The following is a 115,343-nucleotide window of genomic DNA, read 5'->3' as shown; positions in this document are numbered from 1 at the left end:
TCTTCTTCTTTTTCAAAAATGGTTTCCAATTCGGCTACAATATCGTTTTGCCCTATTGTTGGTTTTGCAGCGTCGAAATTCTCTTCTACAAATTTTAATACCGCTAATTTCTCATATAATTTCTGAGTTTCAAGGTACAATTGATTGATATCGGATTTGTTTTTAAGTTTCAAAATTCGATGTGCAATGCTGATTAAATCAGCTTCCAATTTTTTTTTCATAACTGTTGAAAATTATAGTGAATAAGGTATTTTAGTGTATTTGATGTCTGAATGTCTCTATTCTCAAGGAAATTCAAAAGATAATTTTTTATTTCTGTTAATACGCTTTCGCGAATCTAAGGTTTGGTAAAAATTTTCTACTTTTGAAAAAATGTAAAACAGTACATTTTTACATTAATTTATTGCCAGTACAAAGTAATAAAAACTATTCATTTTTAAAGGTAGAAAAATACAAAATGTTTCTCGAAAATACAGTAAATCACAAAGAACAATTTGGTTGGATTGAAGTTATTTGTGGATCAATGTTTTCGGGTAAAACCGAAGAGCTGATCCGAAGATTAAAACGCGCCCAATTTGCCAAACAAAGAGTCGAAATCTTTAAACCTGCTATTGATACCCGTTATCATGACGAAATGGTGGTGTCTCATGATGCCAACGAAATTCGTTCAACTCCCGTTCCTGCCGCTGCCAATATTATGATTTTAGCTCAAGGCTGCGATGTAATCGGTATTGATGAAGCGCAGTTTTTTGATGATGAAATTATTACGGTTTGCAACGATTTAGCAAATCAAGGAATTCGCGTAATTGTTGCAGGATTAGATATGGATTTTAAAGGAAATCCGTTTGGGCCAATGCCAGGACTTATGGCAACTGCCGAATATGTTACAAAGGTTCATGCCGTTTGTACCAGAACAGGAAATTTGGCAAATTACAGTTTTAGAAAAACCGATAATGATAAATTGGTTATGCTTGGAGAAACAGAAGAGTACGAACCACTTAGCCGTGCTGCGTATTTTAAAGCTATGAAAAAGAATCAAGAAAAATAGATTGTTTTACTTATTATAAGCCATGAAAAAAACATTTCAAAATATGAGAAAGTCTACTATTTTATTATTGCTATTAATGGGAATTGCAGTTGCCTTTGTGGTTTACTTTCAATTCTATCTCGCCAAAAATGAAAATGAGGTTAACACTGAAGTAGTAGAATTAATTGCAAAATATAATAAAAGCTGTCCGTTAAATATTCAGGAAGGTATTCGTTTAGACAGCGTAAGTCTTCATGAAGAAAAAACAGTTCAATACAATTTAACATTGCTGAACGTAAGTAAAGAAACTGCTGAGGCAGATGTAATTCAAGAAGAAATTAGAAAAAGTCTTTTAAGTACTGCAAAAGCAAATACGGGACTTCAGGTTTTCAGAGAAAATGATTACACTTTGAATTATAGTTACAGTGATAAAAAGAAAGATTTTTTATTTGATGTGAAGATTTTACCTGATCAATATAAATAAAATTAAAAGCAAAAAGAAACCCGGCAGAATTTTAAATTTGTCGGGTTTTTTATTTGTAAATATTAAATCTTCTTTCTCATTCTCGCAACCGGAATATCGAGCTGTTCGCGGTATTTTGCAATAGTTCTTCTCGCAATTGGATATCCTTTTTCTTTTAAGATTTCAGCCAATTGATCATCTGGAAGCGGTTTTCTCTTATCTTCTTCTTCAATCGTATTTTGAAGAATTTTTTTGATTTCAAGAGTCGAAACATCTTCTCCCTGATCATTTTTCATCGCTTCAGAGAAGAATTCTTTAATCAGTTTGGTTCCGTATGGCGTTTCTACATATTTGCTGTTTGCCACACGCGAAATGGTCGAAATGTCCAAACCAACCATATCTGCAATATCTTTTAAGATCATTGGTTTAAGTTTGGTTTCGTCGCCATCTAAGAAATATTCTTCTTGATAATGCATGATTGCATTCATTGTTACAAAAAGAGTTTCCTGACGCTGTCTAATGGCATCAATAAACCATTTAGCAGAATCTAATTTTTGCTTGATAAACTGAACCGCATCTTTCTGTGCAGTCGATTTGTCTTTAGATTCTTTATAAGTCTGCATCATTTCCTGATAATCTTTAGAAACGTGCAGGGAAGGAGCATTTCTTCCGTTTAAAGTCAATTCCAATTCGCCGTCCACAATTCTAATGGCAAAGTCGGGAACAATGTTTTCTGTTACTTTATTGTTTCCAGCAAAAGAACCGCCCGGTTTAGGGTTTAATCTTTCAATTTCGTGAATTGCTTTTTTAAGCTGTTCGTTAGAAACGCTATACTTCTGTAACAGTTTATCGTAATGTTTTTTCGTAAAAGCATCAAACTGATTTTCGATGATGTCAATCGCTAAATCAACATATTCAGTTGGTGTTTTATGTTTCAATTGGAGCAATAAACATTCCTGTAAATCACGCGCGCCAACTCCTGAAGGTTCAAGCTCATGAATTACGGTCAACATTTTTTCGACCATTGCTTCATCAGTATAAATTCCCTGAGTAAAAGCCATATCGTCTACAATGTCAGGAATACTTCTGCGGATGTAACCCATATCATCAATACTTCCAACAAGGAATTCAGCGATTTCGCGTTCTTCATCATTCAAAATAAAAGTATTCAGCTGATTGATTAAATCCTGATGAAAACTTATCGGAGCCGCAAAAGGAGTTTCGCGTTCCTCGTCATCACTGTAATTATTAACCTGAGTTTTGTAATCAGGCGTATCGTCGTCGCTTAAGTATTCGTCAATGTTAATATCGTCTGCTTCGATTCTGTCTGATTCTGCATCATCATAATCATCGTAGTCGTCATTAGCGTATTCATCAGCTTCGTATTCGTCTTCTTTACCTGCTTCCAGAGCCGGATTTTCGTTCATTTCTTCTAATAAACGCTGTTCAAAAGCTTGCGTAGGCAATTGAATTAACTTCATCAGCTGAATTTGCTGTGGAGATAATTTTTGGGATAATTTTAAATTTAAAAATTGCTTTAGCATATTTTGAGTTAAGAGTTATAAGTTATGAATTATGATTTTATACTCACGAATTAGTAACTTATAACAGTTAAATATTTCTCTTAAATGATTATGAGTTAAGATTTAACTCTTAACTCATAACTTATAATTTATAACTTTCTATTAAAATTCTGCACTTCCAGGAGTTCTTGGGAAAGGAATTACATCTCTAATGTTTGTCATTCCTGTTACAAACAATACTAAACGCTCAAATCCTAAACCAAAACCTGCGTGAGTTGCTGATCCAAATCTTCTGGTGTCTAAATACCAATATAATTCTTCTTTGTCGATTCCAAGTTTTTCCATTTTCTCAACTAGAACATCGTAACGCTCTTCTCTTTCAGAACCACCAACGATTTCTCCAATTCCAGGGAAAAGGATATCCATTGCACGAACTGTTTCTCTTTCTGGTTCTGTGTTGTCGTTCAAACGCATGTAAAACGCTTTAATGTTTGCTGGGTAATCGTATAAAATTACTGGGCATTTAAAGTGTTTTTCTACTAAATAACGCTCGTGTTCTGACTGTAAGTCAGCTCCCCATTCGTTGATTAAATATTGGAATTTCTTCTTTTTATTTGGAGTTGAATCTCTTAAAATGTCAATTGCCTCAGTATAAGAAACACGTTTGAAGTTGTTTTCTAAAACGAAGTTCAATTTCTCTAACAATGCCATTTCGCTTCTTTCAGCCTGTGGTTTTGATTTTTCTTCTTCCAAAAGTCTTCCTTCTAAGAATTTCAAATCATCCTGACAATTGTCTAAAGCATATTTAATTACGTACTGAATAAAATCTTCAGCCAAATCCATGTTGTCATCAAGGTCGTTGAAAGCAACTTCAGGCTCGATCATCCAGAACTCTGCCAAGTGACGAGAAGTATTTGAATTTTCTGCTCTAAAAGTTGGTCCAAAAGTATAAATCTGACCCAAGGCCATAGCAAAAGTTTCTCCTTCTAATTGTCCAGAAACTGTCAAGTTTGTATGTTTTCCAAAGAAATCTTTTTTGAAATCAATGTTTCCTTCTTCATTTTTTGGAAGATTATCCAATGGCAAAGAAGTTACTTGGAACATTTCACCAGCACCTTCAGCATCAGCTCCAGTGATAATTGGCGTGTTTACATAAACGAAACCTTTATCTTGGAAATATTTGTGAACTGCATAAGACAATACTGAACGCACACGCATAATCGCACCAAAAGCATTTGTACGTACACGCAAGTGAGCGTTTTCACGTAAAAATTCTAGAGAGTGCTTTTTGGGCTGCATTGGGAATTTCTCAGCATCAGAATCTCCAAGAATTTCCAATTTAGAAACCTGAATTTCATATTTCTGACCCGCACCTTTACTTTCAACTAAAGTTCCAATTACAGAAACCGCTGCTCCAGTTGTGATTCTTTTTAAAGTCTCTTCTGGTGTATTTTCAAAATCAACAACACATTGAATATTATTAATTGTAGAACCGTCATTCAAAGCGATGAACTGATTATTTCTAAAAGTTCTCACCCAACCTTTTGCATTCACTTCCTGTAACGTCGTCGTACTGTTTAATAAGTCTCTAACTTTTGTGTGTTTCATTTTTATATATAATTGATATTAAATAATATTCGTTTTGAACAACTGCAAATATAATCGATAATAATTAATTTTTGAAGCTGTTTCCCGCTCTTCGCTATATCTTTCTATTTTTAAAGAAAAAATAGAAAGGATGCTGCTTCGATCGGGGCTAGGGCATTTGGTTTCATGAGAACCAATTTGTCTTGTTTTGTATTATTTCAGAGATTATGTATGATTCCATAATTAAAATATAAAATCATCTCCAAAGAGTAACACAACTAAAATTGCTATTAATAACGAAATACAAAAAGCTTTACGGGTTTGGTTTTTTATTAAAAGATTGGATTTTTGTAAAATGAATTTTATTACAACTCCTCCAATCATTGTAAAAACAATAATAGATAAACAAAGAAATATAATGTGGATAAACATTACAAATCGTGCTAATCCATATTGCCCTTCAGCTAAACAATTACTGCTATATAAAAAGAGCAATGCAATTGTCGCAATTCTTCTTTTTAGTATTTTAGTTCGTGCCAATTAGTGAAATTCGTGTCTGAAAATTATTTTTCCAAACTCTCCAATTCCTCTTTCCTTGTTTTCTTTTTCTCGAAAGTTAAAACCAGTGAAGGTAATACAACCAAGTTAGCAAACATTGCAAAAACCAAAGTACAAGAAATTAATCCTCCTAAAGCAATTGTACCGCTGAAGCTTGATAATGTAAAAGTCGCAAAACCTAAAATCAAAACTACAGAAGTATAGAATGTGCTTACTCCCGTTTCTCTTAAAGCGCTGAAAACAGATTTTTTTACTTTTCCTTTATTTTGAATCAAGTCATGTTTGTATTTCGCCATAAACTGAATTGCATTATCAACCGAGATTCCGAATGCGATACTGAATACCAGAATCGTTGATGGTTTTAACGGAATTCCGAAATAACCCATTAATCCAGAAGTGATACAAAGCGGTAAAATATTCGTAATCAAAGAAGCTGCTACCATTTTGAACGAACGGAATAAATACAGCATCAAAATCGCAATTGTCAAAATCGCAAACAATAATGACTCGATTAAGTTGTGCGCCAAATACGTTGTTCCTTTTTGGAAAACCAACGCTTTTCCTGTAATCGTAACTTCATAACGGTCTTTCGGGAAAATCTCGTCAATTTTTTTGCGCAGTTTTCCTTCCACTTTTGCCATTTCATCCGTTCCAATATCTTTCATGAAAGTTGTGATTCTGGCATATTGTCCAGTTGAATCCACATACGCTTTCATTAAGTTTTCTTTGCTGTTTTTGGTTGCATTTTTAGCATAACCCAAAATAAAAGTCTGTTCTTGAGAAGTTGGCAATTGGTAATATTCAGGGTTTCCGTTATAGAAAGCCTGTTTTGCATATTTAACCAAGTTTACAACAGAAACAGGTTTTGCCAATTCTGGAATTTCAGAAATAGTATTCTGCAATTCATCCATTTTACGAATTGTCGAAGGCTTCATAACACCTTTTTTCTTTTTGGTGTCAATCATGATTTCAAGAGGCATTACACCATTGAATTCTTTTTCGTAAAATAAAATATCTTTAAAGAAAGAAGCTGTTTTTGGCATTTCGCCAATCAAACTTCCTGAAACTTTCATTTGTCTAACTCCATTCAAACTCACAAGAAACAGAACAGCGTAAATGCAATAAACAATTGTTTTCTTGCCTTTAACTATAGCGGTAACCGTATTTAAAAGTGTCGAAATGTAAGTTTTGTCTAAATGGTATAAATGTTTTGCTTTTGGCAACGGCATAAAACTGTAGATAATTGGCACGATAAAAAGTGTCAATGTATAAACAGAAAGCACGTTGATTGAAGTTACTAAACCGAACTCAAAAAGAAGTTCGTTTCCTGTAATCATCAAAGTTGCAAAACCAATTGCTGCGGTTAAATTGGTCATCAAAGTTGAAGATCCAATTTTTGAAATCACACGCTGTAAAGCTTTTGCCTGATTGTTGTGCAGTTTAATTTCCTGCTGATATTTATTAATTAGGAAAATACAGTTAGTAATTCCGATTACGATAATTAGCGGCGGAATAATAGCTGTTAAAATCGTGATTTTATAACCAAATAATCCAAGTGTTCCAAACGACCAAGTTACGCCGACAATTAAAATACAAATCGAAATAAAAGTAGCTCTGAACGAACGGAAGAAGAAAAAGAAAATCAAAGAAACCGTCAATAAAGACGCTCCAATGAAAAGTCCGATTTCGCCTTTCATGTTATCCGCATTGATCGTACGGATGTATGGCATTCCCGAAACTTTAAGGTCAATTCCAGTTGTTTTTTCGAATTTATCGATTTTCGGAACTAAATCATTTAAGATAAAAGTCTTTCTTTCAGCCGTATTTACCAGCGCTTTGTTCATGTAGATTGCAGAACGAACGCTACCGCTTTCTTTATTAAAAAGCAAACCTTCGTAAAAAGGCAGATTATGAAACAAATCATATTGTACGCTTTTTAAATAATTCGCGTCAAGCGCTTTGCTTTCGTCAATAAATGGCGCTAGGACAAATTTTTGATTTACCGTATCTTTTTCAAGTTTCTTTAAATCATTCAAAGAAATTACCAAGTCAACTTCTTTGGCTTTTTTCAAACCATTCATTAATTCGGTCCAAGCAGCATAATTTTTTGGCGTAAAGAACTTAGGATCTTTGAAACCAATAACAATCAGGTTTCCTTCCTCACCAAATTTGTCTAAGAATTTTTGATAATCTTTATTTGCAATATGATCTTTCGGAAGCAAGTTGGCTTCGGTATAAGTCATAGAAAGATTCTTCCACTGATAACCAAAGAAAAGAGTTAAAGCAGAAAGTATAACCAGAATCGTAATTCGGTTTTTAAGTATGATTCGGGCCAGTTTTTCCCAAAATCCAACTTGGACAGTGTTTTTCATAAAATCTTTAAAAATGGATGCAAATGTAGTGAAAAGTGCTCGAAATCATAAATATTCGAATCTATTTTACTTAACGTTAACACAAATTTGATAGTGCTGTTTTTGTCATAATTTGTCTTGTTTTATCTTTAAACCGTAAGGTTTTCCCATATTTGCAAACAATTTCAATTTTAAGAAAACTTAGATTAGATAGTTTTCTAAACGAAAAAGCCTCACACAGATTCAACAGATTGAATCAGATTCAGTAATTTTATTCGTGAATTTGACTTAAATATAAAACGACGCAAATGCAAGAAAACAATACAACAACTTTTATCTTTTTGGCAATTCTGTTGCTTTTAATTGTTATCATTTGTTTCATGGTTTATCAATTAATGCAAACCAAAAAGGCGAAAGAAGATGCAGAAAAAAGTTTTTATGCCTTAGAGTCAAAAGTCAACGATTTGCAATTGGAGAATTTGGAATCAAAACTGAATCCGCATTTGTTTAAGAATATTCTAAATTCGATTCAGTCGCATGCGTATCAGACTTATTTTGCTTTGGATAAACTGGCCAATGTTTTGGATTATATTTTGTACGAAAGCAAAAAGAAGTTTGTAACGGCCAAAGAAGAAATTGATTTTGCGATGAATTTAATCGAAATCAATAAAATTAAAATTAGTCCGCTTTTTGAACTTAAAGTCAAAACCAATATTAATCAGGAAGATAAATTGTATGATCAGCCTTTGCTGGCGCCTTTAATTTCGATTGATTTAATTGAAAATGCTTTTAAACATGCCGATCTTCAAAGTGCAGATGCTTTTATTTCGGTAGTTTTTGAGTTTAAAAATAATGCTTTTTTTATGACGGTTTCCAATAAAATCTCCGATAAAAAAGTATTGAAAAAGGAACGAAGCGGTTTTGGACACGCAACACTTGAGCACCGTCTTCGTATTATTTATAAAAATAATTTTAAACTCGATAAGTTTATAGAAAACGATGTCTATATTGCTCATCTAAAAATTGATTTACTTGAATACAAAACTGAAATGCTTGCTTCTGGACGATGAAATTCCGGGATTAACGTATCTTAAAATGCTTTGCGAACAGATTCCAGAATTGGAAATCGTGAAAACATTTAATAATCCTGAAAAACTTTTGTCTGATATTCCTGATTTAGATTTTGATCTGCTGATTTCGGATATTGAAATGCCTGGAATTGACGGGTTGCATCTGGCAGAAAAACTGCAGGACAAATTGGTGATTTTTTGTACGGCCTATAAAGAGTATGCGGCTGAAGCGTTTAATATAGATGCTGTAGATTATATTACAAAACCTGTAAAATTAGAACGTTTGCAAAAAGCCATCACAAAGGCTTTTGAGCGTTTTGAGAAATCAAATTCTGATAAAAAGTTTATACAGCTCAACACTGATAAAGGAAAAACGTTATTGTATTTTAATACAATTCAATACATAAAAACGGCTGCGAGTGATAGTCGCGATAAAACGGTTCTGCTTACTGATGGCAGTTTTTTGAATTTAAAAAATGTAAAATTCGACACGCTATTAAACGAATTGCCCGATGCTGATTTCTGCCGAATCAATAAAAAAGAAATTGTAGCGGTGAAGGCAATAAAGTTTTTTAATCATAATGAAATTGTGCTTCATCATTTGGAAGAAACTAATAAAAATACAGCTTTAATTTTAAGTGAAACGTATCGTTCTGATTTTTTGAAAAAGGTAAAATTATAACTTATTACAAAGTTTTTCCGACTTGTTACATACATTGAAAATTAGCAGGAAATTTGCTTTTTCACTTAAAACTCAGTTCTGATATTTGCTGCAATAAATCTAAAGAACGAGTTATGAATAACATTAAGAACTCTCTATTCTACATAACAATTATTGGTGGTTTTACAGCGCTGATATATTGGGTAATTTCAAAAGGCGCCGCATTAGAAGTGGGGCGAAATATTGTAAAGAAAAGTGTTGAAAGCAACCATTGGAAAGACTTTCTTCATTCTATGGTCGATAACCTGCAGCATCCTTTGGCCATTTTATTGGCGCAGATTGTTACCATTATTTTAGTTGCACGTTTATTTGGATGGTTTTTTAGAAAAATAGGACAACCGTCTGTAATTGGCGAAATGATTGCGGGAATTGTGTTGGGGCCATCTTTGGTCGGAATGTATTTTCCGGAGTTTTCAGCGGCTTTATTTCCAAAAGAATCTTTAGGCAATCTACAGTTTTTAAGCCAAATTGGTTTAATCCTTTTTATGTTTGTTATCGGAATGGAATTGGATTTAAAAGTGCTGAAAAATAAGGCGCATGATGCAGTTGTCATTAGTCACGCTAGTATTGTAATTCCGTTTGCTTTAGGATTATCATTGGCATATTTTATTTACGAAATCTATGCTCCAATGGGAGTTGAATTTTCTTCTTTCGGATTGTTTATGGGTATTGCCATGAGTATCACAGCTTTTCCTGTTTTAGCTAGAATAGTTCAAGAACGTGGCATGCAGAAAACTAAACTCGGGACTATTGCCATTACTTGTGCCGCTGCAGACGATATTACGGCTTGGTGTATCTTGGCAGTTGTTATTGCCATTGTAAAAGCAGGTTCACTTTCAAGCTCATTGTATGTAATTGGAATGGCGATTTTGTATGTCATTATAATGCTTAAAATTGTTCGTCCATTCTTAAAAAGAGTAGGAGATTTGAATGCAACACGCGAAAGTTTGAACAAACCTGTTGTTGCGATTTTCTTTATTACGCTTTTAATTTCTGCTTATGCGTCAGAATTAATCGGAATTCACGCTTTGTTTGGGGCTTTTTTAGCGGGAGCAATTATGCCAGAAAACAACAAATTCAGAAACATATTTATTGAAAAAGTTGAAGACGTTTCGATTATTGTGCTATTGCCATTGTTTTTCGTATTTACAGGTTTACGTACCCAAATCGGATTATTGAATGATCCTGAATTATGGAAAATTACCGGTCTGATTATTTTAGTTGCCGTAGTTGGAAAATTCTTCGGAAGCGCGTTGGCAGCAAAATTCATGGGGCAAAACTGGAAAGACAGTTTGTCGATTGGTGCTTTGATGAATACTAGAGGTTTGATGGAATTGGTGGTCTTGAATATTGGTTATGATCTAGGGGTATTGTCAACAGAGATTTTTACTATGATGGTCATTATGGCTTTGGTGACCACTTTTATGACAGGTCCGGCATTAGATTTTATCGGATTTATTTTTAAAGATAAAACTACGGCAGTTCCAGAAGAAATTGGAACTAAAAGCAAGTATAAAATTCTGCTTTCGTTTGCAACTCCAGAAAAGGGAAAAAAATTGCTTCAAATTGCCAATAGTTTAGTTAAAAAGCAAGGTGATAATTCTATTGTAACCGCAATGCATTTGTCTTTAAGTACAGAAGTGCATTCTTTTGACATTAAAGAACATGAACGCAAAATGTTGGTTCCTGTAATTGAAGAGTCACAGCGTCTGAATCAGAATGTGGTGAGTTTGTTTAAAGTTTCTAATGATATTGATTCGGATATTATTGATACCGCAAATCAAGGAGAGTATGATTTACTTTTGATTGGTTTAGGGCAATCTATTTTTGACGGAACGCTGCTTGGAAAAATTCTTGGGTTTACAACCAGAATTGTAAATCCAGACCGTTTGATTGATAAGTTTACAGGAAAAGAAGGATTGTTTGAGAATTCTCCATTTGATGAAAGAACACGACATATTATTGCTAAAGCAAAAATGCCAGTTGGAATTTTCATCGAAAAAAATCTAGAAGAGGTTAATCAAGTTTTGATACCTGTTTTTAATAAAGAAGATGCTTTTTTAATTGATTATGCTAAAAAACTAATCAATAACAACGGTTCTCAGATTACCGTTTTAGATGCTGGTGGAGAAGTGAGAAATACAAGAGAAATTCAAGAAACCATTCGTTCTATTGAGCAGATTGCCCCAAATCATATCATGGTTATGAATGACAGAACCTTGAAGAAAGAGTTTTTAGAAAGCCAAGATTTGATGATTATCAGTCTAGAAAGCTGGAAAAAACTAATAGAATCTCAAAGTATTTGGCTAAATAATTCTCCATCAGTTTTGATTCTTAAACCATAAACTTTTTGAAATTCCAAAAAATTAAAATCCCAAATTCCAATTTTACTTATTGGGGTTTGGGATTTTTTTTTTAGCCACGAATTCACGAATTTTAATGAATTTCTTTACGCTGTACTTGTCGATAAATCGCACAAATTTACGCAGATTGCTAGCGGAAATTCGTGAAATTCATCGGTAAAATTTTTGTAAAGTTTTAGTGGGTAAATTTGTGAATTCGTGGCGAAAAAAAATGAATTTTAAAATTAAAGTCCCAGGTCAAGAACATAAGAAATCTTAACTGCAATATTATCCTCAAATCTCATTAACTGATTTGGACCATATCTATAGAATCCGCCCAAACCAAAACCTTTAAAGATTCGGTTCAATTCTAATCCCGATTCAAAATAACCTTTGTCAAGCGTTTTGTATGCTGGACCAACATGCTGTTCTGGTTTTTCCATGTTTCCCCAAGCCATTCTAGTAACTAAAACCAGTGACGGGCGAACTTGTTTCATAATTTTGATTCGGTCAAAACCATGTTTAATTTGAAACATTAAATATTGGCTCGAGAAGAACTCGTTAAAAAACATGGTTTCAAAAGCATTTCTTCCCGCAAAAGTGATACGCTGCACAACAGTTTCTTTTGTTAAGTTGTTTGGTGCTGTATTGTACAAATGCGTAATAGGCACATCTCCCATTGCCAAACCTCCCTGTAAAAGTAAACTTGTTTTCTGACGGTTTAGGTACTGTTTTTCGTATTCGGCCTTAAAATCTATTTTGCTAAAAGTAAAATCATTGTCAAAAACATTTGGCAAAGATTGTGTGTATTGGAAAGTAAACCTCGGAAATTTTTTATCGCTTTCAGTTCTTCCAGTTGGAGTTTGCATATAATTGCTAAATGGCGCCCAAACAATAGAAAGCATTGCCGTGGTCATGGTATAATTAGAATACAGTTTTCCGTTTAGGTTATAGAGATAATCAAATTTTGGTTCAATATAATTTCTCGAAAGTTCTAAAACAGCCTCGGTTTTCGGAATAAATTTGGTTTGAATATTGGTACGCCATCCTATATACTCGTAAAAGGTACTAATATTTATTGGGCGCGGATCATAAATTTTAAAAACACGTTTGTCAACAGAAAAAACAGTACTTGCAATTTCTCGTACATCGTCAGTATAATAACCGTTGAACCAAGTGTTGGTGTGTTTGTCTAATAAAACGCCACCGCCGACACTATATTTAAAAACACCATCTTTTGTTCCGTAAGCGCCGTAGCCTTCAACACGGAAAAATTTAGATAAACGATCATTTGTAATGCCGCCTACACCAAGACGAAAACCTTCATAATTATTATAACTGATGATTTTTTTCAGATCCAAATCGACAGGGCCAATCGGATAAAAACCATTAATGATTTTTCGGCCAATTCCTAAACGTTTTTCAATTCTATTTCGAACAGAAAGGCTGTCGAGCAATAAATAGGTTTTTTGGCTTTTTAAATCGAGATTTTCTTTGCGGTATGCTTCCCAGAAACTTTCAGGTTTTTTGGCCGCATCGTCTTTAATTTCGATATAAAGCGACGGGTTTTTTATTGGAGTGTCTGTATTTACTCGAATATCAAAACTATTGCTTTCAGAAAGCAGATAGGTGAAATCTGAGGCTACTTTTTTTCTTCGTTCTAAATTCTCTTCAACATCTCCGTCAAATTGAATCGTACCGCCAAGAATACGAATATCGTCATCATTTTTTCCTTTTACGATTTTAAAAGTAGTGTTGCTCTGAAACCAGATTTTTTCTTTCGGAATATATTCAAATTCATGAATGCCGCTAATGTCCAAAACGCCTTTAATTCGCATTACTGCTTTCGCGATAGCGTAATTTTCTTTATCAATATACAAAACCCCTTCCAGTCCAGAAGCTCTGTGTTTTGATTTGTTTTTAAAATAAATCATGTATGTGTCACGGCCTCTTATGCTAACGGTGTCTAATAATTTATAATTATAACTTGAAGGAGCATTTTTAGAAATCGGATTTTCGTACTTGGTTTCAAATAATTCGTATTTAGGATCGTAAATCGAAATAGATTGGAGGTTGAAGGCCAGAACTTCATAAATCGGCTGTTTAAAGCCAGCGATTTTTGTGCCTAGAACCGTTTCTTTTAGTTTGTTATTTCCAAACTGATATTGAGAAACTTTTTCAGTTTGAAATAAATGCTGTTTGCTTACAATTTCTTTAAACTTATAATCAGAAGAATCAATGTTTATGATTCTTTTGTTTAAATCTTTATAAGCGGCTGTTGTGTCAATACGGCCGTCAATTGAATCCGGATTGGCGGTTACGATAAGTTTGTTATAGGTTTTATATTCAAAATTATTGAGCTTTTTCTGCGGATCGTTTGTCGATTTATTAGCAATAACTTTTTTAATAATCGTTAAGGCGGGGTTTTCATTAGAAACAACTACTTCTTTTAAATCATCGGTCTGCTGTAAAAGTGAAATCGAATAAAAGGTTTTGCTGTTGATTAAAGCAATAGTTTTCGACTGAAAACCTATATAAGAAACTGTAAGTGATGTCGCAGAAGAACTGATTTTAAAAATAAATTTTCCGTCAACATCTGTAATTGTGTTATTGTTTTCTGAGGTGGTAATGGTGGCAAACGGAAGAGGTTTGTTGTTTGAATCGGTTACGATTCCGTTTATTTGAATTTGCGCCTGAAGAGTAAGCGTAAAAAACAAAGTCAAAAAACAAAATAGCTTCATACAGAATGATATAGTTTCAAAAACGAAAAGAAATTAATTTTCGTATGCAAAAATAGCAATAAAAAAATCCGTCTAGTGCAATAAACCAGACGGATTTTTTATTTTATAATCAAAACTTACTTATACTTTCATGATTTCAGCTTCTTTTGCAGCCAATAACTCATCAATTTTTTTAATGTAAGCATTTGTTAAGTTCTGAACTTCTTCTTCTGCAGATTTACAGATATCTTCTGAAGTTCCTTCTTTTTCCAATTTTTTGATATCAGTATTAGCATCTTTACGAGAATTGCGGATACCAATTTTAGCATCTTCAGCTTCAGCTTTTGCTTGTTTTGCTAAATCACGACGACGCTCTTCTGTCAAAGGCGGTACACTGATGATGATAACGTCTCCGTTATTCATTGGGTTAAAACCAATGTTAGCGACTAAGATTGCTTTTTCAATAACAGAAAGCATATTTTTTTCAAATGGCTGTAATGTAATTGTTCTAGCATCTGGAACGCTAATTTTAGATACTTGAGAAAGCGGTGTTGCAGATCCGTAATAATCTACAAAAACACCTCCAAGCATAGCTGGAGAAGCTTTTCCTGCACGAATATTAAGAAATTCTTTCTCTAAGTGTGCAATAGTACCATTCATTGATTCCTCAGTACTTTCTAAAATAAAATCTATTTCTTCAGTCATTTTGTTTAGATTTTTAGATTCTTAGAAGATTAGATTTAATTTCTTCTAATTTACGAACTAATGTTATTTTGTTTTTTTGATTGCCTTAAGGTTGAGAAGAATTTAGAAAATCTAAAATTCTATTAATCTAAGCAGTCTATATGTTTACTACAGTTCCTATGTTTTCTCCGTCGCAGATTTTCAATAAGTTTCCAATTTTGTTCATATCAAAAACTACGATAGGCAATTTGTTTTCTTGGCTTAAGGTAAATGCAGTAGTATCCATTACATTTAATCCTTTTTTGATTACATCGTCAAACGAAATAAAATCAAATTTTACTGCAGAAGCATTTTTTTCTGGGTCAGAATCGTAAACACCGTCAACACGAGTACCTTTAAGGATAACATCAGCATTGATTTCTATACCTCTTAAAACGGCAGCAGTATCAGTTGTGAAATATGGATTTCCGGTTCCAGCACCAAAAATTACGATTCTTCCTTTTTCAAGGTGGCGGTCAGCTCTTCTTTTGATATATGGTTCTGCAATAGATTCCATTTTCAAAGCCGTCTGCAGACGTGTTTTCATTCCTTTATCTTCAAGAGCGCCTTGTAATGCCATTCCGTTAATTACAGTTGCAAGCATTCCCATGTAATCGCCTTGAACTCTGTCCATTCCTGAGCTTGCTCCTGCAACGCCTCTAAATATATTTCCTCCTCCAATAACAATTGCAATTTCTACTCCTTTGTCGTGAATTTGCTTAATTTCATCTGCATATTCGGCTAATCTTTTTGGGTCTATACCATATTGTAAATCACCCATTAGCGCTTCGCCGCTAAGTTTTAGAAGAATTCTTTTATATTTCATGTGTGTGTCGCGTTAATTTGTGCAAATATAGACATATTCTGATTTTTAAAAATAATGTTTGCAAAATTATTTTAAGAAGCTTGAATTAATTAAAATTTTTAATTTTGTAGGAAAATACAATATTTATAAAAATTTAGATCACTAAAAAAAATATCAAATGAAATTCTTAAATGAATATAGTAAAATTGAAGACGAAGGATTTATTAATAATTTTAAAGATGAAGATTTAAGTAATTTAATAAATGAATTGTGTGAATATTGGTTTAAGCATGAGAAATCTGGGAATTCAATGTATTCAAATCCAATTTGGTATTCTTTTGAACATAAGATTTGGAGATTAGGAGAAGATTTGAGGCTTCTTTTAAAGAAGAAAAAGAGCTTTAAAAAATCAATATTAATTCAAAATACAATTATTGATATTCTGAAAAATGATAAATATGGCAAAGGAAGACAAACTTTTGCATTATTGATTGGCGAATTGAAATGTAATTTAACTAAAGATGATATTAAAATGCTTTTAAATGATAGAGATGTTTATGGCCATTTAATTATTTCTTTAAGAAAATTGAAGATTAAAGGTTTTGAAGAAAAAATGAAAATCATTATAAATTCTGAAAAAGGTTGGATAAAGGCAGAAGCTAAAAAGTATTTAGATAAGTCAGCTTCTTGGTAAAATTATCAATAATGTGATAAATGTCATTTCCTCCGTCTTCCTAAAATTCGTATTTTTATTGTATCCTAAAAATGAAATAAATATGAAAAGCATCGTAGCCAAATCATTATTCAATAGTCATCCTTATGTTGAATATAGAAAAATAGTAACCGATTTATTGTCTGAAGGAAAATCAACTGGAAGCGAACAATCAGAAAGTCTTACCAATTATTCTAAATTGAATGAAGCCAGAATGAATAGGCTGGAAAAAACGATAACCATTTCAGATTCTGTCGCAGAGAAACTTCAAAACTTAGATAATCATTATATCTGGCTGGTACTTTCTGAAGGTTGGTGCGGAGACGCGGCGCAGATACTTCCAATTTTAAATAAAATGGCTTTGGCTTCTCATAAAAAGATCGATTTGAAAATTGCATTTCGCGATGAAAATGACGATTTGATGAGCCATTATTTGACCAACGGAGGAAGAGCAATTCCAAAAATAATTGTGATTTGTAAAGAAGCAGGAATTGTACGCGCTGATTGGGGACCAAGACCAAAAGGAGCAACCGAATTAATGGAAAAACATAAAAGAGAAGTTGGCGCTATCGACGAAAAAATAAAAACCGATTTGCAGTTATGGTATCTGGCAGATAAAGGAATTTCGGTTCAGGAAGAATTGGTCGAAATTATGGAAAATATCAAGTATAATCGCCTTTAATCGGATTAATGTGTTGATAAACAGATGATTTGTTAATAAAATTGTCTTAAAGTCTTTTTGACTTCGATAGAATTTTGTAACTTAGTAAAACTAATCCCACATCTATTATAGCTTTCAGATTTACTCTTTTTATTGGTGTTGATTTAATGTTTAACAATTAAAAAGTACACTATTATGAAAAAGTTATTCGAAAGATTTTATGATTTCTTTTCTACATTTTTATTTGGAGGGAAGAATGTGCCTCACTATTAATTTGAGATGAGTATGGAACAACATTACTTGTTTTAGGAGCTTGGCACATTACTTTCAAAAATATGTAATGTGCTTTTTTGTTTTAGTTATTTAAAGCTTTCTTCAAATAAAGTAATATCAATCGCATTTTTTACGTCGTAATCGCCAATTTTAGTTCGGCGTAAAACGGTTAAGTGCGAACCTGAATTCATGGCTTTTCCAAAATCGTAAGCAAGAGAACGAATATATGTTCCTTTAGAGCAAACTACTCTAAAATCTACTTCTGGCAATGCAATTCTTGTAATTTCAAATTCGTGAATAGTAGTTTTTCTGCTTTCAATTTCTATAGATTCTCCTGCACGCGCATGTTCGTACAAACGGACTCCGTCTTTTTTAATAGCAGAAAAAATGGGCGGTTTCTGATCTATTTCGCCTAAAAACTGTTTTACAGTTTCATGAATCAAAGCTTCATCAATATGTTCTGTTGGAAAAGTCTGATCGATTTCAGTTTCCAGATCATAAGATGGAGTAGTGGCTCCAATGTAAAATGTTCCTGTATATTCTTTTGCCTGACCTTGAAGTTCGGCTATTCTTTTAGTAAATTTTCCAGTGCAGATTAATAAAAGCCCAGTCGCTAAAGGATCTAAAGTTCCAGCATGGCCAATTTTGAACTTTTTAGGAAGTCCAACTTTATTAATTAAAAGGTATTTTAATTTATTGACAGCTTGAAATGAACTCCATTTTAAAGGTTTGTCAATCAATAAAACTTGTCCTTCTAAATATTCTTCAGGTGTCATTATATAATCGTAAGCGGATGAATGAAAAAGTGAATCAACAATAAAATGATTCCAGCAATGATTCGGTAATAACCAAAAACTTTAAATCCGTTTTTAGTCAAAAATCCGATGAAAGTTTTAATTGCTAATAATGCTACCGCAAAAGCAACAATATTACCAATTACCAACATGTTTACTTGGTCGTGAGACAATTCAAAACCTGCTTTGTAATAATCATAGCATTTTTTTGCAGTTGCTCCTAACATAGTTGGAACCGCTAAGAAAAATGAAAATTCTGCTGCAGAAGTTCTAGTCAGTTTTTGAGCCATACCTCCAACAATACTTGCACCGCTTCGAGAAACTCCAGGAATCATGGCAAGACATTGAAATAAACCAATTTTTAAAGCTTTGGCATACGTGATTTCAGTTGAAACTTCTGGATCGTTTGGTTTGTTAAACCATTCGTCTACTTTTAATAAAATTAGACCTCCAATTAGAAGTGAAATAGCAACTGTAACAGGATTTTCTAGTAAATCGTCAATAAAATCGCTTAATAATAATCCTAAAACAACTGCAGGAATAAAAGCGACTAAAAGTTTAAAGTAGAAATCAAAAGTTTGAAAGAAACGTTTGAAGTATAAAATTACAACCGAAAGTATTGCGCCAAGCTGAATTACAATGGTAAAAAGTTTAGTGAAATCGTCATGAGCGATTCCGAAAAAAGAAGAAGCAATAATCATATGTCCTGTAGAAGAAACAGGCAAAAATTCTGTAATTCCTTCAATAATGGCAAGAACAATAGCTTGTAATGTGTTCATTTAGAATTTTAGATTTTAGATTTTAGATTTTAGATTTGTCACCCTGAGCGAAGTCGAAAGGCATTCTGATTAAAAATCTATAAACCTATATTATTTAGATTTTTTGAAGATAGAATATATCGTGATTCCAAAACCGATTAAAACAGTCGTTGGTGCTAAACGAATACGTCTAAAGCTGAAAATGTCTTCATTAAAAACATTTGGATCTTTACTTCCTCCACCAGACATTAAAATAAATCCTAGAGCAATTACAGCAATACCAATCAATAAAATTTTATAATTGATGCCGTCAAAAAGGAATTCCTGTTTTTGAACTTGTTGTTCTTCTTTATTATTGTTGTTTTTCATTTTTATCTGTTTGTCAGCCTGAGCAAAGTCGAAGGCATTTTTTTTAAAATCTAAAATCTGCAATCTAAAATCTGCAATCTAAAATCTACAATCTACAATTAGTAAAGATCGTCAGTTCTTAAATTCAAGAAACGTTGCGTTGCAAAATGCGTGCTTACCCAAGTAATTAGAACTCCTAATCCGAAAACAGCAACTAAAACCAAACCAGTTAAAATTTTGTCCTCTAGAATTCCTAAACCAGGGAAATTAGTATCTACATATAGTAAAAGTGCAATTAAAGCAATAATAGCTAAACTAGCACCAAGCATTCCAAGTTTTACGCTTCGCATTACAAAAGGTTTACGGATAAACGCTTTTGTAGCTCCAACCATTTGCATGGTTTTGATAATAAAACGATTTGAATGTATAGATAAACGCAATGAACTATTGATTAATAAAACTGCAATTACTGTCAAGAAACCGCTAATAATCAGAATCCACATACTTACTTTTCTGATGTTGTCATTTACTAGATTTACCAATTGTTTGTCATAAACAATATCTGAAATCATAGCATTTTTGCGGAAACGGTTTTCGATTTTTACGATACTGTCTCTTTCTACATAATCTGCTTTTAAGTGAATGTCGTATGAATTCAATAACGGATTTTCTCCCAAAAACGTTAAGAAATCTTCTCCGATAATATCAGTGTGTTCTTTTGCCGCTTTTTCTTTCGTTACATAAACAAAAGATTTAGCAAAAGGCGCTCTTTTAAGTTCTGTATTAAATGCTTTGATAATGCTGTCATTTGCTTCATTTTTGAAGAAAACTGTCATAGCGATTTTTTCTTTAAAATCGTCAGCCAATTGTTTAGAATTAATGATGAATAATCCTAGCACTCCCAAAAGGAATAAAACCAAGAATACACTTAATACTACCGAAAAATAAGAGGAAATTAACCTGCGCTTTTGAAATTTATCAAAGTTAGAACTCATAGATACTTAAATTATGTGGTAAAAATAATAAAGAATTTCTTTATTTAAAGTTAATAACAAACTTTTATACTTAAAAGTACGATTTAAATATAGAAAAGAAGTTTTATTTGATGCAAAGTGTTACATGAATAATTAAAGCAAAGAACGCAAAGTTTTGCTTAAGGTCCGCAAAGTAAAAAGTTTGCCACAGATTAAAAAGATTAAAAAGATTAAAAAGATTAAAAATTGATTTTTAAGTCTGCTTAAATTCTTTAATATGTGGCAAAAAAAGAATCTAAGTACATATTTTTAATCGTAATAATTCGTGTTTTTACTTAACCCTAAACAAGTAATTCATTATTTTATTTGTTTGCCAATGAAATAGCTTTGCTACAAACAACAATAAATGTAAATTTGCGGCTAAATTAATTTAGTGAAAAGCTTAGAGCCTTAGTAACTTAGAATCTTAGTCACTTAGAAATGAAGTACAATCCAAACGAAATTGAAGCCAAATGGCAAAAATATTGGGCAGAAAATCAAACTTTTGCAGCAAAAAATAACTCCGAAAAACCGAAACATTATGTTCTCGACATGTTTCCTTATCCGTCTGGAGCAGGATTACACGTAGGGCATCCACTGGGTTATATTGCTTCAGATGTGTATTCTCGTTTCAAAAGACATCAAGGTTTCAATGTTTTGCATCCAATGGGTTACGATAGTTTCGGATTACCTGCAGAACAGTATGCGATTCAGACAGGACAACGTCCAGAAGATACAACACGTGTAAATATTGACGGTGGAGTAGATAAGGAAGGAAAACAAATTGCGGGTTACAGAAAACAATTAGATAAAATCGGATTCTCATTTGACTGGGCTCGTGAAGTGCGTACGTCAAATCCAGATTATTACAAACATACACAATGGATTTTTATCCAGCTGTTCAATTCTTGGTACAATAAAAATACAGACAAAGCAGAAGATATTTCAACTTTAATTTCATTTTTTGAAAAAGAAGGAAATGCAAATGTAAATGCCGTTTCTGATGATAATATTGCAGTTTTTTCGTCAAGCGAATGGAATGCATTTTCTAAAGATGAGCAAGAAAAAATCCTTTTGCAATATAGATTGACGTATTTGGCAGAAACCGAAGTAAACTGGTGTCCAGGCTTAGGAACTGTTTTGGCAAATGACGAAATTGTAAATGGAGTTTCAGAACGTGGAGGCTTTCCTGTTATAAGAAAAAAAATGACACAATGGAGTATGCGAATTTCTGCTTATGCCGAACGCTTGCTTGAAGGTCTAAACGATATCGATTGGAGTGAGTCTATCAAAGAATCTCAAAGAAACTGGATTGGGAAATCGGTTGGTGCCTTGGTAACTTTTAATGTGAAAGATCATGACGAAGTAATTGAAGTTTTCACCACTCGTCCTGATACAATTTTTGGAGTAACTTTTATGACTTTGGCTCCAGAACATGATTTGGTTGCTAAAATTACAACTCCAGAACAAAAAGCAGAAGTTGAAGCGTACATCGAAAAAACAGCAAAACGTTCAGAACGTGAGCGTATGGCTGATGTAAAAACCATTTCTGGTGCATTTACAGGAGCTTATGCTGAACATCCTTTTACAAAAGAGCCAATTCCGGTTTGGATTGGTGATTATGTTTTGGCTGGTTACGGAACTGGTGCTGTAATGGCGGTTCCTTGCGGAGACGAAAGAGATTACGCTTTTGCGAATTTCTTTAAAGGTCAAAACGGAATGCAGGAAATCAAAAATATTTTCGCAAATGTTGATATTTCTGAAGCGGCTTACGGATCAAAAGACAACGTTGAAATCGCAAATTCTGACTTCTTAAACGGATTAAATTATAAAGAAGGTACTAAAAAAGCAATTGCTAAATTAGAAGAAATCGGTCAAGGAAAAGGTAAAACAAATTACCGTCTGCGTGATGCTGTTTTCTCTCGTCAGCGTTATTGGGGAGAACCATTCCCAGTTTATTATGTGAATGGATTGCCAAAAATGATCGAGACGCAGCATTTGCCAATTATTCTTCCAGAAGTAGAAAAGTATTTGCCAACTGAAGACGGTTTGCCTCCATTAGGAAATGCAGCAGTTTGGGCTTGGGATACAAAACAAAATAAAGTTGTTGCAACTGATTTAGTTGATAATGTTTCAATTTTTCCTTTAGAATTGAACACAATGCCAGGTTGGGCGGGAAGTTCATGGTATTGGATGCGTTATATGGACGCACACAATGAAAATGAATTTGCGTCTAAAGAAGCTTTAGCTTACTGGGAAAATGTAGATTTATACATTGGAGGAAGCGAACATGCAACAGGACACTTGTTGTATTCTCGTTTCTGGAATAAATTCTTAAAAGACAAGGGTTTTGCTCCAACCGAAGAACCATTCAAAAAACTGATCAATCAGGGAATGATTTTAGGTACAACGGCTTATGTTTACAGATTAGAAGGAACAAATACTTTTGTGTCTAAAAATAAAATTGAAGGTCAAAATGTACAGCCAATTCGTGTTGATGTTCATTTTGTTAATTCTTCTGACGAATTAAATATCGAAAAGTTCAAAGCTTGGAGAGAAGATTTCAATACTGCGGAATTTATTTTTGACGAAAACGGAAAATACATTGTAGGTCGTGAAGTAGAAAAAATGTCTAAATCATACTACAACGTAGTAACTCCAGATGATATCTGTGCAGAATATGGTGCTGATACATTACGTTTATACGAAATGTTCTTAGGTCCGTTAGAGCAGGCAAAACCTTGGAATACTGCTGGTATTTCGGGAGTTTTTGGTTTCTTGAAAAAATTATGGAGATTGTATTTTGATGATAATGGTTTAATCGTAAACAACGACGAACCAATAAAAGACAACTTGAAATCGTTACACAAAACAATCAAAAAAGTAGCAGAAGATATCGAGAATTTCTCTTTCAATACTTCGGTTTCTCAATTTATGATTTGTGTGAATGAATTGTCTTCTCAAAACTGTCATTCAAGAGCGATTTTAGAGCCATTAGCGATTTTAGTTTCGCCTTATGCGCCTCATATTGCTGAAGAATTATGGTCACAGTTAGGACATACGACTTCAATTTCTGAAGTTGCGTTCCCAATTTTTGAGGAAAAACATTTAGTTGAAACTAATAAAGAATATCCAGTTTCGTTCAACGGAAAAATGCGTTTCACAATCGAATTGCCTTTGGATTTAACCAAAGAACAAATCGAAGAAATCGTTATGAAAGACGAAAGAACTCAAAAACACTTGGACGGAAGAACGCCGAATAAAGTGATTATCGTTCCTGGAAAAATCATCAATTTGGTAGGATAACCAAATTAATTTTCAATATAAAAATTCCAAATTCCAATTTTACGATTGGGGTTTGGGATTTTTTTTGTGCTTTGTTTTTTGCCACAAATTACACGAATTTCCACAAATTTTATTTCGAAAAGCTTATAGTTTGTCAGTCTGAGCGAAGTCGAAGACCACACAAGTAACTCTACAAAGATTGACGATTTTGATTGCGGAGCTTCTAGCGTGGTCTTCGACTTCGCTCAGATTGACAATGCATACCGTTCCTCCTTTAGAAGACAAACTAAGAGAAAAACTTTGCGACCTAGCGCCTTTGTGGCAAAAAAAATCGCGCACTTTGCGGTTAAAAACCCGCACCAACATTGGAGTTTGGTCCCGATAGCTGTCGGGATTTATTAAAAATTTAAAAACTTTTGTAACATTTTAATAGTTGCCGTATCAAAAGCATGGATCCGATTTAATTAACAATTTATTGCTATTAGAATTTTAACAACTTAAAACTATTAAAAATGAAAAAGTATATCATCTTAATTATCGCATTCTTATTCTCAGCATTATGTCTAAATGTTTTTGCGCAAACAAAACAATATCCTTTTGAAGTAATTAAAACTGGTAAAGGAAAACAATCTATAATCTTCATTCCGGGATTTGCTTCTTCTGGCGAAGTTTGGAAAGACACTAAAATCGCATTCGAAAAAGACTTCACTTGTTATACACTTACAATGTCGGGTTTCGCTGGAATACAACCACAGCCGAATCCATCATTTGAAAACTGGAAAAACGAAATCGCTGCTTATATAAAAGACAATAAAATCGAAAAGCCAATCTTAATTGGTCATAGTATGGGCGGAGGATTGGCACTTGCCATTGCAGCCGATTATCCAGAATTGATAGGAAAAATTGTTGTTGTCGATGTGATTCCGTGTCTGGCGGCTTTGAGCGATCCTTCTTTTAAATTAAAAGAAAATAATGATTGTTCGCCAATGGTAGCTCAAATGACGGGTATGAACGAAACTCAATTTTACGATATGCAGAAACAAATGATGCCGAGACTTCTGCAAGATCAATCTAAAATGGAGATGGTTATTGGCTGGAGCGTAAAATCGGACCGAAATACTTTTGGGCAAATGTATTGTGACTTTTACAATACCGATTTAAGAGCGAAAATCGCACAGGTAAAATGTCCGTCTTTAGTTTTATTAGAATCTTATTTTATAAATTTAAAACCCGCAATTGAAACACAATATGCAAATTTGAAAACAGCTAATTTTAAGTACGCTAACAAAGGGCTTCATTTTATTATGTACGACGATACCGCTTGGTACATGGAGCAGTTAAACAATTTTATAAAAGCATAAGATGGAATTCGAACAAATATATAAAACCTATTGGGATCGAATTTTCAGGCTTTGCATGGGTTTCGTAAACGATTATGACGCCGCTCAGGATTTGGCTCAGGAAACTTTTATAATTGTCTGGCAGAAATTGGAAACGTTCAGAAATGAATCTTCTATTGGAACCTGGATTTTTAGAATTGCTTCCAACAATTGTCTGAGACAGATAGAAAAGCAAAAACGTTTTCCGAAATCTGAACTTCCTGTTCATCTTTCAGAAGAAAAACTAACCTCATTAGAACCTCAGATTCAATTCTTGTATAAATGTATCGCTGAGCTTCCAGAAACAGATCGTATTATAATTTCGTTAGAATTAGAAGATATCAAACAAAATGAAATTGCTAAAATCGTCGGTCTTTCTGAAGCAAATGTTAGAGTGAAAATTCACAGAATTAAAGAAAAACTGACTCAAAAATTTAAAGAAAATGGACAACGATAATAATATAGATTTTAAAGATTTATGGAAAAAACAATCCGTAAGTCAGCCAGATATGACCGATTTGCTGGCACGAATAAATAAGTTTAAAAAAACTGGATTGCGTTGTTTGTGGCTTACGAACATTCTGCTTTTAGGAACCAGCGCCTTCATTGCTTTTGTTTGGTTTTATTATCAGCCACAATTTATTTCGACTAAAATCGGAATTGTTTTGGTGATTTTGGCAATGGTGATTTATTTAATGGTCTACAACAAACTATTAGGCAATTATAAAAATATAGAAGCAAATCAAACCAATCAAGAGTATTTGCAAAACTTAATTTTAATTAAAAAGAAACAAAACTTCATGCAGACAAAACTAATGACTTTGTATTTTGTTTTGTTAACGGTTGGAATTTGTTTGTATATGTATGAATATGCAAGCAGGATGACAGCTTGGATGGCGATTTTAACTTATGGAATAACATTGTTATGGATGTTGTTTAATTGGTTGTATATCCATCCAAAACAAACCAAAAAACAGCAAGAAAAAATTAATAGTCTGATTGAAAAATTTGAGGAAGTCAACAATCAGTTGGAATCATAAAAAAAAGAAGCTTCGCAATTGCGAAGCTTTCTTTTACCAAAAACAAAAATCTAAAATTTTAAAGTAAGATTTATCTGGGAAAAATATATGTTTTAGGATGTACAACAATGATTCCTTCACTATCTGCTTTTCCTGTTAACTCAGAAACTACTTTTCCTCCCACATAAACTTTAGCTGTCACAGTTTGTCCAGCAACTCCTCCGTAACCACTTGTGTGTACCAACGCGCCATCAGAATCTGCATCGGCAGTAAATTCTTTAGTCCATGGTAATGAAGGCACATCTTCAATAAGCGGAGCGCCGCTTTTTTCCATATAGGTTACATCAAGTTGTCCAGTATAATTTCCAGTAATTTCATATTTTACATCTCTTGATGCTGGAGCTGAGTTGTTATCGTCGTTATCACTGCTGCAAGAAACTGCTGTAAAAGCAAGAGTCATTACGATTGCTAAGGTTTTCAAAATTGATTTCATAATATGTCTTTTAATTAATAATCTGATTTATAACAAAATTAGACCCTTACTTACGGGACGGCAATACCTGATAAAGTGTATTTTTTATTACCTGATATCAGGTAAATGCAAGCAATTTCTTTTTGAAAGTCGTTAAGCTTTAATAACTTTGGGTAAATGCCACATTTATGAAGAAACTCTACGCCTTATTATTTTTTTTGTTTTTTACTGCAATTTCCAATTCACAAGTAATTCTTTCATTAGATGATGATACTGTTTATATTGACAGTATTGTTAAAATCACAAAAAACACAAAATCCGATAGTGTCAAAAGTTTGAATAGTTTTAGATTATCAAAACTTTTTTTAATGGCTCAGGATGCAAAAAAATCTAAAGAATATTTGGAACAGGCGAATAAGCTCAAAGTCAAATTTCCTTTTCTAAAAGATGCTTCTATTTTTTATAATGCCTACAGTTTTATAGAAAAAGGTGATTTGGAAGGTTTTGAAAAAGCTTTGCTTGAAGCCAATACTAAACTCAAAAAATATCGAAATAAAGAAGCCTATAAACTTCGCGCTGTGATACTTCAGAATTATGGTATAATGCAACAGCGAAAGAATAATGAAAACGCTTATATGAAATTGCTGGTAAATGAAGCGATTCCGATTGCTAAAAAAAGTGGCGATTACGAATTGATCAGTGCATTAAATAAAGCAGTTGCCATTATTTTTATGAATAATGACGAACGAGAAAAAGCAGCGGAATATCTAGATCAAGCTCAGAAGTACATCGAAAGTGCCACTAAGAAATCGGCAACTTTAGCAGAGTCTAAGATGGAAACCTATATTATAAATGCCGAAAATCTGGTAGAGCTGAAACATTTCTATGATGCCAAAGAAATTTTGGATAAAGCTTATGCTACATTAGAAAAATACCCAACATCAAACTTAAATGATTCTTATTTTTATTCGGAAGGACTTTATTACGCTAAACAAAATAAGCACAAAGAGGCATTAGTGAGTTTTGAAAAAGGAATCAAATCGGCAGAAAGCCACCAGAATGCTATTGCAGTACACAGACTGAAATTTGCAGAATATGAAGTGCTTTTTAAACTGAAAAATTATGAAAAAGCCAAAAGCAATCTGGAATATCTCATAGAAAATACAACTATCATTGTCGATAAAAAGAACTATTACAAAGAGCTCTCAAAAGTTTATAATGCAACAAAAGAATATCCGAAAGCGTATTATTATTCGAATAAATACAATGTAATAAACGACAGTCTTAATGATGCCAAATTGAAAAGCGAAATTGTAGAACTTGAGGCAAAATATAAAAAAGCGGAAAGTGAAAAGAAAATTGGTTTGCTGCAGTCAGAAAATGAAAAAGCGGTTTTGCAGGTTAATAATAATCGTTTGAATATGATGCTTTTTGCGGTGCTTTCGTTTGTATTGTTTCTGACGGTTTTGTTTTTATGGAGTTGGAATAATTATCAGAAAAAGATAAGTTTTCAAAAAGAAGTCAATCATAAACAAGAACTCGAAGCGCTGGAGAATCAGCAGAAATTATCTGTTTCAAATGCTTTGATTGAAGGAGAAGAAATAGAAAGAAAAAGAATTGCAAGAGATCTTCACGACGGACTCGGAAGTATGCTTTCAGGTCTTAAAATGCATTTGAATCTTGCGGATCGCGAGAATAAAGAAAATGCTCCAAACATTAATGGTTTATTGAATGATTCGATTAAAGAACTTCGCAATATTTCTCAGAATTTAATGCCAGAAAGTTTAATGAAACTTGGACTCGAACATGCGCTTCGAGATTTATGTGCTTCGCATTCTACAGCAGAAACAACGATCGAATTTCAATATCTGAATAAAAAAACAACCTTGCCGCAGCATTTTAAAATTATGATTTTCAGAATTATTCAAGAACTTCTGAATAATTCTTTGAAATATGCCAAAGCATCGCAGATTTTGGTTTCTTGTTCGCAAAATAAAGATGTGTTTTTTATTACTGTAGAAGATAACGGAATTGGTTTTAATGTGGAATATGCAGAAAAAAGGGACGGAATGGGCTTGCGTAATATTAAAAACCGTGTGGCTTTTTTGAATGGAAAAATAGAAATTGATTCTGTTCTGGATAAAGGAACTTCAACTTATATTGAAATAAAATATAACCCAAATCATGATTATGAAGTATAAAACAGTAATAGTAGACGATCATCCGATTGTGATTTCTGGAATTGCAGGTTTGCTGTCGGAATTAGATAATATTGAAATAGTGGAAAAATTTGAATCAGGAATTGCACTTCTAGACTATATAGAAGACAATAAAGTCGATTTGATTTTAATGGATATTTTCTTGCCTGTAATAAACGGAGTTGATCTGTGTAAAACTATCAAACAGAAGCATCCTAAAATTGTAATTATAGGCATGAGCAGCCAGTCTGAAAGAAGTTTGGTCATGCAATTTATTCAAAATGGAGGGAACGGATATATTCTAAAAAATGCTTCTTTTGATGAGTTTAAAGAATGCATTTATAAAGCTATTGATGGCGAAATCGTCTTTAGTGAAGAAGTAAAAACCATAATTAGTCAGCCATTGTCTGAAGATTTAGAAAGAATTCCAGGTTTGAGTAGAAGAGAACGTGATATTGCTTTATTGCTTTCGCAAGGAAAATCGACTCAGGAAATAGCCGATGATTTGTTTTTGAGTTTTCTAACCGTTCAAACCCACCGACGCAATATTCTTCAGAAGTACAAAATGAAAAATGTGGCAGAGTTAATTGCTTTTCTGCTTAAAAACAACATGTTGAATTAAGTCAAAAGTGCTGAAATGATGTCAAAATGGCATTTTGTTAAAATGGTTCACAATTTGCGGTTTGTTTTGTAAATTTAAAAATCAATCTAAAAACAGAAAAAAATGGGATCAGGATATTTAATTATTGCTGGAGCTATAATGTTGTTCAGCTGGCTGGTAAGCTCGCAGCTGAAGAGCAAATTTGAGTTGTATTCGAAATTGCAATTGAGAAACGGAATGAGCGGTCGCGAAATCGCTGAAAAAATGCTTGCCGATAACGGAATTACAGATGTTCGCGTAATTTCAACACCAGGTCAGTTAACAGATCATTATAATCCATCAGATAAAACAGTAAATTTAAGTGAAGCGGTTTATAACCACCGTAACGCGGCCGCGGCAGCAGTTGCAGCGCACGAATGTGGTCACGCAGTTCAGCATGCAATTGGTTACGAATGGCTGACTATGCGTTCTAAGCTTGTGCCTATTGTAAGCGTTGCTTCCAATTTTGTACAATGGATTTTGATTGCAGGAATTTTAATGATTAAAGTTTTTCCTGGATTATTATTAATCGGAATTATCATTTTTGCTGCAACAACTTTGTTCTCAATTATTACACTTCCTGTAGAATATGATGCAAGTAACCGCGCGTTGGCTTGGTTAGAAAATAAGCATATGCTGACGCAAGAAGAACAAGCAGGAGCAAAGGATGCTTTAAAATGGGCAGCAAGAACGTATGTAGTAGCGGCAATTGGTTCTATTGCAACGTTGCTGTACTATATATCAATTTATTCTGGAAGCAGAAGAAACTAAATAGTTTAAATTTTCAATATTTAAAAATTCCAAATTCCAAATTTGTTGGGTTTGGAATTTTTTTATGCACATCTGATACGAAATTAAACCCGACAGGTTTTTAAAACCTGTCGGGTTTGTTTTTTTATCAAGTTTGTCTGGCTGAGCGGAGTCGAAGCCTTTATAGGTAATTAAGCCCTTCGACTCCGCTCAGGGTGACAGCAGGCATAAAATTATCTAATTTTCAAATTGGCACATTATCTAATTCTAAAGTTGTATTTGCCTATCAATCTGCTGGTCTAATGAAATGAATGTTTCAGTTCTTGAAACTCCTTCAATGGCTTGGATTTTATTATTTAAAAGCTGCATTAAATGTTCGTTGTCGCGACAGATAATTTTAATCAAAACAGACCAGTTTCCTGTGGTATAATGACATTCTAAAACTTCTGGTATTTTACGAAGTTCTTTTACAGCTTCAGAGTTTCTCGAAGCTTTGTCTAGATAAACGCCAACAAAGGCCATGGTATTATAACCTAGAACTTTTGGGTTTACTGTAAATTTCGATCCAGAAATAACGCCAGATTGCTCTAGCTTTTTTAATCTCTGGTGGATTGCGGCTCCTGAAATTCCTATTTTATTGGCGATTTGCAGAATTGGCTTTCGAGCATCGTCCATTAAGTAACGAAGGATTTCTTTGTCGATTCCGTCAATTTCAATTAAAAGGGAGTTGATTTTCATAACTTATAATTTGAAACTATTTTTGAGATTTGGGTTATCAATAGAAATCAAATGTAGTCAAAATGCATTAGAAAAGGAAATTCCAAATTTTTGAAATTCCAAAAACCAAAACCCAAATTCCAAATTTCAAACATAACCCATGGTTTCAACCACGGGAGATGACGTATCTAATAAACTCTAAAAAGAAAAATTCCAAATTTCAAGTGCTTGACTTGGAATTTGGAATTTTAAAAATTGAATATTTTTAAAAAGGATTATTTTCCTTTGTTAGCTTCTGCTACATATTTCTCTAGAGCCATTGTCATAGAAGGCGTTTCAGGAGTTGGAGCAAGAATATCAATTCTTAAGCCATGATCTAGAGCCTCTTTCTGCGTTGTGCTTCCGAATACGGCGATTCTGGTGTTGTTTTGTTTAAAATCTGGGAAATTTTTAAACAATGATTTAATTCCTGTCGGGCTGAAAAAAGCTAAAACGTCATAATAAACATCAGCTAAGTCAGATAAATCACTCATTACAGTTCTGTAGAAAATTGCTTGTGCCCAATCTACTTTTAGACTGTTTAATGTAACAGGAGCATCTGCATTTAATTGATCAGATGCAGGAAGCAAAAACTTCTCGTCTTTGTACTTCTTAATTAGCGGAGATAAATCTGCAAAATCTTTTGCTCCAACGTAAATTTTACGTTTTCTGTACACAACATACTTTTGAAGGTAGAACGCAACAGCCTCAGATTGACAAAAATATTTCAATCCTTCAGGAACTTTGTAACGCATTTCATCAGCCACTCTAAAAAAATGATCTACAGCATTTCTACTTGTTAAAATGATCGCAGTGTAATGATTAAGATCGATTTTTTGTAATCGAATCTCTTTTGCGCTAACCCCTTCTACATGAATAAATGGTCTGAAATCAATTTTTATTTTGTGTTTTTGTTGGAGCTCAAAGTAAGGAGAATTCTCCACTTTAGGTTCAGGCTGTGACACCAAAATTGTTTTCACTTTCATATTATAAATATTTACTAAGCACTCCCTTTTGTTATCCAATAATAGAGAAAATAATAAGGGGCTATTTCAAGAGCGCAAAGATACAAAATAAAATAAAATAACTTACCGATTATTACGTTTTGATACGTTTTAATTGAAATAAAGTATGAGTATATGCTAATACACAGCGAAATGCCTATGATTGCTAGCGGAATAATCTGCGGAATATTGTTGTAATAGAACAAAACAGCATTGATTGGAAGGATTAAAACGCCGATATAAGTCCTGTATGTTACTTTTTGTAAGTTAAATAGTTCTACAAAATCGTCAATATTGAATGAAGTGGCTACAATTTTTTCAATTAAATACTTTCCTAAAATGAAATAAAGCAGAAAAGTAGCAATGCGGATAAATAATAGCCAATCTGTTTTTGAAGCATATCCAAAAATATTCATTGTAAGGAGAATAAAAAAAGCAAACGATACAACCTGTACAAAAAATAAACCAACCGTAAAGCTGTTTTTCATGTGGCTGTTGTCACGATAAATTTTGGCGTATTTATCAGAAAAAATAAGTTTACTAAATTCACTAAATCTAGTTTCGTAAGCAGATTTTGTCATGGCAACAACGGCAAAGGTCACCACAAATAAAAGTGTTGCCCAGTCTTTGTTTTCAATAATCCGAGGATGTAATTGTTCAATCATAGCGATACAAAATTAGTAATTTTTTGATGCAATACTTTTATTATATATTTATTATGAATCAAATGCTATAAAAAGTTTACTTTTGCGGTGAAATTACCGAGAAAAAATGAATGATAGCATTGTCATAATTCCCACATATAACGAAATTGAAAACATAGAAAGTATAGTTAGAGCTGTACTTTCGCAACATAAATCTTTTCATCTGCTGATTATCGATGATAATTCTCCGGATCACACTGCAAAAAAAGTAATTGCATTGCAGGAAGAATATCCGGGAAAACTTTTTTTAGAACAAAGAACAAAAAAATCTGGATTGGGAACCGCATATGTTCACGGTTTTAAATGGGCTTTGGAACGCGATTATCAATTTATTTTTGAAATGGATGCAGATTTTTCTCATAATCCAAATGATTTAGAAAAATTATACGATGCTTGTCATTTTGGTGGAGCAGATCTTGCAATCGGTTCTCGTTATGTAAAAGGTGTAAATGTGGTCAACTGGCCACTAAGCCGAGTTTTGATGTCTTACTTTGCATCTGTTTATGTGAAATTCATTACTGGAATGAAAATTCATGATGCAACTGCTGGTTTTGTATGTTACAAAAGAGAAGTTCTAGAGAAAATTAATTTAAACAAAATAAAATTTGTTGGATACGCGTTTCAAATTGAAATGAAGTACAGAACGTACTGCGCGAAATTTCAAATTACCGAAGTCCCAATTATTTTTACAGATAGAACAAAAGGAGTTTCTAAAATGAGCAATGCTATTATTAAGGAAGCTATTCTTGGAGTGATTTCACTTAGATTAAGAAAATTAGTCAATTCATTATAAACCAACCGAAATGAACAGGATTTTAATAAAAAATGCCAAAATTGTAAACGAAGGGACAATTTTTGAAGGTGATGTTTTAATTGAAAACGATCTGATTGTTGAAATTGCAGACAGCATTTCATTAAAAACTTCAGATTGTATCGTAATCGATGCTGAAGGAAATTATTTAATGCCGGGTGCGATAGACGATCAAGTGCATTTTAGAGAACCAGGTTTAACGCACAAAGGAGATATCGAATCAGAATCTCGTGCAGCTGTTGCGGGCGGAATTACTTCTTTTATCGAACAGCCAAATACAGTTCCGAATGCGGTTACTCAAGAAATTTTAGAGGATAAATATCAAATTGCATCTCAAAAGTCATTTGCGAATTATTCGTTTATGATGGGAGCAACAAACGATAATTTGGAAGAAGTTTTAAAAACCAATCCGAAAAATGTTGCCGGAATCAAGATTTTCTTAGGTTCGTCTACAGGAAATATGTTGGTTGATAATGAAGCGGTTTTAGAAAAGATATTCTCTAGCACTCCAATGCTAATTGCAGTTCACTGTGAAGATGAAACTACAATTAAAAACAATCTGGCTGCTTTTAAAGAACAATACGGCGACGATGTTCCAGTAACGGCGCACAATTTAATTAGAAGTGCTGAAGCTTGTTATATTTCTTCTTCAAAAGCGGTGGCTTTAGCAAAAAGAACAGGCGCAAGATTGCATATTTTCCATCTTTCAACAGCGAAGGAAATGGAATTGTTTACGAATAAAATTCCGTTAGAAGAGAAAAAAATCACCGCTGAGGTTTGTGTACACCATCTTTGGTTTACAGATGAAGATTATAAAACAAAAGGGAATTTCATAAAATGGAATCCTGCGGTTAAAACTGCCGATGATCGTGCAGAACTTTGGAAAGCTTTGAATGACGGAAGAATTGATGTAATTGCTACAGATCACGCTCCGCATACTAAAGAAGAAAAACAGCAATCTTATTTGAATGCGCCTTCTGGAGGTCCGTTGGTACAGCATGCAGTTGTGGCGATGTTTGAAGCGCATCATCAAGGAAAAATTAGTGTGGAGAAAATCGTGGAGAAAATGTGCCACAATCCGGCTAAACTTTTCAAAATTGAAAAAAGAGGATTTATTAAAGAAGGTTATCACGCCGATTTAGTAATCGTTAATCCAAGTCTGCCTTGGAGCGTGAAACCAGAAAATATTTTATACAAATGCGGATGGTCTCCGTTTGAAGGTTATACTTTCAAATCTAGAATTACGCATACTTTTGTAAACGGCGAATTGGTTTACAATAATTTCAAAGTAAAAGATACCAGAGCGGGTAAAAGATTATTGTTTGACAGATAAAAAGCAACTATGAAGAATTTTATAGTAATAATATTGGTTCTGTTTCTTTCTATAAGCTGTAAAAAGGATGTGGTAAAACAGCCAGCAAAGCTTATAGACAAAGAGAAAATGATTGATATTATGTATGATCTATCTCTTTTAGAAGCCATGAGATATCAGAAACCATTGTTTATGGATTCAGTAGATAGCGATCCTAAAAAGTTTATTTATAAAAAATATAAAGTAGACAGTCTTCAATTTGCACAGAACAATATGTATTATGCTTCCGATTATGAGAATTACAAAGACATGTTCGATCAGGTTAATAAAAGAATTGAAGTGAATCAAAGGGCTGCGGATTCATTAGCTAAAATTGATGAAAAAAAAGCGGCTAAAGCGAATAAAAATAAACCAAAAGAATTGAAAGAGGCTTCGAAAGATTCAGTTCGAAAAACAATTCCAAAAATTAATATTGATTCAATTAGATTGGCGCAACGAAAACATAGAAGAGAGATTTAAGTTTCTCTTTTAATATAAAGATGAATATCAGTAAAAACCGTTCCTAGAGCGGTTTTTATTTTTTCGTTACCATAGAGATTTTTTGAGTATGAAGCTTTTGCGGTTGCTTTTGTAATGCTTCTTTTTCTAAAGAATAAAGTTGAAAATATTCCGTCAGCGATCCACAATAGATTCATTAAAAGAGGTTTGGCATGGATATGCGGTCTCCTTACTTTAAAAACATCAGAAATCGTGTTTAAAAGGTCCTTAAAAACAATATTTTCAGAGATAAGCGTGAAACGTTCGTTTTTTATATCGCTTTTCATCAATTCATAACTGGTTTTTACCACATCATCAACAGAAATGAAACCAGTACTTCCTAATGTGTAAAACGAAAGTCCTTTTGATACTTTTCGATATATTTCACTGCTTCCTTCATCAAAAATATCCATCATTTTTGGCGGACCTAAAATTACTCCCGGATTTACAACAATAACATTCAAACCTTCCTGTTGTCCTCGCCAAACTTCCATTTCGGCACCATATTTAGAAATGGCATAATCGCTGTGTGGTTTTTCAGGATTCCAGTCTGTTTCTTCGGTAATATATGTTTCGTGAGCAGCAATATCTCCTAAAGCTGCAATCGAACTTATATAGCAAAATTTTTCTACTTCTTTAGCAATAGAAAAATTAACCATGTTTGCGGTTCCTTCGATATTGGTTTTTCTAAGGGTTTCTTCGTCTTTTGGATCAAACGAAATAAATGCAGCAGAATGATATACTTGTGTGATGCCGATAAAAGCAGTTTCAAGTGAAGGTATGTCTAGAATATCAGCTTCAAGCCAATTGATTTTTTCAAACAAACCTGTTTTTTTATATAAATCAAAAACCGATTTTGTTTTCTGAATATTTTTTTCGGTTCTGTAAATTGCCCGAACATTTTCTCCATTTTCAATTAAATGAAGCAATAAATGCGCGCCTACTAAACCAGTTCCTCCAGTTACTAATATCATGTTGTAAAGATAAGTTTTTGTTGGAAAGGTGCAAAGTTGCAGAGGGACAAAGTTGCAAAGGTTTTTTTATAAAGTTGCAAAGTTTCAAAGTTGCAGAGTTTCAAAGTTTTTATGTATTGATATTGTGATTGCTTTTTGATATTGCCAATACCATTGACTATATTTGCGCAAATTATTTAAAAAAAATGAAGAATCTAGTTGAAGAATTAAAATGGCGCGGGTTATACCATGATAGTATGCCTGGAACGGAAGAACAATTGCTAAAAGAAGCAACCACTGCCTATATCGGTTTTGATCCAACGGCAGATTCACTGCACATCGGAAGTATGGTACAGATCATTTTATTGGTTCACTTAAAGAATTTTGGTCACAGACCAATCGCTTTAGTAGGTGGAGCAACAGGAATGATTGGAGATCCTTCTGGTAAATCTGATGAAAGAAACTTGCTTGACGAAGAGGCTTTGGCTAAAAACGTGGCCGGAATCAAAAGCGTTTTGTCTCGTTTCTTAGATTTTAATTCAACCGAAGCAAATGCACCTGTAATGGTGAATAACTACGATTGGATGAAAGAATTCTCTTTTATCGATTTTGCACGTGAAGTTGGAAAAAGAATTACCGTAAACTATATGATGGCTAAAGATTCTGTAAAAAAGAGATTTAGCGGAGAAGGTGAGGGAATGTCTTTTACAGAATTTACATATCAGTTAATTCAAGGTTACGATTTCTATCATTTATATAAAAACAACAATTGTATTCTGCAAATGGGTGGTTCTGACCAATGGGGTAATATTACCACAGGAACTGAATTGGTGCGTAGAATGGGAGGAGAAAATGCGAAAGCTTACGCCTTAACAACTCCTTTGATTACAAAAGCAGACGGATCTAAATTTGGAAAATCTGAAGGAGGAAACGTTTGGCTAGATGCTGATAAAACTTCTGTATACAAATTCTACCAATTTTGGGTAAACACAACAGATGCAGATGCTGAGAAATACATTAAAATCTTTACTTTCTTAGATAAAGATACTATTGATGCTTTAATTGAAGAGCATAAAACAGCTCCGCATTTAAGAGTTTTACAAAAGAAATTAGCAGAAGAAATTACTGTTTTTGTTCACAATAGAGAAGAATTAGAGAAAGCAATTCAGGCTTCGAATATTTTGTTTGGAAATTCTACTGCTGAGGATTTAAAGAAATTGGATGAAGCAACCTTTTTAGAAGTTTTTGATGGAGTTCCACAAGCTGAAATCGCAAAAGCTGATTTAGAAAACGGATTGGATATTATTACTGTTTTAAACGAAAAAACAGGTTTCTTTAAATCGAATGGAGAGGCGAGAAGAGCTTTAACAGCAAACTCGATTTCTGTAAACAGAGAAAAAATAAAAGAAGATTTTGTTTTAACTGCAAATGATTTAATTAATAATCAATTCGTTTTATTACAAAGCGGAAAGAAAAACTATTTTGTGATTCGTGTTGTATAGTTTCGGAAACAAAATATTTTTAATTTGAAATAAAAAGGCATCCTAAAAAAGGATGCCTTTCTTTTTGTAATAGTTAAGATTATTTTTTTAGAACTTTTCTCGTCTCGCCTTTTGATTTGATGATGTAAATTCCAGTTTTTAAAGTATCAAGAGATTTGTCCTCTTCTTCTTTAGAATTAACTTCTTTTGTCAATACTTTCTGTCCATCAAAATTATATACATTAATAGAGTATGGTTGAGGAACTTCCTGAGTGTCTGAACTTGTTTGTGCTGTTCTTGCAAAAGGATTAACAAAGGTTACAGGTATAGGCGTTACATTGTTATTTTCATTTGATTCAGCGTTTGTCTTAGAATCATCTACTGAAATAAGGATGTTTCGATTTCCGGTAACTGTTAAGCCTCCAAAATCAGAAGAGAAAATGGATTTAGATACAGAAATTGAAGCTCCAGGGTTTATTGCGCCTATTGAGATAGCACTAGCTGTAGATTTTATATCAGCCGAATCAAGGACACCGTCTGTAGACAAATAAAACTGAAGGGTTGAAGGAGTTGATGCAGTACTTCCTGTATTTTTAATGGTTATTGATTGTAAATTGATAATTCCAGATTGATTGTTTATTGTATGTCTTTTGCTCCCTAAATCACTTAGTGCTGCACTACAATCAAAACAGTTGCTAAAAATAATCGTATTAGTTGGATCAATAACTAAATCTGGTTTTCCTGCAGGTGTTGTGGTTTGGTTAATAATGAATGATGATGTAGACGAAACTATGTTATTGCTAGTATTGGTCTCTTCACTACTAACTAATTGCATAATTGCATAGTAAATACCACCGCTAATATTTGCAGGAATAGTTATGGATGGAGTTCCATATTTAATTTCACTAGGATTCAGCGGATCTATGGTAATATCTTTAATTAAAATATCATCCGCGCTAAGAGTTGAATTGCCTTTAGAAAAGTAAATTAAGCAATGAGATGGTGAAAATGATCTACCGCCAATGTTTTTCAGTGAATAAACGGCTGTGAAAGTAGTTCCTGTAGTCATTGTTGCAGAACCGCAGTCTACAGCGTTAGCTTGTAAATCTGGTTTTGGACAGTTTAATGTAGCAAGAGAAAAAACGGCGTTACCAACTGTAGGATCAAATTCATAATCAGCATCACCATTTTCTGGACTAGATCCGTCTATCAAATAATAATTCGGGCCTTTTCCAAAATCCATGAAATAAACACTACCCACAGCTAAAGATTGAGTAATTTTAATATTTACTTTTTCTCTAGTTGTGTTCGCTGTTAAATTTGCACAGTAGTTACCCTGTGCTTCTGTTATGGTCGATCCTAATAATATTGGTCTAATGTATTTCCAAGATAAAGAATTGCATAAATCAGTAATTGGTGAACCGAAATTTGGAGGAGTGTCAAGTTCATCTCCTTTATCAACTCCTGTATCTCCAGCATAAGTTACTTTGTAATATCTCGTTCCATAATTTGCTGATAATCCCAAGTCTACTTTGTAAATTTTACCAACTTCCAGTTTGAAGTTTTGTTTTAGATTGACATCGAGAATTCTAAGAGGTTGAAAATGATGTGTACATTCAATTGAAATGGCCCATTCTATCGTCGTGCCTAAATCTTGAAGTTCGTGATATCGGTAATTTGGGTTTTGTGACCATGCTTTTAAGTTTAAAAAACTAAGCATAAGTAAGAAGGTAATTTTTTTCATCATAATTATATTTAAAATTTTGATTAAAAGTATCGTTTAAATATAATTGTAGTATTTTTTTTATGTTAACTATGTATTAATAAATTTACGTAAATCCTTACAAATAGAATAAAGGAAGTAATGTTTCCAATTAAAGTACCATCAAATTACACCCACGAATATCAGAATTATCAAAACGTCCCAATACCTCGAAAGAGTTGTTCGAATATTTTTTGCCTAAATCCTGCGTAGCTATAAAAGAACATGAATTGATATTGGCTAAATCAATTACGTTTATTCCGCCAGTTTTTCCATCATTCACGTAAGTAAGAGCGTCTTCTGGATCGCGAACTAAAATATGCATCCAAGAAGGACATTCAAAAACACCTTCGCCAAGAGAATAGGCTTGCGCTAAAAGTTCGGTCATTCCATATTCTGAATGAATAGATGAAACGCCAAAACCTTTGCATAAAATGTCGTGCAATTCTTCACGAATCATTTCTTTGCGTTTCCCCTTCATTCCTCCAGTTTCCATAATAATGGTATTTTGAAGATTGAATTGATGTTTTTCGATTAAATCTAACAAAGCATACGTAACCCCAATTAAGATTACATTTTGCCCTGCTTCGTCCAATTCAAGAAGTTTTTTGATTAAGTCGTCATGGTTGTGCAAATAAAACCCGCTTTCAGGCTGATTAGAGAGTTTTATCAGATCTTCTACCATATAAATTAACGAAGAGCCTTCTCGTTCTAAATAAGACGGTAAAAGAGCTAAAACAACGTAGTCCTCTATATTGCCGTAAAATTGAGAAAATCCTTTGCGGTAGCTTTCTTCATATAAAGAAACATCAGTCACTAAATGTCTGCTGGTAATCATTCCGGTTGTACCACTGCTGGTAAAAGTTACTTGTGCAGGATCTGTATTAGAAACCACATTGTGACTTTTGAAAAACTGAATGGGTAAAAAAGGAATTTGCTGCAGTGATTTTACCTGCTGCGGATTTACTTTTAAAAAATCACAGAAATCGCGATAGACTTTGTTGTTCTCGTGCTGAAAACGAAACACTTTTAGTGCTATTTTTTCAAATTGTTTCTGACTTGAAATGGTAAAGATATCGTTGGCTGTGATCAAAACTTTTTTTTGCAAAGATATTATATTTAGTGTTCAGTCGCGGTATTCAGTCGCAGTTTTCAGTCGCGGTGCGCAACAAAGTGCATAAACTAAAAACTGTGACTGCAACTGGAAAATTAAAAAAGTGTTCAGTCTCAGTTTTCGGTCGCAGTATTTGACAGGGTTCATAAACTGAAAACTGCGACTGAAAACTAAAAAAAGCTCCAAAGGAGCTTTTTTATCTTATAATGAGTTTTCGTGTTGCCGAAGCGTTCTGTTCGCTTATTTTGATGATGTAAACACCAGGAGGCAGTTCTGAAACACTTAATTCTTTTGATACTAAATGTGCTTGCAATACTTTTTTGCCCAAAAGATCGAACACAATAATTTCTTTCTCTAAATCGTTTTTAGATGATATGTACACTTTTCCGTTTGTCACTGGGTTAGGATACAAGCTGAGACCCTCAATAGAAGTAGATTCTTGAGGTTTTGGTAATTGCTTACTATCTTGCGCCGCGACGCTAAGAGTAAAGAAAAATGCCAATAAGAAAGTAATATAAAAGTAGTTTTTTGCCATCGCATGTATTTGATTACCGTAAATATACAAAAAAAATTACAAAAATGACGCCAAAAAAAAACATCCTAAATATTTAGGATGTTTTTAACATTATGTTTTAAAAACAATTAGAAGTTACGATGGTTGTCAAGACTAATTGGTAATCATTGAATAAAAAAAACACCTAATAAAAATTAAGGTGTTTTTGAATATTTCGGGTTTTTCTTAATTATAGACCTTTTGTCCATCCAGCAGTCCAAGTTGGAACTCCTGATCCGTTTCCTGCTCCAGTTGCAGTTGCAGATTCTGTGAAAACCTTAGATACATCTACAGTTTCTTTTACAGTGTTTGTACCTTTAGATTTTGTAGTAACATCTTCGAATTTTACGTTAGTTGCAAGCAAGTCAGTTCCAACATAACCGATAGTTTCGTTGTGCTCAACGTCAAATCCGGTTTTCCAACCTTTTAATACAACGTTATCAAATTTACCTTTAGTACCAACTCTTAATTTGAAAGCTTGAGATTCTGAACTTGTGTCAGTTGATCCGAAACCTACTAGAGTAAGATTTTTGATTGTTGGGAAAGAAATTGGAGTAGCTAAGTTGTTGTTAGCATTGTTATCAGCCTCGACACCTCTGTTACCAGCGTTTGTTCTGATTCCGTACCAGTTTTCAGCAGTTCCATTCCATCCTTCAGTCCAGTCGAATAAATCATCACCAACGTTTGTAGCATCTTTATTAGAAACAACTAAGTGAGTAGCGTTAACAGTTCCACCAAACCATTCGAATCCGTCATCAGAGCTTTCGAAAATTTGAACGTAATCAACAACAGTTCCTTTACCAACTCCGAAGAATGAGATACCGTTGAATTCTTTACTTGTGTTATAAGCGTAACCTGGGTATTCAATTCTTAAATATTTAATTGAACCTGAGTTATCATTAGCATCAGTACCGCCGTATGGTAAGTCAGAAACTTCAGCAGATGCAGTTGCTCCAGAATTGATAGGTGCTCTTCCGCAAATAACTAATCCTCCCCAAGATCCTGGTTTAGTTGCAGTTGATGTCATGATAACTGGGCTTGAAGCCGTACCTTGAACATCGATTTTACCACCTTGAGAGATAGCAATATATCTGATAGATTCTACTTTATTTGGATCTAATGTAGTAGCCTCAATAACTACCCCAGGCTTAATTGTAAGTTTAGCGTTTGCTTTAACAACTAATTTACCTGTAAGTTTATAGGTTCCTGATTCTAAGATAACTTCTCCATCATTAATTTCTCCTTGAAGATTGTCTCTTGTTAAGACGAAAGAAGAATTACCTCCAGTGTTTGAATCATTGTTGTCGCTTGAGCAAGATGTTGTAAGTGTTACAAGTGATAAAGTTGCTAAGCCTAAAATTGTTGAAATTGTTCTTTTCATTACTTTTTTAATTAGTAGTTTGTGTTTATGCAAAGATTAAAACTTATGACAGAATGAATGTTAAATCGCTGTAATCTATTTGTTATATGTTTTTTAAAGGAACGTTAAGGAATTGTGACCTCTAAATCTGCCTTTGATTAGAATTGATAGTTCATTCCTAATCCAAATGTCATTCCTTTTTTATAATTGAACACTAAAACGTCTCCGCCAGCATTTTCCTGTACTCTTCTAAATTCTGGATTCAGTAAATTTCTTGCTCCAAAATCAATTCCAAGGTTTTTGTTTATTTTAGTTTTTAAAATAAGATCTAATGATCCCATTGATTTGTCTACTAAATTTCCTTTTCCTAAAGCTCCAATAGCATATAGTTTATCAGAGTAGTGATTGTATGCTAGGGTTGCTGTAATTCCAGCGTCATTTTGCCAGTTTTTAGTGTAAGATAAATCAGCATTCAAAATTAAATCTGAAGCTCCTGTAAAACCAGAACTTGTATCGGTAAGGCTAATGTTTAATGTACTGTTTGTTTCTTCTCTAACTTTTTCGGAATCGATATCCTGATTTGTTTTCATTAATGAAGCATTAAAACCAAAAGAAAGTTTGTTTGTGAATTCGCTGTCTATTTCAAAAAGGTTTTTTCTAGCTTCTAATTCCACTCCATAAGCATAACCTTTATCTCCAATGTTTACCCAAGAAATATCATTTGAAGCAGAAGCAATTACAACTTCGTTAATAGGGTCTAAGATGTATTTTCCGAAAGCAGTTACAGAGAATAATTCATCGCTTTTTGGGAACATTTCCCATTTAATATCTAAGTTATAGTTTTGAGAAGGATATAAGTAAGGGTTACCAATTTTAGTTTCCATTACATCTTCGTAGATAAACAAAGCACGTTCTTTGAATTGTGGTAGAGTATATGTCTTACTTGCAGCTAAACGAAGGTTTTGTTTTTCGTTTAATTCATATTTTAAAACAAGACTTGGTAAGAATTCATTTCTGTCAAATGTGTTTTTTCCTCCACTTGCATCAAGCTGTGTTCTCCATGTAACCATTTGAGAAATTTTCTCATATCTAAAACCTAAAACAGAGCTTAATTTATCCGTTAGTTTATATTCGATACTAGCAAATCCTGCGTGGATATCTTGGTCACCGTTGTAAGTTTGAGGAGTCATTCCTGCAAAAGCGCTAATTCCGAATAGTCCGTTGTCATAATTTTCCTGGTTAAAGAAAGCATCTAAGTTATTTGGCATAACTGGTGTGTTTTGTCCTTGTCCTGTAACGTTAAAGTTAAATTGGATAGCTTCGAAATCGCGTTTTTTGAATTTTCCGTTGTAACCTGCTACAACTTTTCCTTTAGACTCACCATCCTTATCGCTTAATTTGTACGTAAAAGCAAGGTTGGCAGCTGCTTCGTCTTCTTTTAAGTTTTGGTAATATCTTTGGTTATCTGTAATAGTTGTCTGAGCAATTGTATAAACGCCACTTGCACGATCTAAGAACATTTTGTTTTGAGTTCTATCTGGCATATCACCTTTTACAGTATTGTATGAAACCCCCCAGTCAAAATCAATTTTATCAGTTATTTTATGATTACCTAAAAGCTGATTGATGAAAACAGTATTTTGGGTGAAAGTTCCTCTTTGAACTAAAAGATCGGCATCATCATTGTCAAAGTCCCTGTCGCTACCAAAATAGTTGTCTCTAGTTTGCTCAGAAGAGTTAACAAATAAAAAGTTGTAACCAATTTTATGATTTTTGTTTAAGCGGTAATTGGCATTAAACATTCCTGTAGAATTTGTAGTGTAAGTGTATTTTTGTTCTTGAAAAGATCTTAAACTAACCCCTTGAGCATTTACACTTTGGCTCAACCCTTCTCTAAACTCATAACCATTACTGAAACCTGCTGTTCCAAAAACACTAAGTTTTCCTTCTTCGCCAATATTAAATGTTTTACCAGCTTTTAAATTGAAACTTCCTGCATATGGTGCTTCTTTAACCGGGTTTAAACTGTTTTCAAAATTATATCCAGTTAAAGCATTTGAGGGAACACCATAAGAAACAAAACCTGATTTGGTTGGTCCTTGTTGTAATAAAAAGTTATCAGATTGCTGTAATGCATTAGTGTTAACTTTCGACCCTAATGAGATTTCAAACAAACCTTTTCCACGGTAATCTTTAGAAACGATATCTACATTTCCTCCTGCAAAATCTCCGTACATTTTTGATGTATACGATTTGTCGATTGAGATGTATTCAACAATGTCAGTTGAAAATAGATCAAGAGCAATGTTTTTTCTTTCAGGATCGTTTGACGGAATAGGAAGTCCGTTCATTGAAGTAGAATTATAGCGGTCACCCAATCCTCTTACGTAAACGTTGTTGCTTCCTTCCTGTTTGGAAACTCCTGAAGTTTTTACTACAGCTGCAGCTACGTCGCCCACACCTTTTCTAGAAAGTTCTTGAGCACCAATAGATTGTTTGATGTCGACAGCATTTTTTTGCTCCAAAAGTAAAGCAGTTTCCTTTTGTTTGCTTACTGCGGTTGCCTGAACCACTACATCTTTAAGAGTATAACTTCCAGACGAAAGGCCTTGATTAACTGTTACAGTTTCATTTGCTTTTACAGCTACTGGAGCTTCAACAGATTCATATCCTAAAAAACTAAAGATTAAAGTATAATTTCCAGGATTTACGCTTAACGAATATTTTCCGTCTACGTCGGTATTTACGCTAATATTTGTACCTTTAACTAAAACATTAGCAAATGGCAGAGCTGCGTTGTTCATATCCTTGTCAGTCAGAACTCCAGAAATCGTACCTTTGTTTTGCGCGATCGAAATCGTACAGATAAATAATGCAATAAAGAGAAATCTTAAATTGAATTTCATTTTTTTCAGTGTTGTGTTTGTGTCTTATTATTTTTGTGCAAAGAAAGAACCGCTCTGTGAAGTCCATGTTACCGACTTGTTATGTTTTTGTGTTGTTAAGATTATCAAATTGTTACGAGATTAAATTACGGTTAACACCATTTTTTAAAGGTTCTTTTGTTAGTATATTTACCCTGTGAAATAAGAAATATCGAATGTTTAATGAAGAAGTTTCGATATAAAAATCTCAATTTTTGCTATTTATGAAAAAAACACAAACTAAGATTTTATTAGTTGACGATGAACCAGATATCTTAGAAATCGTTGGCTATAACCTTGCTCAGGAAGGCTATCAGATTGTTACAGCTTCTAATGGAAAAGATGCTATAGCAAAAGCGCAGAAAGAGCTGCCAGAACTAATCATTATGGACGTGATGATGGCAGAAATGGACGGAATGGAGGCTTGCGAGCATATTAGAAAAATTCCAGAGTTAAATAATGTTATCATAACATTCCTTACAGCAAGAAGCGAAGATTATTCTCAAGTAGCTGGTTTTGATGCCGGTGCTGATGACTATATTACTAAACCAATAAAACCAAAATTATTGGTCTCTAAGGTAAAGGCGCTGTTAAGAAGGTTAAAAGAACAGGAAGTTGTTACAGATACTTTAAATGTAGGCGGAATCGAAATTAATCGTGAGGAATACAAAATCATAAAAGGCAATGTAGAAATTGCTTTGCCAAGAAAAGAATTCGAATTGTTCTATCTATTAGCTTCAAAACCAGGGAAAGTTTTTAAAAGAGACGAAATCTTGGATAAAGTTTGGGGAAATGAAGTTGTAGTTGGAGGAAGAACAATTGATGTTCACATCAGAAAACTGCGAGAAAAAATAGGAGAAGATCTTTTTAAAACCATAAAAGGTGTTGGTTACAAATTTGAAGTTTAGATTTTTAAGATGCTAAGGTTCTAAGATACTAAGTGATTTTAGAATTTGGTAAAGATTTAAACCCTTTCAAATTTTTTTAAAAATATTCAATACATTTAAACCATATAAGAATTGAAGCTGTACAATCTTCATTTTCTTATATGGTTTTTGAGTTATTCCTTTTTTGTTTTTTGATTTATTCAAAAGAAAATGACTTAAAAGCAAAACTTAATTTTCTTAATTTCTTAATGGTTCAATTTTTTCAATGAAAATTAATTTTAAAAAAACATACAAGTTTGCCATAAAATCGGCATTATATATCAGTCTCTTTACAACAGGATTTGTACTGATGTTAATGTCATTATTTTATAAAAATCAATTAAAACATCAAGTTGCGTTTGGAATCATTTTCATAATTGCAGTCTATGTTTTCTCTTTTCTGGTTTTACAGTATCGTGTAGAACGATTTATTTACAGAAGAGTAAAGAAAATCTATGATGAGGTTTCTTTATTAGAATCAACAACATTAATCAATCAGCCGATTAATACCGATATGGAAACGCTTTCGCGCGAAGTGAAAAAGTTCGCGACTGATAAAAAACTCGAAATCGAAATGCTTGAAATTCGTGAGCAATATAGAAGAGAGTTCTTAGGAAACGTTTCGCACGAATTGAAAACGCCTCTCTTTACCGTTCAAGGTTATGTTTCGACTTTGCTTGATGGCGCAATGGATGACAAAAATATTAGAAAAAAATATTTAAAACGTGCCGAAAAAGGAGTAGAGCGCCTTATTTATATAGTAGAAGATCTAGACATGATTACCAAACTAGAATCGGGAGATTTGGATTTGAATATGACTGATTTTGATATTGTTGAATTGATTGAGAATGTTTTTGAACTGCTCGAAATGAAGGCAGACAAAAAGAAAATCAAACTGGCTTTTGAAAGTAAAAATGTGAAATCAGTTATGATTAGAGGAGATCAGGACAGAATTCAGCAAGTGCTGGAAAATTTGATTGTGAACTCTATTAAATACGGAAAAGAAGGTGGTTTGACTGAAGTTGGTGTTGTAAACTTAACCAAGAAAAAAGTCTTAATTCGTATCAGTGATAATGGTGAAGGAGTTGAAAAACAAAATATTCCGAGACTTTTTGAACGTTTTTATCGAGTGGATAAAAGCGGAACTCGATCTGAAGGAGGTTCCGGTTTAGGATTGGCAATTGTAAAGCATATTATTGAAGCGCATAAAGAGAAAGTTTATGTGGAAAGTGAGTTCGGAATTGGTTCTGAGTTCTCTTTTACGCTCGAAAAAGCAAATAAATCGTCAAAAGTTGACGTTAAATAAATGTAAGCTCAAATTCGCTAAAAGCTCTGAAATAGGGGCGTTTAACGATAAATAAACATACGGATTCTGGCCGTAACATTAAATTTTTATTATAGTAACATCTGGTTAATGATTTCTTAACATAGGTGCTCCATCTTTGCATCCTGAAATTAAGGGAATTACAGAACTAATGATAAAAAGAAAACTATTGGCAGTTTTATTACTGCTAGCTTGTGTGGCCAATGCACAAGAAACAAACAAACAAGAATTGAATAAACAGGATGTAAAAAACGAAGTAATGCGTATTTTAGATTCTATAAACAAAGCAAAACTTCCAGAGACTAAATCTGGCGGAGGTGTTGAAGAGCATTGGTACGATAGAATCTCTTTAAGAGGTTATGCTCAGATAAGATACAATGGTCTATTTTCTACAAACGATAAAGTTTCTTGTGAACAATGTGATAGATCTTGGGGAACAACTTCTACAGCTCCAGATGCAAAAGCAAACAACGGACTTTTTATTCGCCGTGCTCGTTTAGTATTTTCTGGACAAGTTCATCCAAATGTATTTTTCTACTTTCAGCCTGATTTTGCAAGTTCACCGTCAAGTGGAATTAATAACTTCGTTCAGATTCGTGACTTGTATTTTGATCTTTCTTTTGATAAGAAAAAAGAATATCGAGTACGTGTTGGACAAAGTAAAATCCCGTACGGATTTGAAAACATGCAGTCAAGTTCACAACGTTTAACTCTAGACCGTGCAGATGCAATAAACAGCTCAATCTTGAACGAACGTGATTTAGGAATATTCTTTTATTGGGCTCCAGCTGAAATCAGACAGCGTTTTGAAATGCTTGTTAAAGATGGATACAAAGGTTCTGGAGATTTTGGAGTTTTTGCGCTTGGTGTTTACAATGGTCAAATCGCAAACAAATTGGACGGTAACAGAGACTTAAATGTGGTGGCAAGAGTAACTTATCCTTTTGTTATTGGAAGCCAAATTATAGAACCTGGAATTCAGGCTTACACAGGTAAATGGGCTTTTACAGGGGAAGTTTCACCAGGAGTTAATGTTAACGATCCTCAGTATGTAAAAGATCAGAGAGTTGGAGCGACTTTCGTTTTATACCCAAGACCTTTCGGAATCCAGACGGAATACAACATAGGAACAGGGCCTCGATACAATACCCTTACCAATTCAATTGACCAAACCGATTTGAACGGAGGTTATGTTTTGCTAAACTACAAATGGGATCTTAAAAAACAGCGTATTTATCCTTTTGCCAAATTTCAATATTATGATGGAGGAAAAAAATACGAAAAAGATGCTAGAAGTTACGTCGTTAGAGATTATGAATTTGGTGTTGAATGGCAGCCAATTAAAGCATTTGAACTTACAGCAGAATACGTAGTAGCTGATCGAACTTTTGAAGATAGCGTTTTGCCTGTAAACAGACAGCAAGGAAATGTTTTAAGATTGCAAGTGCAGTTTAACTTCTAAAATCAGTACGCAGATAAAACAGATTCGCTTTCGCGAAGACGCGGATAAAAACTGATTTTTTATTTAAGGGAAAATTCAATTGCCTCCAGCTTTAGCTGGAGGTTTTTTTTATAGGAAGAAGTAATAGATAAAATCCGTATAATCTGCGTCTTTGCGAAAGTAAATCCGCTTCATCCGCGTGCAATCACGCAGTTTTGTCCTCAAAAATCTTAAATAATGAATCCCAATCAATATTATTTTCAAATTGGGATAATCCTTTAAACGATTTTACTTTTGATAAATTTTCAATGGTAAAGTCCTCTTGCATGGCATACGGCACAAGATTTTCTTCTTGAAGTTTAATCGCCAGATATTCCTGCTCATATTGACCTGGAGTTGGAATAAAAAAGGCTTTTTTGCCCAGCTTTGCCAAATCCATTACGGTTGTATAGCCCGAACGGCACAATACAAATTCACTTTCGTTAAAAGTCTGTTCAAGCTGTTTGGAATTCATGAAATTATAATAAGTAACATTTCCAGCTTGCCATTTTTCTTGAGATTTTTCTACTTTTCCTTGTACAAAAACTACTTTTCCCGGATGTTTTGCCGCTTCCTTCTGCAGTTTTTCATCTAAGAAAGTACGCTGAGGTTCTGGTCCAGACAATATAATCATCAAATCATATATTTTTGGAGTATCCTTTTTTTTCATGCGGCTCAACGGGCCAATATATTTTAGATTCAGATCACTATTTTTCAAGTGTCCTAAATCTCCCGTCAGATTTATTTTTTCGTTAGTATCAGGAACCCAGCATTCATTATATTTTTTAATAAAATGCTGATGGCATTTGCTGGTAAACCAAGTCGTGTTTCCTGTCATTACATTCAATTGATGCGTAATAAAAACAGAAGGCACTTTTTTACTGATAACTCCCAATCTGTTGTCTGAGATAATACCATCAATGCTATGTTTTTTTATCCAATGATTGATCATTTTTTTCTCGTCCAAAATAGCAGTAATCATCTTCGGAAGATTTTTAATAAGCTTCCATTTAAAGTTTTTGCCATTTTTAGCATATTCAATATGATAAGAAGGGAGTTCTAAAGTCTGTATATAAGGAAATTCTTTTCGTAATAGAGCCAGCGCAACACCATCGGAAGCGATAATCGGAATATAATTATTCTCCTGAAGCGCTTTAATAATAGGAATGCATCGAGTGGCATGTCCAAGTCCCCAATTTAATGGAGCCACTAAAATAGTTTTATTCGCAGAATAATCTATGCTCATTTTTAACAGTTTTAAAAACGAAGATAGAAAAATATGTTTTTTATGTTATTTCGAAGGTATTACGAAATTATTAATTTAAGGTGTTAAGTTTCTGAGTTGCTAGGCTTCTAAGTTCAAAGATTTCCTGTTTAGAAAACAAGAAAGCCGAACTATAGGTTCGGCTTAATTTGTTAATCTTAGAATCTTAGCAACTTAGAGTCTCAGCATCTTAGAAACTTAATCCTGAATATACGTTTTATTACCATTTTTGTTAATATAGTATTTACCGCCTCTTGGTCCTGTATATACTTTTTTACCATTGTATTCGCCTGTTACTTTGTCTGGTACAGCGGGAGCTTTTTCGTTAGTTTCCTTTAAAGTTTTAGTAGCCGATTTTTTGGCAGCTGTGGCGTCTTTTTTAGTAGCGTCAGCTTTTGCAGTTGTTTTCTTGGCATCGGTTTTGGTTTTGTCAGCAGTGCTTTTTGCTTTGTCAGCGGTGCTTTTTGCTTTATCAGATTCTACAGTAGCTTTTTTTGCATCAGCTTTAGCTTTTGCAGCTTCTTTGTCGGCAGTCTTTTTTGCAGCGTCAGCAGACTCTTTTTTGGCTTTTGTTGAAGCAGTTTTTGCGTCATCTGCTGCTTTTTTAGATTTTGTGGCTTCTTTTTTTGCATCAGCCGAAGCTTTGTCTGCACTTGCTTTCGCTTTTTTTGCCGAAGTTTCTGTTTTACTTTTCGTAGTTTTTGCAGTTGTTTCCTGTGCGTAAAAATTAGAAGAAAAAACAACCATTAAACAGAGCAATACTAATTTTTTCATAAGGCTAAAAGTTTAAATTTCAATTAAAATTAAACAATTTATTGTCATCTTTTTCGTAACACATTAAAAATATGCACGAAGCTGAACGTTTCCTGTATGAATCGTATTCCCTGTTTCACTTTTCCTCCCTTGATAATTTAAATTAACATCCAAAAAAGACGTAATGTTCTTTTGCAGAAGCAGTTTCCAAACCAAATTTAACCCTGCTTGAAGTCCTTCGAGCATCTGAAAACCGACTGATGAAAATTCATTTCCGTTAAATTTATTTTCATAAAAAGAGAATTCTCCATTCACCGTCACTTTCTTTTCGCCTGCATAAGAAAAAGAAGTTCCGATTCTATTTTGGTCCAAAGTTTCAAAATTTCCCATCTGATTTTTTTTGTTTTGAAGCTCGTAAAAGAAATCCAATTTGGTATTTTTTGAGAATAAATAACTGACTTTCGGAGCGAGTTGCCAGCCTTGAATATCATAGTTTTTTTCAACAAAATCTTTAGAAACCAAATCGGTTTTTATGGTTTTGGTAAAGAAATTAAATAGCCAGCTGTTTTGGTATAAATGGGTGTACTGAATTTGATGTGAATAATTCTGTACATGCTGCGAACCAACAGAAAGCAGACTTTTACCTTTATTAATCAAATAAGAATACGTAACCGAATGTTTCTGCTTACCTCGATTGTAAAATAAACTATTTCTAAAACTCGAATTCAATCCTAAAATACTGTCTTCTGAAGAATCAAACGGATTCAATTCTAATTTTTCTCCATCGCTTTTCACCTTTCGATCCATTATAAAAGAGGTTTGATTGTAAAAATAAGACAACAGTTTTTTAAATCCTTTTTCATTCTGCCATTGCAACGGATTTAAAGTTAAAGATTGCGAAAACTTATTTTGATTAGTTTTTATATAAATCTGATTCGGCAAAAATACTCTCACATAACGCGCCTGATCTTGGTAAACTGCAACTTCAAACTCTTCCAATTCCTGAATTCCGTTGCCATTATAATCATTCCAAGTATAAACGCCTTGACCTGTTGGCACTTCTACATATGTAAATTCTTGCTGTGCAATAGTTCCAGAACTGGTTTCGTAAGCAGTTCCAATTTGCATGAGCTGATTAAAAAAGCGATCGTTGTACAGAATTCTCGAGTTTAATGAAGGTTCATTTTGTCTCGATTTATCGGTAAAATCCAAATTTCGATAACTCGCATAAACTGCCAAATCGGTTGTTTTGTTCTGAATCAGTTTTGATTTTAAATAATACGTCTGCGAATTATTGACATGCTGTAATAATCCGTTTTGCAAACTATCGTTTCTTCTTTGCAGAAAACCAACTTCAACAAAAACCTTAGTGCTGTCGCCCCGTCCAGTAAATATGCCATATTCTGAAAATCTTTGGCTTAAAGCCGAAAACTGATTGGTAACTTTATCTTTTTCCTGATTATCTTCCAATTGCATAGTTCCTCCAACCCAATTTTTTCCAAAATGATATTTGGTTCGGGTTTGGTTTCTAATGAATTTAGAAGTCGAAGCTGTGGCGTCAGAATTTAGGAAACTTCCGTTGTTTTCGATTGTCCAATTTTTCAATTTGAATAAAGCGTTTGTTGTATGCCTCGCTCCAGAATAGCTTTCACTGTAATCTAATTTTTCAAATTGATAAGTTAGTAAACCAATATTTGAAGTTTCTTTCTTCGAAAACAAATCAAAATTTAAACCCGTAACCAAAAGACTTTGATTGCCATAAAGAGTTCCGGTTAAATTCCAATCACGATTAAACTCAATATTGTACAAACGTTCAACAGATTTAAAACTTTGCTGTACGTATTGATAGTTCGCAAAAGCATCTAAATTCCAACTTCTCGAAAAAAGACGTTTTTTAAGATTAGCTTTAAAAGCGATTCCTTCATTATTAGCATCATCAATATTTGAAAATAAATTTTGATCATTATTGCTGACGGCCAATTCAAAATCAGCTAAAGTTTTCTCATCAGGATTATATTTTCCTAAAAAAGTAGCCACTTGAAGTTTCATTGGCGCGACAAGCTGTACAATTGGTTCATAATTTCCTTGCAGAATTCCATTAACCGGTTCAACATATTGATAAATTCGTTCAACAGAATTATTGTTTTGAATGATATAATTTCCAGCATTTGCGCCAACTTGGCTAAATCTTACATTGTACAAAACATCGGCAGGATTATTCGAATATTCATAAGCTTCAACCGAATTGACAAGTATTTTTTTGTACAGAATTTTATTTTCGGCATAAGTATCTTCATATGCAGAAGGCGCTTTCATCAAATTAATATCATCTCCAGCTTGGCTTAAAATCTGAACTTGTTCTGGAGAAAGATTTTGCTGCAAAGGCTGATTTTTCATATCATTTTCAGAATACAAATAACCGCCAAAACTCCAATTTTTGTTTTCGTGTGTTGCGCCTGCATAAGTAACCAATCTATTATAATTTCGTTCAGAATATTGGTATTCTACATTAATACGCATTTCTGAAGTAATCGTAAAAAGCGACGTAAAGACAATTTCTCCCGCATTGTAATCAATCACATAATCGTTGTTTTCACCACGTTTTAGCAAAACGCCGTTTACATACACACGTTCAGAACCCGAAATCACGAGAACATACAATTCGCCATTTTGGCCTTTTAGTTTATACGGACCTTGATTGCCTTCTTGACCTGTAAAAGTGCTTTTGGCATATTGACCTTTTACAAAAGCGACGGAAGCAAAAACATTGGTTTTACTTTTTTCAGTATCAAAATCAAAGTTGGCCGAAAGTCCTTGAACTTTTTTATTAAAGCCTAAAAATTGGGTTTTTCTGTTTTCTAAAAAGACATCGCCGGCGCGAATGTTCCAATCATCACTAAAAAGTTCTATGAAAATATTGTCAAACTGATCGAGTTTCTGCGAATAACCGCCATCTTGCAACGGAATATTATTGTCCTGAAGCGATGCTCTTAAACTCACTTTGTCTGAAAGTTTTCCTGTAATCTGTAAATCTAGATTGGAGTTTAAAACCGTACTTTGATTATTACCAACGGTAACACCACGAGTAATGCTTCCAGAAGTTTCGAGACCATCAAAAGGCGTTACTTTTTTTGCATTTGAGTTATTGTCTATTCGGTATAATTTGTCTGTTCCAACATCCCCGCTTACAATCTGATCCGATTTGTAAAGGCTATATTCTTTGGTTAAGAAATCAGGATAGTTAAGATAATTGACAATTAAAGTATCTGAAATAGATTGGAAATTTTCATTTAAGAGCAAATATCCTTTTTGAAAATCAACTTTATAAGAAGTTGAATCGATAGGTTCGTTTTTAGTGTTCAGAATCTGGAAGAATCCAGAGTTGATGGCTACTTTTTCTAGACGAATTGTATCTTTTGAAACGATTACTTTTTTGGTTTTGTACAGTGATTCAGTTTCCTGAGCCTGAAGCGCAGAAAACCAGAAGAAAACCGTCAAAAACAGTAATTTTTTCAACATAAATACTCTAACTCTAAAAAGTCAAAAGTAGTATTTATAATGGGAAATTACGAGGCTTTTATTTATTGCGAAATGGAGTGTTCGGTACTTCCATTTTTTTGTGTAGAAAATTGCTATTGCCTGTTGGCTTTTCCTTTTTTCAATTGCGTATAGGTAATAAGAATAGCCACTGTAGATAAAAACGGGCCAATTACCAACCTAAAATCGGAATAAGAAATGTCTTTGATATCCTTTGTAAGCAACGGACTTAAAGATATACTGATGTATAATAAACCAAGGATAATGAAAACTAATAAAAAGCTCTTTTTGCTCATTTTAAGTTCTTTAGAAAGAAAAGTAAATTTAATAAAAAAAACAGATAAAATAGAGAAAATTCTTTCGTAATAAAATAAGGCTCCACAATTAAGTGAAGCCTTTTCAATAATTTTTGAATTAAATAATTACCTTTTATAAAGCAATATTAGATTAATTCTTTAGTGACAATCTGCATAGTCTCGCGGCTAACTTGTTTCAATAAAACTTCTTTGTTAGCTTCAACAGTCTGCGCCGCCTCTTCTGTAAAGTGACGGATTGTATATAAGGTTACATTTTCGCTGTATTCTACTTTGAATTTTTTAGAAAGAATAGCATTCAATTCTGGGAAATTTCCAAATTTATCTTCCACACAAACAGAGAAACTAATTGCAGAGTTCTGAATCAAGTTTACTTTGATTTTAAATTCGTGGAATAATCCAAAAATCTCACTGATGTTTTCTTCCATAATGAAAGAGAAATCAATTGATGAAAGCGAAATTAAAAGCTGTTCTCTTTTTACAATAAAACATGGATATTGCGGCTCCAAATCAACTCCTTTTGAAACACAAGTTCCTTTTAATAATGGGTTGATGAACGATTTTACGTACAAAGGAATTTCTTTTTTCTGTAATGGCTGTAATGTTTTTGGGTGAATAACCGTTGCTCCGTAAAATGCCAATTCGATAGCTTCACGATATGAAATTTGGTTTAACAAACTTGCATTTTCAAAATAACGCGGATCGGCATTCATAACTCCAGGAACGTCTTTCCAGATCGTTACGCTTTCAGCGTTTAAGCAGTAAGCAAAAATTCCGGCAGTATAATCAGAACCTTCGCGGCCCAAAGTTGTTGTAAAATTATTTTCATCTGCACCTAAGAAACCTTGTGTGATATTTAATTGTTTTCTAGGTACATTTTTGCTGATGTTTTGCTGCGTAGTTTCCCAGTCAACTTCTGCATCTCTGTAGTTTGCATTCGTTTTAATGAAATTACGAACATCAAGCCATTGCGTCTGAATTCCTCTGAAATTCATATAGTGGCTTAAAATATTAGTCGAAATCAATTCACCAAAACTTACCACCTGATCGTAAACAAAGTTGTAATTTGGAGATTTATTATGAGCTAGAAAATATTCTAATTCGTCAAACTGAGCATTTACAGCTGCAAAAACTGCATGACTTTCATCTTCAAACAAATCCAATAAGATCTGATTGTGGTATTTTTTAATTTCCTGAACAGAAGCATTTAATTCTGTCGATTTTTCAAAGTAATTCTTGATTACAACTTCGAGAGCATTTGTAGTTTTTCCCATCGCAGAAACTACCAAAATCACGTCTTCATAACCCACTTTTTGTAAAACGTCGTATACGTTTTTAATTCCATCTGCATCTTTTACCGATGCACCACCAAATTTAAATACTCTCATTTTTAATTTTAGATTTTTAGATTTTAGATTTCAGATTCAAACTGAAACCTAGTATTTTGTTTTTTTCTGCCACGAATTGCACAAATTTTTACTAATTAACTCGTGGCGAATAATATTTTTTTATAATTTTTCTAAGAACGAGTTAACTCCAGCTTCATCCATTTGGACTACTTGCCAATCCTCAAGAATTCTTGCACCAGAATTTTTGTAAAAATTTACAGCTGGTGTATTCCAAGCCAAAACATTCCATTCCACTCTTCGCACGCCGTCTCTTTTTCCTTGTTTCATGATTTCAGCATAAAGAGCAGAACCTAAACCGGTGCCTCGCATCTTTTCTTTTACAATCAAATCTTCAAGATGAATTGTCTTTCCTTTCCAGGTCGAATAGCGGTAATAATACAACGCAATTCCAACAATTTCTTTTTGTTTTTCTTCGTTTTCGATCTCTGCAACAAAAACGTGAAATAATGGTTTTTCGCCAAAACCGTCGCGTACTAAATCTTCCTCTGTAATGACAACCGCATCGGGTTCTTTTTCGAATATTGCAAGCTCCTGAATAAGCCCTAACACCGATTTCATATCTTCAGGATTTCCTTTTCTAATATTCATATATTCTTATTTTTAACTATTTATTATCTAAAAAAGCATCATTTTATTGGATGCTTTTTGCAGATTGTTAGCAAATATACAATAGTAGCAAACAAACAAAATAATTTTTAAATCATTCTCACAAAATAAGCGATATTTGTGACTTAAAAATAAAACTATAACGATTTAGAAATGGAAGAACGCAATAAAACACTGGGAGAGTTTATTATTGAGAACCAAAAAGCATTTCAGTATTCGTCGGGAGAACTCTCGCGAATTATCAACTCTATTCGATTGGCGGCAAAAGTGGTCAATCATAAAGTAAACCAAGCGGGTTTAGTAGATATTGTGGGCGCGGCAGGCGAACAGAATATTCAAGGTGAAGACCAGCAAAAATTAGATGTCTATGCAAACGAAGTATTTATCCAGACGTTAATAAACCGTGAGATTGTCTGTGGTATTGCTTCTGAAGAAAACGACGATTTTATTACTGTTCAGGGGAGCGACAACAGTCATAATAATAAGTACGTGATCTTAATGGATCCGCTAGACGGATCTTCAAACATTGATGTAAATGTTTCTGTGGGAACTATCTTTTCTGTTTTTAGAAGAGTTACTCCAATAGGAACTCCGGTAACTAGCGAGGATTTTTTACAACCGGGAATCAATCAAGTTGCAGCAGGCTATGTAATTTATGGAACTTCAACAATGCTTGTGTATACGACAGGACATGGCGTAAATGGTTTTACGTTAAATCCAGCGATAGGTACATTTTATCTTTCACATCCAAACATGAAATTTCCAGAAAACGGAAATATTTATTCGGTAAACGAAGGAAACTATGTTCATTTTCCGCAGGGAGTAAAAAATTACATTAAATACTGCCAGCGAGAAGAAGGAGACAGACCTTACACTTCGAGATACATTGGAAGTTTGGTAGCCGATTTTCATCGAAATATGATTAAAGGTGGAATTTATATTTATCCGACAAGTTCAAAAGCACCAAAAGGGAAATTACGTTTATTGTACGAATGTAACCCGATGGCTTTTTTAGCAGAACAAGCAGGAGGAAAAGCAACAGACGGTTTCGGACGAATTATGGAAATCCAGCCAACTGAATTGCACCAAAGAGTGTCTTTCTTTTGCGGAAGCTATAAGATGGTAGAAAAAGCCGAGGAATTTATGGCTGAGGCGAATTAAGTTTTTAGTCTCAGTCTCAGTTTTTAGTCTGGACTATAAATAGCAAACCCGACAGGTTTTTAAAACCTGTCGGGTTTTGTTTTTTAATCAATTAAAAAAATAAGATAAAAATAAGTTGCATTTGAGTCTTTTACATATATTTGATTAAAATTATTATATGAAAAATATTACTTTAATTCTTTTTCTAGTGTTAGGTTTTGCAGTTGGATGTTCATCTGATGAAGACAATAAATCAGGAGTGAATTCTTCAATTGTTATTGATGGAATAACCTTTAAACCCAATAAAGCAGTTTACTCCTATCAGCCGGCAAGTTTTGAATCTCAGAAAAGAGTTCGGTTTGTAATAAACAATGAAGGAATGGAAGAATTCTTATATATTGATATTTCGTTTCCTGCAACTCAGAAAAGTTTGACTGGCGAATACTCATTTGGAATTGGAACGGCTGATGAATTATTGGCAATGGCTGAGTTTTATGCTCCAGATAAAAGATATTATATTAGTGGATATTCTCTGAAAATAACAGATAATGGTGATTCTAATTTTAATTTTGAATTTGTTTCTCCAGAAGTTTATGATATAAACAATAAAAAAGTAAATTTTAAAGGTGCGCTAAGCGGAAAAATCGTGATGGAATAACCTCAATAAAATTCAGAATCAATTAAAAATAAAAACCCGACAGGTTTTTAAAAATCTGTCGGGTTTTTATTTTTAGAAGTTTCAAATTTCCAATATCAGTATAAACTGTAAACTGAGACCGAAAACTGAAAACTATTATTTATGCATATGTTGCATTTCGTAGATAAAAGTATCTGCATCTACTTTTTTGTCAACCAATGACAATGCTTTTGCAATAATATAGTCTACGTTGCTTGGTGTAAATCCAAGGGCAACACTTATCTTTTTTAGAAGTACTTCTTGTTTGTCTTCAAGCTGATGGTCAACATGCACCATACGGGTTAGGTCATATAAACGCTCTAAGCGTTGAACATATGAATAAGGTGGATTGATCGGATATTTTAAAGGATCGCTAAGAATTTCTTCATATTCCGATTCTGTAATTTCTAAGCGAGAAGCAAGTTTATCTAAAAAGGCTTTTTCTTCTGGATAAACCACCCCATCAGCTAAAGCTACACGAACAATAGCAGAAAAGTGTCCTTTGTTTCTTTGCTTGAATTCGCTATCAAATAATTCTGAAAATGACATAATTAAAAGTGTTTTTGTTAAACAAAGATAAATTTTATTTTAAATTATCGATTTTAAAATTCTCATAAAATTTAACTTTTTTGCTACAGGATTTAACGTCTTCAATCTTTAAGTTTGAAAATTAATCGTAAGTTTACAACCCCTAATTATTTAATTACATTACACCTATGTCACAATTTTGGATTTATTTTCAAATAGGATTAAAACACGTTTTAGACATCAATGCTTACGATCACGTTCTTTTTTTAATCGCCTTAACTGTTCCGTATCTTTTTAAAGACTGGAAAAGAATTTTTTTATTGGTTTCGCTTTTTACAATTGGCCATACTTTGGCTTTAATTCTTTCTGTTTACGGCATAATTGCCATAAAAGTTAACATTGTAGAATTCCTGATTCCGATTACAATTTTAATAACAGCTCTTTATCATTTGTTTACGGCTGGAAAGACCTCAAAAAATGATGGCGTAAATCTAGTATTTTTCATAACTTTATTCTTTGGAATTATTCATGGACTAGGTTTTTCTAATTATTTCAAGACAATTTTAGGAGGCTCTGCAACCTCAAAATTGTTACCTTTGGGAGAGTTTGCCTTAGGAATAGAAGCTGCTCAGCTGGTAGTAGTTTTTGTTGTTCTGGTAATTTCATATATAGTGCAGACAGTTTTCCGTTTTTCAAAACGCGACTGGGCACTTGTAATGTCGGCTTTTATTATTGGAGTTGTAATTCCGATGATTATTGAAAGCCCAATTTGGAACAGATAAATTAAATGGAAGTAAAAAAACTGAATAAATACGATAAAGCATATCTGCGAATTGCAAAAGAGTGGAGCCTGCTTTCTTACTGTAAACGTAAACAAGTTGGCGCTATTATCGTAAAAGACAGAATGATTATCTCTGATGGTTACAATGGTACGCCATCTGGATTTGAGAATTGCTGCGAAGACGAAGACGGGTTAACCCGTTGGGATGTTTTGCACGCCGAAGCAAATGCAATCTTGAAAGTGGCAAGATCAACACAATCTTGCGAAGGAGCAACATTGTATATCACGCTTTCGCCTTGCAAAGAATGCAGCAAATTAATACATCAGTCAGGTATAAAAAGAGTGGTATATCATAATGGATACCGTGACGATTCGGGAATCCAGTTTTTGATAAAAGCTGGCGTAGAAGTAGAACACATTCCTATTTTGGAAGAGTAATGAAATTTAACTCAAAATATTTGCCAATAGTCATAGGAGCAACTTTTGCTCTTGGAACAATTGCCGGAAGCTTGATGAATGCTCCTGCAAGTGACCAGCTTTTGGCTAAAAATTACTCCAAAACCAAACTTAACAAACTCATTGATTTTATCAATACCGAATATGTTGATAGCGTCAATACCGATTCGATTGTAAACCTTACGGTCGATAATATTCTTTCTAAATTAGATCCGCATTCAGTTTATATTCCGCCAAGCGAACAGGCTGAGGTTGCCGAAAGTATGAAAGGAGATTTCGTGGGAATTGGAATTAATTTTTATATGTATAAAGATTCAGTTGCGATTATAAAACCAGTAGAAAACGGTCCTTCAGCAAAAGCAGGAATAAAATCTGGAGACCGCATTTTATTTGCAGGAAAAACCAAATTGTATGGCAGGAAATTGCCTTCAGATAGTTTGTTTTCTAAATTAAAAGGTCGTCAAGGTTCAGAAATTGAATTGACTGTTTTTAGGAAATCAGAACAAAAGAAACTAAAGTTTAAAGTAAAACGAGATATTATTCCAATTAAAAGTGTTGATGCTTCTTTGCTGATTGGAAATAATGTGGGGTATATCAAAATAAACCGTTTTGCCGAAACTACTTTCAATGAATTTAAAACTGGTTTGACGAGATTAAAGCAAAAAGGAATCCAGTCGCTTGTAATTGACCTTCGCGATAATGGAGGCGGTTATATGGAAGAAGCGATTGCTATTGCCGATGAGTTTTTAAAAGACAAACAGTTAATCGTTTTCACGAAAAGCAAAAACGGTTCTACTGAGAAAACGTATGCAACAAAAGCAGGAAGTTTTGAAAGAGGGAAAGTTTATGTTTTAATTAATGAAAATAGTGCCTCGGCTAGTGAAATCTTAGCAGGAGCCATTCAAGATAATGATCGCGGAACTATTGTTGGAAGACGTTCTTTTGGAAAAGGTCTTGTTCAAAGAGAAATGGACTTTAATGACGGATCTGCTGTGAGATTGACTGTAGCACGTTATTATACGCCAACAGGAAGATCAATTCAAAAACCGTATAAAAAAGGAAACGAAGAATATTTTAAAGAATCTGAAGCAAGAATTGCTACTGGAGAATTGTATGCAAAAGACAGCATAAAAGTAGCAGATTCTTTAAAATTTAAAACTCCTAAAGGAAAAATCGTTTATGGCGGCGGCGGAATTGTTCCAGATGTTTTTGTTCCAATGGAAGCAGAGCATGGAAATGAAAATGTTGCATATTTGCTACAGACTGGAATTGTAGGGCATTTTGTCTTTGAAGAATTAGATAAAAACAGAAATGCTTTTGCTGGAGATAATTTTAATGAGTTTTTGGCAAAAATGAAGAACTCAGATTTTTATTTTAAAAGATTTAAAAACTATATTTTAATGACGGGATTGGATTTGAAATTGGATAAAACGAAAGCGCTCGTAAACCGTCATATTACAGCTGAATTCGCACGACAGCTGTTTGGAGAATTGTATTATTATGATGTAATCTTGAAAGATGATGCCATGATAAAAACAATTCTAGCTCCAAAGAAATAACCTCAATCTTTATATCATGAAAATAGAAACCGTTGTTGATGCAGAAATCGAACTCTTGACTGCAATTAAAAAATCGGATGTTATGGCTTTGGAAACAATCCTTCATGATGATTTATTGTTTAATATGCCCGACGGACAAACCATAACGAAAGAGTTTGATTTGGAATCATATCGTTCAGGAAAGCTAAAAATTAATTCTTTGGAAGCATCAGATCAAATTGTGAATATAATTGATGATTCGGCTGTTGTTGCTGTTACAGTTGCTTTAAAGGCAACTTACGATAATAATTCGATCAGCGGAGTTTTCAAATATATAAGAGTTTGGAAAAAATCGGGTAAGAATCTAAAAGTTATTGCAGGTAGCTGTGTTCAGTTGGCGTAAAGTTTGATGCAATAAAATAATATTAACTTAAAATAAAACATTGCGCACCTTGCGTAAATCCTCGCGAACTTCGCGGTTAAACTAAAATATATGAAAAATCTAAAAAGAATCAGTTTTCTAGTGCTCTTAATGACTTTTGTAATCTCTTGTACAACTATGAAAAACGACACGAATGCTATAGTTTCAGGAAAAGTAGACGGTATAGAAGCGGGAAAAGATGGTTACACAGCCAAAATTACAACAGACGCAAAAGAAGTATACTTTGCTACAATCAGTATTGTAAACGTTGGCGGGCCTCAGAATTACAAACAATTAAAAATTGGAGATGTAGTATCTGTTAAAGGAGAAAAATGGAAATCTGAAGATGAAAACCGTATTAAAGTAACAGAAATCGTTTCGGTTAAATAAAAAGGCGAAAAACTTAAAAAAATAAACCATATAAGTTATATAAGTTCATTTAAACTATGCGCAAAGCATACGTGAACTTATATAACTTATATGGTTTAATAATTTTTATAGCGTATTATCGAATACTATCGTGAGCGTGAGTCTGCACGCCGTTATTCCATAAAGTTAAAATATCTGTTGCTACAGCAGCGCCACTTCCGGCAGCAATTGCCAATTGACTTCTCCAGCCCGCTAAAGTTCCGATAACATAAATGCCGTCTGCTACTTTGTGATCTTCGTTTTTAAGCTGAATACGCTGTTTTTCTGGAAGTGCTTTTTTGTGAGGTTCAACAAATTGCTTTAAACCTTCAATGTCGAAAGTATTGGCAGATCCAATTCCGACCACGATATTTTTTGTTTGGTATGAATTCTTGTTGGTTACTACGGTAAACTCTGGGTAACTGCCCTCAATTTTCATTACTTTTTCATTTGGAATCTGAGTAATGTGCGGGTAAGTCGTTGCTAAATCCTGTGTGCTTTCAGTTAAAAGTTCAGAACCTAATTTTCCTGGTGTAATTCCGTAAGCGTTATAAAATATTGCCTCTTGTAAAGAAGAATTTTTCTGATGAGTAAAAATTCCGATTTTTTTGTCAGTAACAAAAGTTTTGTTTTTTGCGGATCCTAAGACTAGAGCACAAGACATTCCAGATACTCCTCCGCCAATAATTAAAACATCAAACATATTATCTGTTGTCATTCATTTTTTCTTCAATTCTTTTTGAAATTCTAAAAATCAAAAGAATCAAAACAGCGCAAAATGAAGCGGCGATTCCAATAAAAGCTACCATACTATCTCCTTGAAAAGGGTTTTTAAAGTCTAATAGCGTAATATTAAAAACGATTAAAGCTAATGCCAAAAGCACTAAGATTGAAGTGAAAATTTTCATAAGGTTGTCTTTGTTTTTGTCTAAAATAATAAAGTAGAACTTTATGGGGAAATTGCCTCAAAGTTGTATTTTAGAAATTTTACGGGGTAAATTTATAAAAATAAAATTTAGACAAACAAACCTTTAACATTAGCAGCGAATAATTTAACAGCAATTGCTAAAAGTATTACTCCAAATGTCTTGCGAACCACTCCAAGTCCGTTTTCTCCCAGTAGATTTTCGATTTTTTTAGAAGACTTTAAAACGATGTAAACTAGAATAATATTTAATAAAATGGCAATGATAATATTGATGGTATGAAACTGTGATCGAAGTGATAATAAAGTGGTCATTGTTCCTGCACCAGCAATTAGAGGAAACGCCAGCGGTACAATAGAAGCAGACCCTGGTTCTTCATCACGATAGATTCTAATTCCTAAAATCATTTCTAAAGCCAGAAAAAATAATACGAAAGAACCAGCAACAGCAAATGAATGAACGTCTATTCCAATAAGATTCAATAAACCTTCTCCAACAAAAAGAAAAACAATCATAATTGCGCCTGCAACGATAGAAGCTTTCTCAGATTCGATGTGTCCGACTTTAGCTCTTAAATTCACAATAATCGGAATCGAGCCAACAATATCAATTACGGCAAAAAGCACCATACTAACGGTAATGATTTCTTTAAAATCGATTTCTAACATATCGCTTTGATTTTTAGGGTTTAAAAAACTGCTGCAAAAGTAGTTAATAAAGTTAGGTGTTTTTTCGATACAATGCACTTTTGTTATAAAAACATGTTTTATTGATTAAAAAAGTGATATTTGTAACAATTATTGTTTTCTTTTGCATTTAGTAAAACTTATAATAGGTTTAACCGCAAAGCACGCAAAATTAAATTCGCAAGGTTCGCAAATTAAAATAGGTATTGGAAATGTGTGCGTATAAACTTTGCGAACCTTTGCGCAAATCCTTACGAACTTTGCGGTTAAATTTTCATCCTATTTTATCTCCTTTCTTTGACTATCTTTGCACTTTATAAATTACAGTATTTAATATCATGTTTCAGTTAGGTAAAACTATTATTTCAGAGGACATTCTGGAAAAAGAATTTGTGTGCAACTTGTCTGCTTGTAAAGGAGCTTGTTGTGTTGATGGAGATGCGGGGGCGCCTTTGAATGAGGCTGAAACTAAAATCTTAGAAGACATTTACCCAAAAGTAAAACCTTTTTTACGAAAAGAAGGAATTGAAGCAATCGAAGCGCAAGGAACTTGGGTAAAAGGAACAGATGGTGATCTAGAAACGCCGCTGATTGATAATAAAGATTGCGCTTATGTGATTTTTGACGGAAAAACGGCACTTTGCGGAATCGAGCAAGCTTACAATCAAGGAGTAGTGGATTGGAAAAAACCTGTTTCTTGTCATTTATACCCAATTCGAGTAAAAGACTTCACAGAATTTGCAGCGGTAAACTATGATAAATGGGATATCTGCGATGATGCTTGTTCGTTAGGAAAAGAACTTGAAATTCCAGTTTACAAATTTGTAAAAGAGGCATTGATTCGCCGTTTTGGAGAAGACTGGTATTTGGAACTAGAAAAGGTAGCTGAAGAGCTTAAAAATTCTTAAAAATTAAAGTGTAATTTATACCTTTTTCTCTCTTCATTTTTTGACTCAAAAAAACAAAGTTTTAACTCAAAAAAAACTTTTTAAAACTATTTAAAATTTCTTGCTTTTTATATTTAAAAGTCTATATTTTACGGGGCTTTCAGGTATGATTATTGGTTTTAAATGTTTCATTTACAGTAAATTAATTATTGTATGAAAAATGTTTCAAAAAATTAACGTTGTTAAAAACTACAGCAAATTGTGAATAAGTTTGACTTTCATTTTTGGCGTTAATTGACAATCTTTGTAGTCTATTGAATTAGCAAAAAATTCGGTATAAAAATTAAACAAAAATTGTCATGTCTCAAGTAGAACCAATCTTACAAGAAAATAAAAATCGTTTCGTTATTTTTCCTATCAAACATCATGATATTTGGGAATGGTATAAAAAAATGGAAGCTAGTTTCTGGACTGCTGAAGAAATCGATTTGCACCAAGATTTGACAGATTGGAATAACAAACTGAATGACGACGAAAGATATTTCATTAAACATATTTTAGCATTCTTTGCAGCTTCTGATGGAATCGTAAATGAAAATTTGGCTGAGAACTTTGTAAACGAAGTTCAATATGCTGAAGCGAAGTTTTTCTATGGCTTCCAAATTATGATGGAAAACATTCACAGCGAAACTTATTCTTTATTAATTGACACTTACGTTAAAGATGAAGCTGAGAAAACAGAATTGTTTAATGCTTTAGAAGTTTTCCCGGCTATTGCTAAAAAAGGAGAATGGGCTTTAAAATGGATCGAGTCAGATTCGTTTGCTGAAAGACTTATTGCTTTTGCTGCAGTTGAAGGAATCTTTTTCTCAGGAGCTTTCTGTTCAATTTATTGGTTAAAAAAACGTGGTTTAATGCCAGGTTTAACTTTCTCAAATGAATTGATTTCTCGTGACGAAGGCGTACACTGTGATTTTGCTGTTCACTTGCATAATCACCATTTGGTAAACAAAGTGCCAAAAGAAAGAATCAAAGAAATTATTGTCGATGCCTTAGATATCGAAAGACAATTTATTACTGAATCTCTTCCAGTAAGCTTAATTGGTATGAACGCGACTTTAATGACACAGTACTTAGAGTTTGTTGCCGATAGACTTTTAGTAGAGTTAGGTTGTGAGCGTGTTTACGGATCTGCGAATCCATTCGATTTCATGGACATGATTTCTCTTCAAGGAAAAACTAATTTCTTTGAAAAACGTGTTGCAGAGTATCAAAAGTCAGGTGTGATGAACAATGACAGCGATGCTCAAAAAATTTCATTCGATGCAGATTTTTAGACAACAAAAAATATTTTAGCGTCTATCTTCTAGAGACACTAAAAAAAGATTACAGATTATTTTTAAAGGTTGAGCCTCTTTCCCCAAGTCGCAGGTTCAATAGCAATTTTTGACGCATTTAAATTCGATTTTCGAATTTGAAACTGGTAACTATTGAGAATTTGGTAATTCTCTAAAATTAATTTAAAAACACGCAATGTTTAAGTGCTGGAATTCGTTTTCTAGTTACTTTAATTTTTTCAATAACCATAAAAGGTAAGCTTATGTATGTAGTAAAAAGAGATGGCCACAGAGAGCCCGTAATGTTTGATAAGATTACAGAAAGAATCAAAAAATTGTGTTACGGCTTAAACGAGCTTGTAGATCCAGTTAAGGTAGCCATGAGAGTTATCGAAGGATTGTATGATGGAGTTTCGACTTCTGAATTGGATAATCTTGCAGCAGAAACGGCGGCTTCTATGACAATTGCGCATCCTGATTATGCTCAATTAGCAGCTCGTGTAGCAATTTCTAACCTGCATTCAAATACCAAAAAATCTTTCTCAGAAACGATGAAAGATATGTATCACTACGTAAACCCAAGAAATGGTCAAGATGCACCATTAATTGCTGATGATGTTTACAAAGTGATCCAAGAAAACGCTGCTTTTTTAGATTCTCATATCATTTATACAAGAGATTTTAATTACGACTATTTTGGTTTCAAAACTTTAGAGCGTTCTTATCTTCTTAAAATAAACGGAAAAATCGTTGAGCGTCCGCAGCACATGTTAATGCGTGTTTCTGTTGGTATTCACTTAGACGATTTGAAATCAGTTATTGAAACTTATGATTTAATGTCTAAAAAGTTCTTTACGCACGCAACGCCAACGCTGTTCAATGCGGGAACTCCAAAACCTCAAATGTCATCTTGTTTCCTTTTGGCAATGCAGGAAGACAGTATCGACGGTATTTATGATACATTAAAACAAACAGCTAAAATTTCGCAGTCAGCGGGAGGAATCGGACTTTCTATTCATAACGTTCGTGCGACTGGGTCTTACATTCGCGGTACAAACGGAACTTCAAACGGAATTGTTCCGATGTTGAGAGTTTTCAACGACACAGCACGTTATGTAGATCAAGGAGGTGGAAAACGTAAAGGAAGTTTTGCTATTTATATCGAAACTTGGCATGCTGATATTTTCGATTTCTTGGATTTAAAGAAAAACCACGGAAAAGAAGAAATGCGTGCAAGAGATTTATTCTTTGCAATGTGGACTTCAGATTTGTTCATGAAACGTGTTCAAGAAGATGGGCCATGGACTTTAATGTGTCCAAATGAATGTCCAGGTTTATATGATGTTTACGGAGACGAATTTGAAGCTTTGTATACAGGATATGAAGCGCAAGGAAAAGGAAGAAAAACAATCCGTGCTCGTGAATTATGGGAGAAAATCCTAGAATCTCAAATCGAGACTGGAACACCATATATGTTGTACAAAGATGCAGCAAACCGTAAATCGAACCACAAGAATTTAGGAACAATCCGTTCTTCTAACTTGTGTACAGAGATTATGGAGTTTACATCTAAAGATGAAATTGCAGTTTGTAACTTAGCTTCAATCTCATTGCCGATGTTCGTTGAAAACGGAGAATTCAACCACGAATCTCTTTACAATGTTACAAAACGTGTAACTCGCAACTTGAACAAAGTAATCGACAGAAACTACTATCCAGTACAAGAGGCTGAAAACTCAAATATGCGCCACCGTCCGGTTGGATTAGGAGTTCAAGGTTTGGCAGATGCTTTCATTATGTTGCGTATGCCGTTTACAAGTGATGAGGCTAAAAAATTAAACCAAGAAATTTTCGAAACTTTATACTTCGCTGCTGTAACCGCTTCTATGGAAATGGCAAAAGAAGAAGGACCATATTCAACTTTCGAAGGATCACCAATGTCTCAAGGAGAATTCCAATACAACATGTGGGGATTGAAAGATGAAGAATTATCTGGTCGTTGGGATTGGGCTTCATTAAGAAAAGAAGTGGTAGAGCATGGAGTTCGTAACTCATTATTGGTTGCGCCAATGCCAACTGCATCAACTTCTCAAATCTTAGGAAACAATGAAGCTTTCGAACCATATACTTCAAATATTTACACACGTCGTGTATTGTCTGGAGAGTTCATCGTAGTAAACAAACATTTACTAGAAGATTTAGTAAAATTAGGTTTATGGAACGAAGATTTGAAACAAGAAATTATGCGTCATAATGGATCTGTTCAAAACATCAATATCATTCCGCAAGACTTAAAAGATCTTTATAAAACAGTTTGGGAAATGTCGATGAAAGATATTATCGATATGTCTCGTCAAAGAGGATATTTCATTGACCAGTCTCAATCGTTGAACTTGTTCATGCAGGATGCAAACTATTCTAAATTGACGTCAATGCACTTCTACGCTTGGCAATCTGGTTTAAAAACAGGAATGTACTACTTGAGAACAAAAGCGGCTGTAGATGCGATTAAATTCACATTAAACAACGATAAAAAAGAAGAAACAGCTCCATCATTAGTTCAGGAAACTGAATCAATCAGTGTTGAGGATTACAAAGCGATGCTTTTGAAAGCACAAGCGGCAGATCCTGAAGATTGTGAGATGTGTGGAAGTTAGTTTTTTTAGAAGAAAGAAAATAGAATAAAGAAGAAAGATTTATTCTTTGGAAATAGAAAGCAGTTATCGTTTTGGTAGCTGCTTTTTTTGTTTATTTGTTGGTAATCTAATTGTGTCAGTTTTATGTATAAGACTTTAATCTTAATTTTATTTTTGATTAATTCTGCCTTTGCTCAGAAGAGAGATATTGTTTATAGAATTGCCTATGATTCTTACCCAGCGATTGGTTATTCATATGATATTAGTATTTTGTATTTACGAGATGATAATACCTATAAATGTTTATTTCAGAAGTATAATTCAAGAAGAATGGCCCGAAAGAATGTTTTAAGAAGCTCTACTGATGAATATGGTAAATGGAAGATATATGGTGATACTTTATTGCTTTATGATAATAATAGGTATCCAATGAAATTTTTCAAATTCAATGATAAAAAAATTGCTTATATATTTGACAATGTTGACAGGTCCAAATATTATTGGAAAAGGGTGAAAAATTGAAATAATTCATGAAAAAATCTAATAATATAACCTGTGTTTTCAACCACGGGAACACAATGCATTTCCCCAATCCGTTTCCCGTATTTGAAACCACAGGCTATATTTGATTACGGCTGTTCAATATTGTGAAAGCAATATCCCGAAAAATTCCACGTTCTAATTAATACCAAAGACTTTTAAAACTTAGCATCTTAGTAACTAAGTAACTCAGAATTTTCTCTTTTAAACCTTTTAAAGAGAATCAAGTCTTATTGTAATAATTTCTGAACGATGAAAAAAAGCAGTCTTTGGTCCTTACGATTAGGTTTTTCAGGAAAACAAGCTTCAAAAATTGAAAAACTCGGCTTAGAAAAATTTCTAAAGCAATCTTATAATTCGAAGTTTGACAAAGAAATTCCAGGCTTTCTTCAAGATCAGCCTAAAACTACTTTAGAGTTGAAACAAGTTCGAGAAATCATCAAAACTTCAGACCCCGAAACCAAAAAGGAAATTCAGAAAAAAGAAAATCAAGCAACTGCCGAATTCAAAAAATGGTGGATTTCTAAAATGAGAAACGATGAATTCCCGCTTCGTGAAAATATGGTTTGTTTCTGGCACAATCATTTTGTTTCGACCTCCCAAAAAGTAAAAATCAATTACTGGATTTACCAGCACAATATGATTTTGCGCGAAAATGCTTTTGGCAATTTTAAAGAATTAACCAAACAGATTCTAAAGTCGAATGCAATGGTTCGTTATCTCGATAATGGCGATAATAAAAAAGGAAAAGTAAACGAAAACTTAAGCCGAGAATTACTTGAACTATTCACAATCGGAATTGGAAATTATACCGAAGATTATATAAAAAACGGTGCAAAAGCTTTAGCAGGTTTAAGTATTGGCGACGATGGAGCGGTTTACAGAAAAAATATTGAAGATAACAGCAATAAAACCTATTTCGGGAAAACTGGAAATTGGAAGTCAGATGATCTGGTTGATATTATTTTCGAACAGAAAAACATTCCGTATCTCATTACCCGAAAAATCCTGAAATGGTTTATTTATGATAATCCGCCCGAAGATTTAGTAGTTTATTATGGCGATTATTTCCGAAAGCAAAAGTTTGAGATCGAACCTTTATTGACTAAAATCTTTACGGAAGAATTTAAAAAAGAAAATTCTGGAAGTAAAATCAAAAATCCGCTGGTTTATATTTTACAGCTTTGTGACGAATTGCAGATGGAGAATGTGAACGATGCCGCAATTATGGCATTCATAAAACAGCAAGGAATGGATTTGTACAATCAGGTTAATGTAAAAGGTTGGGACGGTGGAAATTCCTGGCTGACGTCGCAAATTTATCTTCAAAGAAACAATACAGCCGATTTATTATGCAGCGGAAAAAGTCTGAATCGAAAGATTTTGAAAACGATGATGAACGGAGTTGAAAAAGAAAAATCGGAATATGAAAAAGTTGCCGTAAAAGTCGCTTTTGATTCGGATGGAAATAATAAAACTATTATTTCGGAATTGTCAGACCGATTATTATTTACCGTTAGCGATTCGGCTCAAAAAGACATGGAAAATCTTTTGAAATACGATTTTGATCCCAAAGATCCGCATGCTGATTTTGCTGTTGTTCGAGTGTTTAATTACATCACAAAACTTCCAGAATATCAATTAATCTAAAAAGCAGGAATCATGAACAGAAGAAATTTTCTAACATTGACAGGAACTTTCACAGGCGGATTACTTGTGCTTCCTGATTTTTTACACGCTTTTGGTTCTCAGAACAATTTGGTTGTGGGAGAACAATGTGTCGTTTTTGTACAGCTGAATGGCGGAAATGATGGTTTAAATACCTTTATTCCATATGATGATCCATTGTATTATGATTTGAGAACGAAGATTGCATTAAATAAAGATTTGGTTGTCGGAAAGAACAAAGGAATGGCATTTCATCCTTCACTAAAAGATTTTGCCCAAATGCAGCAAAACGGAGATTTAACGGTAATTCAGAATGTGGGTTATCCAGAACCTATTCGTTCGCATTTTAGAAGCCAAGAAATTTGGCAGACTGCAACAGATTCTAATAAATATATAAACGAAGGCTGGCTCGGAAGATTTCTGGATTTGCAATGCAACGGACATCATGCAACAGCGGGAATAAATTTAGATTCGATTGACAATTTGGCTTTAAAAGGAGTTGAACCTAATTTTATAACCGTAAAAGATCCAAACCGATTTAAAGTCAAATCAAAAGAAGAAAATGTGACTTTATCTCAGAATCCGCATTTGGATTTTGTTCGAAAAATTGCCAATTCGGTTACTGAAGGCTCTGATGAAATCCAGAAAGCTTTGGCAAAATCCAAAACCGAAATCAGTTATCCAAAAACAGAATTATCTAAAAACTTAGAATGGATTGCGAGATTGATAAAAGGAAACCTAAATTCAAAAGTATATTATACTTCATTAAACGGATTTGATACACACGATAATCAACTCGCGATTCACGAAAAAAAATTAACGGATTTAAACGATTCATTATATAGTTTTTATTCCGATTTAAAACAGTCACAATTATTGCAGAATGTCACAATAGTAGTTTTCTCAGAATTTGGACGAAGAGTAAAAGACAACGGCAACGGAACCGATCACGGAACTGCGGCGCCAATGTTTGTCATTGGAGGAAATAACAAAGGCACAATTTTAGGTAAAAATCCAAATCTCGCAGACTTAGATAACGGCGATTTAAAATATGAAATAGATTTTAGAAGTGTGTATGCATCTTTATTGAAAGAGAAAATGAATTTCGATTATGCTAAAATCGGAATTATGAATAAACCTGTTTCTGGATTGTTTTGAGTGAAAGATAGCTACGAATTCACGGGTTTTTATTTTTAAAATCTGTGAAATTTGAATTAAATATGCATAAAGATTTGCGCTAATTCGTGAATTCGTGGCGAAAAAACTTAGAAGCTTAGCATCTCAGAACCTCAGAATCTCTTTTTAATATTCTCATTTTAAGCCGATTTTTTTATATTATCATACAAAACGGGCTAAATTTGTTAAGAAATCCTTTTTTGTTTCATAAAATGCGATCTTTTTTTTGGTGCACTAAAAATAATTTATACATTCGCAGAGAATTTACAAAATAACACAAACAAAATGGCAAGTAACCGTTTTTATTTTAGCAACAATTTTTATTTCTTCTTTAGTAGAAGTCAGGATTGTGCTATGGTTATTTGAGAAAAATTTTAAGACAAATAAAACTAATATACAATCCTGATGAAAATCAGGATTTTTTTTTGACTATATGACAACGAAAATTGCAATACAAGGTATTAAAGGATCATTTCATCATCAGGTTGTGAAAGAGTATTTCGCTGAAAATGTGGATATTGATGAATGTTTGTCTTTTGAAGAATTGATCGACAGCCTTATTGCCGGAAAATCTGATCAGGCTGTAATGGCGATTGAAAACTCGATTGCAGGGCCAATTATTCCGAATTATGCTTTGATTGACAAGAACAATCTGCACATAATTGGAGAGCATTATTTAAACATTCAGCAGAATTTAATGGCTTTAAAAGGCCAGAAAATTGAAGATATAAAAGAAGTTCATTCGCATCCAATGGCACTTTTGCAGTGTATGGATTTCTTGAAACAATATCCAAATATCAAATTGGTTGAGGATAAAGATACAGCCGAAACAGCTAGAAGAATTCAAGAAAAACAGTTGACTGGAATTGCGGCAATAGCAAGTGTAACCGCTTCTGAAATGTACGATCTCGATATTATTGCATCATCGATTCAAACGATTAAAAATAACATGACACGTTTCGTAATCATCAAAAAGCAAAATTCATTTTTGCCGGAAAGCGAAATCAACAGAGCCTCTGTAAAATTTGAATTGGATCACAAAAGAGGAAGCTTAGCGGCAGTTTTAAATGTAATGAGCGACTGCAAACTGAATTTGACAAAAATCCAGTCGCTTCCAAAAATTGAAACACCTTGGAAATATTCATTCTTCGTAGACGTAACATTCGAGAAATACGAAGATTTTGCAAAAGCCAAAACGTTATTAAACATTATGGCAGAGTATTTTAAAGTATTGGGAGAATACAAAAATACAAAACCTTTAAGTGAGTCTTAAAAGTTGATTTTAGATTGAAGATTAACGAATTAAGATTTTAGATTGTCAGGCTGAGCGGAGTCGAAGCCCAGGTTCCAATTGGAAAGCCCTTCGACTTCGCTCAGGATGACAAGTCAAAAAAGAAAAGCATAAAGCTTACGGCCTAAAGCCTAAAGCAAAATATAAAGCAATAAAACAATGATTACAACAGCAAAACGATTAGACACAGTTGAAGAATACTACTTCTCATCAAAACTAAGAGAAGTTCGTCAGTTGATGTCTGAAGGAAAATCGATCATCAATATGGGAATTGGAAGCCCTGATTTGAGTCCGTCAAAAGCAGTAATTGAAGCAGTAGCTGCAGCAATTCAAGACGAAAACGGGCATGGTTATCAAAGCTATCAGGGATTACCAGAAATGAGGCAGGCGATGGCAGATTTTTATAAAGATCAGTTTGGTGTTGAAGTGAATCCTAATAATGAGATTTTACCATTGATGGGCTCAAAAGAAGGAATTATGCACATTTCGTTAGCATTTTTAAATGAAGGCGATCACGTTTTGATTCCGAATCCAGGTTATCCAACTTATACTTCGGTAACCAATTTAGTTCAGGCAGTTCCGGTTTATTATGATTTAAAAGAAGAAAATGGATGGGAACCGGATTTCGAAGCTTTAGAAAAATTAGATCTTTCGAAAGTAAAAATTATGTGGTTGGGTTATCCGCACATGCCAACAGGAGCGAGAGGAAGTTTAGCGTTATTTGAAAAATTGGTTGCTTTTGCTAAAAAACACAATATATTATTAATCAACGACAATCCGTATAGTTTTGTTTTGAATGATAATCCGATGAGTTTATTGCAAGTTGAAGGAGCGAAAGATGTGGCTTTAGAATTGAATTCGCTAAGTAAAACATTCAACATGGCTGGCTGGAGAGTCGGAATGGTTTTAGGGAATCCGGAAATTATCGATGCGGTTCTAAAAGTTAAAAGCAACATGGACAGCGGAATGTATTATGGGATTCAAAAAGGTGCAATTGCAGCGTTAAAATGTGATAAATCTTGGTTCGAAGACCAAAACAAAATTTACAGACGCCGAAGAGAATTAACGGAGAAATTAGCTGAAAAGTTAAACTGTAAAGTATATAAAGAAGGAGTTGGGCTTTTTGTCTGGGCTAAACTTCCGGAAGGAATAGATTCAGCAGAGAAGTTCATTGACGAAATATTATATGAGAAACATATCTTCATTACGCCGGGAACCATTTTCGGAAGCAACGGCGAAGGATATATCAGATTCTCATTGTGTGTAAAAGAAGAAAAAGTACAAGAAGCGATTGATCGATTTTAGAGTATTAAGATTTTAGAAGCAAGAATCAAGACTTTTATCCAGATTGTCAGGCTGAGCGAAGTCGAAGCCATTTAATTGGAATTTGGACCCGAGCGTTAGCGAACAGGCGAAGCAATTTTAAGACTTGAAATTTTTAAAAAAATATGAAAGTATACGTAATAGGAATAGGATTAATAGGCGGTTCGATGGTGTTGGACATCAAAGGGCGTTATCCTGATGCTACTATTTTAGGAATCGATAATAACGAAAAACATTTGCAGGAAGCAATTGATCTTGGAGTTATTGATGAAGCGGGAAGTTTTGAAGATTTGCAAAAAGCCGATTTTGTAATTGTTTCGGTTCCTGTAGATGTAGCGCTGACGGTTTTGCCTAAAGTTTTGGACGAGGTAGGAGATAAAACAATTGTTTTTGAAGTAGGATCGACGAAAAAGCCAATTTGTGAAGCAGTAGCCAATCACCCGAAAAGAAGAAATTTTATTGCTACGCACCCAATTGCAGGAACAGAGTTTTCGGGGCCATCGGCAGCAATAAGAGGTTTGTTTCAAGGGAAAACAAATATTATATGTGAGGTAGAAAAGACGGCTTTTAAATTGCAAGAAAAAGCATTAAATCTTTTTACTTCAATCGGAATGAGAATTCGATATATGGATCCCGTTTCGCACGATAAACACATTGCTTACGTTTCGCATTTATCGCACATTAGTTCGTTTATGCTTGGAAAAACAGTAATGAACAAAGAAAAAGACGAACAGGATATTTTTGATATGGCGGGAAGTGGATTTGAAAGCACTGTTCGTTTGGCAAAAAGTTCACCTGCAATGTGGACACCAATTTTTAAACAAAACAAAGAATACGTTCTGGAAACCTTAGAAGGTTATATCGCAAATTTAACTCAGTTTAGAGATTTGCTGGCAGACGATAATTACAACGCCATTTTTGAAGAAATGGAAGGCGTAAATAAAATTAGAGAAATATTAAACGGAATAACTATAAAAAAGTAAACTATAAAAACGATGGAAAATAAGAAAGAAATGAGAAAGTGGTTAGAAGATTTCAATTTAAATCACCCACTTGTGATAGCTGGACCTTGTAGTGCAGAAACTGAAGATCAGGTTTTGAAAATCGCTCACGAATTAAAAGATTCAAAAGTAAGCGTTTTCAGAGCTGGAATCTGGAAACCAAGAACTCGTCCAGGAGGATTTGAGGGTGTTGGTGAAATTGGATTAAAATGGTTGCAAAAAGCTAAAGCTGAAACTGGTTTATTAATGGGAACTGAAGTTGCAACTGCAGCGCACTGTAAACTAGCTTTAGAACACGATATCGACGTATTATGGGTTGGTGCACGTACAACGGCAAATCCTTTCGCGGTTCAAGAAATTGCTGATACTTTAAAAGGAACAGATAAAATTGTTTTGGTGAAAAACCCTGTAAACCCAGATTTAGCTTTATGGTTAGGTGGTGTTGAGCGTTTACATATGGCAGGTATCGAGAAATTAGGGGTTATCCACAGAGGTTTCTCTACTTACGAAAAAACAAAATACAGAAACATTCCAGAGTGGCAGATTGCTATCGAATTGCAAAATAAATTCCCTGATTTACCATTAATCATCGATCCATCTCACATTACAGGAAACCGTAATATGATTTTCGAAGTGACTCAAGAAGCCTTAGACTTGAATTACGATGGTATGATCATCGAAACGCACATCGATCCAGACAACGCTTGGTCTGATGCTGCACAGCAAGTAACTCCAGACGCTTTGAAACAAATCATTAAAGATTTGACTATCAGAAAAACGGATGATACCACAGACGAGTACAGCCAAAAAATGACTAAACTAAGAGCTAACATCGACGTTTTGGATGCTAACTTATTAGAGCTTTTAGGAAAACGTATGAAAGTGGCTGACGAAATTGGTCAAGTGAAAAAAGATGCAAACGTTGCGATTCTTCAAAACAACCGTTGGAACGAAATCTTGGGAAAAATGATTTTAGAAGGTGAGAAAAAAGGTCTTACTGAAGAGTTTGTTTTGAAATTATTCAAAGCAATTCACCAAGAAAGTATTGGTCATCAAGAAAAAATTTTCAACGCATAATTTTGTCTTAAACCATATAAGTGATATAAGATAATTTAAGTTTTTCTTATAACACAATATTAAAAATAGATTGTTTTTTTAAATCCCCATAGCTTTGAAAGAAGTAGTGGGGATTTTTGTTTAGGAAAATATTCGCCCAGTTATATTCAAATATATTACTTATATGGTTTAAATTATTCATTTATCTTTGCAAAAGATTTAGGTTTTAATCTAAAATCTAAAATCAGAAATCTAAAATAAAAGAATGACAGGAACCGTATATAAATCTACAGGAAGCTGGTATACCGTAAAATCTGAAAAAGGAGATTTTGTGGAATGCCGTATGAAAGGGAAATTCAGAATAAAAGGTATAAAAAGTACAAATCCTATTGCTGTAGGCGATATAGTCGATTATGAATTAGACGAAACTTCAGATGCCGTTACGGGAACGATTCATAATATTCATGAACGAAAAAACTATATCGTTCGTAAATCGGTTAATCTTTCTAAACAGATTCATATTATTGCTTCTAATATCGATCAGGTTTTCTTATTGATTACAATTGATAATCCGCCGACGACGACAAGTTTTATTGATCGTTTTTTGGTTACGGCTGAAGCATACGGAATTGAGGCTATTCTTGTTTTCAATAAAATCGATACTTTAAATGATCAAACTTTAGATGATCAGCTTTATCTGCAACATATTTATTCTGAAATTGGATATAAATGTCTTCGAATTTCATCAACAGAAAACAAAGGCGTTGACAAGCTGAAAGAAATGATGATTGGAAAAGTAAGCATGTTTTCTGGACATTCTGGAGTTGGGAAATCAACTTTGGTAAATGCAATGGAACCAAGTCTTCATTTAAAAACTTCCGTAATTTCAGAACAAAGCAAGCAAGGTCAGCACACAACTACTTTTGCTGAAATGTATGATTTGTCTTTTGATGCCCGAATTATAGATACACCTGGAATTAAAGGTTTCGGAATCGTAGATATGGAACCATCAGAAATTAGTGGCTATTTTCCAGAATTCTTCAAATTAAAAGATCAATGTAAGTTTAACAATTGTTTACACAAAGAAGAACCGCATTGCGCTATAAAAGCTGCTTTGGAAAAAGACGAAATTGCTTGGTCACGTTACAATAGTTATCTTAAAATCTTAGAAGGTGATGAAGAACATTATCGTACAGATACGTATGGTGAAGATCGCGCCGCGAGTGATGAAACACGTAAGTAATTATGAATTGTGAATTGTGAATGGTTAATTATGATTAACTTAAAGAGTTCAATAATTATAACTTCTAAATAAAAAATCAATAAATAATAATTTACAATTAATCATTAAATGAAAATCGTTCTTCAAAGAGTTTCCGAAGCATCTGTAACTGTCGATTCTAATATTGTTGCAGATATTAAAAAAGGTTTACTGGTTTTAGTCGGAATAGAAGATGCTGATACGCAGGAAGACATTGATTGGCTTGCTGGAAAAATCATAAAAATGAGAATCTTTGGTGATGAAAATGATGTTATGAATTGTTCTGTTCAGGATATTGATGGTGATATTATTGTTGTGAGTCAGTTTACACTTCATGCATCAACAAAAAAAGGAAATCGTCCTTCTTACATAAAAGCTTCAAAACCAGATTTTGCAATTCCGACTTACGAAAACTTTGTAAAATCGATAGAAAAAGAATTTGGTAAAAAAGTGCAAACCGGAATTTTTGGTGCAGATATGAAAGTAAATCTACTAAATGATGGGCCTGTAACTATTGTCATGGATAGTAAAAACAAGGAGTAAAATATTATTAAACATTTGTTAAGGATTTCGCAAAAAAATATATATTTGACGAAAATACCTACTAATGAAAAAACTCTTTTGCGCATTCTTTTTTTTCTTATTTCTTGTTAATTCTTCTGCTCAAAAGAGCGATTATTCTATACTATCAATACCCGATAGTCTTAAGCAAAATGCCAATGCAGTCCTTCGATTAGACCAGATGGATATCGTTATCGCTTCGCAAAGAAGCATGAATATCAAAACGCAAAGAATAGTTTCTGTTTTAAATGATAAAGGACTAAATGATATTGACGCCTATAGTCATTATGATAAAACAACTTCAATCAAAAATATTGAAGCGATTGTTTATGACGCATTTGGAAACGAAATTAAAAAAATCAAGCGAAAAGATTTTAGAGATCAAAGCGCTGTAAGTGGCAGTACTCTTTTTTCAGATAACCGTGTGCTTTATTTAGATTATACTCCAATTTCATATCCTTTTACTATTGTTTATACATGCGAAGTTGAAACTTCGAATACCGCATTTATACCACAATGGTATTTTTTAGGCGGTTATTACTTAAGTGTAGAAAAATGTGTTTTGAATGTTACTTTTCCAAAAGAATTGGGCTTTAAAAAGAAAGAGTTCCGATTTAATGGTTTCAATATTAAAAAGACAGAAGAAACAGATACCAAACTAAGTTATTCAGCTACCAATCTTATTGCTCAAAAACAAGAAGATCTTAGTCCTAATCCAGCAGACCTTTTTCCTAAAGTCATGATGGGATTAGAGAATTTTCACCTAGAAGGAGTTGATGGAAAAGCTACAACATGGGAAGCATTTGGTAAATGGTATGGAGAAAAAATCCTAACAGGAACTACCATTTTGCCAGAAGAGACAAAAGCAAAAATCAAAGCTTTGGTTGGGAATGAAAAAGATCCCGTTAAGAAAGCAAAGATTATTTATGATTATGTTCAAAAGAAATCCAGATATGTAAATATTGCCGTTGGAATTGGCGGATGGAGACCAATGCTCGCCAGCGATGTAGATCGTTTAGGTTATGGAGACTGTAAAGCATTATCAAATTATACAAAAGCACTTTTGGAGGTTGTAGACGTCCCGTCTTACAATACTATTTTATATGGAGATCGCTACAAGTCAGATATTCAAGCTGATTTTGTTTCGATGCAAGGAAACCATATGATTTTAGCAGTTCCAAACCAGAATAATTATATCTGGTTAGAATGTACAAGTCAAGATGATCCATTTGGATATCAAGGTGTTTTTACAGATGATCGCGATGTTTTGGTTGTAAAACCAGAAGGAGGAGAAATTGTTCGCACTAAAATCTACGACGATCGAGGAAATATTCAAGAAGGAAAAGGAACTTACACAATTGATGGAGCTGGAAATTTCTCAGGAACATTAAAAATTGCATCACAAGGAAGTCAATATGCATCTAAATCTCGAGTAGAAACCATGCAACCAAACGAAAAAGAAGAACATTACAAAGAGTATTGGGATAATATCAACAACTTAAAATTGGGCAAAATTACTTTTACAAACGATAAAGAGAATATTCGTTTTACTGAAGATGTTCAGTTAAGCGCAACAAATTATGGAACGTTGACGGGTAATAAAATGATTTTCGTGGTTGATGCTTTTAATCAATATACAGGAAATATAAAACGAGTCCGAAACCGCAAAAATCCATTTCAAATTCAGCGTGGCTATTTAGATACAGATGAAATTGAGATCAATCTTCCTGATGGTTATAGCATCGAATTTCTGCCATCTAATTATGAGTTGAAAGGGAAATTTGGCGAGTACAAAACCGAAATCGTTAAAAAAGACAATAACAAACTAACCTATAAGAGATCTATGTTTCTGAACAAAGGAAAATATTCTAACAAAGAATATGATGAATACCGTTTATTTATGGAACAAGTTTCAAGAAACGACAATGCCAAAATAGTCCTAACCAAAAACTAACAATTGTAAACTAGAATAAACCAAAAATTACCAATGAAAATTATTAAATTATTTAGCCTCACTGTGATTTTGTTGATCGGCTCAAAATCGATTTCTCAGGAATTTAAACTAGGAAAAGTGTCTGTTGCAGAACTTGAACAGAAAGTACATCCAAAAGATTCATCTGCTGCCGCTGCCATTTTATACAAAAGAGGAAAGGCAAGAATAGACTACGATCAAAACACAGGATTTGTAACTTATTTGGATGTTGAAACCCGTATTAAAATCTATAAAAAAGAAGGATATAATTGGGCCAATGAGGCAATTTGGTATTACTACGGTACTGATTTTAAAGAGAAAGTATCGGTAAGTGATGCTGTAACGTATAATTTGGTAGGGGGTAAAATTGAAGCTACAAAACTGAAAAGTGATGGAGTATTTGATGAGACAGTAAGTAAATTTAGAAGCCAGAAGAAAATCACGATGCCGAATGTTAAAGAAGGTTCCGTTATAGAATTCAAATACCGCGTTAGAAGTCCAGATGTACTTATTCGAGATTGGGATTTTCAAACTAGTATTCCTGTAAATTATTCAGAATTTAAAACATATGTTCCTGAATATTTTGTTTTTACTCCAGCACAAAAAGGGTATGTTTTTCCCAAGGTGATTTCAGAAAAAGCTAACAAATCGTTCCTTATTAATTCAAAAGAAAGATATAACACAGGAGGTTTTGGAGGCGGAGCAACTCAAACAGAGTTTTATCAGGATAAAATTGAATATGTAGAAACTCAAACGACTTATACTGCAGAAAATTTTGCAGCGATGAAAGATGAATCGTATGTAAATAATATAGAAAACTATATGTCATCGGTTTCACATGAATTGTCAATGACGAGATTTCCAAACAAACCTATAAAGCAACTTTCTACAGATTGGAATTCAGTTGTTAAAACAATTTATGATTATGAAGATTTTGGTCCAGAATTAAATAAAACAGGATATTTTGAAGATGACCTGAAAAAACTGCTTGCAGAAACAAAAACACCAGAAGAGAAAATTTGGGCCATTTTTAATCATGTGAAATCAAACGTGAAATGGAACAATTATACAGGTTATAGCTGTGACAATGGCGTAAAGAAAGCCTACAAAGAAAAAACAGGAAATATTGCCGACATTAATTTAATGCTTACAGCAATGCTTCGTTATTCTGGTTTAACGGCAAATCCGGTTTTGGTGAGCACACGTTCTAATGGAATTGCGCTTTTTCCGAACAGAACAGCGTTTAATTATGTAATTGCGGCTGTAGAAACTCCAAGTGGATATATTCTATTAGATGCTTCCGAAAAATTTTCAACTCCAAATATTTTACCACTTAGAGTTTTAAACTGGAAAGGAAGATTAATACGAAAAGACGGAACTTCTGAAATGATTGATCTAATGCCTGAAAAAGCATCAAGTGATAATGTTTTTATGTCTTACAGCATTGATTCTGATGGAAAAGTCACAGGGAAAACTAGAAGACAATATGCAGATTATAATGCTATGATAGCAAGAAACAATATTAGCAATCTTAAAGAAGAGGAATATCTAGAGAAACTTGAAAACAAGCATAACAAAATAGAGATAAGCGACTACTCTAAAACCAATGAACATGATGTATTGCTTCCCATTATAGAAACCTATTCTTTTACAGGAAATAATTTATGCGAGCTGATTGGCGGAAAAATTTATCTAAACCCAATGTTATTTTTTGCCAACGATAAAAATCCTTTTAAACAGGAAGTGAGAGAATATCCGGTTGATTTTAGTTATCCGTTTGCTGATAAGTATAATATCACGATTAAAATTCCAGAAGGTTTTGCAGTGGAAACATTGCCGGCTCCTGCAGCTGTAACAATGGAAGATAATCTTGGTGCTTTTAAATTTAATATTGCATCCAATGGAGATACTTTACAATTGTCTATTCTACATCAGATCAATGAAGCCATTGTTTCCGCTGAAAAGTATGATATGCTGAAAGAATATTACAAGACCATGATTGCTAAAGAAACAGAAAAAATCGTTTTAAAACGTATTTAAATTATGCCGAGATTTCTTCAAAATTAAATGAGAAAGTCAACTTAAAAATAGCAGCGAATAAGCTGCTATTTTATTTAAAAAGGGAATTTATTTTTCAGTTACAGAAAACAAAATTCAAATTGTGAGCGAAAAAGAAATCAACAATAGTATTTTTGCAGCTGAGGATTACGGAATGATAAAAGAGTTTTTTCAGAAGATGATCGTAAGCCAAAATGAAAAAATAATTCTTAAAAAGATATAGAAGATGGATTTGAAAAATGCACAGCTAGATGTTGATACTTGGATAAAGGAACACGGAGTTCGCTATTTTAACGAATTGACAAATATGGCACAACTAACAGAAGAGGTTGGTGAAGTTGCCAGAATTATTGCCCGTCGTTACGGAGAACAATCTGAGAAAGAAAGTGATAAAAACAAAGATTTAGGTGAAGAATTGGCAGATGTTGTTTTCGTTGTCCTTTGTCTGGCGAATCAAACAGGAATAGATTTGCAAGCTGCTTTTGACAAAAAAATGGATTTAAAATCGGTTAGAGATAAAGATCGTCACAAAAACAATGATAAATTGAAATAATTGTGAAATATCGCTCATAAGTTTTGAATTATGAGTTTTCAATTTTGAATTATGAATGGGGAGTGGTAAATTGCGGGGCTGAATTATGTTTCTAATCATTCATAATTCATAATTCACAACTTACAATTAAAAAAATGAATTTAAAATTAAGCACGAATTCACCATTCACCATTGATGATTCGCAACTAAATATCACCGGTTCTAAAAGTGAAACAAACCGTTTATTGCTTCTAAAAGCATTATTCCCAAACATTACTTTAGCCAATACTTCAAACTCAGACGACAGTGAAGTAATGCAGAAAGCATTAATAGGAAATGATGAAATCGTAGATATTCACCACGCCGGAACTGCAATGCGTTTCTTGACTGCTTATTTTGCTGTAAACGAAGGCAGAGAAGTAGTTATGACAGGTTCGAGCAGAATGCAAGAACGCCCAATCAAAATCTTGGTTGATACTTTAAGACAATTGGGAGTTGAAATCTCTTATGAAAAAGAAGAAGGCTATCCGCCAATCAGAATTAAAGGAAAAAAAGTTACGGCTTCAAAAGTTACTTTGGCAGCAAATGTGAGCAGCCAATATATTTCGGCACTCTTGCTTGTAGCTTCAAAATTAGAAAATGGTTTAGAGCTGACTTTAGAAGGAGAAATTACTTCGATTCCATATATCAAAATGACTTTGGCTTTGCTAAAAGATTTAGACATACAAACAAGTTTTCAAGGAAACGTAATTAAAGTTTATCCAAAACAATTTGTAGAGTCAAAAGAAATGGTGGTAGAATCAGATTGGAGTTCGGCTTCTTATTTCTTTAGTTTGGTTGCTTTATCTGAATCTGCTAAAATAACTTTGAGCAGTTATAAAGAAAACAGCCTTCAGGGAGATTCGGAATTAGTTTCGCTGTATGAAAAAATGGGAGTGAAAACGACTTTCCAAAACAATAAAATGACTTTGGAAAAAGTAGCAGGTTTCAATTATCAAGATGTAAATTTCGAATTGAACAACACACCAGATATTGCTCAGACTATTGTAGTTACTTGTTTAGGTTTAGGAATTGGATGTCATTTGACAGGTCTTCATACTTTAAAAATTAAAGAAACCGACCGATTAGAAGCACTTAAAATAGAACTTACTAAATTAGGAGCGAATATTTCTGTAACTAATGACAGCTTGACTTTAATAAAATCTGATAATATAAATCACGATGTAAAAATCGGAACATATAACGATCATCGTATGGCAATGGCATTTGCGCCATTAGCAATAAAAGTTCCAATTATTATAGAAGATGCTGGAGTAGTTTCAAAATCATATCCAGATTTCTGGAATGATTTAAAAACTTTAAACTTTCAAATTTCAGAATTGTAATTTTTTTTGAACCATATAAGAAAATATAAGTTCATTTAAATTAAAGCATAATAAGACATAGCCTCTGGTTTTAACCAGAGGTTTTTTTATGTCCTAGTTTGAATATAATCGCAAAGTTTGTCATTTCGACGAAGGAGAAATCTTCGCAAGTAGCTCCGCAATCAAAATCTAATCTTTGTCGAGTTTCTGGCGAAGATTTCTCCTTCGTCGAAATGACAATAATATGTTGAAAATGTTTTTTATAGAAAAAAATACATTTTTAATGGTTCGTGAAACCTCACAAAATCAAGGGCTTTTGAAAATAAAAGCCAAAACACTTGACAACGCCTATCTCACAATCGTATATTTGCATCCGATTTAAAATTTTAGATAAACAAATCTAAAAGCTACACTCTAAAATCAACAATTCAAATATGAAATTATCACACTTCAATTTCAACTTACCGAAAGAACTTTTGGCTGAATTTCCAGCAGAAAACAGAGACGAATCTCGCTTAATGGTAATTGACCGTAAAAAAAACACTATCGAACATAAAATGTTTAAAGACGTGATCAACTATTTTGATGACGGAGACGTTTTAATTCTTAACAATACAAAAGTTTTCCCTGCTCGTTTGTATGGGAACAAAGAAAAAACTGGAGCTAGAATTGAGGTTTTCTTATTAAGAGAATTAAATTCAGAGCAACGTTTATGGGACGTTTTAGTAGATCCTGCCAGAAAAATCCGTATTGGTAACAAACTTTATTTTGGAGACGACGATTCGTTAGTTGCTGAGGTAATTGACAATACAACATCTCGTGGAAGAACTTTACGTTTCTTATACGATGGTTCTTATGAAGAATTCAGAAACAAATTGACTGAACTTGGAGAAACTCCAATTCCTAAATACATCAACAGAGACGTTACTCCAGAAGACGCTGAAAGATATCAGACAATCTACGCAAAAGAAGAAGGAGCTGTAGCGGCACCAACTGCTGGTTTACACTTCTCTAAACACCTTTTGAAAAAATTAGAAATCAAAGGAGTGAACTTTGCTGAGGTAACTTTGCACGTAGGTTTAGGAACTTTTAATCCAGTTGAGGTTGAAGATTTATCTAAACACAAAATGGATTCTGAGGAATTAATCATTACACAAAAAGCTTGTGATATTGTAAACGAAGGAAAAGCAAAGAAAAAACGTATTTGTGCTGTAGGAACAACTTCTATGCGTGCAATTGAAAGTTCTGTTTCTTCTGCAAATACTTTGAATCCTTACGAAGGATGGACAAATAAATTTATTTTCCCTCCTCACGATTTCAGTATTGCAAACTGTATGATTACAAACTTCCACACGCCAAAATCAACATTATTAATGATGATTTCTGCTTTCTGTGGTCACGATTTAATGAAAAAAGCATACGAAGAAGCGATCAAAGAAGGATACAAATTCTATTCTTACGGAGATGCGATGTTAATTCTTTAATCGGAATTTATTATATAAAAAGACCCGACGAGTTTTTTAAACTTGTCGGGTCTTTTTATTTTCAGTCTCAGTCAAAGTTTTCAGTCACAGTCTGAATACTGAGACTGAGACTGAAAACTGTGAGTAAAAAGTAAACTTGTTAAATTTAATCGAAATATTTCAAAAGGTGTTATTTTAGCATCCAAAACAAAAAACACAATGACTTTTCAAAATACACGCGAATTTGCACGAGGGCTAGATTCGAAAGACGCATTAAACCATTATCAAGATCAATTCATTTTTCCAAAAGTGAATGACAAACGAGTAATTTATTTTACAGGAAATTCTTTAGGATTACAGCCAAAACGTACCAAAGCTTATATCGATGAAGTAATGAATGATTGGGCTGAACTTGCCGTTGAAGGTCATTTTTATGCTGAAAAACCTTGGTGGGATTATCAGGAAAGATTTTCTGAACCGTTAAGCAAAATTGTAGGTGCGCTTCCGTCTGAAGTTACGGTAATGAATACTTTGACTGTGAATCTTCATTTGTTAATGGTTTCGTTTTATCAACCAAAAGGAAAACGTTACAAAATTATCTGCGAAGAAAAAGCTTTTCCATCAGATCAATATATGTTTCAAAGCCAAGTAAATTTTCACGGATACAAACCTGAAGATGCGATTGTAGAAATTAAACGCAGAGAAGGAGAACATAATATTCGTCTAGAAGATGTTTTGGCAAAAATTGAAGAAGTAGGAGATGAGCTTGCTTTGGTTTTAATTGGTGGAGTAAATTATTATACAGGACAAGTTTTTGATATTAAAACCATAACTGCTGCCGGACAAAAAGCTGGAGCAAAAGTAGGTTGGGATTTGGCACACGCTGCGGGAAATATCAAATTAGAACTTCATGATTGGAATGTAGATTTTGCTGCTTGGTGCAGTTATAAATATATGAACTCAGGTCCAGGAAATGCTTCTGGATGTTTCGTCCACGAAAAGCATCACAATTCAGATTTGCCAAGGTTTGCTGGATGGTGGGGACACAACAAAGAACGTCGTTTTAAAATGGAACCTACATTTGATCCCGTTCACGGTGCAGACGGATGGCAGATTAGTAATCTTCCGGTTCTTTCATTAGCGCCGTATTTGGCTTCTGTAGAAATGTTTGCTGAGGTTGGAATGGATGCATTAATTGCAAAACGCGATCATATTACTTCTTACTTAGAATTTATTCTTCATGAAATAGATAAAGAAGTAGAAAGTACTTTCGAAATTATTACACCTTCAAATCCTGAAGAAAGAGCTTCGCAATTATCTGTTTTCCTTCATGGAGAAGGAAGAGCTTTGTTTGACTATTTAATGAAAAACGGAGTGATCACAGATTGGCGTGAACCAAACGTAATTCGTCTAGCACCAGTTCCACTGTATTGTTCTTATGAAGATATGTATGACTTTGGACAAATTCTTAAAAAAGGAATCTTAGGAAAATAAGGTTTTATCTAAAAGAAATAGTAAACTACATGGAAACGTTGTCAAAAAAAACTTTGCGTCTTCGCGCCTGTGCGAGATTAATTTCTTTCAGCTTGGCGAATAAAACTTAGAGCGAACAGACATTAATCTTCAAATCTTATAACCTTTCAAAAAAATTCTGTAACAAAGGTTATAACAGATATTTCGTAATTTGTAATGTATAATTTTAAAATTACAAGATCATGAAAGGCTTATATATTTTATTGACCGTGATATTTTTAACTTCTTGTCAACAACAAAACAAAGAAGATATAAATAAAGCCAAACAAGCCAGCATTGATTCAATGAAAGTCGAGATTAACAAACAGCGTGTTATCGATTCGATGAAGACTGAAATGGCAAAATTAAACGAGGAAAAAATCGAAGCTCAAAAAGAGAAAGTTGTTGTAGTGCATCAGCAAGATGCAACAGCTGCACCAGCTAAAAAGAAAGGTTGGAGTGCAACTGCTAAAGGCGCTGTAATTGGTGCTGGAGTTGGAGCTGCAACGGGAGCTATTGTTAGTAAGAAAAAAGGAGAAGGTGCCATTATTGGTGGTTTGGCTGGAGCTGCCTTAGGAACAGGAACAGGAGCTGTTATTGACAGTAAAAACAAAAAGAAAGAATAGTAAATTTATATATTAAATAAAAAATGGCAGTCGTTTTACTTGACTGCCATTTTAATTAAGTGCTTTTTCATTTAGATTCTAATAGATATTCTCTTCCGCAAGAGTCAACATATTTAAGCAACTCGAGTTTGTCTTCATTATTGTACCATAATTTAAAATAAGATTTGTCTGGAAATTGATATTCATCCCAAACAATTCCAGATCCCTGATTACCAGTTTGATTGCCAATTAAATTCAATACTTTATTACGTTTCATGCCTAATTTAATTTTGCAAAAATCGTTTATAGTAATTTTTTCAATAACTGATTCTGAAGTTTGATATCTAAAAGGTCTAAAGTTTTTATTAGATGAATCTAATTTGTATTCTTTTGCACAAGCATCAATAAAATACATTTGAATTAGTTTATCATTTTTGTAAATCAGTTTCATTTTGCATTTATAGTCTAATTTATAAACAAAACTAGATCTTACTTTTTGGTATGATGCACCAATGATTTTTTCTGCATCAGTACGTTTTATGCCAATTTCGATTTTGCAAAAATCAGAAAGTTTCAAATTGTTAGAGAAGGAAGGGTAAGTTGAAAATAAAATCAAAACAAAACATTTTAAAATATGTTCTTTAGCATAAATCTTTTTCATAAATTGAATTTTAAAAAGTAAAACGAGTTTAAAAAATATTGTGTTGTAACCTGCAAGTTATTAATTCTGATATGTAAAAATTGATTTTTTTCCATTTCATTAAAAAAAACAAACCCCAAAATTATTTTATAATTTGGGGTTTTCAATTTTAAACCAACTCTGAAACGGGAATTTTTATACCAACTAATTCTGATTTACAAGAATCGAGTTGACCAAGATGACCCTTAAAGACTGACGTCGATTCAAATAAATTTTTATAATACTCAATTCCATCTAACAGGTTAGATTTAAAAGAATTCCACTTTTTAAGCTGAGCTGAGGTAAGTTCTTCAGAAACAGATTGAATTTCATTTCTAAAATAACTGATATACATTTTAAGCTCTTTTATAAACAAGTTTGGGCGCTCAGTTCTAATAACTGATTTTCCTTGATAGATATGCTGGATCATTTCTTTTAAAGACACTTCCTGATCAAAATACGCCAAGTTTGGTCCGGGGCAAATTACTACGCCTTGTGCCTGACCTTTTATTTTAATGTTGTTTTCTAGATAAGAAGCATTTGCCAAACCAACGCACAGACACGATTTCTCAGTAATTTTAATTTTGCTTTTTTCAAATTCATCAGTAGATAAAGAATCCTTTTTTGCCTCTAATTCTTCCAGTTTTATATCTTGATATTTTTTTGAAGCTGTGCAAATTCCGTGCGGATCGTATTCTTTGCTTAAAGCTAAAAATTTCTTCGGGCATGAACTTCCCGCTTTATTCTCGTGAATTCGTTTTTGCTTTAAGAATTCGTTTGTAGTTCCTTTTAAAGTATTGAATGGAACTCCCAATGGAGAAATATTGCTTAAATAAAAATCATCTTCTTTGGCATTCATCAATAAATTGCGAGTTTCTTTATCTACAGATGTCGCTTCAGGAACTAATAAAAATGGCGAACCCCAACCAACAGAATCAACATTATATTCGTCTAATAAAAACTCATGTTCTGCCGCTGTTCCAACACCACCTTGAACGGTAATTTTCAATTCTAAAGGATTTTCTGGAAAATGCTGATTTTTTGCCTGTAAAGCTTTAATCATTAATTCGTGGGCAGATTGTATCAATTGATCTTTTTTCTGCTTGAATTCTTCTAAAATAGTACCCAGAAGAAGTCCATCGGTTGCAAAAGCGTGTCCGCCGCAGTTTAATCCTGATTCGATTCGATATTCTGAAACCCAAAGACCTTTTTTAGCCAAGAAATTTCCTTGAATCATTGCCGATCTAAAATCGCTTACTTTTAAGATAATTTTCTTTCTAAGCTCGTTGTTTTCATTCGGAAAAAAATCTTTGAAGTTTTCGAAGTAGCCAAATAATCTCGGATTCATTCCTGCAGAAAGTACCACAGAAGATTGTAAATTGCTATTTGCAAAACCCCTTAAAGCCGCATGTGCATCATTAAACTCAATTGGAAGCTGTTCGTTTTTGATGAAATTATCTTTGTCCAATTTGGTCATAATATTGACGTCAATTTCTCCAGGAAAAAGATGAGATTCGATATAATTCTGAATGTTCTCTTTAAAAGCGATTCCGTCATCCAGTAAATTCTGAAATCCCTTTTTAATATCAGAAGTATTCGGCAGCATTGACATGAAATTTTCTAAAGCCGTTTTGCTTTCCGCCAATTCTATTTTGAAATTTTCGAATTTCTCTTTTACAATCTTATCGACTAAATTTAAGTAAGAGGTAATTCTTTCAGCACGATAGTCATGAAATTTTTGAGTAATTTCTTCGTATGGAATATTGAATTTAGTGCTATAAAAATTACGCATCTTTTCAATCAGATCATCATCAGCGAGAGCAATAACAGATGAAATTCCGTATTGGGCTACTCGAATAGGACTGTCAATGGTATAAGCAAGTCCCATTACTGGAATATGAAAAGTATGCAGATTATTTTTTGTCATTTGTATTCGGATTAAAATAGAAACAAATGAAAAAAAATATTTTGGCCTAAAACCTGATAAATGTCAGGTTTGCAGATTGGTTGCCACGAATTACACGAATTAACACGAATTGATTTTTTTTTTTAATGTTATGCCTTCTGGTTTTTCAGAATGAAAAAGATATGGATTACTAATCATAAAAATATAGCCCGCGGTTTCAACCGCGGGAAACGCATTGCGAGGAACGTATTGTGGAAATCCGTTGTGTTCCTGCGGTTGAAACCGCAGGCTATGTTGCCAGAAAGATTTTAAAAAATAATTCGTGAATTGCTTCGCCTGTTCGCTATCGCTTGAGCCGTGGCAGAAAAAAAATTAAATCAAAATCTTCTTCAAAGATTCTGCAATGCTTCTCCACAAAAGATTGTAGAACGATCTATCTTGAAGCCGCTCTACTTCGACTTCTGCGGTTTTGGCTCCATCTTTCGAATCATTTTTGACTAATAAATTGGCGACTGCCGTTTTAAGTTTTGCCTCTTTTTCTGGTTTATTCTTTTTATACAATTTGACTTTAAGATCATCATAATCTAAAGAAGCATTTCCTTTTGATCCATTATCGTTTCCGTAGAAATTAAAACGGTATTTATTGAAAGTTCCAGTAAACGTAGTGTTGATGTACGGTTTGGTGAATCTTGTCATGGCGCCAACATCGAAATTTGAAATTACACCTTGAATATGAAATCCGTCGCTTTTATCTAAAACATTAAAACTCCAATCGACATCAAGAGGAGAATTTTTCATAAAAATACATTTGACTTTGATTTTTACATCATCCGTTTTTTTTAACCCAAAACCACTTTTCAGATTAGTTGCTTGCAAATTAAAACGATCAAATGTAAGTACTCCCGGACCATCAGCAAAATCAAGTTCTTCTTCGTAAACCAATTTTGATTTTAAAACTTGCAATGTGTCAATCTGAAGCGGAAATTTCAGATTTCGCAGTAAATGATTGTAAAGATATTTTTTGCTTGGATCATCTTTCAACATTTTTCCGCGGTAAATATTGGCGTCAAAATGATTGATCACAAGCGAATTGGCTTTAAAATAAAATTGATTGTTTTTAAATCCCCAATCCATTTTTGCAACTTGAGCCGAGTCAAATTTTAAATTGTAAATGTCTTTTTCTTTATCAAGACGTTTTACAAATTCGTATCGCTCAAATTGAGGAAGATTTGAGAAATTATTAATCTTTAAAAAATTCTTTTCGGTACTTATTTTTCCAATATTGATGTAATAGAAACCATTTGGCCTGTAAAACAAACTGTCGCAAACTAGAGCGTACTTTTCATATCGAATCGGAATTTTTTCTTTTAAAGTAGCATCTGTAATTAAAATGCCTTCTAGTTTTAGAAGGATTTTTTTTACGCTGAAAATTGGTTTTTCTGTATCTAAAGAAACAACATCAACAGATCCGTCGTTCAGGTAAATATTAGAAACGGCTATAATTTTTCGGAACGGATCAATAATTTCTTTCTCAATGCTTTTACTGTTATTGATTAATTTTTCGCCTTTTTTGTATAAAATGATTCGTGGTTTATTAATAATGATACTCTCAGCTTGAATGATGTCACGAAAAGCCAAATCCCAAATGTTGAAGTGTTTTATGGTGACGGATTCGATTTTTGAAAAAAGCCCATTTTTACTGTCTTTAGGCTCGTTTTTCGGACTTACAAGCAAAGTCTGGGCATTAATATTTCTAGAAAAAAGAGAAACTTCAATTTTTTCATAATTGATATTATATGCGGTTTTATTTTTTTCGTGAATAATGATTGGAAGTTGTTTTTTGATCCAGTAATTCAATCCGACATTGGCGAGAATTACTATTACAAAAAGAGAAATTACTACAATCGCTATTTTTTTATAGATTGACATTTATAGTATTAATTTTAAATACATAAATTTAGAGTTTTAAAGACGATTGTCTCTTATAAAATTTTTTAGAAAAATTACATTATTACAAATTTCATCCTCTTTCAGAATATGAGAATAATTAAAAAAATCCTGTTGGCCTTATTGGTTCTTATAGTAATTCTTGCGATTGGTTTGTGCGCTTATATTTTTCATTTAAAGCCTAAATATGAAGGCTCATTAGAATTAAAAAATCTTGAAAAAGAAACAACGGTCTATTTTGACGATTTTGGAGTGCCTCATATTTATGCAGATTCTGAAAAAGATGCCATGACAGCACTTGGTTATGTGCATGCACAGGAACGATTGTGGCAGATGGAATTGTTACGCCGTATTGCTCCCGGTCGTTTGTCTGAAATTTTTGGAGGAGTTGCACTTAAAAACGACAAATTTTTTGCCGGAATTGGAATTGAAGAAGCTTCGGCGAAAGCCATTGCGAAATTGGACAAAAACAGCGAAAGCTATAAACTGACTCAGGCTTATCTGGACGGAATTAATCAGTATTTGGAGGAAGGAGTTACGCCCATAGAATTTACTTTGGTTGGCGTAAAAAAGCAAAAGTTTACTATAAAAGACGTTTATAATATTTTTGGTTATATGTCTTTTAGTTTTGCGATGGCTCAAAAAACAGACCCATTATTGACAGATATTAAAAATAAATACGGTGCTGCTTATTTGAAAGATTTGGGTATTGAAGGAGAATTTAATAATACCAGAATTAAAATCTCAAAAGAGAAAACTGAAGAATACACTGAGATTTCAAAATCTATAACTGAAATGTTGGATCAATCTCCGATTCCGCCATTTGTTGGAAGCAACAGTTGGGTTGTTGGGCCTCATAAATCGAAAACTGGAAAAGTTATTTTTGCAAATGATCCGCATATCGGATTTTCGCAGCCTGCAACTTGGTATGAAGCGCATATTGTAACACCAAAACATGAATTATACGGCTGTTATTTAGCAGGAACTCCATTTCCGCTTTTGGCTCATAACAGAGATTACGCTTACGGTTTAACGATGTTCGAAAATGATGATATCGATTTTTATCAAGAAAAAAATAAAGCTGATGATGCTTCTCAATATCAGACTCCGATAGGTTTCGGTAAATATGAAATCAGAAAAAAAACGATAAAAGTAAAAGATTCTTCAGATGTAGTTTTGGAAGTTAAAATTACGCGTCATGGTCCAGTTATGAATGATTTTATCGATCGTTTGGAAAAGAAAAATCCGATTGCAATGTCTTGGACATATACAAGAGAGCCGATTCAGATTTTAGACGCGGCTTACGGTCTTTCTCATGCTAAAAACACTACGGATTTTAAAAAGTCTGTGAGTTTAATTGCTGCGCCTGGATTGAATGTAATGTATGGTGATGCTAAAGGAAATGTGGCTTGGTGGGCGAGCGGGAAATTGTACAGACATAATGAAGACGTTAATACACATTTAATTTTAGACGGTTCAAGCGGAAAAGATGATATTACTAAGTTTTTAGATTTTGAAGAAAATCCATCAGCTGAGAATCCAGCTTGGGGATATGTGTATTCTGCCAATAATCAGCCTGAAGCTATAGATAATGGCTATTTATATCCGGGATATTATCTGCCAGAAGATCGTGCGAAAAGAATCTCAGGAATTTTAGATGCAAAATCTGATTGGGATAAGGAAGCTATCAGTAAAATGATTTATGACAATACTTCTGATGTCGCTGTTGAGGTAGTAAAAAACTTAATTGCAAGTTTAGACAATAAACCGCTTTCGTATAATGAAAAAGAAGTTTTGGGAGTTTTAAAATCTTGGAAAGGAACAACAAATACAGAAGATGTTGCGCCAACGATTTACAACAAATGGATTTACTTGTATCTGAAAAATACATTTGAAGATGAAATGGGCGAAGACAATTTTAATTTATTTTTGGGAATTTCTCTAGGGAAACAAGTCATCGCGAACCAAATTAAACATGAAAATTCGATTTGGTGGGATAATATCAAAACAAAAAATGTGAAAGAAACGAGAACAGATGTTGTTTCAAAATCATTTCACGATGCTGTTATTGCTTTGCAAAATCAGTTAGGAGAAAATATTGCAGAATGGAATTGGGGGAAAGTACATACCGTAGAACACGAACATCCATTAGGAAAAGTCAAAGCGCTTCGCGGACTGTTTAATGTCGGTCCGTTCAATTCTCCAGGTTCAAATGAAGTAATCAATAATTTATTCTTCGGATTTAATGACGAAGGAAAATATTACACCAAAGGCGGACCTTCAACCAGAAGAATTGTCGATTTTGCAGATGTAGAAAACAGTTGGAGTATTTTGCCAACAGGTCAATCTGGAAATCCTTTCAGCAAACATTATAGCGATCAAGCTGAAATGTACAACGCAGGAAAGTTCAGAAAAATGAAACTGAATAAAGACGAAATCGTAAAAACATCCACCAAACTAGTTTTGAAACCGAAAAAATAATTTTTGGTTTCAAGTTTCAGGTTTGAAGTTTCAAGTTACAATCTTTGTCAAAGTTTAAAAGCAAGTAGTAAAGGGCTTTGATAAACGATAAATTTAAAGTTGGTTTGCGTATTTTTGTCATTTCGACGAAGGAGAAATCTCCGTGAGAAGCTCGACAAAGATTGGACTTTCGTTACGGAGTTACTTGTGGAGATTTCTCCTTCGTCGAAATGACAAGGATTGTGTTTTTTATTTAAAGCTAAAGTCCCTTATCTATTTGATTTCAAATTTTGACAAAGATTAAAAAAACTTAGAATCTTAGTATCTTAGTATCTCAGAACCTTAGCATCTTATTTAGAAACATATTTCCCTTTCACAATATCATCAGCAAAAATGTTCAGATTATTAATAAGCACTTTGTTGTTGGTCATAACATTTTGTGTTTGATAAGCAGTGTCTTTTTCGTAAGCTTTTAATAAAGTTTCCAATTCAACTTCGTCAAAAACAACAAAACTATTGTAGATCGCATCTCTGAAATTTTTGTAATTAATGCTCTGCGTAATTTCAATAGCTTTTTGTTCGTTCCAACCTTCTTTTGCCGAAGCCTCATTTATTTTTGAAAGGCAGAAATCAATCACATGATTTTTATAGCGAGTTGCCTCAACAATTCTGTCTATTATAATTTTGTTCTGCTGACTTGGCATCAGTGGCTGACTGTTTTGAGATAAAGATTTAGAAGAAATAAAAAGGCATAACAATACAGCTAAGTAACTGTGATTTTTTAGATTTTTCATAGGTAATTAAGTTATTTTGGTTGAGCTAAAATAGTATTTTAAAAAAATAATTCACCGGATTTGGATGTCCCAAGTTGTAACAAAAAAGCTCCGAAAAAATAGATTTTATATCTACTTTTTCGGAGCCACTTTAATATATAATTGCCTGCTTTTATTTTTTAGAAAGCTCTTCCAAAACTTTTTTCCCGCCTTCATTTGTAGGATCCAATTCAACAGATTTTTTATAGTTGACCATTGCTAATTTTTTGTCTCCGTCAGCCAAATATGCTTCGCCTAAACTGTCATAAACATTTCCTGATTTTGGGAACGCATCAACATTGATTTTGAAAACTTCGATAGCTTCTTTCTTTTTTCCAGTTTGCAATAATTGATATCCAACTCTATTCATGTCACCTTCTTTAATGGCATAAGTTGGATCGCTTTTTAGCTTTTTGTAGGCTTCTGTTCCAGCCGTTGCACCTTTTTCATTATAAATATCTAATAAATCAAGAGCCAACGATTTTTTTGGCTGATTAAATGGCTGATTGTATAAAATGGCACGAATTGCTGTATTCATTTCTCCTAAAACAGTTCCACCAGTGTTATTCAATAAAACAACAAGATTTTTGTCTTTAGGAATTCGAGAAATAATGGTATTAAATCCGTTGATACCACCTCCGTGCTCAACAACAGTCAATTTATCGTTTCCGTTTGGCACTTCATAAGTTGACCATCCATATCCGTAGAAACCATTCCATGCTTTAATGTAAGGTTTGAATAAAGATTCAATTGATTTTTCAGAAAGCAATTTATTGGTATAAAGCGCTTGATCCCATAAATATAAATCTTCTACAGTAGAATACAAAGATCCAGCGGCGTACGGAATACTCATGTCAATATAAGAGGCATTGACAATTTTCTTTCCTTCTTTTTCATAACCAGCGGCTCTGTTTTTTATAATAACTTCACTATGATCATAACCTGTATTAACCATTTTTAAAGGCGTAAAAATCGTTTCCTGTAAATTCTGCTCGTATGTTTTGCCTGTAATTTTTTCGATAATGTATCCTAATAAGAAATAACCCGAATTACTGTAATTAAACTTTTCCCCTGGAGCGAAATCTAGCGGAAGACTAGAAAATGTCTTTACAAACGCTTCTGGAGTATAAGGGTTTTTTGCTTTATCTCTAAGGAAATTTGGCGCGTTAGTATAATTTGGAATTCCAGAGGTATGAGTCAATAAATGATGAATCGTGATTTTGCTTCCATTTTCTTTTGGATAATCTGAAAGATAAGTTGTAATTGGAACATCTAGTTTGATTTTTCCTTCTTCTGCCAGTTTTACAATCAAAAGAGCGGTAAATTGTTTGCTGATGGAACCCAATCTGAATTTAGTATCAGGCTGATTCGGAATATTCCATTCCATGTTGGCAGAACCGAAACCTTTTTTGAAAATTACTTTTCCATTTTCTGCTACCAAAGCAGAACCGTTAAATTGTCCGTATTCGTTATATTTGTTAAGAAGCTGTTCAATTTGCTGTGCTTTATCTTGGGCAAAAGTGCTAAAGGAGGAAAACTGAAAGGCAACAAAAAGTGCAATAAGTTTGATTGATTTTTTCATAATGAATTGATTATGGTTTAAGATTGGTGAAAATGATTCGCTTTTTGATTGATGATTGAAACTTTGCAACAAAAAGATATTCAGTGTATTAATCAAAAATATGATTTTTTTACGGAATAAATAGATGTCTTAAAACTTTAGACGATTGATTTGCAATTTGGTTTCAACAAAAAGTTGTTTTTTTTATTTTTTTCAGAATATAAAAAAGTAGAGCACAGACCTGTTGCTTTAAAACTAGGTCTATGCTCATAACTAACAAATATTTTTAATGCTATTAAGCAGTCAAAATTTTACTTATGTACAATAATAAAAGGATAAATAATTTTAGCATGTTTTCAGATTAAAGTTAATATCTGATTGAAGTGGAAAATTATTTTGTTTCGATATCGACTATTTTTCTACCGTTTTCTCCGAGATAATGCACCACAATATTTTCGTAAACTTTATAGCCGTCATCGACATTGGTAAAAATTACCAAACCCTGTTTCGTTTTGGGAAGCAAAATAAAGATAGTCTGAACGCCTTGATCTGCGCCGCCATGAGATAGAGCATAGTTTTCATTTCCTAAATCGTAGATTTCAAAACCTAAACCAAAATATTTGTTCTTTTTGGTCTGAACTTGATGCGAAATCATATCTTCAAAAACTTTTTTGCTTAATCCTTCGCTATTTATAACGCTCGATAAAAATCTGCCATAATCTCCAATCGTGGTCAATAAATCATCGGCTGCATTTGCCGATTTATTTTTAGTTGGTTCGTAAGCATTGCCGTTTTTGTCATAATTGATGGCATATCTCGAAAGATCTATTTTATCATTCCAGATCAATTGAGAATCGGTCATTTTTAAAGGTTCAAAAACTAATTCTGAAGCCAATTGATCTAATGTTTTGTGGAATTTTTTCTCGAGAGCTTTTCGCAAATATTCAAATCCTTCTCCAGAATACTGATATTGAGTCCCAGGCTTAAATTTGAAATCTAATTTTTTAGATTCATTAAAAGATCTCCAATTTGGAAAACCCGTTTGATGACTCAAAACAATTCTCGTGGTCAGTAATTTTAAATAAGGATCTTTTGCAATGTCAGGATCAGTCCAATATTTATAAAGCGGTTCGTCCAAATCCCATTTTCCGGCACTTACTAATTTTAAAACGGTTATAGCAGTTACAGGTTTTGTTAGCGAAGCCACGTTCCAAATTGTATTATATGGTGCAGAAATGCCTTTTTTGAGTTCGCCAAAAACTTTTACCTGTTTTAGTTTTCCGTCTGCAATAATTCCAATTCCCAAAGCTGGAACATTATTTTCGTTAAGCCATTTTTCGGTTTCCTGATCATTGTCAAAAAGATTTGATATGCCAGCAGTAGAACTTGTCATTTGATGATTATAACTCAGCGATCTGGCCAATTTCCATTCTTTATTTTTTAAAAGCCATAAATGGGTAAATTTGGCAAAACTTCCAGCTTGTTCTTTATTTCCAACAGAACTTTCGTAAAAACGATGCGTTCCCATTTGAATGGCACCATATAAAACACCATTTTTATATAAAGGATAAATTTCGGTACTTCCGTCTATTAATTCTCTTCGATAATTATATTTTCTTGTTGGAGAACAGATGCCATTTTGAAACGTTTTTAGAAATCGTGCCTTATCAGAAACACTGTCTTTATCGTGGTAAAATTCAAAATCTTCCGTATAAAGATTTTCAAATTGTTTTACATCGCAGGTATTAAAACCAATGTTGAAAAGAAGACTGTCTTTTGACATAATGGTTTTATATAAAGCTGAACTTTTTTCCTCCTGAGAAAATCCAAGTTGGATTTGGAAGAATAAAATTCCAATTAAAAGAGATTTTAACTGAAAAAAGAATTGATTGATTTTCATTGTGATTGATTATTGATTGATGATTCTGCAAAAGTAAATCAATCAAAACTCACAAAATTGTACAAATGCGAAAACTTATCTTTTATGAGAAAGAAAATACGAATCGGGATCGAACGTTTTTGGCGTAGTTTTAGTCACATCTTTAAATTTTTTGATAAAATGCGACTGGTCAAAATATTTACTGTAAAGTGCAACATCAGTCAGTTTTAGTCTTTCTAAATCAGAATTCACCATTTGATCGACCGATTTTCTGAATTTCAAAATCTGAATATATTTTTTAATCGTTAATCCAGTTGCTGTTTTAAACTTAATTTGAAGTGAGCGTTGAGAAGATTTTAAAGTGTCGCTAATTTCTGAAACAGTGACTTCTTCTTTGTTTTTAATAATTTCGCAGATTTTTTCAATGGTATTTTTTTCTGAATTTGAATCAGATAAAGCTTCAAAATAGCTATTTATTGTATTTAAAATCATTTCAATATCAGAATCAATCTGAATTTTAAAAGGCAATTCCTCAGGATTAATTTTGATAATAGAATCGGTAAAATCACTTAAATCATATTTCGGAAACATTGAAAGTGTCCAAGTATGCAGTTGAGTAATGATAACTTTAGTTTTTGGCTGTATATTAACCAAAACTTTATTAGTCATTTGAGAACAAAAGTAAACACCTTCGTTCATCTCATATATGGCTTTACTCGTATGAACTTCGATGGAATTTCCATTTACAAAAGCTAGATTGAAACATCCGTTTGGCAGAACAAGTTTGTTTTCGATCAGACTTTCGCCGATGCTGTTGTCTAAACACCAGATTTTGTTGACGAATCGCTCCGTTTTAGGATTTACATAATGTTCAGAGTATAACTGCATTTTAGTCTGTGATTTCATAATTTAAAATCGCAGACTAAAATACAGTTTTTCTGGGTTATTGTTTAAACAAACTCCCTGAAATTATCTCGTTTAACATTCTGCCATTCCTCCAAAATAATACTGTAATAAACATCATCTTTACTTTTTCCTTCAGAATCGACATAATTGTTTCTAAAAAGACCTTCTTTTAGAGCGCCCAGTTTTTCAATTGCTTTTTGAGATCTTAAATTTTCAAGATCTGCACTGAATTGTATTCTTCGAAATTTAATATTTTCAAAACCAAAATTCAATAGTTCATATTTGCATGCTTTATTTAAACCAGTTCCCTGAAAATCTTTGCCGTACCAAGTCCAGCCAATTTCACATTTTTGGCTTGCGTGATTCAAATAGCCATAACGAGTACTTCCGGCAACTCTATTTGTAGCTTTATCTATAATAAGAAATGGATAACAAATTCCATCAGCTTTTTGTTGTAATGTACTTTTTATATAGTTTTCAAAATCTTGATTGTTTCGGATATACATTCCCATATACTTCCAGATTTCATCATCAAAAATAATTTCATTGAGTTCTATATTTCTTTTGCTTTCAAACGGAACTAAAAGCACTTTTTCATTCTCTAATATAATGTCTGACTGTAGAATTTCGCTGTTCATGAATTTTGAGTTTAACTTATGGAAATATTTTAATACAAAACTAATTGTTTAATTTCTGCAAATAAATTTAATAAAATAACATTTTGTTATATTTTTAAATTATTGAGAAACGGGATAAATCTTCGGGAATCATTATTTACAACATTTGTTCGTTTATTTTAAGGCTCATGTATAATTATTAGTTATTTTTACGACCCAATATTAGATTTTCCCTCGATGCAAACATCATTAAAAATTGCAGTTGTTGGTTCAGGACTTGTAGGGTCACTTCTGGCAATTTATCTTAAAAGAGCGGGTCACACCGTTCATGTCTATGACCGTAGTCCCGATATTAGAAATATAAATTTTTCTGGACGTTCTATTAATTTAGCAATGTCAAACCGTGGCTGGAAAGCTCTGGATGCAGTAGGCGTTGGCGATTCAGTTAGAGAAATAGCAATTCCGATGGATAAACGCGCCATTCATTTGGTAGATAAATTAAATTTTCAGAATTACGGACAGGAAGGCGAATCTATATATTCTATCTCAAGAGGAAAACTAAACAGAAAAATGATCGATCTTGCTGAAGAAGCTGGAGCCGAATTTCATTTTGAACAAAAAGTTTGGGACGTTACTTTGAGCGATGCGACACTTCATATTGGTGAGAGCGAAAGAGGCGAGTGGGAAGAAAGAAAGTTCGATATGGTTTTTGGTGCCGATGGCGCTTTCTCTAGAATCCGTCACAGAATGCAGCGTCAGAGCATGTTTAATTATTCTCAAGAATTTTTGAATATGGGCTATAAGGAATTAAATATTCCAGCCAATCCAGATGGAACACATAAGTTAGATAAAAATTCATTTCATATTTGGCCGAGAGGCGAGTACATGTTAATTGCACTTCCTAATCTTGATGGAAGTTTTACATGCACTTTATTTATGCCTTTTGAAGGAGAAAATTCTTTTGAATCATTAACCGACCGCAAAATGGTTGAAGATTTCTTCGAGAAAAATTTCCCAGATTCGATAGAAGTAATTCCAGAATTGGCAAATGATTTCTTTAAAAATCCGACAAGTACTTTGGTTACCATGAAATGTTTCCCTTGGACTTACGAAAATAAGATTGCTTTAATTGGAGATGCTTGTCATGCCATAGTTCCGTTTTATGGGCAAGGTATGAATGCTGGTTTTGAAGATATCACTGTTTTGAGCGAAATGATTGAAAAGTACCAAGACGATTGGAAGAAAATATTTTCGGAATATCAGATCTCAAGAAAGCCAAATGCAGATGCCATTGCTGAGCTTTCGTATAGAAATTTCTTAGAAATGAGTACCAAAACAGCTGATGAAAAATTCTTGCTGCAAAAGAAAATAGAAAAAGTCTTTTCAGACAAACATCCAGACAAATGGATTCCGCTTTACAGCCGTGTTACTTTTAGCGACCGTCCTTATGCCGAAGCTTTGGCAATCGGAGATTATCAAAACGGAATTATGGAAGAGGTTCTTAGAATGGAAAATATCGAAAACATCTGGGATGGAGCAGAAGTTGAAAATAAGATTTTGGAGCTCCTACAGAAAGCATAAATATTTTAAACCATATAAGTTAATATAATGCTTTGTGTGTAGTAAACCCGACAGGTTTTTAAAACCTGCCGGGTTTGGTATTTAGTGGTTTAATATAATTAGACATATAAAATTAAATGAACTTATATAACTTATATGGTTTAAGTTTTATTTCTTAAAGATTTTGGTCAATACACCAAAAACACCTCTTATAAAAGTAGCGCTTGTTACCACTTTCAGAACAGATTTTGTGACAACTTCTGTAGTGCTAGGTCCTGATTTTGATGTTTTAGCTGGAGCTTGTTCTTCTTGCTGAGTTGCAGCTTCTGCAGCATCTGCTAGTTTTTTGTTTAAAATTTCAAAAGCACTCTCGCGATCAATTTCCTCAGCGTATTTCTTAACTAATTTCGATTTGCCGTTTATTTCGTCAATTTCGGATTGAGATAAAACATCCATTCGGCTCATTGGTGCACGCATCATAGTAGCAACAAGCGGAGTTGGAATACCTTTCTCGTTTAATGCTGTTACTAAAGCTTCACCGATTCCTAAACTCGTTAGTAATTCATCTGTTTTATAATAAGGTGAAGTAGGGTAGTTATCTGCTGTTTTTTTAATTGCCTGACGATCATTTGCAGTAAAAGCTCTTAGCGCATGCTGAATCTTTAGTCCTAATTGAGCCAAAACACCACTCGGAACGTCCATTGGATTTTGCGTAACAAAATAAATTCCGACACCTTTAGAACGAATCAGTTTTACTATTGTTTCGATTTGTTCCAGAAGTGCTTTGCTGGCTTCATTAAAAATTAAATGTGCTTCGTCAATAAAGATTACCAGTTCAGGCTGTTCCGCATCTCCCTTTTCTGGCATCTTCTGATAAATTTCGGCCAAAAGACTTAACATAAAAGTCGAGAATAATTTTGGTTTATCCTGAATATCCGTCAAGCGGATGATATTTACATAACCCTTTCCGTTTTCATCAATGCGCATTAAATCATCAGTTTCAAATGATAATTCGCCAAAAAACAAATCGCCGCCTTGCTGTTCTAGTTCAATAATTTTTCTAAGAATTGTTCCTGTTGTAGCCGTTGAAATTTTTCCATAACTAGCAGCTATTTCGTCTTTGCCTTCCTCAGTAATATAATTGATTACTTTTTTAATGTCTTTCAAATCCAATAAAGGCATTTGGTTATCATCACAATATTTAAAGATAACTGCTACGACTCCTGCCTGCGTATCATTCAAATCTAAAATTCGCGAAAATAAAACAGGTCCAAACTCAGAAACTGTAGCACGAAGGCGAACTCCATTTTGTTTAGATAAAGACATCAATTCAACAGGAAATGCTGCTACATTATAAGGTATATTAATTTTAGCATGACGTTCTGTAATAAAACCTTCTTCTTTACCTTCTTTGGCAATACCACTGAAGTCGCCTTTAATATCCATCATCAATACAGGAATTCCCGCATTAGAAAGCTGTTCAGAAAAAACTTGAATTGTTTTGGTTTTTCCTGTTCCGGTTGCACCAGCAATTAACCCGTGACGATTTAAAGTTTTTAACGGAATTTTGACATGTGCTTCTGCAATTGGCTCACCATCAAGAATTGCACCTCCAAGTATGATGCTGTCGCCCTTAGATGAGTACCCAGTTTTTATGTCTGCAATAAAATTCTCTTTTTTATTCATGTTTTTATTTGTAATTTAGATTGTTATGAATATTGCTTTGTTTTTGGGCGCTTTTTATGTGGTTTTTTTTAGTAAGAAAAAGCTTTTTTTGATTGAAAATTTAATAAAAAAAAAATTCTCAGCTTTTTAAGAAGATATCAAAGGAATCTTTGAATATTTACTAAAACGTTGTAATTTTTCTAATTATCGTCCTTTTTTTTGTTTTATCTAAAAAATGATGTCAGCAAATTAATGAGATATTTTTTAATTTCAAGTTAAATTTCGGTCAATTAAATTAAAAAAAGTTTTTTTATTTAAACTAAACGTATAAATTTGCTCCTCTACAAGTTAAATATAACTAAAAAATAAAAATTATTTAAAACTATTAAAATTAAAAAAAATGGCAAACGTTAAAGTTAAAAAAGAAAGCACTTCAAATGGGGGAGGATTGATTACGGGAATCATTATTGTTGCGTGTATCATAGTAGGGGTGTTTATTTGGAAAGTAATCATGGGGAATCCAGCTAACTTTGAAGGAGGAAACTCTGAGACAGGTCACCCAATCAATACTTTAGGGATGGTGTACAAAGGAGGTTTCATTGTACCAGCATTGTTAGGTATGCTTTTAATGGTTGTTGTTTTTTCTATTGAAAGATTTATTGTTATCGGTAAAGCTGCAGGAAAAGCTAACCTTGACAAATTCATGAAAAGTGTTCAAGGAAGTATTAAAGAAGGAAACATCGAAGCTGCTATCGCTTCTTGCGACAAACAACAAGGTTCAGTTGCAAACGCAATTAAATCAGCTTTAGTAAAATACCAAGATGTTAAGAAAGAAGGATTCAACAGCGAAGAAGCTTCAGAAGTAATCCACAAAGAAATTGAAGAGGCAACTTCATTAGAAATGCCAATGTTAGAGAAAAACATGACTATTATCTCTACTTTAGTATCTTTAGGTACATTAGGAGGATTATTAGGAACTGTATCTGGTATGATTAAAGCGTTTGGTGCGTTAGCTTCTGCTGGTACTCCTGACCAAGCTGCTCTTGCAACAGGTATCTCTGAGGCACTTATCAATACTGCTACAGGTATCTCTACTTCTATCTTAGCAATTATTTCTTACAACTTCTTTACTGCTAAAATTGACGATTTAACTTACTCTATCGATGAGGCTGGTACTACTATCGTTAATACTTACAGAAAATTCAGAGGAAGTTTAAGACAATAATTAATTTTTGATATTTTTTATCAAAAAAATAAAATAAAAGATAATGGCTAAAATTAAAATGAAAAAGAAGTCTACATCGACAGATATGACTGCGATGTGTGACGTAGCGTTCCTTTTGCTTACGTTCTTTATCTTAACCGCTACTGCTAAGGTGCCTGAGGCATTACCTGTAGATATGCCTGCTTCTGTTGCGATAAGTAAACTGCCAGATACTGATTTGGCTATTATTACAGTAGGAAAAGGGAAAGTATTTTTTGACATCAAAGGAAGAGAAGTTCGTAAAAGAACTCTTGAGGGTATGGGTGCAAAATATGGTATTGAATTTTCAGAAGAAGATAAAACCAAATTTGCTCTTATGGATGATTTTGGTGTGCCAATTACAGGTTTAAAGCAAATCATTGGTATGAAAGCGGCGGAAAGAACCAAAGCAAACCAACCTGGAATTCCTTTGGATTCATTAGATAATCAATTAAAAGAATGGCTTCTAATTTCTAGAAGAGCTACAATTGATTTAGATGACAAAGAATTGCAGATTGCGATTAAAGGAGATGCTAAAGAAGAATATCCAAAAATCAAAAAGATTATGGATATTTTGCAAGATCAGAAAATCAATTCCTTTAACTTAGTTACAGGTAAAAGAGGAAGAGACTTTTAATTAAAAAATATACACTAAGATGGCTGAATTAAATACCGGCGACGGCGGTGGTGGTAAAGGTGGTAAAGTAAGAAGTAAAAAGCAGAATTCGAAAGTCGATTTAACAGCGATGGTGGATTTGGCATTCTTATTGATTACATTCTTTATGTTAACTACTTCGTTGTCAAAACCTCAATCGATGGATTTATCATTGCCTAATAAAGATGATAACGAAAAAGATGCTAAGGATACTAAGGTAGACGAGAATCGTACTATGACAGTAATGTTAGGTGGCGATAATAAAATGGTTTACTATATGGGGTTATTGGCAACACCAAAAGTGGGACCAAAAGACATTGCATATGGTAAAGATGGTATTCGTAGAGAATTACTAAAACAAAAGAAAAATGTTTTGGCTTATTCTGCAGCTTTAGGGAAACCTAAAAACGGAATCATTGTGATCATTAAACCAACTAAAAAATCAAATTATCGTAATTTGGTTGATATCTTGGACGAAATGGCTATCACTGGAGTTGATACGTATGCGATTGTTCCTGAGTTTACACCAGAAGAAGCAAAAGTGATAGATAAAAAATAAGAGCGATCTTAGTTTTATCGACTTAAAAATCAAGAAGTATGAAATTAGATATTATAAAAAATCAGTGGCTTGATATCGTATTCGAAGGACGTAATAAGATATATGGAGCATACGAGCTGAGAAAATCAAACGGAAAAACAACTGTGAAAGCACTTGTTATTGGTTCTCTTATCTTTAGTGCTGCTGTTGCTGCTCCTCTTATTGCGAGTTTGTTGCCAGACTCTACAGAAGAAGAAGAGGTTAAAGAGGTTAAGATGGCCGCGGTAAAATTACCTCCTAAAAAAGAGGAAGTTAAGCCTAATATGCCACCGCCACCGCCACCACCACCAAAAGTGGATCAGGTTAAATTCGTTAAACCTGTGGTTGCAAAAGCGGAAGAAGTAACTGAAGACCCACCAAAAATTGTTGATTTAAAAGACAAAAAAGTTGGTGCTGAGACTATCAAAGGAGATCCAGATGCAGTTTTAACTGTTGATGAGCCAGTTGGAAAAGGACCAGTAGCAGAGGTGGTACAAGAAGATAACACTGTATATAACACAGCTGGTATCGAAGTAAAACCAGATTTCCCAGGAGGTATAGATAAATTCTACAAATTCGTAGGAAACAACTATAAAACTCCAGAAGAAGAAGGTTTAAAAGGTAAAGTTTACGTTACGTTTGTAGTTGAAAAAGACGGGTCATTAACAGATATTAAAGTTTTAAGAGATATCGGTTATGGTACAGGAGCAGAAGCAATTCGTGTTCTTAAAAAATGTCCAAAATGGACTCCCGGCGAGCAAAATGGTAAAAAAGTTAGGGTATTATACTCTCTTCCTATTACTATTCAATCTGCAGAATAATGTTAAAAGATATGCTTAATAATATTCAGAAGAAATCGCTCAAAGAGCGATTTCTTCTTGTTTTAGGAATACTGTTTTTTTTAATTTATCTTGTGCTCGGTTTAATGATTATGTTTTGGGAAAAACTTCCGCTAAACATGGAATGGAAATACAGATATGCCTTTGGTGGATTGCTAATTGTGTATTCGGGAATAAGATTTTTAAGATTAATTAATTCAAAAGAAGAATAATTATGTTGAAATATAGTAAGGCTTTGGGTTTGGTTGTTTTTGTCTTTTTGTTTGCCATGTGCAACCAAAAAAGCAAAAGTGAAACTGAAAAAGAGACCATTTTGAAAGGATCACTTGATATTGCGGTTGACGAAACAGTTAAGCAAATTGTAGACGATCAGGTTGCTGTTTTTGAAGGTACTTACTATAATGCAAAAATTACGGTTAAGCCAAAATCGGAAGCTGAAGTAATTAATGATTTATTAAATCAAAAAGCTAAAGTTGCAATTACGACTCGGGATCTTACTGCAGAAGAAGTAGCTCGTTTTGACAAAAGCAAGATTAAGCCAAGGGTAACTCCTTTTGCTCATGACGCTATTGCCTTTATTTCGAGCAAAAGCAATAATGATACATTAATCGCGTTGAAAAGTGTGATTGATTTCATGCAAGGTAAAACAGATGGTAAAATTAAAGGCCTAGTTTTCGATAATCCTAATTCAAGCACTGTTCGTTACATGAAGGAATTAGCGAAGGTGAATGAAATACCTAAAACAGGAGTTTTCTCATTTAAAACAAATAATGAAGTAATCAAATTTGTTTCAGAAAACGATGGAATGATTGGTGTTATTGGTGTAAATTGGTTTTATCAGCCAACACCTGATATGACTGAAACGATTAATAAGATTAATGTCCTTTATGTTAAAGGCTTAAATAGTAATGAATATTATAGTCCTACTCAAAATGACTTAGAAATTGGAAAATATCCTTTGGCACGTGATTTGTTTATTATCAATTGTCAAGGTTATTCAGGACTTGGAATGGGCTTTGCTTCATTCATTGCAGGGGATATCGGACAGCGTATAGTTTTAAAATCAGGACTGCTGCCATATAAAACTCCAGGACGAAAACTAAAGATTAGAAGTGAAATTATAAAAGATAAAGAATAAATTAATTACAATAAAGATGAATAAATTTAAAATTTTTAGTCTTGCATTAGTTGCTTCGGCTACCGCGGCAAAAGCGCAAGATATCAACCAAGCAAAGAAGGCAATTGATGCTGAGCAATTTGATAAAGCAAAAACAATCCTTAAATCAATCATCAAGAGTAAACCTTCAGATGGGGAAGCAAATTTTGTTTTAGGAAATGTTTATTTAAACCAATCTGTTGTCGATTCTGCAAAAATCTATTACAATAATGGATTACAGGCTTCAGATAAGAAAAACTTAAACTATATTGGATTAGGACAATTAGATCTTGATGCTAAGAATAGTGCAGCCGCTCAAGCTAATTTTGCTTTAGCAACTAAAGACATGAAGAAAAAAGATGTAAATGAATTTATTTATATCGCTAGAGCTTACATGAATTCTGAAAATCCAGATTATAAAAATGCTACTGAAGTTTTAAAAAGAGCTTTATTAGTTGATCCTCAAAATGCACAAGCATTATTAGCAATTGGTGATGCTTACTACGGAGCAAACAACCAAAATGATGCTTATAAAGCTTACCGTGATGCTTTTACTGCTGACAATACTTTGTTGAGAGCGAAAATGCAATTAGGAGTTTTATTAAAAGGGGCTAAATCTTATGACGAAGCAATTAAGTCATTCAATGAAGTTATCGCATTAGATGCTAACTACGGGCCAGTTTACAGAGAGCTTGCTGAAACATATTACAAATGGGCAAGAAACAAGCCTTCTACTGCTAAAGTTAACTTGCAAAATGCAATTACAAATTATGAGAAGTACTTAAGTTTAACAGATTACTCTCTAGATTCTAAAATGCGTCACGCAGATTTCTTGATCTTGGTAAAAGATTACAAGCAGTTAGAAACTGTTGCAAACAAAATGATTGCACAAGATAAAGTAAATCCAAGAATCTACAGATATTTAGGATATGCCGCTTACGAAAACGGAAACGTTGATGTGGCTATTAAATCTATTGAAGATTTTATTAAAGCTCCAGGAAACAAAGTTATCGGAAGAGATTACTATTACTTAGGTTTAGCTAAAATTAAAAAGGGAACTGGAGCTGATGGTACGGTAAATCAAGCGGCTTTTGACTCTGGTTTGGCAGATATCAAAAAAGCGATTGAATTAGAGCCTCTAGTAGTTGAAGAATTCGCAGATTTTGGAAAAGAATTATTCGGTAAAAAGCAATATGCGCAAGCTGCTTCTATTTTTGAACTTGGAGCAAACAACCCTGAGTCTAAAAATTACTTAGATGACAGTGTTTATTATGGAATTTCTTTATACTATGGTAATGCTAGTAAACCAAAAGAAAGCCGTGATGCTGTTGCTTTAGGAAAAGCAGATGCAGTTTTTGATAAAATTTTAACTACAGCTCCTAGCTATGATGAAGCATATTTATATAAAGCTAGAATCAACTCTTTATTGGACAAAGATGATTTGATCATTAAAAACTACGAAGAGTATGTTACTAAAATTTCAGCTAAAGGTGCAGAAGAAGTGGCTAAGCCAGCTGTAACTAAGAAATTTATTGAAGCTTACAACGGCATTGGTGCAGCTTATGCTAATACAGATAAAGCTAAAGCTATTGAATATTTCAATAAAACTTTGGTTTTAGATCCTGCAAATTCTTATGCTACACAATCTATAAAAGCTTTAAAATAATTAGAAGATTTTAAAGAGAATAAAAAGAAACCGATAGTTCAAAAAACTATCGGTTTTTTGTTCCGTATATTATTGACTATCTTTGCACTCTTAAAATAGTATAATGTTACCAAAAGAAATACAATTAGAAGTAAATAAAGGAGCTATGCTTCCTTTGATGGAAGAATTTTATACCATTCAAGGAGAGGGTTCACATACAGGAAGAGCGGCTTACTTTATTAGAATTGGTGGATGTGATGTGGGATGTCATTGGTGCGATGTGAAAGAAAGCTGGAATGCCGAGATTCATCCTCCAACGAAAGTAGATTTAATTGTTGAAAATGCTGCAAAATACGCTGATACAGTTGTTGTAACTGGCGGAGAACCTTTGTCTTGGGATATGACGCTTTTGACAGAACGTTTAAAAGAGAAAAATTTAAAAGTGCATATTGAAACTTCCGGCGCTTTTCCGTTATCCGGAACTTGGGACTGGATTTGTCTTTCACCAAAAAAAAATAAGCTTCCAACGCAAACAGTGTATGACAATGCTCACGAGTTAAAGGTGATCATTTACAATAAACACGATTTTATTTTTGCCGAAGAGCAAGCAGAATTAGTAAATGATAATGCAATTTTATTCCTTCAGCCAGAATGGAGCAAAAAAGAAGAAATGACTCCGCTTATTGTTGATTATGTTATGAATAATCCAAAATGGAGAGTTTCGTTGCAAACGCATAAATATCTTAATATTCCGTAAAACAAAAAAATCTCTTCATGTGAAGAGATTTTTTTGTTTTACGGAAGTATACAAACTGTGTAAAAAGTAAACAGATTTTATTATTTCCAATTTTTATATTTTTTCAAAGTGGTAATGTGCGCCAAATGATGGTTTCCGTGCCAAGCATACATTCCGATCATTCTTTTAAGTTTGATTTCTGAATTATCAGCAGGATGTACAAAGGTTTTTTCTAAATCAGATGTTGATAAACTTCGCATGATATAGCCTAATCTGAAATGAAGTCCTTTTAATAGATCTAGAGTTGGTTGGATTGGCATTGTCAGATTGTCGCTTAATTCAGACCAAAGCACTTCGTCATAAGGCTTAATTACAGGATTGTTTTCTGTTAAAGCCCATTTTAGGCGAACATAGCAATTCATATGGCTTTCGGCACAATGATGAATAACTTGTCTTACTGTCCATCCGCCAGGTCTATAAGGAGTATCCAGTTGTTCGTCGGTTAAATGAATCGTTTCTTTTGCTAGTTTTTCAGGGAGAGTTTCAATTTCTTTGATTTTTTCAGAAAGATATTCTGTAGAATATTGTTCTGGCGCTGTAAATTTCCCTATAGGATATTTTAATTTGTCTAAATCTAGTTCATTCATGGTTTTATGGTTTATTTTAAATGGAAAGTTTAGCTAAGTAATCGTAATGTTCTCCTTCGAGAATAAGCTCGCAGTTAAGACCGTTGGCAATTGCCGCATTTTGAAGCGTATTATAATCCAAATACAACCAGTCAAAAGGTTCTTCTTTTTGTCCTTTATAGCTAATGTTAAAAACAAGCTCACCGTAATAATCATTATCAGACGGAATCCATTTTCCGCCGTCTTCATCTTCATCAAACATATAAATGATGTCAGAACTGTCAATTAAAATTTGTCCACCAGGATTTAAAAGGGATTTTAATTTAGATAAATATTTGTTGCAGTTTTTTAGCTGGCCAAAAATCCCTGTTCCGTTCATTAGAAGTAAAATTGTGTCAAATTTTTCTCCTTCAAAATCTAAAATATTTTCAACTTTAGCATTTTTTATTCCTCTAAGACGGCAGGTTTCAACTGCTTTTTCTGAAATATCGATGGCGGTTACATCTAGACTGCGTTCATTTTGCAATGATAAAGCGTGACTTCCCGCGCCACATCCTACATCTAATATTTTTCCTTTAGCTAATTGCAAAGCCTTTTGCTCAATTTTAGGCATTTCATTATAAGTGCGGAAAAGATATTCAACACTCATTTCGTCTTCTTCAGAAATCGAAGTTTCGGTGATAATATCTTCAGGCGAGTTTTTGGTGTAAAAATCAAATATTGCTTTCCCAAAAAGATCTTTCATTGTTTTAGTTCAAAGTTTAAGGTTTCAAGTTCAAAGTTGTTTAATTTTGCAAATCAACTTTAAATATTAAACTTGAAACAGATTTTAAATAACTTAAGTAAGTTAGCCAAAGATAAGCATAACGAGAATAAAAAGTATTTCGATAAGCTTAAAAAGAAACCGCCAAAAAATTTAGATTACATTATGCAGGATTTGCACGATGCTGAATTTAAGAAAACGGATTGCTTAAAATGTGCTAACTGCTGTAAAACAACGGGGCCATTATTTACTTTGGCAGATATCGAGAGGATTTCAAAACATTTTAGACAAAAGCCACAGCAATTTATTGATCAATATTTGCGAATTGATGAAGATAAAGATTATGTTTTGAAAAGTGTTCCCTGTACTTTTTTGGATAATGAAAACTATTGCATGATTTATGATGTTCGTCCAAAAGCCTGCCGAGAATTTCCACACACAGATCGAAACAAATTTTATCAGATTTCAAACTTAACTTTGAAAAACGTCGAAATTTGTCCAGCGGCATATAATATAGTAGAAGAAATGAAAAAGAAATTGCCTTTATAAATCAAAACAGGCAATTGTTTGCAAGAACATCTCAATTTTCCTTTTTAAGATGTACTTTTGAGAAAGGAATGATTAAACAACCCAAAGAAACTGATAATTTGAATTTAGAATATTTTATAGCCAAAAGACTTATCACTGCAAAAGATTATAAAAGCAGTATTTCGGCGCCTATCATAAAAATTGCTATTTCTGCAATTGCAATTGGAATTATTATGATGATAGTCTCCGTGGCGACAGGAATAGGTTTACAGAAAAAGATTCGTGACAAAGTTTCGGCATTCAATGGTCAGATTATAATTTCTAATTATGATAATAATAATTCAGAAGTTACAACAGTACCAATTTCGAAGAAACAAGATTTCTATCCCAATTTTAAAACGGTTCCAGAAGTTAGCCATATTCAGGCAGTCGCAAGTAAAGCTGGAATTATAAGAACAGAAAATGCATTCGAAGGAATCATTTTCAAAGGAGTTGGAGCAGATTACGATTGGAACAATATAAAAGAATATATTGTAGAAGGTAAATTGCCAGATTTTACTAAAGCATTGAATGAAGATGTTATTGTCTCAAGATTTCTGGCAGATCGCTTAAATTTGAAAATAGGAGACGAGTTCAATACCTTTTTTATAAAAGAAGAACAAGGCAAACTGCCAAATAGTCGCCGATTTAAAATTGCAGCTATATTTAATTCAGGTTTCCAAGATTTTGATGCTACTTATATAATTGGTGACATTCGACATATTCAGAGAATCAATAAATGGAATGAAGATCAAATTGGGGCATTTGAGATTTTTGTCAAAGATTTTAATGAAATAAAAGCTGTAGGGAATAAAATTTACGAATCAACTTCGTCTAATCTCGATACAAAAACCATTGTAGAAAAATATAGTTATATTTTTGACTGGCTTCAATTATTTGATTTTAATATCGTCATCATTCTAGGGGTTATGATTTTAGTTGCTACAATCAATATGGTAGTGGCACTCTTGGTTCTTATTTTAGAAAGAACCCAAATGATAGGAATTTTGAAATCGATGGGGGCAAATAACTGGTCAGTCCGTAAAATATTTTTGTATAACGCCTTTTACTTAATTCTGCGCGGATTGTTCTGGGGAAATCTAATAGGCATTTCAATTCTATTGATCCAGCAGCAATTTGGAGTAATCCAGCTCAATCCTGAAAATTATTATGTGAATCAGGCTCCAGTCTATCTGAATTGGATTTATATACTCTTATTAAACTTGCTAACTATTACTGTCTGCTTTTTGGTGTTATTAATTCCTTCATATATAATAACGAAAATATCTCCAGTAAAAGCCATCCGCTTCGATTAGATAATAGAACTAAATACAATGACCCGACAGTTTTCCAAAACCTGTCGGGTTTATTTTTTCTATGCATATATGCAGAAGACCATCCTGTAATATTATATAGGTATATTTTGCCATGCTGAGCGGAGCCGAAGCATTCAAAGTTTGGTAATTGGAACTTTATCATTCCATCTTTAATGTTTATCGGGAGCTTTTTCCCGCTATGCGCTTCAATCTTTTTGGGCCGAACCCCGGCCCAAAAAGGATTTCCGCTCCTATCGGGGCTAAGAAAGCGGTTTCAGGAGAGGCGTTTGGGAAAATGGAAGATTTCGGAAGCATGAAAAAACTTTTGAAAAAGGCGCCAAATGCTGAA

General features: G+C 33.4%; 102 protein-coding genes (1 of these 102 running past the window's edge). 59 read left to right on the top strand and 43 right to left on the bottom strand.

Annotated elements, in window-relative coordinates:
* Nucleotides 1–221, bottom strand: the beginning of a protein-coding gene (locus tag NU08_RS07690; RefSeq protein WP_129746564.1) for a hypothetical protein. It extends 802 nt beyond the left edge of the window; only the first 221 of its 1,023 coding nucleotides appear in the window; it begins with the start codon at nucleotides 219–221; the stop codon falls past the left edge of the window.
* Between the two features lie 236 nt (nucleotides 222–457).
* Here NU08_RS07690 and NU08_RS07685 point away from each other — a divergent pair, with 236 nt between their 5' ends.
* Both NU08_RS07685 and NU08_RS07680 read left to right on the top strand, forming a co-directional pair.
* Nucleotides 458–1,048 (top strand): thymidine kinase, encoded by a 591-nt coding sequence (locus NU08_RS07685; protein WP_129746738.1) that lies wholly within the window; start codon nucleotides 458–460, stop codon nucleotides 1,046–1,048.
* A gap of 43 nt (nucleotides 1,049–1,091) precedes the next feature.
* Complete coding sequence (locus NU08_RS07680; protein ID WP_129746563.1) at nucleotides 1,092–1,511, top strand: hypothetical protein; 420 nt, start codon at nucleotides 1,092–1,094, stop codon at nucleotides 1,509–1,511.
* A gap of 62 nt (nucleotides 1,512–1,573) precedes the next feature.
* On the opposite strand, the gene rpoN is transcribed toward NU08_RS07680, so the two are convergent.
* The 4 genes from rpoN to NU08_RS07660 all read right to left on the bottom strand — a co-directional run bounded on the left by rpoN (nucleotide 1,574) and on the right by NU08_RS07660 (nucleotide 7,530).
* Nucleotides 1,574–3,034: an RNA polymerase factor sigma-54 gene (rpoN, locus tag NU08_RS07675; protein ID WP_129746562.1), complete on the bottom strand. Its 1,461-nt coding sequence runs from the start codon at nucleotides 3,032–3,034 to the stop codon at nucleotides 1,574–1,576.
* A gap of 141 nt (nucleotides 3,035–3,175) precedes the next feature.
* The gene (gene asnS / locus NU08_RS07670) at nucleotides 3,176–4,621 is read right to left on the bottom strand and encodes an asparagine--tRNA ligase (RefSeq protein ID WP_129746561.1); all 1,446 of its coding nucleotides are present in this window, start codon (nucleotides 4,619–4,621) and stop codon (nucleotides 3,176–3,178) included.
* Nucleotides 4,622–4,843: 222 nt separating this feature from the next.
* Nucleotides 4,844–5,140, bottom strand: coding sequence for a hypothetical protein (locus NU08_RS07665; RefSeq protein WP_129746560.1), 297 nt, complete (start codon nucleotides 5,138–5,140; stop codon nucleotides 4,844–4,846).
* A 23-nt stretch (nucleotides 5,141–5,163) separates the two neighbouring features.
* On the bottom strand, nucleotides 5,164–7,530 hold the full coding sequence (locus NU08_RS07660; protein WP_129746559.1) for an efflux RND transporter permease subunit: 2,367 nt from the start codon (nucleotides 7,528–7,530) through the stop codon (nucleotides 5,164–5,166).
* Nucleotides 7,531–7,817: 287 nt separating this feature from the next.
* Here NU08_RS07660 and NU08_RS07655 point away from each other — a divergent pair, with 287 nt between their 5' ends.
* From NU08_RS07655 to NU08_RS07645, 3 genes are all read left to right on the top strand, one after another.
* Nucleotides 7,818–8,579, top strand: coding sequence for a sensor histidine kinase (locus NU08_RS07655; RefSeq protein ID WP_129746558.1), 762 nt, complete (start codon nucleotides 7,818–7,820; stop codon nucleotides 8,577–8,579).
* On the top strand, nucleotides 8,542–9,261 hold the full coding sequence (locus NU08_RS07650) for a LytR/AlgR family response regulator transcription factor (RefSeq protein WP_129746557.1): 720 nt from the start codon (nucleotides 8,542–8,544) through the stop codon (nucleotides 9,259–9,261). Before NU08_RS07655 ends, NU08_RS07650 begins: the two co-directional genes overlap by 38 nt.
* 113 nt (nucleotides 9,262–9,374) lie before the next feature.
* On the top strand, nucleotides 9,375–11,645 hold the full coding sequence (locus tag NU08_RS07645; protein WP_129746556.1) for a cation:proton antiporter: 2,271 nt from the start codon (nucleotides 9,375–9,377) through the stop codon (nucleotides 11,643–11,645).
* Nucleotides 11,646–11,887: 242 nt separating this feature from the next.
* Here the strand turns inward: NU08_RS07645 and NU08_RS07640 are convergent, their stop codons facing one another.
* The 3 genes from NU08_RS07640 to pyrH form a co-directional block, all read right to left on the bottom strand.
* Nucleotides 11,888–14,383: a DUF5686 family protein gene (locus NU08_RS07640; protein WP_129746555.1), complete on the bottom strand. Its 2,496-nt coding sequence runs from the start codon at nucleotides 14,381–14,383 to the stop codon at nucleotides 11,888–11,890.
* Between the two features lie 120 nt (nucleotides 14,384–14,503).
* Nucleotides 14,504–15,067: a ribosome recycling factor gene (gene frr / locus NU08_RS07635; RefSeq protein WP_129746554.1), complete on the bottom strand. Its 564-nt coding sequence runs from the start codon at nucleotides 15,065–15,067 to the stop codon at nucleotides 14,504–14,506.
* A 136-nt stretch (nucleotides 15,068–15,203) separates the two neighbouring features.
* Nucleotides 15,204–15,911, bottom strand: a complete 708-nt coding sequence (pyrH, locus tag NU08_RS07630; RefSeq protein ID WP_129746553.1) for a UMP kinase — start codon at nucleotides 15,909–15,911, stop codon at nucleotides 15,204–15,206.
* A gap of 157 nt (nucleotides 15,912–16,068) precedes the next feature.
* Between pyrH and NU08_RS07625 the strand changes: the two genes are divergently transcribed.
* Both NU08_RS07625 and NU08_RS07620 read left to right on the top strand, forming a co-directional pair.
* Complete coding sequence (locus NU08_RS07625) at nucleotides 16,069–16,584, top strand: hypothetical protein (RefSeq protein WP_129746552.1); 516 nt, start codon at nucleotides 16,069–16,071, stop codon at nucleotides 16,582–16,584.
* A gap of 82 nt (nucleotides 16,585–16,666) precedes the next feature.
* Complete coding sequence (locus NU08_RS07620; RefSeq protein ID WP_129746551.1) at nucleotides 16,667–17,284, top strand: thioredoxin family protein; 618 nt, start codon at nucleotides 16,667–16,669, stop codon at nucleotides 17,282–17,284.
* Between the two features lie 338 nt (nucleotides 17,285–17,622).
* On the opposite strand, the gene truB is transcribed toward NU08_RS07620, so the two are convergent.
* The 4 genes from truB to NU08_RS07600 all read right to left on the bottom strand — a co-directional run bounded on the left by truB (nucleotide 17,623) and on the right by NU08_RS07600 (nucleotide 20,431).
* A complete protein-coding gene (gene truB / locus NU08_RS07615) occupies nucleotides 17,623–18,312 on the bottom strand; it encodes a tRNA pseudouridine(55) synthase TruB (RefSeq protein ID WP_129746550.1) in 690 nt (229 codons plus the stop codon).
* Nucleotides 18,312–19,109 carry an undecaprenyl-diphosphate phosphatase gene (locus tag NU08_RS07610; RefSeq protein ID WP_129746549.1) on the bottom strand — a complete coding sequence of 266 codons (798 nt, stop codon included), beginning with the start codon at nucleotides 19,107–19,109 and terminating at the stop codon, nucleotides 18,312–18,314. The genes truB and NU08_RS07610 overlap by 1 nt, the downstream gene beginning before the upstream one ends.
* Before the next feature lie 90 nt (nucleotides 19,110–19,199).
* Nucleotides 19,200–19,457, bottom strand: coding sequence for a DUF3098 domain-containing protein (locus NU08_RS07605; protein WP_129746548.1), 258 nt, complete (start codon nucleotides 19,455–19,457; stop codon nucleotides 19,200–19,202).
* A gap of 98 nt (nucleotides 19,458–19,555) precedes the next feature.
* Nucleotides 19,556–20,431, bottom strand: coding sequence for a cell division protein FtsX (locus tag NU08_RS07600; protein ID WP_129746547.1), 876 nt, complete (start codon nucleotides 20,429–20,431; stop codon nucleotides 19,556–19,558).
* 459 nt (nucleotides 20,432–20,890) lie between these two features.
* On the opposite strand from NU08_RS07600, the gene leuS reads away from it, so the two are divergent.
* The 4 genes from leuS to NU08_RS07580 all read left to right on the top strand — a co-directional run bounded on the left by leuS (nucleotide 20,891) and on the right by NU08_RS07580 (nucleotide 26,153).
* On the top strand, nucleotides 20,891–23,755 hold the full coding sequence (gene leuS / locus NU08_RS07595) for a leucine--tRNA ligase (protein WP_129746546.1): 2,865 nt from the start codon (nucleotides 20,891–20,893) through the stop codon (nucleotides 23,753–23,755).
* Between the two features lie 491 nt (nucleotides 23,756–24,246).
* Nucleotides 24,247–25,095: an alpha/beta fold hydrolase gene (locus NU08_RS07590; protein WP_129746545.1), complete on the top strand. Its 849-nt coding sequence runs from the start codon at nucleotides 24,247–24,249 to the stop codon at nucleotides 25,093–25,095.
* Nucleotide 25,096: 1 nt separating this feature from the next.
* The gene (locus NU08_RS07585; RefSeq protein ID WP_129746544.1) at nucleotides 25,097–25,570 is read left to right on the top strand and encodes an RNA polymerase sigma factor; all 474 of its coding nucleotides are present in this window, start codon (nucleotides 25,097–25,099) and stop codon (nucleotides 25,568–25,570) included.
* A complete protein-coding gene (locus tag NU08_RS07580) occupies nucleotides 25,557–26,153 on the top strand; it encodes a hypothetical protein (RefSeq protein ID WP_129746543.1) in 597 nt (198 codons plus the stop codon). The genes NU08_RS07585 and NU08_RS07580 overlap by 14 nt, the downstream gene beginning before the upstream one ends.
* A 70-nt stretch (nucleotides 26,154–26,223) precedes the next feature.
* Here NU08_RS07580 and NU08_RS07575 read toward each other — a convergent pair whose 3' ends face one another.
* Nucleotides 26,224–26,625 carry a hypothetical protein gene (locus tag NU08_RS07575; RefSeq protein WP_129746542.1) on the bottom strand — a complete coding sequence of 134 codons (402 nt, stop codon included), beginning with the start codon at nucleotides 26,623–26,625 and terminating at the stop codon, nucleotides 26,224–26,226.
* A gap of 167 nt (nucleotides 26,626–26,792) precedes the next feature.
* On the opposite strand from NU08_RS07575, the gene NU08_RS07570 reads away from it, so the two are divergent.
* The 3 genes from NU08_RS07570 (at nucleotide 26,793) to NU08_RS07560 (ending at nucleotide 30,213) form a co-directional block, all read left to right on the top strand.
* Nucleotides 26,793–28,805, top strand: a complete 2,013-nt coding sequence (locus NU08_RS07570) for a sensor histidine kinase (protein ID WP_129746541.1) — start codon at nucleotides 26,793–26,795, stop codon at nucleotides 28,803–28,805.
* Nucleotides 28,795–29,424, top strand: coding sequence for a response regulator (locus NU08_RS07565; RefSeq protein ID WP_242502507.1), 630 nt, complete (start codon nucleotides 28,795–28,797; stop codon nucleotides 29,422–29,424). Before NU08_RS07570 ends, NU08_RS07565 begins: the two co-directional genes overlap by 11 nt.
* Nucleotides 29,425–29,526: 102 nt before the next feature.
* Nucleotides 29,527–30,213 carry a zinc metallopeptidase gene (locus NU08_RS07560; RefSeq protein WP_008465123.1) on the top strand — a complete coding sequence of 229 codons (687 nt, stop codon included), beginning with the start codon at nucleotides 29,527–29,529 and terminating at the stop codon, nucleotides 30,211–30,213.
* Between the two features lie 246 nt (nucleotides 30,214–30,459).
* On the opposite strand, the gene NU08_RS07555 is transcribed toward NU08_RS07560, so the two are convergent.
* The 3 genes from NU08_RS07555 to NU08_RS07545 form a co-directional block, all read right to left on the bottom strand.
* On the bottom strand, nucleotides 30,460–30,930 hold the full coding sequence (locus NU08_RS07555; protein ID WP_111365821.1) for an Lrp/AsnC family transcriptional regulator: 471 nt from the start codon (nucleotides 30,928–30,930) through the stop codon (nucleotides 30,460–30,462).
* A gap of 254 nt (nucleotides 30,931–31,184) precedes the next feature.
* The gene (locus NU08_RS07550; protein WP_008465120.1) at nucleotides 31,185–31,934 is read right to left on the bottom strand and encodes a uroporphyrinogen-III synthase; all 750 of its coding nucleotides are present in this window, start codon (nucleotides 31,932–31,934) and stop codon (nucleotides 31,185–31,187) included.
* 14 nt (nucleotides 31,935–31,948) lie between these two features.
* On the bottom strand, nucleotides 31,949–32,617 hold the full coding sequence (locus tag NU08_RS07545) for a DUF4271 domain-containing protein (RefSeq protein ID WP_129746539.1): 669 nt from the start codon (nucleotides 32,615–32,617) through the stop codon (nucleotides 31,949–31,951).
* Nucleotides 32,618–32,723: 106 nt separating this feature from the next.
* On the opposite strand from NU08_RS07545, the gene NU08_RS07540 reads away from it, so the two are divergent.
* The 3 genes from NU08_RS07540 to NU08_RS07530 are packed head-to-tail and all read left to right on the top strand — an operon-like array spanning nucleotide 32,724 to nucleotide 35,298.
* Nucleotides 32,724–33,449 (top strand): polyprenol monophosphomannose synthase, encoded by a 726-nt coding sequence (locus NU08_RS07540; protein ID WP_008465116.1) that lies wholly within the window; start codon nucleotides 32,724–32,726, stop codon nucleotides 33,447–33,449.
* Nucleotides 33,450–33,459: 10 nt separating this feature from the next.
* Nucleotides 33,460–34,800, top strand: a complete 1,341-nt coding sequence (locus NU08_RS07535; RefSeq protein ID WP_129746538.1) for a dihydroorotase — start codon at nucleotides 33,460–33,462, stop codon at nucleotides 34,798–34,800.
* A 9-nt stretch (nucleotides 34,801–34,809) separates the two neighbouring features.
* Complete coding sequence (locus tag NU08_RS07530) at nucleotides 34,810–35,298, top strand: DUF4296 domain-containing protein (RefSeq protein WP_165352431.1); 489 nt, start codon at nucleotides 34,810–34,812, stop codon at nucleotides 35,296–35,298.
* Here NU08_RS07530 and NU08_RS07525 read toward each other — a convergent pair.
* Entirely contained in the window at nucleotides 35,295–36,290 is a 996-nt protein-coding gene (locus NU08_RS07525) for an NAD-dependent epimerase/dehydratase family protein (RefSeq protein ID WP_129746537.1), read from the bottom strand. The two genes, NU08_RS07530 and NU08_RS07525, sit on opposite strands and share 4 nt — an antisense overlap.
* A gap of 185 nt (nucleotides 36,291–36,475) precedes the next feature.
* Between NU08_RS07525 and tyrS the strand changes: the two genes are divergently transcribed.
* Nucleotides 36,476–37,771, top strand: coding sequence for a tyrosine--tRNA ligase (gene tyrS, locus NU08_RS07520; protein ID WP_066033433.1), 1,296 nt, complete (start codon nucleotides 36,476–36,478; stop codon nucleotides 37,769–37,771).
* 79 nt (nucleotides 37,772–37,850) lie between these two features.
* Here tyrS and NU08_RS07515 read toward each other — a convergent pair whose 3' ends face one another.
* The 5 genes from NU08_RS07515 to NU08_RS07495 form a co-directional block, all read right to left on the bottom strand.
* Nucleotides 37,851–39,494: a CARDB domain-containing protein gene (locus NU08_RS07515; RefSeq protein ID WP_129746536.1), complete on the bottom strand. Its 1,644-nt coding sequence runs from the start codon at nucleotides 39,492–39,494 to the stop codon at nucleotides 37,851–37,853.
* A gap of 130 nt (nucleotides 39,495–39,624) precedes the next feature.
* The gene (locus tag NU08_RS07510) at nucleotides 39,625–40,605 is read right to left on the bottom strand and encodes an acyl transferase (RefSeq protein ID WP_162927289.1); all 981 of its coding nucleotides are present in this window, start codon (nucleotides 40,603–40,605) and stop codon (nucleotides 39,625–39,627) included.
* A 217-nt stretch (nucleotides 40,606–40,822) separates the two neighbouring features.
* Complete coding sequence (locus NU08_RS07505; protein WP_008465102.1) at nucleotides 40,823–41,161, bottom strand: T9SS type A sorting domain-containing protein; 339 nt, start codon at nucleotides 41,159–41,161, stop codon at nucleotides 40,823–40,825.
* Nucleotides 41,162–41,369: 208 nt separating this feature from the next.
* Nucleotides 41,370–42,560, bottom strand: coding sequence for a hypothetical protein (locus NU08_RS07500; protein ID WP_119793186.1), 1,191 nt, complete (start codon nucleotides 42,558–42,560; stop codon nucleotides 41,370–41,372).
* A gap of 137 nt (nucleotides 42,561–42,697) precedes the next feature.
* Complete coding sequence (locus NU08_RS07495) at nucleotides 42,698–45,445, bottom strand: TonB-dependent receptor (protein WP_119793184.1); 2,748 nt, start codon at nucleotides 45,443–45,445, stop codon at nucleotides 42,698–42,700.
* Nucleotides 45,446–45,687: 242 nt separating this feature from the next.
* Between NU08_RS07495 and NU08_RS07490 the strand changes: the two genes are divergently transcribed.
* From NU08_RS07490 to NU08_RS07480, 3 genes are all read left to right on the top strand, one after another.
* Nucleotides 45,688–46,371, top strand: a complete 684-nt coding sequence (locus NU08_RS07490; RefSeq protein ID WP_008465097.1) for a response regulator transcription factor — start codon at nucleotides 45,688–45,690, stop codon at nucleotides 46,369–46,371.
* A gap of 244 nt (nucleotides 46,372–46,615) precedes the next feature.
* Nucleotides 46,616–47,695 (top strand): sensor histidine kinase, encoded by a 1,080-nt coding sequence (locus NU08_RS07485; protein WP_129746535.1) that lies wholly within the window; start codon nucleotides 46,616–46,618, stop codon nucleotides 47,693–47,695.
* A 169-nt stretch (nucleotides 47,696–47,864) separates the two neighbouring features.
* Nucleotides 47,865–49,175 carry a porin gene (locus NU08_RS07480; protein WP_129746534.1) on the top strand — a complete coding sequence of 437 codons (1,311 nt, stop codon included), beginning with the start codon at nucleotides 47,865–47,867 and terminating at the stop codon, nucleotides 49,173–49,175.
* A 184-nt stretch (nucleotides 49,176–49,359) separates the two neighbouring features.
* On the opposite strand, the gene NU08_RS07475 is transcribed toward NU08_RS07480, so the two are convergent.
* The 6 genes from NU08_RS07475 to NU08_RS07450 all read right to left on the bottom strand — a co-directional run bounded on the left by NU08_RS07475 (nucleotide 49,360) and on the right by NU08_RS07450 (nucleotide 57,058).
* Nucleotides 49,360–50,439, bottom strand: coding sequence for a glycosyltransferase (locus NU08_RS07475; RefSeq protein WP_129746533.1), 1,080 nt, complete (start codon nucleotides 50,437–50,439; stop codon nucleotides 49,360–49,362).
* Nucleotides 50,440–50,655: 216 nt separating this feature from the next.
* Complete coding sequence (locus tag NU08_RS07470; RefSeq protein WP_165352430.1) at nucleotides 50,656–51,231, bottom strand: hypothetical protein; 576 nt, start codon at nucleotides 51,229–51,231, stop codon at nucleotides 50,656–50,658.
* A 63-nt stretch (nucleotides 51,232–51,294) separates the two neighbouring features.
* The gene (locus NU08_RS07465; protein ID WP_129746532.1) at nucleotides 51,295–54,729 is read right to left on the bottom strand and encodes a hypothetical protein; all 3,435 of its coding nucleotides are present in this window, start codon (nucleotides 54,727–54,729) and stop codon (nucleotides 51,295–51,297) included.
* Between the two features lie 113 nt (nucleotides 54,730–54,842).
* Entirely contained in the window at nucleotides 54,843–55,043 is a 201-nt protein-coding gene (locus tag NU08_RS07460; RefSeq protein WP_129746531.1) for a hypothetical protein, read from the bottom strand.
* Nucleotides 55,044–55,189: 146 nt separating this feature from the next.
* Nucleotides 55,190–56,449 (bottom strand): aspartate kinase, encoded by a 1,260-nt coding sequence (locus tag NU08_RS07455; protein WP_111365939.1) that lies wholly within the window; start codon nucleotides 56,447–56,449, stop codon nucleotides 55,190–55,192.
* A 120-nt stretch (nucleotides 56,450–56,569) separates the two neighbouring features.
* A complete protein-coding gene (locus NU08_RS07450) occupies nucleotides 56,570–57,058 on the bottom strand; it encodes a GNAT family N-acetyltransferase (protein ID WP_129746530.1) in 489 nt (162 codons plus the stop codon).
* A 171-nt stretch (nucleotides 57,059–57,229) separates the two neighbouring features.
* Here NU08_RS07450 and fbp point away from each other — a divergent pair, with 171 nt between their 5' ends.
* Both fbp and NU08_RS07440 read left to right on the top strand, forming a co-directional pair.
* Nucleotides 57,230–58,237: a class 1 fructose-bisphosphatase gene (gene fbp, locus NU08_RS07445; protein WP_129746529.1), complete on the top strand. Its 1,008-nt coding sequence runs from the start codon at nucleotides 57,230–57,232 to the stop codon at nucleotides 58,235–58,237.
* Nucleotides 58,238–58,394: 157 nt separating this feature from the next.
* Nucleotides 58,395–58,874, top strand: coding sequence for a hypothetical protein (locus NU08_RS07440; RefSeq protein ID WP_129746528.1), 480 nt, complete (start codon nucleotides 58,395–58,397; stop codon nucleotides 58,872–58,874).
* 135 nt (nucleotides 58,875–59,009) lie between these two features.
* On the opposite strand, the gene NU08_RS07435 is transcribed toward NU08_RS07440, so the two are convergent.
* Nucleotides 59,010–59,441, bottom strand: coding sequence for a TerB family tellurite resistance protein (locus NU08_RS07435; RefSeq protein ID WP_008465064.1), 432 nt, complete (start codon nucleotides 59,439–59,441; stop codon nucleotides 59,010–59,012).
* A 167-nt stretch (nucleotides 59,442–59,608) separates the two neighbouring features.
* Here NU08_RS07435 and NU08_RS07430 point away from each other — a divergent pair, with 167 nt between their 5' ends.
* The 5 genes from NU08_RS07430 to NU08_RS07410 all read left to right on the top strand — a co-directional run bounded on the left by NU08_RS07430 (nucleotide 59,609) and on the right by NU08_RS07410 (nucleotide 63,006).
* A complete protein-coding gene (locus NU08_RS07430; RefSeq protein ID WP_129746527.1) occupies nucleotides 59,609–60,202 on the top strand; it encodes a HupE/UreJ family protein in 594 nt (197 codons plus the stop codon).
* 5 nt (nucleotides 60,203–60,207) lie between these two features.
* Nucleotides 60,208–60,639, top strand: coding sequence for a deoxycytidylate deaminase (locus NU08_RS07425; RefSeq protein ID WP_129746526.1), 432 nt, complete (start codon nucleotides 60,208–60,210; stop codon nucleotides 60,637–60,639).
* Entirely contained in the window at nucleotides 60,639–62,216 is a 1,578-nt protein-coding gene (locus tag NU08_RS07420; protein WP_129746525.1) for a S41 family peptidase, read from the top strand. The genes NU08_RS07425 and NU08_RS07420 overlap by 1 nt, the downstream gene beginning before the upstream one ends.
* Before the next feature lie 16 nt (nucleotides 62,217–62,232).
* Complete coding sequence (locus tag NU08_RS07415; RefSeq protein ID WP_129746524.1) at nucleotides 62,233–62,598, top strand: nuclear transport factor 2 family protein; 366 nt, start codon at nucleotides 62,233–62,235, stop codon at nucleotides 62,596–62,598.
* Nucleotides 62,599–62,688: 90 nt separating this feature from the next.
* Nucleotides 62,689–63,006 (top strand): hypothetical protein, encoded by a 318-nt coding sequence (locus NU08_RS07410; protein WP_129746523.1) that lies wholly within the window; start codon nucleotides 62,689–62,691, stop codon nucleotides 63,004–63,006.
* A 115-nt stretch (nucleotides 63,007–63,121) separates the two neighbouring features.
* On the opposite strand, the gene NU08_RS07405 is transcribed toward NU08_RS07410, so the two are convergent.
* From NU08_RS07405 to NU08_RS07395, 3 genes are all read right to left on the bottom strand, one after another.
* Entirely contained in the window at nucleotides 63,122–63,727 is a 606-nt protein-coding gene (locus tag NU08_RS07405) for an FAD-dependent oxidoreductase (RefSeq protein ID WP_129746735.1), read from the bottom strand.
* Nucleotide 63,728: 1 nt separating this feature from the next.
* Complete coding sequence (locus NU08_RS07400) at nucleotides 63,729–63,932, bottom strand: hypothetical protein (RefSeq protein WP_008465053.1); 204 nt, start codon at nucleotides 63,930–63,932, stop codon at nucleotides 63,729–63,731.
* A 107-nt stretch (nucleotides 63,933–64,039) separates the two neighbouring features.
* Nucleotides 64,040–64,618, bottom strand: a complete 579-nt coding sequence (locus NU08_RS07395) for a MarC family protein (protein ID WP_091494800.1) — start codon at nucleotides 64,616–64,618, stop codon at nucleotides 64,040–64,042.
* Between the two features lie 356 nt (nucleotides 64,619–64,974).
* Here NU08_RS07395 and NU08_RS07390 point away from each other — a divergent pair, with 356 nt between their 5' ends.
* From NU08_RS07390 to NU08_RS07305, 18 genes are all read left to right on the top strand, one after another.
* Nucleotides 64,975–65,544, top strand: coding sequence for a DUF3109 family protein (locus NU08_RS07390; RefSeq protein WP_129746522.1), 570 nt, complete (start codon nucleotides 64,975–64,977; stop codon nucleotides 65,542–65,544).
* A gap of 338 nt (nucleotides 65,545–65,882) precedes the next feature.
* The gene (locus tag NU08_RS07385) at nucleotides 65,883–66,860 is read left to right on the top strand and encodes a ribonucleotide-diphosphate reductase subunit beta (RefSeq protein ID WP_066033454.1); all 978 of its coding nucleotides are present in this window, start codon (nucleotides 65,883–65,885) and stop codon (nucleotides 66,858–66,860) included.
* 263 nt (nucleotides 66,861–67,123) lie between these two features.
* Nucleotides 67,124–69,517 (top strand): ribonucleoside-diphosphate reductase subunit alpha, encoded by a 2,394-nt coding sequence (locus NU08_RS07380; RefSeq protein WP_129746521.1) that lies wholly within the window; start codon nucleotides 67,124–67,126, stop codon nucleotides 69,515–69,517.
* A 771-nt stretch (nucleotides 69,518–70,288) separates the two neighbouring features.
* Nucleotides 70,289–71,686, top strand: a complete 1,398-nt coding sequence (locus tag NU08_RS07375) for a DUF1800 domain-containing protein (RefSeq protein WP_129746520.1) — start codon at nucleotides 70,289–70,291, stop codon at nucleotides 71,684–71,686.
* A 12-nt stretch (nucleotides 71,687–71,698) separates the two neighbouring features.
* Nucleotides 71,699–72,862 (top strand): DUF1501 domain-containing protein, encoded by a 1,164-nt coding sequence (locus NU08_RS07370; RefSeq protein WP_129746519.1) that lies wholly within the window; start codon nucleotides 71,699–71,701, stop codon nucleotides 72,860–72,862.
* Between the two features lie 451 nt (nucleotides 72,863–73,313).
* Nucleotides 73,314–74,153: a prephenate dehydratase gene (locus tag NU08_RS07365; RefSeq protein ID WP_129746518.1), complete on the top strand. Its 840-nt coding sequence runs from the start codon at nucleotides 73,314–73,316 to the stop codon at nucleotides 74,151–74,153.
* 177 nt (nucleotides 74,154–74,330) lie between these two features.
* Nucleotides 74,331–75,476: a pyridoxal phosphate-dependent aminotransferase gene (locus NU08_RS07360; RefSeq protein WP_129746517.1), complete on the top strand. Its 1,146-nt coding sequence runs from the start codon at nucleotides 74,331–74,333 to the stop codon at nucleotides 75,474–75,476.
* Between the two features lie 143 nt (nucleotides 75,477–75,619).
* Nucleotides 75,620–76,477: a prephenate dehydrogenase gene (locus NU08_RS07355; protein ID WP_129746516.1), complete on the top strand. Its 858-nt coding sequence runs from the start codon at nucleotides 75,620–75,622 to the stop codon at nucleotides 76,475–76,477.
* A gap of 12 nt (nucleotides 76,478–76,489) precedes the next feature.
* The gene (locus tag NU08_RS07350) at nucleotides 76,490–77,572 is read left to right on the top strand and encodes a bifunctional 3-deoxy-7-phosphoheptulonate synthase/chorismate mutase type II (RefSeq protein ID WP_129746515.1); all 1,083 of its coding nucleotides are present in this window, start codon (nucleotides 76,490–76,492) and stop codon (nucleotides 77,570–77,572) included.
* Nucleotides 77,573–77,816: 244 nt separating this feature from the next.
* A complete protein-coding gene (gene rsgA / locus NU08_RS07345) occupies nucleotides 77,817–78,794 on the top strand; it encodes a ribosome small subunit-dependent GTPase A (RefSeq protein WP_129746514.1) in 978 nt (325 codons plus the stop codon).
* Between the two features lie 108 nt (nucleotides 78,795–78,902).
* Nucleotides 78,903–79,355 (top strand): D-aminoacyl-tRNA deacylase, encoded by a 453-nt coding sequence (gene dtd, locus NU08_RS07340; protein WP_129746513.1) that lies wholly within the window; start codon nucleotides 78,903–78,905, stop codon nucleotides 79,353–79,355.
* 64 nt (nucleotides 79,356–79,419) lie between these two features.
* Nucleotides 79,420–81,327 carry a DUF3857 domain-containing protein gene (locus tag NU08_RS07335; RefSeq protein ID WP_129746512.1) on the top strand — a complete coding sequence of 636 codons (1,908 nt, stop codon included), beginning with the start codon at nucleotides 79,420–79,422 and terminating at the stop codon, nucleotides 81,325–81,327.
* A 33-nt stretch (nucleotides 81,328–81,360) separates the two neighbouring features.
* The gene (locus NU08_RS07330) at nucleotides 81,361–83,385 is read left to right on the top strand and encodes a transglutaminase domain-containing protein (RefSeq protein ID WP_129746511.1); all 2,025 of its coding nucleotides are present in this window, start codon (nucleotides 81,361–81,363) and stop codon (nucleotides 83,383–83,385) included.
* A 244-nt stretch (nucleotides 83,386–83,629) separates the two neighbouring features.
* Nucleotides 83,630–83,956: a nucleotide pyrophosphohydrolase gene (locus NU08_RS07325; protein ID WP_012022600.1), complete on the top strand. Its 327-nt coding sequence runs from the start codon at nucleotides 83,630–83,632 to the stop codon at nucleotides 83,954–83,956.
* Between the two features lie 134 nt (nucleotides 83,957–84,090).
* On the top strand, nucleotides 84,091–85,320 hold the full coding sequence (locus NU08_RS07320) for a 3-phosphoshikimate 1-carboxyvinyltransferase (protein ID WP_129746510.1): 1,230 nt from the start codon (nucleotides 84,091–84,093) through the stop codon (nucleotides 85,318–85,320).
* Between the two features lie 413 nt (nucleotides 85,321–85,733).
* Nucleotides 85,734–86,783, top strand: a complete 1,050-nt coding sequence (queA, locus tag NU08_RS07315; RefSeq protein WP_008465005.1) for a tRNA preQ1(34) S-adenosylmethionine ribosyltransferase-isomerase QueA — start codon at nucleotides 85,734–85,736, stop codon at nucleotides 86,781–86,783.
* Between the two features lie 198 nt (nucleotides 86,784–86,981).
* On the top strand, nucleotides 86,982–88,256 hold the full coding sequence (gene kynU / locus NU08_RS07310) for a kynureninase (protein ID WP_129746509.1): 1,275 nt from the start codon (nucleotides 86,982–86,984) through the stop codon (nucleotides 88,254–88,256).
* Between the two features lie 221 nt (nucleotides 88,257–88,477).
* Entirely contained in the window at nucleotides 88,478–88,900 is a 423-nt protein-coding gene (locus NU08_RS07305) for a YMGG-like glycine zipper-containing protein (RefSeq protein WP_129746508.1), read from the top strand.
* A 67-nt stretch (nucleotides 88,901–88,967) separates the two neighbouring features.
* Here NU08_RS07305 and NU08_RS07300 read toward each other — a convergent pair whose 3' ends face one another.
* The 3 genes from NU08_RS07300 to NU08_RS07290 all read right to left on the bottom strand — a co-directional run bounded on the left by NU08_RS07300 (nucleotide 88,968) and on the right by NU08_RS07290 (nucleotide 93,393).
* Nucleotides 88,968–89,540, bottom strand: coding sequence for a hypothetical protein (locus NU08_RS07300; protein WP_129746507.1), 573 nt, complete (start codon nucleotides 89,538–89,540; stop codon nucleotides 88,968–88,970).
* A 148-nt stretch (nucleotides 89,541–89,688) separates the two neighbouring features.
* Complete coding sequence (locus NU08_RS07295; RefSeq protein ID WP_129746506.1) at nucleotides 89,689–91,485, bottom strand: hypothetical protein; 1,797 nt, start codon at nucleotides 91,483–91,485, stop codon at nucleotides 89,689–89,691.
* A gap of 351 nt (nucleotides 91,486–91,836) precedes the next feature.
* Nucleotides 91,837–93,393, bottom strand: a complete 1,557-nt coding sequence (locus NU08_RS07290; protein WP_129746505.1) for a hypothetical protein — start codon at nucleotides 93,391–93,393, stop codon at nucleotides 91,837–91,839.
* A gap of 108 nt (nucleotides 93,394–93,501) precedes the next feature.
* Here NU08_RS07290 and NU08_RS07285 point away from each other — a divergent pair, with 108 nt between their 5' ends.
* Nucleotides 93,502–95,892, top strand: coding sequence for a penicillin acylase family protein (locus tag NU08_RS07285; protein WP_129746504.1), 2,391 nt, complete (start codon nucleotides 93,502–93,504; stop codon nucleotides 95,890–95,892).
* 329 nt (nucleotides 95,893–96,221) lie between these two features.
* On the opposite strand, the gene NU08_RS07280 is transcribed toward NU08_RS07285, so the two are convergent.
* The 5 genes from NU08_RS07280 to NU08_RS07260 all read right to left on the bottom strand — a co-directional run bounded on the left by NU08_RS07280 (nucleotide 96,222) and on the right by NU08_RS07260 (nucleotide 101,667).
* The gene (locus tag NU08_RS07280) at nucleotides 96,222–96,665 is read right to left on the bottom strand and encodes a hypothetical protein (protein WP_129746503.1); all 444 of its coding nucleotides are present in this window, start codon (nucleotides 96,663–96,665) and stop codon (nucleotides 96,222–96,224) included.
* Nucleotides 96,666–96,816: 151 nt separating this feature from the next.
* The gene (locus tag NU08_RS07275; RefSeq protein WP_129746502.1) at nucleotides 96,817–98,265 is read right to left on the bottom strand and encodes a serine hydrolase; all 1,449 of its coding nucleotides are present in this window, start codon (nucleotides 98,263–98,265) and stop codon (nucleotides 96,817–96,819) included.
* Nucleotides 98,266–98,635: 370 nt separating this feature from the next.
* On the bottom strand, nucleotides 98,636–100,144 hold the full coding sequence (locus NU08_RS07270) for a serine hydrolase (RefSeq protein WP_129746501.1): 1,509 nt from the start codon (nucleotides 100,142–100,144) through the stop codon (nucleotides 98,636–98,638).
* Nucleotides 100,145–100,219: 75 nt separating this feature from the next.
* A complete protein-coding gene (locus tag NU08_RS07265; RefSeq protein ID WP_242502506.1) occupies nucleotides 100,220–101,029 on the bottom strand; it encodes a helix-turn-helix transcriptional regulator in 810 nt (269 codons plus the stop codon).
* 44 nt (nucleotides 101,030–101,073) lie between these two features.
* On the bottom strand, nucleotides 101,074–101,667 hold the full coding sequence (locus NU08_RS07260; RefSeq protein WP_129746500.1) for a GNAT family N-acetyltransferase: 594 nt from the start codon (nucleotides 101,665–101,667) through the stop codon (nucleotides 101,074–101,076).
* Nucleotides 101,668–101,883: 216 nt separating this feature from the next.
* Here NU08_RS07260 and NU08_RS07255 point away from each other — a divergent pair, with 216 nt between their 5' ends.
* Complete coding sequence (locus NU08_RS07255) at nucleotides 101,884–103,227, top strand: FAD-dependent oxidoreductase (RefSeq protein WP_129746499.1); 1,344 nt, start codon at nucleotides 101,884–101,886, stop codon at nucleotides 103,225–103,227.
* 147 nt (nucleotides 103,228–103,374) lie between these two features.
* On the opposite strand, the gene NU08_RS07250 is transcribed toward NU08_RS07255, so the two are convergent.
* The gene (locus NU08_RS07250; RefSeq protein WP_129746498.1) at nucleotides 103,375–104,892 is read right to left on the bottom strand and encodes a helicase HerA-like domain-containing protein; all 1,518 of its coding nucleotides are present in this window, start codon (nucleotides 104,890–104,892) and stop codon (nucleotides 103,375–103,377) included.
* Nucleotides 104,893–105,271: 379 nt separating this feature from the next.
* On the opposite strand from NU08_RS07250, the gene NU08_RS07245 reads away from it, so the two are divergent.
* From NU08_RS07245 to NU08_RS07210, 8 genes are all read left to right on the top strand, one after another.
* Nucleotides 105,272–106,096 carry a MotA/TolQ/ExbB proton channel family protein gene (locus tag NU08_RS07245; protein WP_129746497.1) on the top strand — a complete coding sequence of 275 codons (825 nt, stop codon included), beginning with the start codon at nucleotides 105,272–105,274 and terminating at the stop codon, nucleotides 106,094–106,096.
* A 43-nt stretch (nucleotides 106,097–106,139) separates the two neighbouring features.
* The gene (locus NU08_RS07240) at nucleotides 106,140–106,751 is read left to right on the top strand and encodes an ExbD/TolR family protein (RefSeq protein WP_129746496.1); all 612 of its coding nucleotides are present in this window, start codon (nucleotides 106,140–106,142) and stop codon (nucleotides 106,749–106,751) included.
* A 19-nt stretch (nucleotides 106,752–106,770) separates the two neighbouring features.
* Nucleotides 106,771–107,328, top strand: a complete 558-nt coding sequence (locus NU08_RS07235) for an ExbD/TolR family protein (RefSeq protein ID WP_129746495.1) — start codon at nucleotides 106,771–106,773, stop codon at nucleotides 107,326–107,328.
* Nucleotides 107,329–107,366: 38 nt separating this feature from the next.
* On the top strand, nucleotides 107,367–108,167 hold the full coding sequence (locus NU08_RS07230; protein WP_111365904.1) for an energy transducer TonB: 801 nt from the start codon (nucleotides 107,367–107,369) through the stop codon (nucleotides 108,165–108,167).
* Nucleotides 108,167–108,397, top strand: coding sequence for a hypothetical protein (locus NU08_RS07225; protein ID WP_111365906.1), 231 nt, complete (start codon nucleotides 108,167–108,169; stop codon nucleotides 108,395–108,397). The genes NU08_RS07230 and NU08_RS07225 overlap by 1 nt, the downstream gene beginning before the upstream one ends.
* A 2-nt stretch (nucleotides 108,398–108,399) precedes the next feature.
* Complete coding sequence (locus tag NU08_RS07220; RefSeq protein ID WP_129746494.1) at nucleotides 108,400–109,323, top strand: PstS family phosphate ABC transporter substrate-binding protein; 924 nt, start codon at nucleotides 108,400–108,402, stop codon at nucleotides 109,321–109,323.
* A gap of 16 nt (nucleotides 109,324–109,339) precedes the next feature.
* Nucleotides 109,340–111,007, top strand: coding sequence for a tetratricopeptide repeat protein (locus NU08_RS07215; protein ID WP_129746493.1), 1,668 nt, complete (start codon nucleotides 109,340–109,342; stop codon nucleotides 111,005–111,007).
* A 103-nt stretch (nucleotides 111,008–111,110) separates the two neighbouring features.
* Complete coding sequence (locus NU08_RS07210; protein ID WP_066033483.1) at nucleotides 111,111–111,743, top strand: 7-carboxy-7-deazaguanine synthase QueE; 633 nt, start codon at nucleotides 111,111–111,113, stop codon at nucleotides 111,741–111,743.
* A gap of 80 nt (nucleotides 111,744–111,823) precedes the next feature.
* Here the strand turns inward: NU08_RS07210 and NU08_RS07205 are convergent, their stop codons facing one another.
* Both NU08_RS07205 and NU08_RS07200 read right to left on the bottom strand, forming a co-directional pair.
* Complete coding sequence (locus NU08_RS07205) at nucleotides 111,824–112,369, bottom strand: YfiT family bacillithiol transferase (RefSeq protein WP_129746492.1); 546 nt, start codon at nucleotides 112,367–112,369, stop codon at nucleotides 111,824–111,826.
* Nucleotides 112,370–112,385: 16 nt separating this feature from the next.
* On the bottom strand, nucleotides 112,386–113,093 hold the full coding sequence (locus tag NU08_RS07200; protein ID WP_129746491.1) for a class I SAM-dependent methyltransferase: 708 nt from the start codon (nucleotides 113,091–113,093) through the stop codon (nucleotides 112,386–112,388).
* Between the two features lie 72 nt (nucleotides 113,094–113,165).
* Here NU08_RS07200 and NU08_RS07195 point away from each other — a divergent pair, with 72 nt between their 5' ends.
* The 3 genes from NU08_RS07195 to NU08_RS22435 all read left to right on the top strand — a co-directional run.
* Nucleotides 113,166–113,660 (top strand): YkgJ family cysteine cluster protein, encoded by a 495-nt coding sequence (locus NU08_RS07195; protein WP_066033485.1) that lies wholly within the window; start codon nucleotides 113,166–113,168, stop codon nucleotides 113,658–113,660.
* 98 nt (nucleotides 113,661–113,758) lie between these two features.
* Complete coding sequence (locus NU08_RS07190; RefSeq protein ID WP_129746733.1) at nucleotides 113,759–114,994, top strand: ABC transporter permease; 1,236 nt, start codon at nucleotides 113,759–113,761, stop codon at nucleotides 114,992–114,994.
* A 148-nt stretch (nucleotides 114,995–115,142) separates the two neighbouring features.
* Nucleotides 115,143–115,343 (top strand): hypothetical protein (locus NU08_RS22435; protein WP_207214060.1); only part of this gene is annotated, 201 nt, incomplete at its 3' end.

Source organism: Flavobacterium anhuiense (genome assembly GCF_004151235.1).
Lineage (GTDB): Bacteria > Bacteroidota > Bacteroidia > Flavobacteriales > Flavobacteriaceae > Flavobacterium > Flavobacterium anhuiense_A.
Note: the sequence above shows the minus strand (reverse complement) of the source record. Positions and strands in the feature narration are given on the sequence as shown.

Coding starts and splice junctions, on each gene's coding strand:
- NU08_RS07540 (WP_008465116.1), top strand. CDS start 32,724: ATGAATGATAGCATTGTCATAATTCCCACATATAACGAAATTGAAAAC.
- dtd (WP_129746513.1), top strand. CDS start 78,903: ATGAAAATCGTTCTTCAAAGAGTTTCCGAAGCATCTGTAACTGTCGAT.
- NU08_RS07455 (WP_111365939.1), bottom strand. CDS start 56,449: ATGAGAGTATTTAAATTTGGTGGTGCATCGGTAAAAGATGCAGATGGA.
- NU08_RS07610 (WP_129746549.1), bottom strand. CDS start 19,109: ATGAACACATTACAAGCTATTGTTCTTGCCATTATTGAAGGAATTACA.
- NU08_RS07385 (WP_066033454.1), top strand. CDS start 65,883: ATGTCTCAAGTAGAACCAATCTTACAAGAAAATAAAAATCGTTTCGTT.
- NU08_RS07435 (WP_008465064.1), bottom strand. CDS start 59,441: ATGTCATTTTCAGAATTATTTGATAGCGAATTCAAGCAAAGAAACAAA.
- leuS (WP_129746546.1), top strand. CDS start 20,891: ATGAAGTACAATCCAAACGAAATTGAAGCCAAATGGCAAAAATATTGG.
- NU08_RS07545 (WP_129746539.1), bottom strand. CDS start 32,617: ATGATTGAACAATTACATCCTCGGATTATTGAAAACAAAGACTGGGCA.
- NU08_RS07390 (WP_129746522.1), top strand. CDS start 64,975: ATGTTTCAGTTAGGTAAAACTATTATTTCAGAGGACATTCTGGAAAAA.
- NU08_RS07515 (WP_129746536.1), bottom strand. CDS start 39,494: ATGAAAAAAATTACCTTCTTACTTATGCTTAGTTTTTTAAACTTAAAA.
- NU08_RS07500 (WP_119793186.1), bottom strand. CDS start 42,560: ATGAAAAGAACAATTTCAACAATTTTAGGCTTAGCAACTTTATCACTT.
- NU08_RS07320 (WP_129746510.1), top strand. CDS start 84,091: ATGAATTTAAAATTAAGCACGAATTCACCATTCACCATTGATGATTCG.
- NU08_RS07420 (WP_129746525.1), top strand. CDS start 60,639: ATGAAATTTAACTCAAAATATTTGCCAATAGTCATAGGAGCAACTTTT.
- NU08_RS07565 (WP_242502507.1), top strand. CDS start 28,795: ATGAAGTATAAAACAGTAATAGTAGACGATCATCCGATTGTGATTTCT.
- NU08_RS07505 (WP_008465102.1), bottom strand. CDS start 41,161: ATGGCAAAAAACTACTTTTATATTACTTTCTTATTGGCATTTTTCTTT.
- NU08_RS07210 (WP_066033483.1), top strand. CDS start 111,111: ATGTTACCAAAAGAAATACAATTAGAAGTAAATAAAGGAGCTATGCTT.
- NU08_RS07495 (WP_119793184.1), bottom strand. CDS start 45,445: ATGAAATTCAATTTAAGATTTCTCTTTATTGCATTATTTATCTGTACG.
- NU08_RS07680 (WP_129746563.1), top strand. CDS start 1,092: ATGAGAAAGTCTACTATTTTATTATTGCTATTAATGGGAATTGCAGTT.
- tyrS (WP_066033433.1), top strand. CDS start 36,476: ATGAAGAATCTAGTTGAAGAATTAAAATGGCGCGGGTTATACCATGAT.
- NU08_RS07270 (WP_129746501.1), bottom strand. CDS start 100,144: ATGAAAATCAATCAATTCTTTTTTCAGTTAAAATCTCTTTTAATTGGA.
- NU08_RS07465 (WP_129746532.1), bottom strand. CDS start 54,729: ATGTTGAAAAAATTACTGTTTTTGACGGTTTTCTTCTGGTTTTCTGCG.
- NU08_RS07290 (WP_129746505.1), bottom strand. CDS start 93,393: ATGTCAATCTATAAAAAAATAGCGATTGTAGTAATTTCTCTTTTTGTA.
- NU08_RS07405 (WP_129746735.1), bottom strand. CDS start 63,727: ATGTTTGATGTTTTAATTATTGGCGGAGGAGTATCTGGAATGTCTTGT.
- NU08_RS07205 (WP_129746492.1), bottom strand. CDS start 112,369: ATGAATGAACTAGATTTAGACAAATTAAAATATCCTATAGGGAAATTT.
- NU08_RS07255 (WP_129746499.1), top strand. CDS start 101,884: ATGCAAACATCATTAAAAATTGCAGTTGTTGGTTCAGGACTTGTAGGG.
- NU08_RS07375 (WP_129746520.1), top strand. CDS start 70,289: ATGAAAAAAAGCAGTCTTTGGTCCTTACGATTAGGTTTTTCAGGAAAA.
- NU08_RS07215 (WP_129746493.1), top strand. CDS start 109,340: ATGAATAAATTTAAAATTTTTAGTCTTGCATTAGTTGCTTCGGCTACC.
- NU08_RS07425 (WP_129746526.1), top strand. CDS start 60,208: ATGGAAGTAAAAAAACTGAATAAATACGATAAAGCATATCTGCGAATT.
- NU08_RS07220 (WP_129746494.1), top strand. CDS start 108,400: ATGTTGAAATATAGTAAGGCTTTGGGTTTGGTTGTTTTTGTCTTTTTG.
- NU08_RS07295 (WP_129746506.1), bottom strand. CDS start 91,485: ATGACAAAAAATAATCTGCATACTTTTCATATTCCAGTAATGGGACTT.
- NU08_RS07600 (WP_129746547.1), bottom strand. CDS start 20,431: ATGAGTTCTAACTTTGATAAATTTCAAAAGCGCAGGTTAATTTCCTCT.
- NU08_RS07330 (WP_129746511.1), top strand. CDS start 81,361: ATGAAAATTATTAAATTATTTAGCCTCACTGTGATTTTGTTGATCGGC.
- NU08_RS07260 (WP_129746500.1), bottom strand. CDS start 101,667: ATGAACAGCGAAATTCTACAGTCAGACATTATATTAGAGAATGAAAAA.
- fbp (WP_129746529.1), top strand. CDS start 57,230: ATGGAAGAACGCAATAAAACACTGGGAGAGTTTATTATTGAGAACCAA.
- NU08_RS07335 (WP_129746512.1), top strand. CDS start 79,420: ATGAAAAAACTCTTTTGCGCATTCTTTTTTTTCTTATTTCTTGTTAAT.
- NU08_RS07460 (WP_129746531.1), bottom strand. CDS start 55,043: ATGAGCAAAAAGAGCTTTTTATTAGTTTTCATTATCCTTGGTTTATTA.
- pyrH (WP_129746553.1), bottom strand. CDS start 15,911: ATGAAATATAAAAGAATTCTTCTAAAACTTAGCGGCGAAGCGCTAATG.
- NU08_RS07580 (WP_129746543.1), top strand. CDS start 25,557: ATGGACAACGATAATAATATAGATTTTAAAGATTTATGGAAAAAACAA.
- NU08_RS07285 (WP_129746504.1), top strand. CDS start 93,502: ATGAGAATAATTAAAAAAATCCTGTTGGCCTTATTGGTTCTTATAGTA.
- NU08_RS07655 (WP_129746558.1), top strand. CDS start 7,818: ATGCAAGAAAACAATACAACAACTTTTATCTTTTTGGCAATTCTGTTG.
- NU08_RS07555 (WP_111365821.1), bottom strand. CDS start 30,930: ATGAAAATCAACTCCCTTTTAATTGAAATTGACGGAATCGACAAAGAA.
- NU08_RS07450 (WP_129746530.1), bottom strand. CDS start 57,058: ATGAATATTAGAAAAGGAAATCCTGAAGATATGAAATCGGTGTTAGGG.
- frr (WP_129746554.1), bottom strand. CDS start 15,067: ATGACTGAAGAAATAGATTTTATTTTAGAAAGTACTGAGGAATCAATG.
- NU08_RS07305 (WP_129746508.1), top strand. CDS start 88,478: ATGAAAGGCTTATATATTTTATTGACCGTGATATTTTTAACTTCTTGT.
- NU08_RS07275 (WP_129746502.1), bottom strand. CDS start 98,265: ATGAAAAAATCAATCAAACTTATTGCACTTTTTGTTGCCTTTCAGTTT.
- truB (WP_129746550.1), bottom strand. CDS start 18,312: ATGACACCTGAAGAATATTTAGAAGGACAAGTTTTATTGATTGACAAA.
- NU08_RS07250 (WP_129746498.1), bottom strand. CDS start 104,892: ATGAATAAAAAAGAGAATTTTATTGCAGACATAAAAACTGGGTACTCA.
- NU08_RS07560 (WP_008465123.1), top strand. CDS start 29,527: ATGGGATCAGGATATTTAATTATTGCTGGAGCTATAATGTTGTTCAGC.
- rsgA (WP_129746514.1), top strand. CDS start 77,817: ATGACAGGAACCGTATATAAATCTACAGGAAGCTGGTATACCGTAAAA.
- NU08_RS07660 (WP_129746559.1), bottom strand. CDS start 7,530: ATGAAAAACACTGTCCAAGTTGGATTTTGGGAAAAACTGGCCCGAATC.
- NU08_RS07400 (WP_008465053.1), bottom strand. CDS start 63,932: ATGAAAATTTTCACTTCAATCTTAGTGCTTTTGGCATTAGCTTTAATC.
- NU08_RS07350 (WP_129746515.1), top strand. CDS start 76,490: ATGGAAAATAAGAAAGAAATGAGAAAGTGGTTAGAAGATTTCAATTTA.
- rpoN (WP_129746562.1), bottom strand. CDS start 3,034: ATGCTAAAGCAATTTTTAAATTTAAAATTATCCCAAAAATTATCTCCA.
- NU08_RS07240 (WP_129746496.1), top strand. CDS start 106,140: ATGGCTAAAATTAAAATGAAAAAGAAGTCTACATCGACAGATATGACT.
- NU08_RS07490 (WP_008465097.1), top strand. CDS start 45,688: ATGAAAAAAACACAAACTAAGATTTTATTAGTTGACGATGAACCAGAT.
- NU08_RS07380 (WP_129746521.1), top strand. CDS start 67,124: ATGTATGTAGTAAAAAGAGATGGCCACAGAGAGCCCGTAATGTTTGAT.
- NU08_RS07480 (WP_129746534.1), top strand. CDS start 47,865: ATGATAAAAAGAAAACTATTGGCAGTTTTATTACTGCTAGCTTGTGTG.
- NU08_RS07535 (WP_129746538.1), top strand. CDS start 33,460: ATGAACAGGATTTTAATAAAAAATGCCAAAATTGTAAACGAAGGGACA.
- NU08_RS07530 (WP_165352431.1), top strand. CDS start 34,810: ATGAAGAATTTTATAGTAATAATATTGGTTCTGTTTCTTTCTATAAGC.
- NU08_RS07585 (WP_129746544.1), top strand. CDS start 25,097: ATGGAATTCGAACAAATATATAAAACCTATTGGGATCGAATTTTCAGG.
- kynU (WP_129746509.1), top strand. CDS start 86,982: ATGACTTTTCAAAATACACGCGAATTTGCACGAGGGCTAGATTCGAAA.
- NU08_RS07570 (WP_129746541.1), top strand. CDS start 26,793: ATGAAGAAACTCTACGCCTTATTATTTTTTTTGTTTTTTACTGCAATT.
- NU08_RS07365 (WP_129746518.1), top strand. CDS start 73,314: ATGACAACGAAAATTGCAATACAAGGTATTAAAGGATCATTTCATCAT.
- NU08_RS07245 (WP_129746497.1), top strand. CDS start 105,272: ATGGCAAACGTTAAAGTTAAAAAAGAAAGCACTTCAAATGGGGGAGGA.
- NU08_RS07410 (WP_129746523.1), top strand. CDS start 62,689: ATGAAAAATCTAAAAAGAATCAGTTTTCTAGTGCTCTTAATGACTTTT.
- NU08_RS07360 (WP_129746517.1), top strand. CDS start 74,331: ATGATTACAACAGCAAAACGATTAGACACAGTTGAAGAATACTACTTC.
- NU08_RS07575 (WP_129746542.1), bottom strand. CDS start 26,625: ATGAAATCAATTTTGAAAACCTTAGCAATCGTAATGACTCTTGCTTTT.
- NU08_RS07355 (WP_129746516.1), top strand. CDS start 75,620: ATGAAAGTATACGTAATAGGAATAGGATTAATAGGCGGTTCGATGGTG.
- NU08_RS07225 (WP_111365906.1), top strand. CDS start 108,167: ATGTTAAAAGATATGCTTAATAATATTCAGAAGAAATCGCTCAAAGAG.
- NU08_RS07685 (WP_129746738.1), top strand. CDS start 458: ATGTTTCTCGAAAATACAGTAAATCACAAAGAACAATTTGGTTGGATT.
- queA (WP_008465005.1), top strand. CDS start 85,734: ATGAAATTATCACACTTCAATTTCAACTTACCGAAAGAACTTTTGGCT.
- NU08_RS07235 (WP_129746495.1), top strand. CDS start 106,771: ATGGCTGAATTAAATACCGGCGACGGCGGTGGTGGTAAAGGTGGTAAA.
- NU08_RS07440 (WP_129746528.1), top strand. CDS start 58,395: ATGAAAAATATTACTTTAATTCTTTTTCTAGTGTTAGGTTTTGCAGTT.
- NU08_RS07620 (WP_129746551.1), top strand. CDS start 16,667: ATGAAAAGCATCGTAGCCAAATCATTATTCAATAGTCATCCTTATGTT.
- NU08_RS07395 (WP_091494800.1), bottom strand. CDS start 64,618: ATGTTAGAAATCGATTTTAAAGAAATCATTACCGTTAGTATGGTGCTT.
- NU08_RS07200 (WP_129746491.1), bottom strand. CDS start 113,093: ATGAAAGATCTTTTTGGGAAAGCAATATTTGATTTTTACACCAAAAAC.
- NU08_RS07625 (WP_129746552.1), top strand. CDS start 16,069: ATGAAATTCTTAAATGAATATAGTAAAATTGAAGACGAAGGATTTATT.
- NU08_RS07300 (WP_129746507.1), bottom strand. CDS start 89,540: ATGAAAAAGATTTATGCTAAAGAACATATTTTAAAATGTTTTGTTTTG.
- NU08_RS07475 (WP_129746533.1), bottom strand. CDS start 50,439: ATGAGCATAGATTATTCTGCGAATAAAACTATTTTAGTGGCTCCATTA.
- NU08_RS07265 (WP_242502506.1), bottom strand. CDS start 101,029: ATGAAATCACAGACTAAAATGCAGTTATACTCTGAACATTATGTAAAT.
- NU08_RS07415 (WP_129746524.1), top strand. CDS start 62,233: ATGAAAATAGAAACCGTTGTTGATGCAGAAATCGAACTCTTGACTGCA.
- NU08_RS07640 (WP_129746555.1), bottom strand. CDS start 14,383: ATGAAGCTATTTTGTTTTTTGACTTTGTTTTTTACGCTTACTCTTCAG.
- NU08_RS07230 (WP_111365904.1), top strand. CDS start 107,367: ATGAAATTAGATATTATAAAAAATCAGTGGCTTGATATCGTATTCGAA.
- NU08_RS07470 (WP_165352430.1), bottom strand. CDS start 51,231: ATGAAAAAATTAGTATTGCTCTGTTTAATGGTTGTTTTTTCTTCTAAT.
- NU08_RS07485 (WP_129746535.1), top strand. CDS start 46,616: ATGAAAATTAATTTTAAAAAAACATACAAGTTTGCCATAAAATCGGCA.
- NU08_RS07645 (WP_129746556.1), top strand. CDS start 9,375: ATGAATAACATTAAGAACTCTCTATTCTACATAACAATTATTGGTGGT.
- NU08_RS07550 (WP_008465120.1), bottom strand. CDS start 31,934: ATGAAAGTGAAAACAATTTTGGTGTCACAGCCTGAACCTAAAGTGGAG.
- NU08_RS07280 (WP_129746503.1), bottom strand. CDS start 96,665: ATGAAAAATCTAAAAAATCACAGTTACTTAGCTGTATTGTTATGCCTT.
- NU08_RS07605 (WP_129746548.1), bottom strand. CDS start 19,457: ATGAAAAACAACAATAATAAAGAAGAACAACAAGTTCAAAAACAGGAA.
- NU08_RS07325 (WP_012022600.1), top strand. CDS start 83,630: ATGGATTTGAAAAATGCACAGCTAGATGTTGATACTTGGATAAAGGAA.
- asnS (WP_129746561.1), bottom strand. CDS start 4,621: ATGAAACACACAAAAGTTAGAGACTTATTAAACAGTACGACGACGTTA.
- NU08_RS07525 (WP_129746537.1), bottom strand. CDS start 36,290: ATGATATTAGTAACTGGAGGAACTGGTTTAGTAGGCGCGCATTTATTG.
- NU08_RS07430 (WP_129746527.1), top strand. CDS start 59,609: ATGTCACAATTTTGGATTTATTTTCAAATAGGATTAAAACACGTTTTA.
- NU08_RS07370 (WP_129746519.1), top strand. CDS start 71,699: ATGAACAGAAGAAATTTTCTAACATTGACAGGAACTTTCACAGGCGGA.
- NU08_RS07590 (WP_129746545.1), top strand. CDS start 24,247: ATGAAAAAGTATATCATCTTAATTATCGCATTCTTATTCTCAGCATTA.